We start from the raw sequence: 115,343 nt of genomic DNA, 5'->3' as shown, positions 1-115,343 counted from the left end.
TGGACTAGGCAAAGCAGTACTCTTCATGACTGCCGGAACGATAATAATGATGGCGCATGGGCTCAGAAGCATAAGTAAGATGGGAGGTCTAGCAAAGAAAATGCCACTCACAGCTATAGCAGCATTTATGGGATTTCTCACAATAGGAGGTGTCCCACCATTACTGGGATTTCAAGCAGAATGGGAAATATTTGGTGGAGTATTCGGAAAAGCAATAAAAATTGTCAATATAGATTACTTCCTCCTTGGTGTTGCGGCAGCGCTCATAACTACGTTAACAGTGGCATACGCAGTTTGGGCTCTCAAGAGGATATTCTTTGGTAGTTTATCACCCGATGTGGAACATGTAAAAGATCCACCATTCACTGCAATAGGACCACTATTATTACTAGCCATAATATCGCTAATCCTCGGAATATACCCGGAGCCTCTCATAAAATTTGCATATATTTTTGCAGATAAATTTGTTAGCAAAATATTAGCATTCATAGGAGGTTAAAATACATGAGCCTCCTGGAAGAGCTATTACAAGCATCACCATGGCTCACTTGGGGACTGCCAATGCTAGGTGCAATACTAACACCTCTCTTCGCACTATTAGGTAAAAAAGTTAGAGATATAATGGCACCATTTTTCGCTTTCTTAGCAGCAGTCTCTGCAGTACTATTATTTATAGGATTTGGGGATGGGGGACTTCACCTTTTTACATACCCATGGATACCAACATTAAATGTTAACATTGTTCTTAGAGCTGATCCCCTTAGTATATTTATGTCAAACGTAGTAGCGTGGATAAGTTTTCTTATTATGGTATATAGCGTAGGGTATATGAAAGATGATCCAAGTCTTACTAGATACTGGTTTTTCATGAATTATTTTATAGGAAACATGCTACTATTAGTTCTTTCAGATAATTTGCTCCAACTATTTATAGCATGGGAAGGCGTAGGAATATGTTCCTATCAGCTTATCGGATTTTGGTACACTGATGATGATTACAAAACATGGGTAGGTGATGTAGGAAAGAAGGCACTAGGTGTTGACACAGCATATTCTCCAAGTCATTCAGGAATTAAAGCATTTATAATGACAAGATTAGGGGATGCTGGATTTTTAGTAGGCATTCTAACATTATATACGGCAACACACACTTTTAACCTAAGCCAGATAGAAAATTCATTATCTTCTGCATCAATACCTCCATGGTTAGGTACTTTAATATCTACTGGCCTTTTGGTCCCATCATTACTTTTACTACTCGGCGGGCCAATAGGTAAATCTGCTCAATTTCCGCTTCATGAGTGGCTACCAGATGCCATGACAGGCCCATCATCAGTTTCAGCATTAATACATGCAGCAACGATGGTTAAAGCTGGTGTATTCTTCATAGCTAGATTTTCACCGTTAGTATTCATGATTTATGAGAAAGCAGGTCCTCAAATGTTAATTTTCTTCGAAACAGTAGCTTGGATAGGTGTGATTACCGCATTCATAGCCGCAACGCAAGCAATGGTATCTACAGAAGTAAAGAAAGTATTAGCATATTCTACAGTATCGCAGATAGGTTACATGATGCTTGCGTTAGGTGTAGCTGGTTTAATGACTAACTTCATCATAGGATATTTTGCCGGGCTCTTTCACTTGATGAGCCATGCTATCTTTAAAGCATCATTATTTTTAGCTTCTGGAGCACTAATACATGCAACGGGAACTCGTTATATGACAGAGATGGGCGGATTAAAAAATAAAATGAAGATCACTTTTGTCTCAATGCTTATAGCTGGGTTGAGTTTAATGGGCATGCCCCCATTAAGCGGATTCTGGAGTAAAGATGCAATACTCACAGCAACATTAGAGGCAGGACAACCGATCATGTTTATATTAGCAACAATTACAGCAATACTGACCGCATTCTATACATTGAGAATGATAGGAATCATATTCTTCGGTTCTATAAAGAGCTATGATGGAGGGGGACACTCATCGCACTATGCACCAATTGAAGGTCATCATGAAATGCACGAAGCACCTAAAGTAATGTGGATACCTTACATGACATTATCATTAGCCTCACTAATAGTAGGATTGTTAATTATAATACCTGGTGTTAACTTCGAAGCGCAATTAGAAAAATTTTTATCTGGATCAATAAGTTTTGTTCATGTTGTTGAAGAGGTAAGCCCAACATATGAAATTTATGCTCTGACAGCAACAGCATTAGCTCTAACACTTGGTGGATTATCTAGTTATTATATATACATCAAAGGAGTTAGTAAAATACTTTCAACAGCTAACCCAATATACAGAGGCATTCAGGCATTCCTCTATAATCGTTGGTACATTAATGCAATTTATTATAGAGTATTTGTAAATGGTATCTTCTGGTCAGCACGTGGTATTTATAAGTGGTTTGATAGATTTGTAATAGATGGTTTCTACAATACTGTGATGCCAGTTGGCACACTTATAGTAGCTTATGGAGTTAATCGCTGGTTTGAAAAAGCTGTTATCGATAAAATAAACGATGTTGTGGCTGGTGCTGGTTCATGGTTATCAAAATCACTAAGAGAATCCACTGAAACTGGAGCAATACAAAAATACTTAGCTCTTTTCATAATCGGTTTTTCATTAATAGCTCTCTTCATATTATTGTGGTGATAGCTGATGGACATATTAGACTTAATGATACCACCCACACCGGCTCTTTTCATACTATCCTTAACTGGATTAATAACACCAACAATAGGTCGTATAATGAAAAATAGAGGAAATAACGATTTGACACCATACATAGCATTATCCGTATTTACATTCTCACTTCTATATTTTGCATTAATACCGATGGAAGGTATAAAAACATGGGTCTGGGGTCAGATGAAGATTGATCTCCTAGGCTACATCTTTGGATTCATATTCTCACTATCTGGCCTTCTTATCACAGCAGCCTCATTAGAATCATTGAGAAATAATCCTAATAGTGAAGCATTTTACGGATTACTTTTGCTTTCTGTAGTGGGTTCAGTGCTAATCGCATTTTCTAATGATTTATTATTCTTATTCATAGCAGTCTCTTTGTTTAGTATCGCTTCATATAATTTAGTGGCAATAAAAAAGGATGCATATGCTAGTGAAGCAGCAATGAAATATTTCTTAATTAGTGTGCTCTCATCAGCGTTAGTACTTTATGCGGCGTCAATAATCTATGGACTAACAGGAACTACGAGTATACCAGAAATTGAAAAAATATTATTTAATAATTCAAGCATTTACAAAGATTTAATCTCCATTGTTTTCCTCATCCTCATCGCAGGCATCGGATTTGAAATGGCTATAGTTCCGTTTCATTTATGGATGCCTGATGTATGTGAAGGTACTGCACCAATTGTTGCAACGTATATAATGACAATCAGTAAAATAGCAGGATTAGCTGCATTCATACGCTTATTAGTAGCACTCTCACCAATATTCACCACCTCATGGATACCAGTCATCTCATTTCTCTCAGTCCTGACAATGACAATAGGAAACATAGCAGCATTGATGCAAAGAAACATGATGCGACTTCTTGTGTATAGTGGAATAGCGCACGTGGGTTACATAATGATAGGTATAATATTTATATCCACGCCAGTAGCAATCTTCGCATTATCGAGCGCAGTATTACACGCAATATATTACGTGTTAATGAAAGGAGGAGCATTCTTAGCAGCAACAAGTGTCGAAAAAGAATATGGATCATCTGATATAGAAATATATAATGGACTTAGTAAATCAATGCCTTTCACAGCCTTCTCACTAAGCATAGTCCTACTAGCACTCGGTGGAATACCGCCACTCAACGGATTCTGGAGCAAAGTATTACTCTTCTGGGCAGCAATACAAGGAGGATATGCATGGATAGCAGTAGCAGGATTATTAAACAGTGCATTCTCAATAGCATATTATGCATGGATAATCAAACGCATGTACCTAGACAAACCAAAGTACACAATAAACGTTAAAGAATCAAAAATAATAACCAGCACAATCATTATAATAGCAATACTCGTATTAATCACAGGAATATTCTACGACCCAATATTCAACATTATAAGTAAAGCAGTATCAACGATATATCCAATAACCTCTCACTAATCATTCCTCTTTAGACTTTCTTATAATTTGGAATATACTTTCACGTTTCACAATTATGATGCCCACAATAATCCCCACAGCTATCCATGCAATCCCTAAAGGCAACACTTCAACCCTATGATCATTAATCGCCTTAATCATAAGTGAGTATACAGCAGTAGCAGCCTTATTTATTAAAACCTGTGTTACATTATAAACACTGAAACCTAGATTTGACCCGGGAGTAACATTAATCATACTACTATAAATAACATTAAAATAATTATAAGAATATGCAGCTAAATTTTTAAGATAATCCCTGACATCAGTCACACTATCAGCTGATCCAACAACAACACTAAAACTCTCATGATCAACAAAATACTCATAACTATCTATTAGATCTCTAGTAGTATTACCTGACAACCTCAACGGATTCACTAAAGCAGTCACATAACAAACTAACAACCCATAGCTTTTAGCAAGACTAGTATAATTATTTCTATGCATATAACTAGTTATGTTATTGTAAGCATTTACAGCCAAATCAACAAGCTGCCCACTCCCATTACTTACCACATACTTCATCGAACCAAGCTTTGCACGACAATCACTAATGGAATTTTGCACAATATTGTTCTGCTCTTTTAGCAAATAACTCCACTCAGGTGGTAATTTATTAATAACAGACGAAGCTACATCGTTGTATGTTAAAGCCTCAGCACGATCCACCGTTAACAAACTCAATTGTAATAAAATTAGCATAAATACTATTAACACCTTTCCTAAGGATGAAGCTCCCAAACTCAATAGCTTCCCCATTTGTACTCACAGGTATACTAAAACATAATGATATAAAAGCATGAGTCTCACAGTCCATAAAAAGAAATCTTCTAATATCCTATCAATAGAATTTTAGATATTTGCGCGACACTAGGATGATGTAGTATATTTATTAAATGGGGGAGAATAAAATGACAAAATCGGACAATGTTTCTTGTGTTAGAATAGAAAAATTTATATACAAGCTTAACTCTAACTCTTTAGGTAATATATATGGTTTACGGTTTAGTTTATGGAGGTGATGTGAGTTATGCCAACAATTAGAACTACAAAAGGAGAATATATAGTTGATGATATAAATGAAATCGATGTTTGTCCTGTTTGTGGTAGTACAAAACTTGTTAGATCACCTGAACGTGGAGAAGTCACATGTTCACAGTGTGGAACAGTAATTAAAGCCAAGATCATCGATGTAGGCCCGGAGTGGAGAGCATTCACACCGGAAGAGAGAGATAGACGAAGCAGGGTAGGCCCACCGAGCTATCTTTCAATCTCGATACCATCAAGTATATCGGCTGGCATAGATTGGAGAGGTAAGGATGCTGCAGGCAAAAGACTCACAGCAAAACAGAGAATGGAAGTGCTCAGATTAAGAAGATGGCACAGAGTAAGCGTTAGCAGTGCACTCGAAAGAAACTTAATACAGGCTATGGATGAGGCTGATAGATTATCAAGCAACTTAGGACTACCACAAACCGTACGCGATGAAGCACTGTTAATCTACAAACGAGCCGTCGAGAAAGGATTAGTAAAAGGCAGATCAATAAGCTCAGTAATTGCAGCAGCACTTTACGCTGCTTGCAGAAGAATGAGAATACCAATAACATTGGATGAATTTGCTAAGCACAGTGAAGCAGGTGATAGAAAAGACATAGCAAGATGCTATCGTTTACTCATAAGAGACGCTAATGTGAGAGTTAATGTAGCAGATCCAGCAGACTTCGTTGAAAGAATAATGAACCTATTAAACTTAAAACCAGAAGTACAAGCGGATGCACTAGAAATAATTAAAAAAGCAAAAGAGAAAGGATTAACAGCAGGAAAAGACCCAGCAGGATTCGCAGCTGCAGCAGTATACATCGCAGGCCTACTACACGGTGAAAGAAGAACACAAAAAGAAGTAGCAAGAGCAGCACAAGTCACTGAAGTAACGATAAGAAATAGATACAAAGAACTAGTATGGGAACTAAACATATCAGGACTCTCAAATATATAACCACAACCTCACAACATTTTTAACCTTATTTTTAGCTCTACTTAAAAACCTCGCGCTCCTTTGACTTTTTCTCTGTTCTGAAATCTGAAGTATTATTATAATATTTTTGATCTTTATCTTTTTAAATATTAAATACTTTAGGTGTTGTGATGTTATTGGTGATTGTGATGACTGTTAACGCTGTCTACATAGGTAGGTTTCAACCTTTCCATAATGGACACTATGCTGCTCTTAAATGGATACTTGAAAAAGAAAAATCACCGATTATTTTGTGTATTGGATCAGCGCAATACAGCCATACAGTAGAAAACCCATTCACTGCAGGAGAAAGAATAGAAATGATATGGAATCAACTACGATCTGATAATTTGAGTGACCAAGTTATTTTGTCTGCAGTCCCTGACAGTGATGTGCATTCAGTATGGGTGTCGTTAGTTGAACATTATTGCCCAAAATTCAAGCGCGTATACTCTAATGATCCACTCACTCAAGTATTATTTAAAGAGCGTGGTATTGAAGTCTTACCAATACCATTTTTTGATAGAGAATTTTATGAGGCAACTAAAATAAGATATCTAATAGCCATCAATGAAAAGTGGGAACACCTTGTGCCTTCAAAAATTGCTGAGTACATAAAGACGTACAAATTAGATGAGAGAATAAAAATATTATTTAAAAATAAAGGTGTTAAATAGGAAAGTCCGTTCCTTATTTATGCAGAAATTTTCTCTTCCAAAAGTTTTTCTATTTTAGCACCTTCAATTTCCAGTGTTTTTCTCAATTCATGTAAACGTTTTTTAACATTCTCATCCTTAGCTCTCTGTTCATATTCTTTGAGTTTAATAATACTAACATTTATAAAGTCTTCAGACTCCATTAGAAGAAATACATCATTATGCGCTACATAATTAAGCTTTTTATCAATCCAGCTAACCCAGCATTCCCAGTGAGCTGGACCGTATTTAGTAAAAGCAATACGTTGTCCCTCAAAAACATTACTATTACACACAAAACAGATCCATGATTTCCGTTCCATTTGGATCACTACTTGTTAGGATAATTAAAAAATAAAAAGTCATCGCAACTAAGAAAATTATTTATGATAAAACGATAGTCATCAGCTTGCTTTTTAGAGTTTAAGAAATAATAATATTAATATGTTACGTATAGATAATAGTATGTCAATACCTAGATTTGAGACAAAAAGAGCAGTTGATTATAAAGTTGTCCACGCATCAGGTATCGTAGGTGGTATTAATCCTAATGAAGGAACAATAATAGTATTTGTTGATAAACTAATACCAAAAACAAATCCTGACGGAACAATGGTAATAGATTCTATTGAACGTGAATTAATAATAGAAATTAAAATGTCACCGTTACAATTCAAAAGCATTGCAGAATGGATGCAAATGCATATAAAAGAATATGAAAAAATGTTTGGAGAAATTAAAATGCAAGGCATTCCATCAAAACCAAGTGGAACAAAAACAACAATGTATGGATAATACTAGTCTAATTAAGGTACAACTAGCCTATATTATTGATTCTTTATGGAATTAATCTTCAACTGGTTTTTTCTTTTGGTGGTAAGAGACGTGCTCTCGCATACTCTTGTTCACCAGATAAAAGTTTGCATATTTCGCTCAATTTCATAACTAATAACTCACCACTTGGAAGCCACACAATCATAGTTCCTCTACCTTTCTTACTTGCTCTTATATATACTGTCTGTCCACGACTAGGTATTTTTACTTTCAATGCTTTTTCAACTTCTTGTTTTTTGGACAATGGAACGATCCAAATTTTTTTCTCCTTATCCCATGTGGCTCCTAATGATCTCATGGTTTCCACTAATTTAGGGTCATACTTAGTTTGTATCAAAATATTACCATCCTCAACCCTAACAGATACGCTCAACTACTCCACCAGCAAATAAAACTCCTACATGATTAATATATTTATTGAAAATAAAATAGAAAAACAAATATGTTTGTCACTATTCTTCTTCATGAGGGGCCGTAGGCTAGCTTGGACGAGACTGCAGGACTTGGGGTCCTGTGACCCAGGTTCAAATCCTGGCGGCCCCACCAATTTCACAAATCCTAAATTAAAGTCCAAATTCCTCAAATAGTAATGCGAGAACTGTTCGAAAACTGTTGACTAGTCCTACTAATTATTAAATATATACTGATGAGATCAATAATATTACACTGGCTATAAATAAATAAGCCCAGTTCTTCATGCTCCATCCAAAAACCTTACTTCCATCTAATGGGGGAATAGGAAGCATGTTAAATAAAGCAAGATAAGAGTTTACATAAGCAACAGTAAGTAAAAATGCACTAACAATCGAAAACCCATAGAATAAAGAAAGAGTTTGAAAAGCGCTTAACGAAATTAAACTAATCAAAATATTCATTAATGGTCCAGCTGCAGCTATTTTACCAGAATCCCGCGGGCTCACATTGCCTATTATGGCTACGTATCCTGTTGCTAAAAGCTTGAATGGCAAAAATGTAGTAAGTAAGCTTATTAAAGCCCAACGTGTATCAAACATGAACTCAGCAAAAAAACCCTTTCTTATAGCAACGTATTTATGTGCCAATTCATGTATCACAAAACCTAATATAATCGCAACTAATATAAAAGCAGGTTTAAGATTACCATAAAACAAACCAAATATGTCTATACCACTTATCACTATAAAAATCACAAAAATTGCTGTTAATAGTCTTCTAAATTCTGTTCCTAACAAAAGATTACTCAGGCGCATTCTTAATCTTCTAGACCTGGAATGTAACTTAAGAACCTGCATCACATTCTTCTTTTGTGGTTCGTACATTATGAGCTCTTTCCACAATTCTTTTTGACGAGATAATCCAGGGCAATTATGATTTTCTGGCAAATGGTGTTCAGCGCAAAATGTTCCACCGCAATATCTGCAAGTAAATGGTAATGCGATATCTTTGTTGCACACCTGACATTTTGCCACTAAATCTCACACGTATTTTATATTAAAACATACATAAATTTATTTCTAGACATTAATCTAACTAACTGTTAATATAATTTTATCATAATTTATACTAAACTTATGAAAGAAACGGTTTTATATTACATATATCGCAATTCTCAAAAATAGGTTCGAATTTCTTATGAACATTACATAATATTCCCCGCATAGTAATAATCCTTATAGCCAGATTGAACATGGATACTATATCTTTAGGATCACTGTTATTAACCAACATATCAGCAATATTTGATGTGATCGTTCTTATATCCTTATCTTGTTCAAGGTTCACTACTATTCCCCTGATGCCCCTCATATAATTACTTATCGCTGCTTGACTTACATTAAGAAGCTTCGCAGCAGACTGCTGAGTAAGTCCATATTTTTCAATAAGCTCTTTAGCAATCATTGCCCTTAACGCAGGAATTACTGCCTTTGCTATTATTTCATCAGGTAATATCAATTAAATCACCTTAACGTCATCAATTTAAATATAACTTAAGTTATATTTAAATATACCGCTATTATTTACAAAAAGGAGTGAAAAATTATGACATTACTAGAAATAAAAAATCTCAAGGTAGCAGTAGAAGGTAAAGAGATCTTAAAGGGTATTAATCTGGCTATCAATCAAGGTGAAGTACACGCAATTATGGGTCCTAACGGATCGGGTAAAAGCACACTAGCTTATTCAATAATGGGTCATCCAAAGTATAAAATCACAGAGGGAGACATATTCTTTAATGGTCAAAGTATTTTACAACTGACTACTGACCAGCGTGCAAGGTTGGGGTTATTTCTAGCATTCCAAACACCACTAGAAATTCAAGGACTTCCTCTTGTAGGCTTTTTAAGAACTGCGTACAATATGATAGTAAGGCAATCAGGTGAAGTACAAGTATCCCCAGCGGAATTTATGAAAATTATTAGAGAAAAAATATCCATGCTTAATATGGATGAATCGTTTGCAAAAAGATATCTTAATGAGGGATTCTCTGGCGGAGAACGCAAAAAGAACGAAGTTTTGCAAATGTTAATACTCAAACCAAAACTAGCAATCCTAGACGAAGTTGATACAGGTCTTGACATAGACTCATTAAAAATTATAGCACAGGCTATAAATTCATTAAGGGATCAAAACAGATCAATACTAATGATAACACACTATCAAAGAATTTTGAAATATATAAAACCAGACTACGTCCATGTAATTCTGAACGGTAAAATAGTGGTATCTGGAGATTATAAATTAGCGGAAGAATTAGAAGCAAAAGGTTATGGATGGCTTACGCAACAATTTTTAACTAACTGAACTCTTCCTTACCTTAAAATGAGATTTTCAGATTAAGGAAAAATATTTAAAAATTCATTGATAAATACATCACCAAAGAGATAAATTCTTTAACTTGAATTTATATTATCTAATAGTGATATATATGGGATGTATCTTTGGTATAATATTTGAAGATATCATACATCCACGAATATTTCTAAGGGGTGTTATGTAATGGGCAGTATTAGTAAGGTTATAAACGTAGAACAAATTAAGGAGGATTTCCCGATACTCAAAAGAAAATTTTATGGCAAACCGCTCATATATTTTGATAATGCTGCTACGTCTCAAAAACCTAGGCAAGTGATTGAAGCAATAAGAAAATATTATGAGGAGCAAAATGCTAACATTCACAGAGGAATATATGCACTGAGTGAAGAAGCGACACAACTCTATGAAGAATCAAAGAAAAAAGTTGCGAGATTTATAAATGCTCGACGGTGGGAGGAAATAATATACACAAGGAATACAACTGAATCAATAAATCTAGTTGCTTATGCTTGGGGTTGGAGAAATATATCGAAAGGTGACAATATAGTGCTCACAGTGATGGAGCATCATAGTAACCTAGTCCCATGGCAACTTCTTGCACAAGAAAAAAAGGTAGAATTGCGTTTCATAGATATAGATGAGGAAGGTCTTTTAAAGGTTGATCAGGCAGAAAAACTTATCGATGAACATACTAAATTAGTTAGCATTACACACGTTTCTAACGTGCTTGGAACGATAAACCCAGTAGAGGAAATCGGACAAATCGCTCATGAAAAAGGAGCACTATTTCTTGTTGATGGAGCGCAATCAACACCTCATATGCCGGTAGATGTTAGAAACATTGGTGCGGACTTCTTTGCTTTCTCAGGACATAAAATGCTAGGACCTATGGGTATAGGAGTTCTTTATTGTAAAAGAGAAATACTGGAGAAAATTGGTCCATTTTTAGGCGGTGGAGATATGATTAAATCATGCTCATTGTTTGAATGCTCATGGAATGATTTACCATGGAAATTTGAAGCTGGAACATCTAATGTAGAGGGAGCAGTAGGATTAAGTGCTGCAATAGATTATCTCAATTCAATAGGAATGAAATCTATAAGAGAACATGAAAAAGAACTGACAAAATACGCTTTAGATCAAATGTCAGAAATTGAGGATATGAAAATATATGGTCCTAAAGATACAGAACTTAGAGGTGGAGTAATATCTTTTAACTTAGGTAATCTTCACTCTCATGATCTTGCATCAATCTTAGATTCAGAAGGTATAGCAATAAGAGCTGGGCATCATTGTGCACAGCCCCTCATGACACGATTAGGAGTAACGGCTACTGCACGAGCAAGCTTCTACATTTATAATGATATAAACGAAGTTGATGTTTTTATAGACGTTTTAAATAAAATAAGGAGGAGGTTAAAAATTTGAGTGATGATTTCTATTTGCAAATGGAAGAAATCCTAGATTATTATAAAAATCCTAAAAACGTTGGCATAATAGAGAATCCTGATATACATGCTGAGGATGATAACATACCATGTGGTGATCACATAGAAATTTTCATAAAAATAAAGGATGGTAAGGTAGTTGACGCAAAATTCAGAGGACAAGGATGCATAATAAGTCAAGCTTCAGCATCAATGTTAATGGAAAGAATCGTGGGTATGAACCTTGAGGACATGAAAAAATTAACTAAGAAAGATATACTTAGTATGCTTGGAATAAACCTCTCTCCAACACGAATGAAGTGTGCTCTACTTTCACTCAAAGTCCTCAATGAAGGCATATCTAAATATGAAGGAAAAGAGTTCGATCTAGAAAAATACTTAAGAGAAAAGGTAGAAGAGGAGTGAACTACCCCTCGCTATCGCAAGGGGCTTCCAGCGTTTGTCTGGAGCTTTACGCTTCCAGTCGCATCTGCTGGTTTGCGGGGCTCACAGCTCCGCCATCCCATGCCTCTCATTAAGGCATGGGCTATGTTTATAGCCCTGTTCAAATCTCGGTTAGGAAACATTCCTAAACTTAAGTGCTACTCTGAGTTATTTAAGTTTAACGCAATTCATCCCCACCCTTGCGGATGGGGTCTTCTTGCAAGTTGTGATAAAGTTAAAAGAATTGATCAAGTCCTCCTTTTGCTGCCTTTTTTATTAACTGATCTTCTGTAATTCCTAATGGTTCAAGAACTCTTAACGCTACAGGTATTATTTGGTTAGTGATATAATAATCTATATCGACGATAGATTTTTCAGCATCGTCATAGAAAACGGCTCTCTCATATATTGGGCCCTGTCCTTTAGCGACAACATACCCTATCTTATCACCAACTCTGAATTTCCAACCTTTTTTAGAAAGCTGAAGAGCTATGGAAACGTGTGGAGCTCTTGCTTTATAATCCGATAAAGGTTTATCAAGACTTTTCCAGATAACTACATCTTTTATAGTGAACTCTTCATTCTTAAAAGCTTCTATCATTTCTCTCGCAACATCAACAGCTTGATTTACATTGCCTGTTATGAGAAGCACGCTCAAAATCCTTTCTTGTGTGCGTCTTGCATAATCACACCAATCTCCCCTAACTACTTCAAAGCCTGTTAAATCGAGTTCATCATCAATCGTAAGACCAGCATAACGTTTCTTTGCCTCAGTAAATAAAACACGTTTATAGATCGTCTCTAACTTAATCTCCATTCCTAACTCATTTTCAATAGCATCAATTAACTTATCTACATCCACACCTTTATACTCAACAAAGAGTGAATCAGTATCACCGTATATCACTTTTAAACCAAATTCTTTGTTAGCTAGCTCAGCAGCTTTAACTATAGTATTTCTACCCCAAGCTGTTATAGCCTCGGCGACCTCCTTCATATACCATCTAGAAGAAACCCACCCTACATAACCATACATTGCATTTGCTACAACCTTTATAGCACGCTCTTGAGACTCTAGAGCTTTTCTTTCAGGGCCTTCAGGTAATTCCTTTATACGTCTTTTAATCTGTTCTCTAGCTTCGAGCAATCTAAGTATTGCAGATTTATAAAGACCATCAGGTGAGACCCTAAATCTATGACCAACTTCAGGTGCAACGTACGCTTCACTAGATTCTTCTTTCTGCATTAAAGTATCTGGTGAAATATTGTACTTAGCTATTATGCGAGGATACATTGATGCAAAATCTAACACTGCAACATTAGTATGTAGTCCAGGACTTGGTGTAAAAACTATTGCACCCCTATACCTCTCATATGCAGATTCCACTTTACGCGGTATGACCTCATTAAGCTTCATTGAATGATACACTATATATCCATCAACTCTATGTCCAGGCGACGCTTTAAGCACATAATCCATAGGATATCCAACTAATGAGCTCAGATGTACAGTATAATCAAAGTATAATTTCCAAAGATCACGTAACGAGCTAATAAGTTTTAAAGCATAATCTTTAGCTTTATCTCTTTCACCACTAAACCACATATCATTGAGCTCTACATTCTCAATCACATTTCCTTTCCAAACACCATGATGAATACTCATTTCCTCAAGTGTCTTCATCTTAAGTTCAGGCATACCTTCAGCAATATCTCTTACATCAACATGAATTCTGCCAACTAATGATATGTGACCATATACTCCTCCCCTAGGCACATCACCATTCCTTCCAAGAGACAATCTTACCTTATTAACTTCGGCTCTTCTACTAAGATAATTGAAACTCCACCTATTCGTTTCCCATCCAATTACAAGGTCTGGATCATTCTCAGATACCAATTTAATTAACATGTTTATAATTTCCTTATCATTATCAGCTTCTATTATGAAGGGTTCATTATTATCAAACGCAACTGCAATAAAAGCTAATGGATCTTCATCAGGATCAGGAGTGCCAATTTTTCTAAAAGCAAAAAACATAACATACATCTCCTTTAACTTTGGCAACTGCTTATTCTCAACAATTCGAGGATTTCTAATCTCTTTGATTTCATATGGAATGTTAGTAATTTTCAAACTTTCAATAATTTCAGCATCGATCCAACTTGACGGTTTCAAATCTCTCGTTATGAAATATAGAAGACTAGGTCGTATATCAGAATTATACACATTTCCAACTCCCCGTAAGCTGTTTATCTTTTCAAGAGCCTTATCTTTGAAATCAGAATCTTTAAAGACAATTTCAACAACTTTAATAGGTTTTCCTAATCTCTTCTTCTCCACAATAGATATTCTTTCAAAAAATCCAGACAATGTGTTCCTCAAATTTTCCTCAAGCTCTTTAATAGGTACACCAACCGAGACCTCAACATACAAAAAAGGTTTAAAACTACCATCAACTAATAATACTCTCTCACCATCATCATTAACACACCAGAGCCAAATCTCATCCCTCTTAACATTGTTCCTACTAACAACCTCATGATTAATATCAATAATCCAGTAAGGCATCTCACTTATAAGATACCCGCAGAGCTTAAAAAGACTAGCTATAAACAATTTAACGAAACAGAATAAGCATACTAAACTTCTTAGCAAATACTTATATTTGAAGTTCTAGTTCTCTTAGTGGGTGATAAACAATGCCGCTAAGACCAGGAAGATGCTATAGATATTTAGATACACCGCCTTATACTAGGACTGAGTATATTGATGGTGCTCCACAACCAAAGATCAATAAGTTTGACATGGGCTCTCCAGGTAAACAATTTAGTATCCAAATAGATCTAGTTTCTGAAGAGAGTGGTTTAATTAGACATAACGCTCTAGAAGCAGCGCGTGTTATGGCTAACAAGTATCTTTCGGCAACGATAAAAGATGAAAACTATCATCTAAGAGTGGTTAAATATCCTCATCATATAATAAGAGAGAATAAAATGTTAGCTATGGCTGGTGCTGATAGACTTCAAGAGGGTATGAGAAGAGCTTTTGGAAAACCCACTGGTAGAGCTGCTATAGTCGACACTAACGATGTAATAATGACAGTGTGGACAGAGCCACAATTCATTAATGAGGTTAAAGAGGCGTTGCGAAGGGCATCATCAAAAATGCCTATGCCGTGTTCAATTATAGTTAGAAGCATTAAAAACAAAGCATCATAGATTTATTCTAATATTTGTTTGTTCATTTCTGATGCTAATGCTCCATCATACATGAAATCTTTTATTAACTTTCTAGCTTCCTCCCTTCTAGATCTGTGATTCTCTAAGAAATCATTTATCTTCTCTATCAATATTCTTTTCAGTTCACCAGTAAGCATCTTTCCTGATCTATAATCATCCTCAATCTTTTTTAATTTCGAATCATCAGGTTCGAATAGGAATTTAAGCCATTGAAATGATACATCTATATCTGGATTACCGCCTAATTTCCTATGGAGTTCTACTGTGGATTGACCACCTGAGAACGCATACCTCATAATCTTATACTCTACTGTTTTGGAATCATCGTGCAGATATATAGCAGTTTCTGGTTGCGATGCGCTCATTTTTCCTTCAAGCCCTGTTAATGGTGGAAGGAATTTGTTATGTATTGCAGCCGCTTTATAATAACCGAAACTTTCAGCGATATCTCTTTGTATTCTCCAATATGGATCTTGATCTATAGCAGCTGGTATTAAGCAACGTCTTTTTTCAAAAAACGTTGGTACTATTTGTAGTGCTGGATAAAATATCATACCTATATTAGTCTCATTCTTAAAACCAAAAACTGCCTTTACGAGCGAAAAATTAATTTTCTTAGCTATTTTTATAGCCAATGGATACATATTTTTTATGTATTCTGTATCTTTAAATATAAAGGTTTTATCAGGATCAAAACCTAAAGCTATTATATCCAGTGAGTTTTCATAAGCCCACTTACGCACATCATCTAAAGTAAAACTTTCCTCATCAAGGAATTTCTCATCATCAGTTAATTCTATATAAACATTCACGTTAAATTTCTCCTGCAACCACTTTGTCATTATAAAAGGTATAATATGCCCAATATGCATCGGACCACTAGGACCTCTACCAGTATAAAGAAAGAAACCCCTCCCCTTTTCGTAATCATCGAGAATCTTATCTAGATCTCTATGAGAAAAGAAAACATTTCTTCTGAGCAAAACATGCAAATCCTTCGCGTACTCTTCTAATCTTAGTCTTAACTCATCTGTAATTCGTTCAGTACCGAATTGCTTCATTAGTTTCTCATAATCAACCCTACCCTTCACTTCCCAAGGTGTCACAACAAACTCATTATTTTCTTCCTTCACCATACACTATCTTAATTATATAACCTTAATTTTAATTTATCTGAGCTTATAGATACCAATACAATAGAATATTCCAAGTAAAAATTAAGAGCTTTTTAAATACTAAAATTTATTTGTACGAAGTTTTTAATATTCATTGAAAAATAGAATGCGTCAAATAATTAAAGTATTAGATTTATTTTCAGGAGCAGGAGGATTTAGCGAAGGATTTAAAGAAGCTGGATTTAAGATAGTCGCTGGTCTAGATAATTTCGAAGCTGCAGGAAAGACATTTAAAGCAAATTTCCCTGATGCTGAATTAATATTAAGTGATATAAAGGAAGTGACATCAAATCAGATTGAATCTCTTATTGGTCAACCTGATGTTATAATAGGTGGACCACCATGTGAATCCTTCACATCAGCTAACTTTAAAAGAATGCCAGATCCACTTGATAGGCTTTATAAAGATCCACGTGGACAACTGACGTTACATTTTATAAGAATTGTTGGTGATCTGCAACCAAAAATATTCGTTATGGAGAATGTGATTCATATAGCTGATGGCATTTTAAAAGAACAATTAAAGAGGGAGTTTGCGCGTGTAGGTTATAAAGTTTATTTTAACGTTCTTGATGCTGAAGATTATGGTACACCATCCCTCAGAAGAAGAATGTTTATTTCTAATGTTGAGTTGCAACCCCAAAAATCTAACAGGCGAACAACAGTATGGGATGCGATAGGTGATCTTCCAGATCCTAAAAGTGATCATAACATTCCAAACCATGAGTACGTATCAGTCGGATATAGAAGGTTTAGGAAAATTTCTAGGTTAAAAAGAAATCAATCCATGATTAGTTTTGTTGGAGCCGATGGGAAAATGAAGTCAAACTTTATAAGGCTTGATCCCTATAAGCTCGCGCCACCAATTATGGGTAAATCTAGGTTCATTCATCCATTTGAAAATAGGTTGCTTACTGTTAGAGAACATGCAAGGTTAATGGGATTTCCTGATAACTTTATATTTTATGGCGGTAAAGATTCACAGTTTGATCAAGTCGGAGAAGCTGTACCTGTTCCTTTAGCTAAAGCAATAGCTGATTTTTTGCTTAGAAATATTAATTGGTAATTTATTATTTGTTTGATTGCGATGTCTGAGATAATACCCGTACTTCATAACATAAACAGTCCAAACAGGCTAGAAGAGTTCGTATCTATATGCACATCACTGGGATACAAAACTATTATAATTTCAAAGCCAATAGGTTCAGCAGCACAAGTAGGTATACCAGAAGCTTTTAAAATCGCAGTAAAAACTGGTGTAAAATTAATAATCGTCCCAGATCTAAAAGACATAAAAGAATTATTTCAAGGAGAATTTATGTTATTCACATCCCCGGAAAATTCCAACAATAAATTTAACCCAGAAGAACTTAAAAACATCGATAAAAATGTATTCCTAGTTTTTGGAGGAATGGAACCAGGATTAACAAAAAGAGAACTAGAATTAGGAAAAGCAGTTCATATAGGAGTACCTGGCATGATGAGCGTAATAGGATTAGCATCAATTGTGCTTTACCTTTTAAAAATAAGTACGGAAAAACCACTAAGTTAACAAAAGAATGTTAAGCTTCATACTTCAGTACAGTTATCTATCATTAACTATGTAACAGTCTTTCCACTATAATATCTCTAAATTTAATGTACGGGTCTATGAATATGCTCCACGATTGTGACGGATTTTTTACAGGTATTGGATTGCCTGATGTTTCCGTAGGGTAAGGATTTTTACCTACAGGTAACGCATATAGTTCTCTTGCATGAAACACTGTTGATTCTGATATTAATGCATCTAAATAATTCAGTAATATATCACCAATGAATTCTTTCTCATTTAATATGTGCGCTAAATCAATCAAATACGGTGTATCCCTAGGCCATACTACATACCCATGATATTCCTCATCTCCCTTAAAAACCCTACTACCAGTAGTCCTAGTTATTATTCCGAACGGCTTCCATTCGTTATTTAGCGAAATACGTCTATAAACTAGTAAATCATTTTTCATCATAGTCCAAATTTCATCCAGCATATTTCTATTAAATATCCATGGTACAGTTGATACGGACACAATGCTAGTTGATGAGGATATAGCATCTTCTATATCATATTCAAGTATCACTGCATTATTCAATTTGTTTGTGTCACGATTCCAAAAAAATTTTACGTAATTTTTCTTCCCACTTTTTAGTAACCTATTAAGAATATCTGAAACATTATCTACATCATAACCTTCTGATTGCAATTTTTTAATAAGCCACAACGTTTGATCTAACATCTTTAGCCACATTGCATTAATTTCTGGGAGTAAAATCGTTGGTAACGATAAATACTTTTCGATGTCTCTTCTTTTCTCCCATAATTCTCTTATTGAATCTATGCTCAATCTGCTAGGCACGCGATAAATAAAACCATCAATATTCACACGTATCATAGTGTCTATCCAGCTTTGACATGCCACAGTTCTAAGAAGCCCTGTTATCTCATCTATTTGTGTAAACATGTTTTTTGTATTGCTCCATGCTGCTATCATGCTACTTACATTGTCTAAGAGGATTAATGCTTCTTTTGCATCCCAATATTCTGAGAGAAATTTGAGATAATTGAGAATCCACTTAAGTGTTCCATCAACTGTATAGGAACAAGGAAGCTTATCTTTATGCATAATAGTGATCGGTAGAAGGCCTATTTCTTTACTTAACATTAAGGACATTATCCTCAATACTTCCATGATCCATTTTTCTCCTTTTAATCTTGTTAGTGCCATGAAATTATTGCTGATTGCTTCCATCAAATCTCTAACCCATACTGACCTAAACCACCATGCGCCAGCCTCTGGTAAAATTATATTAAAGGATTTTGCACGTATTCCCAGAGTATGTAATGTTGAAATCAAACCAAATAAAGCATTATCAAAATATTCAACACCCAAGGAGATGTCTAAAAATTTATTGAACACTTGCTCTAACTCTATATTACTCACAGAATACGTTTTCCCTATTCTTGAGGTGTTATTAATCAAATAAACTATGGCATTAATGGAAATCTTATTACCTTCAACTTCAAAAAAGCCTGGTATGTATAATGTTTTAACGTGCGGTCTAAATATTACACCCTTTTCACTTTCTTCACGAGCACCATCACCTAATTTATAAATCCATTGTAATAAACATTCTTTCAATGAGAAAAGGGGTTCATTACCATCAAGCATTATTTTTAGTTCATAATTCTTTCGATTTATGAGTAAGTAATTTTTACCTATCTCTTTTATATTGTGTTCATTAGGTGCAGAGTTATCATAAACATGTCTCATATCTATAAAGGGCGCAATTTTGGCACGCATCGGCTCACTAGTTTTTATATCGATTTTTAATTGTGCAGCTTCAATGAGGTCTATTAACTTATATGTCAATGAAATGGTGTTATTATTAATGACATAATTGTATGTTACTTCGTTAGGTTTTATGATTAAATTAACAGGTTTTGGAGCCGTGAATTTATCCTCATTGAATACAGAAAGCGCAAATCCATCAATAATCTTCCAATTATCATCATTCAATAGTGCATTGAAACCTTCATAGCTGTAATCTCTGTTAGGTACTATGTACTCTGTAGAGTTTATTATCGTTTTAACTGAAAAACATGAGAATCCTAATTCTGCAGTGGGTGTTCGTAATAAAAATCGTTTAGTTCTAGGATAAAACCAATCAGGGTCCTCCTCAGCATTAACCATTATTCTAGGCATAATATTTTTTTCGTAACTTATCGTGTTTTTCGAAGTGTGAGTTTTCATTTTTCTATTCTATTTATTCCTCTCTGTTTATTTACTTTTCGTAAATATTTTTATTAGCTTTTAATATAATGAAACACCAATTGTGATCTTTCGCAGTATTATTAACTGCTCACTGTCCTTTGTAAAAAATCCAACATGAAGATATCTATAATTTCCTTCTAACGTAAACCATACATACATAACTGACGCGCTACTAGGTTTAAATTTCTTTTCAATGAAGTCTTCTAATGTGGTCCTAACAATATTCCAATCATTAGGATAAAAATACGTAACATAACCATCCATATATTCTATGTTAGCATTACATCTTGATACAAACTCAGCCTTTATACCAAGCTCTACTAATCTATTCATTACGTCATTGCGAGCCTTATCTTTTTGAATTACTTGAGGCTGTGATGGTGCAGGATAGGACATGTTCACCACCACGATTATGGCAGTTGTTTTATTTAAATCTAACCCAACACTCTATTACATTTCTCATAGAACCTTAAATAAACTAACAAAAATAAGCTTATTATACATAAAGAATTCAGATGTACTGAAATGATTAGAGTGGTAGTTGTTGAACCAATTTATGAATTCAACCTTGGAATGATCGCAAGAGCTATGAAAAATTTTGGGTTTAGTGATTTATATCTCGTGAACCCCAGATCACTGGGTGAAGAGGCTCGAAAATATGCTTCTCATGCCGTAGACGTTTTAGAAAATGCAAAAATAGTCAAAACACTTAGCGATGCTATTAAAGATACAGACCTATCAATAGCGACAACAGGAGTAATAGGAGGAGATTATAATGTATTGAGAATAGCGGTACCAATCCAAGGACTTAGCAATCTAATTAATTACTATGGCAACGTAGCATTAGTTTTTGGCAGAGAAGATCACGGGTTAAGCAATGAAGAAATAGCACTATGTGACATGGTTACTACAATACCATCATCAGAAGAATACCCTGTAATGAATCTCTCACATGCAGTAGCAGTAATACTTTATGAACTCACTAGAAATAAAATAAAAATAAAAAAATATAGGTTAGCCAAAAGAGAAGAGAGAAAAATGATAGAAAGATTTTTTATCGAAACTCTTAAGCACACCAAAATCCAGGCACATAAAATCCGCGCATCAGAGTTAGTGTTTTCCAGATTACTATCAAGAAGCTTCCTCACAGGTAGAGAAGCTTACACACTAATAGGGTGTTTCAGAAAAATTTATGATTTAGTAACAGCATGCACATCCAAAGAAAATTTAACAACATAGATCATCTCAAAAAACGATTCTTCTACAACGATTTCAATATTATTATACAAAGCACACTCATTCAGCTTCATTTCTTACATGAAACTCAACAAGAAAACTCATGTTTTCAACCGTAGGATGAATTACAAATTCTTTTTATAACATAAAGTTTTAAAATACCAATTTATTTATAGTAAAAATAGCTGAGAACTACATGGAACTAATAAAAAAGCGTTCTTTAGAGATTATGCTCGAAAGATTAAAAGATTATGAAAATCCTAAACCAGAGTTTGAACAATACTCATTAACAGCTTCCGATGCTGCTAAAATTCTGTGGATATCGTTAGATGATATACATGGTAAAATAATATTGGATCCAGGATGTGGACCGGGACGTTTGTTAATAGGCGCAGCATTACTCGGTGCTCATTATGCAATTGGTATTGATATTGATCGAAATGTTCTTCAAATAACTAAACATAACGTAAAAATATTTAGCTTAGGAGCTATTATTGATGTAATAGTATGTGATTATTCTTATCCTTGTATAAGATACGTTGACACAATTATACAAAATCCTCCCTTTGGTGTCCAGAGAAAACATGTGGACAGGATTTTTATTGAGAGTAGTTCAAGAATTGCCAATGTAATATATTCAGTGCACAAGGCATCAAGCTCAGATTTTCTTTTAAAATTTTACGAGAAAAACATGTGTAGGGTCGAGAAGGTATTCAAATCAACAATACTACTTAAGATGACAATGAAGCACCACAAAAAAAGGTTATATAGGGTGCAAGTTGAAATTTATAAAGCTGTGGTGCAAAGAAAGTGAGCCGCAGAACACCCCAAACAAAAAAACTTGGAATATACATGCCTGGTATCCCAGTTGGCGTAATAGAGGAATTCTTGCCAGGTGAAGGATTAGTAGAAGATAATGGATACATATATACTGTAGGTGCAGGTGAAGTTGAATTAGATTTATCCTCAAGAACTGCAAGACTCAAACCAATCAAAAAACTGTTAATACCAAAAGTTAATGACATAGTAATAGCTGTTGTTTTAGACCACAATAGAGATCATGCCAATGTAAAAGTAATAGGTATCGAGAAATCTCAAGAATCCATTATCGACGTAGAACTAGACGGATTATTACTTTTAAGAAGCAGAAAAACCTCATTAGAAATCAGAAACTATGACGTTATAAGAGCAAAAATAGTAGCAGATACCATACCACTGATACTGGAAATCAACGACAAAAAATTAGGATTGATATATGCATTATGTCCACAATGTCCTGGAGAACTAGTAATAAAAGGAAGGAAAATAACTTGTTCTCAATGCGGATTTATCGACAACAGAAAACCAGAAGAACCAAATTGGTTCAGAAAAGTACAATAAATTTTTATAAAAACTGCTACTAATCTTAGTTCTGGATTGACGGAAATAAGTGAAAGGCTACAGGATAATCCAAGCTATCTATTCCAAGAATTCAAAAATAATACAAGGCCTTCATCGGGCAACTCTATATATCAAAGCGCTAGAGTTATATTATACTATAAATTTTCAGAATAAGGCAGGGTGCAAAATATGAAGATGAAAATTCTAGAGAAAGGAAACAACTCAATACTCTTAGAGTTTAGAGACACTGATATTGGATTTTGTTATGCTATAGTTAAACAACTCTTAACAGACAAAAGAGTTCTTAACGCATGGGCAAACAAACCTCACCCATTAGAACCAATAATAAAAATGTACATACTCACAGACGGAACTGTAACTCCTAAAAACGCACTTCAAGAAGCCTTGAGCAAAATTGAAAATTCTTTACAAGAATTAAAGCAAGAATTTATTAACGCATTAAACAAATGAAACACGGATTACGAGCCCTAGGGTTTTCAGCAAGAAACATAAACGACAAAAAAATAATAATAGGAGTATTGCTCCGCGAATTCATAATAGAAGGGATAACAGTTTATCTACTTAACAAAAACAATTATTCTACAACGCTAAAAGAAAGAATAATCAAAGATAAATATTACATACAAGCACACATCATATTATTCGATGATGAACACTTTGAACAAAATGATCTAAATCAAATTCTATCACAATTAGGTAAACAATCATTAAAAATTAGTGAACTAAAACAGAAAAACATTCATACGAGATTAGAACTATTAGCACTTCAAGCATGCTCATATGCAAACATAATACTTAACTCACTAAACCCCGCATTATTAAAACAACTTTATGAAGAAAAAATCACTTAATACGAATAAACTCTTCTTACCCTTTCAAAGAAGTCTCGTATAAAAATAAGCGAGAGAAAAACTTTATTCTTAATGCTGAATTACCTCATTCCAAAAATAGGTATTTATTACTGTGTGATATAAAAATGCGTGGAGGCTAAATAGGGATGAAGTTCTGTCCAAAATGTGGTAGCATAATGAAGCCCGAACGTAAGAGTGGGAAAGTGAGATTTATGTGTCCTAATTGCGGATATGTGGAAGAATCAGAAAGACAAATCATAATATCATCTGTATTATCAAAAACCCAAAAGGATATACTAATAAGTAATGATAACACAGATAGTTCCACATTACCAAAAACTAGAGTAGAGTGCCCTAAATGCGGTAATAATGAAGCTTACTGGTGGATGATACAAACACGTTCAGCTGATGAGCCACCGACTACGTTTTATAAATGCACAAAATGTGGGCACACATGGAGAGATTACAAATAGTTCGGCAGGAAAGCCTAGAACTTTAGTTCTGGGATGAATTGCTGAAAGGTTTAAATGTGATGAGCTCTCCTTTGTTTGAGCGTGTCGCTCAAATGAGGCTCGGATGTCCAAAATAAGGTTCCGAGCTGAATTGGCACAGCCCTTAACTCGGTACGATGAAGCACGAAACTGAAAAACCGAGAACCTTCTGACTTTAGTTGATGAGAGTGTCAAAAATAAGCAATAAAGCAAAATAAATCTTAAACATAACCTCTTCGATGTAACAAAATTTTATGAAGTTATTATTAATGCGTTCTATTAATCTCTTGTAAAGTTACGATTTGTTAATTTTATGAACATTGCTAAATAATTTTTTATTAAAGCTTTTATACTTATTTGTTAAAAGTATTTTGGTGAGTAAAGTTGTTAAAATTGTCGCTCGAGGATCCTAAAACATTTGTAGCTATTCTAGATGCGATCTCAACAATAATAGATGAGGCTGTATTTATTGCAAACGAAGAAGCACTAGCATTACGAAGTCTAGATAGTGCACGTAGTGCAATGGTTGATGTAAGGCTACCAAAACAATTTTTCACAGAGTATGAAGTCTCAGGTCAAGTAAATATAGGAGTGAGAGTGAAAGACTTAATAAAGATTTTAAAGTTAGGAAAAAGAGGAACCACAAACTTTGGACTCGAAGTCCCAGAAGGATCCAACATCATAAAATTAAAGTTCATTACTAAATCATCAGTCAGAACATTCGAACTTCCATTATTAGACCTTGCACTCGAACAAATACCTGTACCAAAAGTGAAATATGAGGCCACTCTAAAAATTGTTACTGATGAATTTTACGATGCCGTAAAGGCATCATCAGCTTTCAGTGATAGTATCGAGTTTAAGGCTACAAAAGATAAATTCATAATTTCATCGGGCAGTGAAAAAGGTCGTGGAGCCACAGAATATTCACGAGACCAGTTAATTGATTTAAATGTGGAAGCTGAAGAAGTTGTCTCAGCATACTCATCAAACTATCTGCTTGACATGGTTACTTATTCAGAATTATCAGAAGTACTAGAAGTAAGCTTCGCGTCTCGCAAACCTGCAAAATTCTACTATAGCCTGATAAATGGTGGAGAACTAACATTCTATGTAGCACCAAGGACAGAAGTTTAACCATGTACAATATTTTTGAAACAGAAGATTTAATAAAATACCCTTTTATTGAGGAAGCTCGCGAATATGTAAAAAATAAAGGCTTAAGCATAGAAGATGTTTTCTCTACATCAGAGCTCAAGCCAATATTAAAACGTGCATATGAACGCATAATTGACGCTATCAATAAAGGTATCGTACCTTATAAAAAAATAGATCCCTCACTAATGGATGAAGAAATACTTTCATTCCCAACAGCAATACTTATAATATCAATAGTTGGAAACGATCAATTGGCATACAAATATGCAGTTGCGGAATCAAAAAAAGCTGAAAAGTTATTTAAAAAAGAAACACCAGAGAAGCTCATTTACATAGGAAGATCATTAAACTGGGATACTGACATAGAGGAAATAAATGGTACAAAATACCTACTAATAAACGTTATCACTTACATCTCATTAGCTTCATCATTAAGCGGCGAAAACTGGTCGTTATCTATGCAAACATTATCTAAGGGTTATGTTAAATTATTACCACGTGATTATGCTCGACTTCTCAGCGAAGGGGTAAAACAACACATATTAAATTTATTTAACCCAATAGTTAATGTTAATTATTCTGGAGCTACAGAATACATCGAAGAGCTAATAAGAATATCTGGGGAAAAATTCAAACAAAGTTATTCAACCACTGAATTAAAAAACGTAAAAGAAACATTTTATCCACCATGCATTAGAGTAATGCTAGGAGAATTAATGGCCGGGAAAAATCCCCCTCACTTAGCCAGGTTCTCTATAGTTACGTTTCTCAGAAGCGTTGGCTGGAATTCAGAGGACGTAATAAAACTCTTTACAAGAGTAGCTGATTTCAACGAAAGAATAACTAGGTATCAAGTTGAACACATATATGGATTACGAGGTTCAAAAACAGTATATAATATGCCAAGTTGTAGCACACTTAAAGCTGCAAACATATGTTATGCAGGTGATGATCCAATATGTGCTAAAATTAGACATCCATTACAATATGTTAGAATATCATATAAAAAAGGCGAAGAGCATGAACCAAAAGGAGTGGAATAATTTTATTAAAAGCTTATTCATGAAGTATTACAAGGATAATTTCTCTTTAAACAACATAGTAATCGATAGATTCGAACAGCGAGAATTTGGATTTCGTAGCTTTGATAACATAATGCAACGGCACTTTTCATTTAAAACACCGGACGAACTCAGAAAATTTATCATTGATTTAGTGCCATCTGATGTATATTTTTCTAGCGCATTTTATCAAAAACCAGATGAAAAAAACATGGATCTGAAAAATTGGCTTGGAGCCGAGCTCTCATTTGATATTGATATAGACCATGTACCTACAAAATGCAAAAATGAACATGATTGGTGGCAATGCAAAGCATGTCAATTTACAGGAAAAGGCACTATACCCCTTAAATGTCCAAACTGTGGAAGTGAATCAATAGAAAGCTGGAACTGGATTTGCGACAATTGTTTCAATGAAGCAAAAGAACAAACACAACTTTTAATAGATGAATTCTTAATCTCAGACCTAGGATTATCACCAAGCGAATTAATCATCTCATTCTCAGGACACAGGGGCTACCATGTCAGAGTAAAAAATCCTGAATATGAAAAATTAAACGTAGAAAGCAGGGGAATGATCGTAGAACACATCTCATTACCTACCACTGAAAAAATAGTCAAACAAATTATAAATGAACTATCCAACAGAAACAAAAGCCTTAGGTTCTCTTTTTATACACTAAACTCTGAAGGTTGGAGAGGACGAATAATGAGAGGATTATACGAAATAATCTCAGGATACACTAAAGAAATGTTAAATGAACTGGGCATCGACAATGAAGATATTGATTACATAATAAAGTCAAGGGATCGCATACTTGATCTACTTACCAACGAAAACTCACAACTTAGATCACGCGTCCTTGACCGTTTTAAATCAACTGAATCATTAATCAACGAAGCAATAAAAAGAAAAAAAGTATGGATTGATGAAAGAGTAACTAAAGATGTAAGACGATTACTCAGATTACCAGAAAGCTTACACGGATCTACAGGATTCAAAGCAAAAATAGTAAGCTATTCGGAACTAGATAAATTTAACCCATTAAAAGATGCAATAGTTTTCAGAGGTGATGAATTTAAAGTAATTATAACTGATCCACGAGTACATAAAATAACAATAGATGATTATTACTTTGACGGAACAATCATTGAAAAAAATAAACCAATATCACTACCACTACCAACAGCAATATATTTAATATTAAACAAATACGCTAAACCAATAGGGTGGAACTAATGTACCAGGAAATCTTTCAAAAACTAAAAAAAGAGCTTGAAAGCGAAGAACTACAAGAATTACCAAACGATTTTTACGAAAAAATTGAAAGATACATAGCATCACTCAAAAAGAAAATCAAGGACCCTAATCCTCTATGCTCAAAAATAGCATCCATTGAACTAAAAAATGTTATTATTATGACTAACAAATTAAAAGAAATAAGAGAAATCAAAATGGCACATAAACAACTAAAAGAAATAACAAAGATCGCTTTAGAACAAAAAATTATGGAACAGGAAAGTAGGGAAGAAGAAATCACAATCAAAAAAGAAACAGAGCCACGTGAAAAAGAAGTAGTTAAACAACCAATAATACCAGCTCGCCAACGTGGGTTACTCTTAGTACGAGTTTTTGATGATGTACCTGAAATAAGTGATACAGACGGATTTATATATGGGCCTTTTCAAAAAGGTGATGTGGTATATCTGCCAGAGGAGATCGCCATGACGCTCATCACACGTGGCATAGCCCGTAAAGTTCAGGATGAATTAGAGGAGGGGATAAAATTTGAAAATACCGGATGAAATAACAACATTTTGTCCAAAATGTAAGGCCCACACCCCGCATAAAGTAATACTCTATAAAGCTGGAAAAAGACGCAACCTGGCGCAAGGACAAAGAAGATTCCTAAGAAAAAATGAAGGATATGGAAGCAAAAGAGCATCAGAACAAAAAAGATTCGCAAAAGTGACCAAAAAACAAGTTATAAAATTAGTATGTAAAAAATGCGGATACACCCTACATAAGACTGGAATAAGATTAAAGAAACTTGAAATAGTACAAGTAAAAGGGTGAAATAAATGAAAAAAACTAAAATACTCTTCCCAACACCAAAATCTAAATTCCTAAAAATTAAATGCCCAGATTGCAACAACGAACAAATCATCTTCAGCCATCCATCAACAACAGTAAACTGCAACGTTTGTGGACGCGTTCTAGCAGAACCCACTGGAGGAAAAGGAAAACTTTACGGAACAATAATAAGCGAATATTGATCCAATAAGCTTTGAATTTTCATCTAGGTGCATCCAATTTTCACCATTTCGACTGAAAAAGCAAAATTCCTATTAGAAGAATTGAACTCTTTTTCATCTAGAAAAAAAGTTTTTCAGTTGTAATCAAACCTTAAATAATAGGAATTATTTAATCATAGGGAGTAAACATGAGTGCACCTCATGAAAAACGTCTTCCAAATCATGATGAACTAGTAATAGCAACAATAACTAGAACGTTAGATAAAGGTGCTTATGCAAAACTTGATGAATACGGGATAGAAGCTTTTATACCACTTACAGAAATAGCATCAGTAAGAATAGATAATATCACGGATTTTATAAAAATAGGACGCAAATATGTATGCAAAGTAATCAGGACAGATCCAGTAAAAGGTCACGTAGATGTTTCAATAAAAAGAGTATCCAACAGTGAACGTGTATCAAAAATGATAGAATGGAAACGTAAACAAAAAGCACTAAAACTATTAGAACTAGCCTTAAACGACATTCCAGATTCAAAGAAAATACTCAGTGAATTAATACCTAAACTAGAAGAAAGATTTGGGGATTTATACTCAGTTTTCGAAAAATCAGTATCAGAAGGAATCAGCGTATTAAAGAAAGCTGAAATACAAGATCCAATAGCAGAAAGAATATATAAAATCGCTACAGAGCGTATAAAACCAAAAGAAATCAACATAATAGGAGAGGTCATGCTAATGTGCTTTGATCCGGATGGGATAGAAAAAATCAAGAAAGCCTTACTTACAGCAAAAATCACCTCAGAAAAAGCAGGAGTAAGAATAACAATAGCAAGCAAAGGCGCACCATATTATCGTGTAACATTTACTGCACACGATTATAAAACCACAGAAACAGCATTCCAAATATTCCAAAACGAAATATGCAAAATAATGAAAACATTATCAGCATCCAGCATATGTGAGTTCAAAAGAATTGAGAGTGGTTAATATGAAGAACAAAATACTCAAATGCATGAAGTGCGGACAATACACAATATCGAACAAATGCCCCAACTGCAACTCAGTAGAATTAAAAACACCACACCCATTAAAATTTTCACCAAACGATAAATATAACATAATTAAATACTATTCAATAATACAACGAAAAGGAATAGAAATCAAAATAAATCAAAAAATTTAATTATTATTACTGTATATAACTTTGTACACAAGCACATATCCGTTCGGTGATGATGCATAAACCAACTTAAAATTAGTTGGCTGTGGAATATTTACGTTATAATACATCTCTCTAACACCAGGTATTCTATTAAATAATAACCTATATAACGTGACATTATCTGCTTTTGAACCGGTGGGTAGAGGTATTGATCTTCCACCCCCAAGCGGAACATAATTAATGAAGTACTGATTAATTTCGGTATCATTATATCCTGCAATGCGAGCCATCCAATAACTCTTTTCGAAATCGCCAGATAATGGTATGAAAATACCTCGGTACTGCGGGTTAATATTACCTAAATCAAAGAAACGCTCAAACACCACAACATAATTAACATGATAACGTTTAAATATTCGAAGCGCAACAGTTTCATTACTCATATATGCTATAGCAATTTGCTGCACTTGAGTAAAGTTCATGTTAGCGTTATCCGCTAACGTTGAAAAACCAGTATTCACTGTAATCCAATAACCATAGTCCCACCATGAAGCTATCACAGAATTTCTAGGTAAGTTAGCTTTCATCCATGCTAATGCAGCAAGCCAATCAGTATCAAAACTTCCTCCTTCAGCAGCAACTATCGCTTGAGGTTGATTAGAAGACGCAAACGTATATGGTGTAACCGCAGTAGATAAGATAAGTATAACCATCAGAGAAATTATTATAATACCTATTATCGATCTATCAAACTCAGGCAACTTACTCCTCTTCCTAATGACTGGTTTAGACATCATATTGAAATAACTCGACACGGTAGCTGAAAATCCTACACCACCTACAACAGCCATCGCAGGCACACTGAACATCGTGAGACGCACCATGGAGCTCGCAACATGCATTGCGCTTATCCCAAAAACAAACATGAAAATGTCATCCAAAGAACCACGTCGTAACATTATATAAAAACCAAGAGGTACAAAGAACACTAATACGTTAAGATCCAGGAAAAATGTGTACCAAGTTGCAGTGACGTGCTCACCTACCGATTCAAACCATGCTGTAAGCGGTGTTGCGGCCTCACGATAAAATGGGTTCAGTGCAACCATAAGTTTACCTGCTATAGGACCTATTACACCAAAACTTTGTAATGCAAGTGTTATGCCAAACACAATAACGCCTACAGTGGTTATTTTCAGTATTGTCCTTCGTGTCATAATTTCAGTTCTGTAGACTAGTTCATAAATAATAACCATTGCTATAGCAACCCACGTGATCACAGAAACGCCAGACTTAAGGAAAATACTAGTCCTAGGAATCTGTTCTACTGCCAATAACCCAAGACCCATTGTAACCAAGTATGAATATCCAAGCTTTCTGGTATACTTGCCCAATATCATTGCTACGATAACGAAAAGTCCTGGAAGATTAACAACATATATATAAGCTCCCCATATAAATGTTACATACCCAATTAAAATACCAGCTACAATAGCATTCACTAACGAACCTCTCTTGTATGCTCTTATAAAGAAGTAAAATGATAATATTATGAACGGTGAAGCAATAGGATCATTGTCAAAAAATCCATAAGTGCTTCTCTGTATTACTGACGGAGCAACAGCATAAACAAGGCCTGCAACAATACCTGCACCATCACTATGAACCTCTCGACCTAAAAGATACAATGCAACTACAGTAAAAGAGCTAAAGACCACAGGAATTAACGTGACAACAGATAACATACTAGGATGAAAACCGAGACTAGTTATTACCATATAAATAAATGCACCAGTAAAAGGCACTCCTGGTTGAGCAGTGCTACCAAAACTCCTACCAGCAGGATACCAAAATAGTGTATCATTACTCCAGGTAAACCAATCATAAAATCCTTTCAACCCCCTCTCATAAATCCATTGCGCTTGATAATAATGTATATAAGGATCATACTCATTCAGGTAAACACCATACTGAGCTGGAGTGACTCTTAACATAAACGCTACGATATACAGTAACGTTAGAATTACAAATATAAGCACTGCATGACCACTGGGTCGAGGAACACTCCCTAATCTCTTAGAGACAGTCGAAAATAAACCTCTAAATTTCTCCCTGATCCTTCTGATAGACATGGAGGTTCACACCCATTATATTTACTCATACTTATAACCATTTCTCACCTTAATAACAGTTTCCTCATTATATCCTGAAATTACTCTCATGTATCCACTGAGATACAGATCAACACCAACATCTCCAGTATCAATATAAAACATCTTCGTTCTCAAAATCTTACTCTTAGTAGCCACAATAATTATATTTTCCTTACCAACAGCCTTTATCACATCAGAAGGAATCTGAACATTACCCCTCCCAAAAATAAATCCCTGTGAACCTGTTGGTGAAACGACAATAAAAATTCTAGAACCCAAATTCTTTCTAATAAAAATTCTAAGAAACTCAGCATCAGCATCAAGCATAACAATCCTCCTACCATGATAAACATCAACACCGAGCAAAGTTTTAGGAAGACCTAAATGATCTGCAATAACTTTGGTAGTAGAACCAGGACCCATAATGTAAAAAGCATTCTCATCAATATTCTCACTAAACCACTTAGCAATAGAAACCTGCTCCTCGTACTCATCCTGATAAGTAGGAACTTTTGACCCCTGAATAAGATAAGAACGGACCGTACGCATATACCCAATCAATGAAATCTTTAATTCACCACCCCTATACTTTCCCTCATCTATATCTAAGACCTCCCCCATCTCTACATTACCTAAACCATTAATATAATCAGCGAGAATATTCGCAGCCCCCTCAGGACTAATTGCAAAAACGCCACTAAACATCTTAACACCAGCCGGAACACCAATCACTATAGCACGAGTATCAACAGCCTCATACACATCCTTAGCCGTGCCATCACCACCAACAAAAACTATCACATCAACGCCAAAAGCATCAAATGCTCTTACACCATTAATAGTATCATAACGGGTGGACGGTTCTTGAGGATTATATACAACATCATAAGAAAAACCAACACCTTTAAGTTCATTCTCACCCATATCAGAACCACACGTAATGAACATTATATCACGATGAACCTTATACTTCAAGTGCTCCAAAAACCTTCTAGCCCTCAAAGGAGCCCACGGTCTTATACCCATTGAAAGCGCTCTTTTAGCAACCTCCATAGTAGTACCCTTAAAAGCTAGCGGTCCACCCAAACCAGCAATAGGATTAACAACAAACCCAACCTTCATCACCTACCACAAATAGTCGCGCAGATAAAAATATAACTATTTAGAAAATATATTCATTGGAGGGTAAAACTGATGACACAAAATATAGAAACTCCTGAAAATTACAGATATTCAAAAACTCATGAATGGGTCAAGATCGAGAAAGACATAGCAACCATCGGAATAACATTCTATGCCCAAAAGAAATTAAGAGATATAATCTACGTAGAATTACCAGAAAAAGGGAAAACAATAAAATCAGGTGAAACAATAGGAACAATAGAATCCGTAAAAGCGACCGAAGAGATTTACACACCTATTTCAGGAACAATAATCGACATAAACACAGAACTAACAACATCACCAGAACTAATTAATAAAGATCCTTATGGAAAAGGATGGATAGCAAAAATCAAAATATCAGACCCAAACGAAACATTAAAACTTATGACAGCAAACGAATATAAATCATACATCACATCCATAAAGTAAAACAAAAACTTAAGAAATAGAAAAGGCACACAAAATGGTCAATGCTCTCCTTGCATGCATGGGTTTTATAAAATGTAAACAATGCAGCTAAAGATAAACACAGAGCACTGGTGTGGCGGGCCCGCTGGGATTTGAACCCAGGATCTCAGGCTCCGCAGGCCTGCGTCATAATCCATGCTAGACTACGGGCCCAATTTTTCCTATCCGAACATTTATATATTTCTTCCTTTCTGTTTTCTTGACGGATCTGAAGATGTTTAGTTATAACGAAAACCTTCCTGCCCTTTTTAGGACGGAGAGAATGTCAGAGATGTGTCTTATGAGGAAGATTCTTAAATTTTAGATACATTCTCCTGAACTTGTTAGCTTTTTATCGTGATAATTTTAAATCTTCTTTGGTTATATTGATTTTGGTGATAAAATGTTTAAGGGTAATGGATTGGGTAAGGTGATGTGAATGTCGATTATAGAAAATGTACTATTGATTACAGCCATGACTGTTCAAATATATTCGGTTTTGAATCCAATAAGCGTAGTACCGTTTTATATAACTGTTACATCCAGTATGGATCCAAATGAGAGAAAATCTCTAACCAAAAGAAGTTTTGTCATAGTTTTAGGTTTGTTGGCGTTGTTTTCATTAGCTGGTGGTCCATTTTTTATGATATTAAACATTAGTATTTCGGGTTTGAAATTTGGGGGCGGTATAATACTTATGATACTAGCGATAGATACTTTAGGGGGTTTTTCAAGGACAAAATCTATGTCTGAGGAAGATGTTGCAGTAGTACCGTTGGCTACACCGTTGTTGGTTGGTCCAGGCACTATTACAACGCTCTTGATATTGAGTTCTCTTCATCCAATATATCTAGTATTTTTATCAGCAATCATAGCTGGTTTGTTATCTTATGTAACACTTAACGTATCGCACGTCCTAGTTAAAATATTAAGGAAGAGCGGGACTGTGGCGTTAGCTCGTCTAATGTCTATCATACTTGCTGCGTTCGCAGCTGATATGATACATTCTGCATTGGTGGATTGGAATATCGCAAAATAATAATTTATGAAATAATAATTATTATTTTATAAATTCATAGATACCTTTAAATTTCTTTAGTGTTATATATTAGTTAAGAACATCTGAGGTGCCGATGATGGTTCGCAAGAAATATCCGGTTAACGATGTACTTAAGAGTATAATAAATGAAATCACAATGAATCATGAATTTCAGCCGTATGAATTATCGAAGATCGTTATTAAGAGACTAGAGGAGCTCGGTTATTATACTGGACATGTGACTATTAAGAGAGTGTGGCGTATTTATGAAGCAATTAAAAGTGAGAATGGCAGTAATGGCATTCGTAAAATGAATCCCCTCCATATTAGAGAGATTGAATTACTTTAAAAACAATATTTTTTAAATTAAAATCCTTCAATTTTCTCTAACTGTCTAATAACATAACTTCTAATATCTCGTGCAGATGGTAATTCTTTAACAAGCTTACCGTTCTTTATTACTGGTTTTAATAATGGTTCCATTTTTCCACCGCATCTGGGACATTTTTCAGGTGGTTGATCTGACTCTAGACGTATTTCATCATACATGCAGTCTTGGCAACGATAAACTTGTTTTCTTCCTGGGAATTTACCTCTTTTAGAGAATGGTTTTCCATTGATTTCTACAATGTCAAAAGCGAAATCGATTGAGGGAGGAAATGCTATAGAAGTGCCAATTCCATAAATGTCAACAAGATCTTTCGTAGCTTGGATTTGATATTCATCAATACCACTACTTAACACGATCTTAGTATTATGCAACCCTTTCATGTTAAGAATCCAACGTATCTCACTTAAAAGCTGCCTTATATCTCCTTTTCTGGATCTTGGAGTGTCTATACGTATACCGTAGAGCTTTTTACCTAATGTATCGGCAGCCATCCAAACTTCAGTTCTTTCATCGAACATGGTATCACACAAAGCAATTCTAGGAACAGAGGGGTCAACAATTTCATCAAATGCTTTCCACGCATCTTTGACATCTTCAAACAAAAGTATTAATTCATGGGGCATTGTTCCAACACTTTTCTCATTAATCAACTCAGCGCCGAGTATTCCTGAAACGGCATCACAACCGCCAATAAATGCAGCCCTATCAATCATTGGAGCTATGGCAGGGTGTACCGCTCTTATGCCAAAAAAGATCACTTGCCTATCACCAGCTGCTTTCTTACATCTGGCAGCTTTAGTAGCAACGCTACTGTAATGTCTTAGTATTCCTATTAAAGTAGGCTCATAAACACCGAATTCTTCATAAGGTCCGCGCACACTAAAAACAGGTTCCATTACTCTAAACATTGTACCTTCATCCATAGCGTAAACATCTACTGGTTTATTTTCAAAGAGATGCAATGCTTCCTCCAAACCTGCAAAAATTCCCCATGAGTAATCCTTAGGCGTACTATAAGAGTGTACATCCATGACCACATTTTTACGTGAAATTCCTTTCACTTTTAAAACTTGTAGAGCTCTAGGATAATATGTGTCCGTAACTTTTCCTGAAAGTATCTCTTCATTAGTTGCGATATAAAAATATCTCAAGATACACACCAAAATATGTTAAGATGTAGGCTATTTATAACTGTTATTATACGGTCAAAATTTTCAGTCCCAAATAAAAAGAAAAACTACTCTGATATTTTCCTATGATCATTAAAATCTTGCAATTCAGGACAGAGAAGAAGTTAAAGAAAAAATCAATATCAAAAATTCCATCTATAATAAAACCATGAAAATCTTTATTGATGAAAAAAGAGTTTAACTCAAGATCTCAAAGAATGCTCGCCTCTAAAAAGATAGAAAGAATAATTAATACTTTTATATTGATTATGAGTTGTGAAGTTAGGGAGCGGTATTTTATGAAATCCTCGTTAAATGCTCTGGATGTTCTAGCACTTTCAATGGAGTTAAGAAAGGTATTGCAGAATTCGTATGTAGATAATATTTACCACTTTAATGATGTAGTAATATTTAGGTTTCGTCAATCGAGCGGTGAAAAAAATGATTTAAGAGTTGATGTTGGAAAATGGATACGTATTACTTCATATTCTTTTGAACCTCCAAGAGAAATTTCTAATTGGTGCAAGATGATTCGTAATAAATTAGTTGGTCTGAAACTACAGTCTATTTCTCAGCCATCGTTTGATAGGTTATTAGAGATTGAGTTTGATAATGGTTGTAAGTTATATCTAGAAGGCATGGATAATGGGAACATAATACTGACAGAACCAGATAATACTATCGCAGTAGTATATAAAACTAAAGAGACTAGGGAGAGAATTCTTAAACGTGGTGTGAGTTATACGTTGCCTGTTCAAAAATGGTTTGATCCTTTAAAAGTTAGTGCAGATCAAATTTTGGAAGTTTTTAAATCGTCGAAAGGTAATGTTGTACAGTCGATCGTAAAGTTTCTGGGCCTTTCAGGTGAAATTGCAGAAGAGCTTGTTTTTAGGAGTAATTTGGTAAAGGATTTTCCTGCTAATAAGCTTGAGTTGGATCACGTGACTAAAATTTTGAGTACTTTTAGAGAATTATATGATTGTAGTAAGAATGTGAAGTACCCTGTGAGTGTGTGGAGTGATAAAAAACCTGTAAGCGTTTCTCCGTGCATGTTTGAGATTTATAAGTATTATAAAATAATCTCTCATCCAACATTTAATAATGCTGTGGATGAGTATGCTCACGCACTCATTGCTATAGAAAGTGAAGTAGAGTATGCAAGAAAAATTGAGAAAGAGAAATCTAGACTGTTGACTACAATTTCTGAGCAAGAAAAAATGGCTAAACTTTATTTTGATTTAGCAAGAAATTTGAGATCATTAGCTGTCCTTATTCAATCACGTATGACTGATCTTGGTTCTTATCTGGATAGTATAAGAAAATTAGGATGGGAGGAGAACTTAAGGTCTAAACTGGAAGAATTATTTTCTGGGTTTAAAGTTTTAGGATATGATAAGAAATCTAAATCTCTTGTGATTGTAGTAGATGATTTAAAAATAAATATTAGGGTTGATTGGAGTGTCGGTAAAAATATAGAAATGATCTTTAATCTTGCTAAGGAATATGAAAGAAAATTTAAACGTACTTTGGAAAGTATTGAAAAACTTAAAATAGAGATGAATAAAATTAATGAACAATTTCTATTACAGCCTTCACTGATGATGATTAAAAAGCCTTCATCAGCTTGGTATGAGTCTTTTCATTATTTTAGGTCATCAGATGGATTTTTGGTTGTTGGTGGTAAGGATGCATCACAGAATGAAAGCTTAATTAAAAGAAGGATGGAGAGTAATGATATAGTAGTTCATGCTGATATCCATGGCTCTCCGTTTGTACTCATTAAAGGTATGAGAGAGAACATATCTCAGAAGACTATAGAAGAAGCAGGTCAATTTGTAGTGAGTTTTTCACGTGCATGGAGTTTAAAATTGTCGTCAGCTGATGCATATTGGGTTTATCCTGAGCAAGTATCTAAAAAAGCCCCATCAGGAACTTATTTAAGGCCTGGTTCTTTTATGATTTATGGACAAAGAAATTATATTCGTAATATACCACTTAAACTTGCAGTAACACTCTTCTTTGATGAGGGATGGGCAAAATTTTATGTAAGTCCTATTGATCCTGTAAAAATGTTCACAGACATGTTTGTTGAGATAACACCTGGTGGCATATCAAGAGAGGATGCCGCAAAGCAGATTATAAAATTCTTTTATGAGATTAAGAGAAATGGGTTAAAGATGGCTCCAAATAGAAAGAATTTAATTAGTGAACTTATTGCACGACTTCCTAGGGGTGAATTTAGTTTATCATTCCATAGCTAGGTCAGATTTTCTCTTTATAACTATATGACATTTTCTGCACCTAGGCTCGTAGAGCTCTCTTTCCCCTATCATGATTTGTGGACTATTATAGTGTGCTGGGAGACCATCTATTAATCTCTGTGTACGTGTAGCCTCATTCCCACAGACTGCACAAACAGAAGTGAGATAATAAATTTTATCCGCTTTAGCTATTAGTTCCATCATCGTTTCAAACGGTTCTCCCTTGAAATCCAAGTTTAAACCTGAGACTATCACATGCTTACCATTATTTGCTAAATCATCACATACTTCTGCAAGGAATCTAGGAAATAAATGCGCTCGTTGAATGCCCACTACGTCTAAATTCTCACTTCTTTTCTTTATTTTTCTAATGCCGGATATTGATGTTTCGATAAGAATTACATTAACAATAGTTTCTTTATTAGGAGAATGTTGTCCTAGTTCTGGCCGGAAAAGATTTACTTTTTTTCCAGAAAGCTTTTCAATCTCTAGTCGTCTTATTAATTCAAGAGATTTGCCTGAGAACATGGGACCAGTTATTACTTCAAGCAAGTATAACACCATTTTTTTATCTTTTTAGAACTATTTTTGTTTAATGTCTAAGATTTAAGTGAGGATAGAGAGGAGTTAACACTTAAAATTGTTTTATTTATTGATTTCCAATGGGAACCCATCCAATATATTTTATTACATTTTTTGCATATCCAAAATTCTTCATGTGAGGCAAAAATTTTTTCTGGGATTTTATTTTTTATTTCGTATTTAGAAATGTGTTCTAATTTTGTATTACATAGTGGGCAACGTGTTTCGGCAGTGTCCAAATCTAGGCTAATATTGAGTTTTGAGACTATTTGTAAAAGTTGGTTTTTTAAGCTTGTTTCTGTAATAAGTATAGATTTGATGTTCATTTTTATTGCGCGTTGATGTAGTTCTCTATCTCTTGTAATCAATATTCTGTTATCTTTTTGTGAGATTGTCAACAATTCATTATCATTCGTACCTCTAAAGTATATTGTATCAAAGCCTAGTATGCGTAAAAATCTTGTTAATTTGCCAAGCATGCCATCGGTTAAAAATTTTATTTCAGCGAATTTTTCCACCCTATGCTTTTGATATCAGACTAATAATATTAGTTTTTGTGACAATACCTACTAGTGTTCCTAAATTGTCAACAACAGGCATACCACTTACGCCAAATTTGAGCATAAGTGATGCAGCTTTTACTAAATCATCATTTTCGCCTGCCGCATTTTTTAGTGGAGTCATTAGATCCTCTACTAATGGTTGTTGTTTGATTTTTCCACCCACTTCTGTAAAGCTACTTTCTTCTATTCCTCCTTTTGCTCTTGTGTATTTTACTGATTTGGATTTAAATAATAAATCTATCCTATAGGTTAGAATATTTTTTAAACTTATTACACCGACTGGAACCTTATTATCAGTGACTATTACTATATCTGCCTTGTCATGCACGAATAAGTCTATTGCTTTTTTTAGACTTTGGAATCTGTTTATAGTTGTTGCAATTTTTTCCATTATATTCATGACCTTCCACTTTCCTGATCCATAATCTGTAAAAGCTTTTACAGCATCTGTTTTAGTAAATATTCCTGCCAAGTTTTTATCCTTGTCTGTGAGTACTACACTTCCAATGTTTTGTCCATTCATGAGCTTGCATGCATCTTTTATGCTTGCGTTCGTATCTAATGTTTTAAGGTCTCTTGATGCAATATCTTTTATTAATATTTCATCTAGATTTCGTCCTTCAAAATCACTGTCAAGTCTGCTAATTGCTGAGAGTAGGTCACGTTGACTAACCATTCCAACTGGTTTTTTATCCTCTACCACTACAAGTCTTGAGATATTGTATCTCATCATTAGATTACGAGCATATGCTAACGTATCGTTCCATGTTACTACGTATACCTCTGTAGAGGCATAGCGCATTGCTTGGATTTTGTTAAACACGAACCTCTCACCTATGTTACTTTTGTGCTAACATCTTTAAAAAGTCTCTCTCGGTTAGAATTCCTTTAAGTATTCCATCCTCTATAACGGGTAAACTTCCAACACCTTTCTCGATCATTATTTTAGCTGCCTCGGTTGTTGTTTTATCAGGAGTGATTGTTATCGGATTTTTTACCATTAATGCATCGATCTTTATTGAGAGTAAGTCATTAATATTGCCGGACTTGACTAAAGTGTAAATTCCACTTCCTTTCAGATATCTTAATAATCCCATGCCCGTGAAAATACCAACTAATTTTCCTTCCTCAATAACTGGTAGCCTTCTGAACCCTTTTTTTAACATTGTTGAAAGTGCTTCTCCAACCGTCGCATTTGATGTGGTGGTTATGGGGTTCTTTGTCATTATGTCGTTTACTAGTACTGACGTGAGCTTTCCTGCTAGCATCTTTAGTACAATTTTCTCCGTAAGTATACAGCGTACACGATTTTTATTGTCAACTATTATAAGTGTTCCTATTCCAGTCTTGGCCATAAGAGCTATAGCATCATCGATTCTAGTATCTAGTGTTGCAGTGATTGTTTTGCTTTCGATGAGTATCCCTGCTGGTTCCATAAGTGCTTTAAATAAGTTACCATTATGCTTCGATTTAATAATGTTAGATCTTTCTCCGTTTAGGAAATCTATAATGTTCATCATCGGGATTGATCCTTTTAATATTTCATTACCAGGATTAATTACTGGTAACCTGCGTATATCACTTCCTGCTATGTTATCTATAACGATTTTTACAGGCGTGGATGATGTTACTGTTGGAAAGTTTTGTAGAGCAACTAATAAGATTTCATTTCTATTTGATGCGGACTTTGTTGGAAATGAGCTAGGAGCACCTTTCATAAGGAATCTGGGATTCTCACGTTTTCTGATAGGAATGTTGGACATTCTTCCTCACTCCATGAGTGCGCGCACTATGTCCTCTCTATCTACCATGCCTATAAGTATTCCTGCATCATCAGCGACTGGTAAACGTCCTATTTCAAGTCTTAACATGGTATATGCGGCCTCTCCTAAAGTTGTATAGGGTTTAGCAATAATAACGTTTCGGTTCATTACTCTTGACACTTCAGGCGCACTGCTTGCTGGAATTCTTTCTAAGAAAAGATTTAGTGCTGGAGCTCGGGAGAGAAGTAAATCAAGTTGTGTCACAAGACCAACGAAATGCATTTTATCATCGACGACCGGTATTCCCGCATATGATTTTTCTATCATTTTTCTCCACACTACTGAAATTGGATCGGTCGGCTTTACTGTAACTAGGTCAGTTTTCATTATTTGTTCTAATCTGATTTCTAACTTTGGACCACCTCGCCGCAAGTATTCTTCAATCATATGCTCAAGACCAAATATTCCTATATAAGTCATGTCAGTCTTAGATTTGACGACTGGCGCATACCATTCATCAACTTTTAACATTCTTTTTGTAACTTCTTCTGCATTATCCTCTGGATAAGCGATTACTTTAGGTAAGGACATTATATCACGAACTAAGAGTGTAGATCTTGTTGAAGCTAACCCCAATAATGTGCTTCTATATATAACTCCAACCAGTTTATTCTCTTCATCAACCACTGGAAGCAGCCTAACCTTTCTGCTTCGCATCGTTGCTCTAGCTTTTGTTGCTAATTCGTCTGCATTAATTGGACGAACCATGTTATCGTATAGCTCTTTCACCATTATCATAACGAAACCACTTAAAATTTATTCTTCTTCTTGTTTTAAGTATTCTTTTCTACATTCTTCGCAAAGAAACATTCCGTCAACTTCAATTAGATTATCTGTCCATCTATTACACATATCACAATAACCTGAGAACGTTTCAATAGAATATATGGGAGCTATAGTGCGTGATGTTTCGTAAAGTAAATCTATCAACTCTGGTGCTACTGATAGTATATCAGTTTCTGTTACCATGCCCACTAATTTTCCATCGTTTATAACCACGAGTCTTCTAATTTTTAACTTTGACATCATTCGCATTGCCTCACTTAAATCTGTGTCAGGTGTAACAGTAATTAGAGGTTGGCTCATAATTTCACGCACGATTGTTTTTTCCGGATCAAGACCTTTAGCTATTACTCTAGTTACAATATCACGTTCCGTTACTACTCCAATTGGTTTTTCATCCTCAACAATGATTAATGCACCTATATTTTTCTTAGCCATTATTTCAGCAACTTGTTTTATAGGAGTTGTTGGATCAACAATGATGGGTTTTACACTCATTACATCCCCTACTTTTATTCTCTGATGAGCAGTTCCCAGCTCATGCCTTCCTAACCGCATCCTTGAACGCCTCTATATAATAAAAAAATTTTAAGGTATATAACTTTGTTCTTAGAAAAACAATTAAACTAACTATTCCTACTATGAATGATTAGTGAGTGTATAGATGAGCGTCCAGAAAGCCTAGAGTTTTGCTGGGATGAATGGGCAAAGTTTAAACATAATGTTAGCTCACTAAATTTGTTCTCATACAAAACGCATGTATAAACATAGCCCATAGATTAGAGCTCTATGGGATGGGGGAGTTGTGAACCATGCAAACCAGCAGATGAGTTAGCGTAAAGCTCATCTCAAACGCTGGAAGCTCCCAACTTTAGTCGAGGAGTAGCTCACATCTATTTTAGGGTTTGTGTTGACTACTAGTGTTTCGTAAGTTCAGCATCTAGAAGGCTTAAAAACATATGCATTTATTAACCATCTAATATTCCTTTTATAGTATCTAACACGATTGCTGGTCGCACACTTTTTACACCGCTAGTACTTGCTATATCTTTTAGAATGTTAGTTAAATCGTAATTATTTCTGGACAAAACCTGCAAAATTAACATGTGATCACCAGTTGTTAATGCTAAATAACGCACATAATTTTTCTCTTTAAGTAATCTTGACACTTCAAGTAATCTCTCAGGTTCTACATCAATACCTACTATTGCAGCACTTGAATATCCAAGTTTTATGTGATTAACTATCGCGGTGTATCCTTTAATTATACCATTTTCTTCAAGCTTTTTTATTCGTTTACTAACTGCCACATCGCTTATTTTTAATGCTTCAGCTATTTCAGCTAATGAAATACGTGCATTTTTCATTAGCATCTCTATTATTATTTTATCTTTATCGTCCATTTTCATCCATATTCTTTAACTTAAAAAATGTATTTATTGTTATCTTGTGAATGGTTTAATTCCTTAAAATAAATGTTCATAATATAAACTTTAATAAAAAATAATGTTTACTATAAATGAATATAAAAATTGCTAGGTATTATGTTAAATACGAAATTGTTAATGGATTAGTTTATTTTGTACTTAGTCTCTTTAAATATGGGGGAAAAATTGAGATTTGGTGTATCCAGTAGACTTGATGATATGAAGGCCATGGCAGTTGCAAGAGAGATATGCTTTGAAATTAGTGCACAAGGTCATGAAGTCATCATTGATGAGAGAATTTACCAATATCTAAATCATCTCAACCTAAAACATGCTCCAGCATCAGGAATGAAGGATATTGATATCTTCGTCTCAGTTGGTGGTGATGGAACACTGTTAGAGCGTGCACACGAATTGTTAGAGGCTGACATTAAAGCATTATTGTTAGGTGTAAAGTATGGTCATGTTGGATTTTTATGTGAGGTCACTCCAGAAGAATTCTGGGAAGTTCTCGTCAAACTTGAGGCAAAAAATTATAATATTGAGGAGAGAAGACTTCTTTCAGTTACATGGCATGGTGGGCGTTACAATGCATTAAATGATGTCCTTATCACACCAAGTAGATTAGGAAAGACTGTTGAGATGACCGTAAAGAAGGATAATGATCTGATATATAGAGGTCGATGTGATGGTGTTCTTGTTTCAACAAGTTTGGGATCAACCGCATATAATGCTTCGCGTGGAGGCCCTATTGTTGATCCAGAATTAGATGTGATGATTGTTGATGTTATGAATCCTCTGTTATGGGGGTTTAGAACACTTATTTTGTCTACAAATTCACATCTCAGAATAACATCTCCGAAAGGTTTATTACTAATAGTCGATGGTATGATTGTTAGCGAAATACAGGCGCATACAAATATAGAGATATCTGGTTCTGAAAATAGAGTGCGATTTATACGATTTAACAGATTTTATGATAAGGTCAGAAAGAGGATGATCACAGAGATCTAGTGATTATCATGATTTTTGTTTTCGATACTCCCGCATTTTTAATGGGCTTGGCAGGTAGGATTGCGAAAAAAGATGTGATAATTTATACTACACCAGGTGTTGTCAATGAAATAAGAAATAAATGGAGCATGGAAATGGTCAACGCTTTAGTCTCTAGTAGTCTTATAAAGATCGTTGAACCTTCTGATGAAAGTATTAATAAGGTTAAGAATGCTCATAAAAAACTTGGAGGTAAAGGCATAACAAAGACTGATTTAGAGGTGATAGCACTTGCACTCGAATTGGATCGTGATTCAACTATCGTGTTCACTAATGACTATGCTATACAAAATATGTTGGCATTTTTTGGTATAAAATTTGCTAGTATAGGATTTAGAGGGATTAGAGAAGTATGGAAGTGGTCAAAACGTTGTCCTGCATGTAAAACTTATTACACTTATGAGAAAAATTACTGTGAAATATGTGGGACTGAACTAAAACCTATTAAAAAACGGATAAGCGTGATACGAAATGGAACTTAAAAATATAAAAATGGTTAATAAGCTAATACTTGAAGATTTAAAAGAGAGATTTTCATCTGATGTTCTTGATGTATTTAAAATAGCATATGGTGATGATTGGTTAGATGCGCTCTACTCAGTAACTAAGCCAGCGAAACGATATTTTCTTAGAATCGCTTCAATTGATGTTGATTATGTTATAGATAAGTTAGAAAAAGAGGGACTGATAGTAAAAAAGTATCCATATATCAATGAGGCAGTTTATATAGATGTTCAATACATAGATTATGATAAATTACCAGATTTCAACGGAGTTGTGATAGCAGATAAATTTGCCTCAGAGAGTGTAATTGAAGGTGCTAATCTCTACATTCCAGGGGTTTTGAAAATGATTAACGTAAGAAAGGATGATCTCGTGGCTGTTTTAGATCCATTTGGTGCTCTTATAGGAATTGGTAAGTCAAAAATAAGTAGCGATGAGTTTAATCAGATGGACATTCGCAAGGGAATAGCAGTTAATGTTACACACACGTTTTATAAGATACCACCTATAAGAGAGTTAGAAAGTTTCAATAGGGGTCTTATCTATCCACAGTCACTACCCTCTATGGTTGCTGTTAAAGAACTAGATCCACAACCTAGAGAAACTGTCATAGATATGTGTGCTGCACCTGGTGGCAAATTAAGTTACATAGCATTTCTTATGAATATGAATGGTCGCATTTATGGTTTTGATCGCTCTGAAAGAAAAGTTCGTATTCTTAAAGAAACATTGGAAAGGTTAAATATTAAAAATGTTAACATTAGAGTAATGGATACAAGATACCTCGATTTAGAAATGCCAGATCTTCAAGCTGATAAAATTATAATAGATCCACCATGTTCTGCTTTAGGTGTTCGCCCAAAGCTTGCATCTGATATCACACTTAGGAAAATTTTAGATTATCAACAGTATCAAATTCAGTTTCTGAAGGCTGCATCTAAAGTTTTAAAAAGAGGCGGCATAGTTGTGTTCAGCGTATGTACTATTACTCCACATGAAGTTGAAGAGATCATGTCTGAAGCAACAAACAAGTTACCATTTGAACCCATAGAACAAAAATTATTCATAGCTTCTAGGAGCTCCTTAAGCAACTATGATTTTGGAAAAAGTATACAACGTTTTCAACCTCATATCGATGATACACCTGGTTTCTCCATAGCAAAAATGAGAAAAACTTGAATTAGCTGTTCTGTCTTTAAGCAATTTTGAGAGTGAACTACCACCAGCTTTCGCAGGTGGCTTCCTGCTTCCACGGACAGACTCGATCTCCACACCCACAGCGGAGGTCTCGGCAGGTGAGACCGTTTCGGGAATCCCGTGTGGAAGGTGGGTTACGGAGGTCTTGCCCTCAGCAGGCGTCTCTTTCGGCCTGTCCCATGCCTACTAGGTCTGCCAACCAAGCAATGATAAATACAACGAGAAAAAATATAAGCTTATCGGCCTTCATCCCCACCCCTACGGATGGAGACTCCCCGCCGACTGTGTTAAAGTGTATTAATATAACTGTAACACATCATGAATACTCAATGTTAAACCTTTAGTAGTCACAAGTTTACCAGACTCATCGATATCCTTAACTATATCTTCGATTATTTTGTTGCCCATTAATAAGGCCTTGATAGGTTTATTTTTTAAATAATTTAGTTCTTTTGCATATTTATGAATGAGTGTTTTATTTAATATTATATTATCGAGAAATTCATCTATTTTTTGGAGTATTAAGATTAAAGTTTTAATTTCATCAGTATAACGATTAATCTCGTTTAAGACTGTGGTTATTTGTTCTCTTAGTTCTTTAGGAAACGCATTAATATAAACATTCAGGTTTAAGCCCACACCAATCACTAATACTACTATTTTATTCTCCATGATCTTTGTATTAATTAATATTCCAGCAATTTTTTTATCATTAACAATTATATCATTTGGCCATTTTATAAGAGCGTTTAAACCTAGATCTCTTAATGTGAGTGCTACAGCAACACCGCACGCAATTGAAATAAGGTCTAATAATTCAGGTTGAACATTAACAGTTTTTAAATAAGAGAACCACAATCCACCTTTAGGCGAAAACCATCTTCTCCCATACCTTCCCCGTCCCATGGACTGTTCGCTCGCTAGCACAATAATATTACTTAATCCTTTATTATAAAATTCCCATGCCTTATCTTGCGTTGAATTCGTTCTTAGATAAAAGATAATAGGTGGTATGTACATTATTGCTCTATCCTATTTTTTAGCGTAATTCCCCTTGTACTGAAGAGTGAGTTTTTTCCAAGGTCTCAAGAATTACACGCTCCTTTATAGGTGCCACCGTCATAGACAGGTGTTAAGCCTAAAAGCTTTATTATGATTTAGAAGTAAGGTTTACGCTTCGTGTTATCATTTCTCCTAAATCATGTACTAATTCTCTCAGCTCCTCTTTATTTGTTGTCCCCATTCGTTCTTTTAATTGTGTTGTCTTAATTCTATGTCTTGCAGATCGCGATAGTAATCTCAAACCACCTATTACACCACTTATAAGACCACCTATTATTCCTAAGAGTAGATTTCCTATGATAAGCCCACTTATGGTACCAAGTGTTAGACCTGTAATTATGGAGATTATTCCTATTGTTGCGAAGATTCTTCTGTGACCAAGTTCTTGCGGATACTCAGCATAAACAACTATTCCATCCACTGCGTCTACTATTCCTTTATATAATTCATTGTTGTATTGGTATGTGAATTCCCAGAATGGATAATGTATTAAACCTTGATAGTTTACAGTTACATTAATTTGGGGATTTTGACATGATAGTATGATCTCTCTTGAAATTTTGTTATAAACGGAGCTTTCAACTAATGATTTAAAGCCATCATCTGATATTTCTGGATTATAATATTTTCCATATTCAAGTATGTTAGGTTTAAAGTATATCTTTCCCCTGACTGGAAATCTGTATTCATGGTAAATTGGTATTGGAGGGTTAACTAGTGCAAGGTAAGCTTCCTGTGTTTCATAGTATGTTTCACTACCATTAGGACATTTCGCATATCCTCTACCTTCGTATAGATGAAGTGGTAAATAGTGTAATGTGCGTTTTGTGATAGATGCGTTATTTATATCCTTAGGTGCACCATACTGGCGTGTAAGGAACGATATAAGATTCTTAAATGATAATGTTGAATCGATGTTTATTGGATAGAAAAAGTGATTTTCAGCTTTTATATTTCCAGTTTTAATTTGGAAAACTGTTCCACAGTATGGGCACGTAATGTATTCTGTATCAAGCGGGGCATCAAATTCAGCTTTACAGTATGGACACATGGTCATCAATTCTCATCCTCTTTCTAATCTAACATCTGACACAAATATCCCACTTGATTTGAAAGTTAACGCGCTACCAAAAACTATCCCCAGTATCCCTGCTATTGGATTATGAATTACTATTGGTGCTGTTAGACTCGATATGGCGATTCCACAAAAGATTCCAAGTAAATAAACAATTCTTCTGTAAATAAGAACAGGTTCGCTAGTCTCTAATGGTTCAGCATCCCATCCAGATGCCACGAATCTAAAAATACTATTCTTATAACTGTATGTAAGAAGCCAATATGGCAAGAGTATAAGTTTAGGTTTAAGATCATTTTTAATATTTGTGTAACAAATAAATCGTGTCAGTTCAGTAACTTTTTCTTGTGATTTCTTTTCGGCTTCATTGAAAGCCCTTTCTTTAGCTTCTACTATAGCAGTTTTTTCATCATACTCTCCACTTAGTACCTTCAGTTTAATTTTGGACCAATCGACCTGATCTAACTTCATCTCATTCACAGCATCACTCTTAATATAATGTTGTGCCAGATTTTCAACTGCTAGATCTTCCACCGCTCTTCTTGCTAGTAGACCATAAATTTTTGTAAAAGAAAATTCTCCACTAGTATGTACCTTTCTTGTTTCAATACTACCCCTCGCTCCTGTTCTCACTTCTACTTTATAACCCTCGTAATGTGCCTTCGTTTCTATCTCAACTATCCAATAAGGTATATAGAAACCTTGTACGTCTTTGATTGAGATTTCACTTTTAATATGACTCAAATCGAAATCACGGTTTACTCTGTTTAGAAAAGCGTTAATAATGTCATCCCGACTTTTTGATGGCACGATCATTATTTCAGTCTTTACTGAAGTATTAATCCAATTAGGATATCCGCAATATTCGCAAACAGAAACTATTGTTTCAGGTGTGATCTCTAAAGGACCATTACAGTTTGCGCATCTATATATTTGAATCGACATGTTCACATAAGATAATTCTTATCAGCATAAAAATCTTAAGTATGTCTTTTTAAACTCTAAAAAGACCCCTAATGTGTTGTATTTTCGATATACAGACATCAAAATTTATACTCGCAATATAAAATTGTTTACAGTGAAAATATTATTATTTGTAGATCCTACTTCTGAATGGTTCAGTTAAACATTTTTACGAATTTTTTTGAAATATTCCATGTGAAAACATAAATGTTAGAAAATTAGGTATGTAAAATATCTTTTTATAAGTCTCTGAGTATTAGTTCTAGTTGGAGGGTTTGTATGGCAGTGCAACTGAGAGTAACAAAGGTTGTAAAGAGAGATGGTAGAGTTGTTGATTTCGATCCATCTAGGATTGAGAATGCTATCAAGAAAGCAATGGTTAGTGTTAGAAAGTATGATGAGACTACACTTCATAGTGTGGTTTTATATGTATTACGCATGATTGATGAACGTTTTGGCGAGAGTGGAGTATACCCACATGTTGAAGAAATTCAAGATATCGTTGAACTTGCTTTAGTTAAGCATGGTCTTTATGAGGTTGCGAAGGCATACATTCTCTATAGAAAGGAAAGAGAAAATATTAGGAAGGAGAAGATGCTTTTACTCGAGAGAGATTATATAGATGAAGTCGATAAGAGTCTTAGCCTTAATGCAATAAGACTTCTCGCATCACGATACTTACTGCGTGATGAGAATGGAAAATTGATTGAAGGTCCTAAACAAATGTTTCAGCGTGTTGCTGCTTTGGTAGTGATACCTGATATACTTTATGACGAGAAAATATTTGATAAAAATGGTAAACAGCCAATCCATGCTTTTGAAGAATTTAATCCTGTGATGTGGAAACATAAGATTGGTTTAGGGAAAAACACATCAGGATATATGATAACATGGAATGAGTATCATTTAGAACGCATGAAATCCTTATATGATGAGTTAAATACACAGGGTAAAATGAAAGTTTCATGGTCTCAGTTTTGGGACATGCTTTTAAAAGGAGAATTTGATAAATACTATGATAACTACCTTAAGTACTATAATCTCATGATTGAGAAGAAGTTCTTGCCAAACTCACCAACTCTCTTTAACGCTGGTGCTAGACTTGGGCAACTCTCTGCATGTTTTGTATTAGATATAAATGATGATATAGAATCGATAATGGATACTGCAAAAGATGCAGCGATAATATTTAAATCAGGTGGTGGTGTTGGTGTTAATTTTTCTAAATTAAGGCCTGAAGGTGATATAGTTTTTTCAACAAGAGGCGTTGCATCAGGTCCTGTAAGTTTCATGAGAATTATTGATACAGTAACAGATGTAATAAAGCAAGGTGGAAAGCGCCGTGGAGCGAACATGGGAATTCTTGAAATATGGCATCCGGATATCGAGAAATTTATTACCTCCAAAATAAGTGAGACAGCATTCGTGAACTACAATATTTCTGTAATGATAACCCCAGATTTTTGGGAATACTATGAATCTGGCAAACCATATCCTCTTAGGAATCCAAGGGATGGAAAAGTATGGAAAGAGGTCGATCCTAAAAAGATATTCCACATGATTGCAGAAATGGCATGGAAAACTGGCGATCCAGGTGTAATATTCTTTGATAACATAAATAAGAGAAACGTATTTAAAAAAGCATTGGGTTATGTAAGGTGCACTAATCCATGCGGTGAAGAACCATTATATCCTTATGAATCATGTAATTTGGGTTCTATAAACTTATACGCTTTTATTGATTTTAGGGATGATAAGGGTGTTTTTAATTGGGAAAAGTTTAGAGAGGCAGTAAAAGTTGCTGCACACTTCTTAGATAATATTATAGACGTGAATAAATATCCCAGTAAGAAAATAAATGATGCCACAAAACTTACTAGAAAAATCGGTTTAGGCTACATGGGATTAGCAGACGCATTATTCGCCCTAAAAATACCTTATAATAGTGAAGAAGGCTTTTCATTCATAAGAAGGATTACTGAAAACCTCACTTACTATGCTATGAAAGCCTCAATAGAGCATGCCAAAGAAAGGGGGCCGTTTCCTATTTATAATCAAACTAGTTATGTTGATGGTGAAATGCCTTTCGATGGATTTTATCATAGAGAGTATTGGACCTTAGACTGGGACGAACTAGCTAAAGAAATAGCCAAGTATGGGATTAGAAATGCTGAGGTCTCTACAGTTGCCCCCACAGGTTCTATATCCATGATTTTCGATGTATCATCCGGTATAGAACCTCAATTTGCTTTAGTCTATGAGAAAAGAGTCACAGTTGGAGCATTCTTTTATACAGATATAGAATTCGAAAGGCAATTAAAAGAGAGAGCGTTATACGATGAGAGAATACTGAAGAAAATCTCCGATAATGGAGGATCAGCACAAGGTATTAATGAAATACCTGAAGACATAAGAAAAGTATTCCTTGTAGCTTACGACATACCTTGGTGGGATCATATAAGGGCTGAAGCTGAGGCAAAAATATGGATATGCGCATCCATAAGCAAGACAATAAACATGCCAAGCTGGGTTACAATAGAAGATGTAGAAAAGGCATATTTATTCAGTTATAAGCTTGGCCTAAAAAGTATTACAATCTACAGGGACGGCTCTAAAAGTGCACAAGTACTAATAACACCATCACAGAAATCTGGCGTATATGTAACACTGACAGAGAATAATACACTAAAACTTATGCAATCTCTAGGAATAGACATTACAAACCTTTTGAACTCTAGGAGTTCGGTTAGAGCAGAAATTGAAAAGAATGTTATAAAAACAAAAGGTCTTGATACAGCATTCATACTAGAACCTAAACCAAAAGAAAAAGAAAAGATCGAAATGTGTCCAGAATGCGGAAGTAAACGCCTCATTTACGAGGATGATTGCATAAAATGTTTAGATTGCGGATGGATAGCGTGCCCAGTAAGCTAAATTTGAGATCTACCACATTTAGGACAAAATATTTCATTATTTTTTAGCAAGTATCCACAAAACTTACATGATTTTCCACTTTTCATTGGTTCTTCTATACTCACTGCTTGTTGTTTTTCATACTTCTTAGCTATATGAACAGTGATTTCCATCATAACTGCCATTGGAATAAATAACGCTAAATCCGCTAATGGACCACCATCTGGAGTAATTATTGCTGTAATTATGTACAACGCAGCATAAAAATATCTTCTATTTTTTGTTATTATTGACGTATTTGTTATCCCTAATCTCACTAAAAGAACAAATATCGCTGGGAATGTGAACCCTATTCCACTAAATGCTATTGTAACAAATATAACCGAATAAAAATCGGATACTGACAATACCGGCTCAGATCCAACAAATTGTGAAAATGGTATTACAGTCCAAATCACAAAAGGAGCTAGTACAAAGAATCCAAATAGTGCTCCCGCTATAAATAATACTGTAAAAGCTGTTACGAATGGATATACTGCCTGTCTTTCATGAGGATATAGTGCTGGATCAATGTACTTATATATTTCATAACCTATTATCGGAGAAGTTACAATAAAACCGAATAGTAATGATGCCAAGAGGTATATCTCTAACGGTGCTCCTACGCCCAAGCTTATGATTTTTAAATCAGCTGGCGCAACATAATTCCTAATCTGAATTAAGATCTCGCCTATTAATGGCTTATATAATCCACTCACCCAAGTCTCTGGATTTAATAGGTCATAAGGATTCGCAGGAAATACAAGAAAAACAACTGTTGAGATTATGAGAGATGTAATAATCACTTTAAGCCTCTGTCTAAGTTCTTCTAAGTGCTCTAGTAAACTCATCTCTTTATCCTTTACCATAGCGTTACACTCTGTAGAGTTTAACTCTTTTTACCTTTTGTTTTCTCTATTATCTCTTTAGCAATTTGATCTGTAGTCTTACCTTCTGTATCAATTCCAAGACTCTTTGCAACCTCTATTAACCTATCATCACTTGTTTGTTTTTGAGCTATCTTTTCTGTCTCGGATTTATCCTCCTCCGCTGCTTTCACATATTCTTTTTTTGCACGTCCTAATGCGCGGGCTAGTTCTGGTATTTTACTCGGTCCCCAGATTATCAGTGCTATTACTATAATACCAATTACAATCCATTCCATAGGTCCAAGAGCCATTTTTATCTATTAAAAATTAGTAAGCTGTTTCTTATAAAGTTTCTCTGTTGACACACATTTTCAGGTGCTTCTATTTAAAGTTTTTATTAATAAGAATAATAATGTCATGTTTCTTCGTGAATAACATTATGAGTTGGTTTTAATTGATTTTTTATTATATTTTTGTATAATTTCATGTTAATAGATATTTATTATAATCTGTTATGAAAATATTTATTGAATTTACTTGATTTTATTATGATTGAAAGAAATATATGAAAAAGTTAGAGCTTTTAAAGGTTTTGTGTATTTCTTTACTGGAATAAAATGATGGAAGAAAAAGAAGAGTCCACTGAAGAGGAAGGAGAACGTGAGGAAGAAGAAATTTTGGTTAAGGGTAGGACGATCTATGAGGCTCCACAGCCGCAAAATACTGGACCTTGTTATCTTTTATCTGTAATATATGATGGTGAGAAGGGATGTGCGTTAGTTAAACTTTATGATCCTGAGTCGAAGAAGATTTGCTATTGGTATGATAATTCTGGTCATAAGCCTTATTTTTATACTGATATTTCTCCTGATGATTTGCGCAATAATGTTAAAGTTGTCGGTCATAAGGGGTTTGATCATTTTGAAAGAGTTAAGCTTTATGATGCACTTAGGGATAAAAGTGTAACAATGACAAAGATTGTTGCTAAGGATCCTCTTTCTGTTGGTGGTAGTAAGGATTCATTGCGTGAGATTATCACCAGAAATTGGGAGGCAAAAATTAGGTATCATCATTGTTATATTTATGATAGACAGCTAATACCTGGTTTAGCGTATCGCATAGTTAATGGAAATTTAGTTCCTATGAATGTGATGTTATCTAAAGAGATGGAAGATGAGCTTATTAGGAAAGTGTTATCTCCCAATGAATTGGAGGATTTTGAGTATGTAGACGCTCTTATTGAATGGACTTCAATACTTAGCTATCCTATTATAGATATTAGACGAGTAGCTCTTGACATAGAAGTTTTAATGGAAACGAAGAACACGTTACCAGACGCTGAAGAGGCAAGATTATCTGTGATAGCAGTATCTGCTGTAGGTAGTGATGGGTTGAGGGTTGTTCATATCTTAAGACGTAACGATGTGCGAGATGAAGATAAAAAAGTTAAACTTGAGGCAGAGGTTAAATTTTATGATAATGAACGTGACCTTCTGATGGATGTCTTCAAGGTTATCGCTGATTATCCTATGGTTTTAACTTTTAATGGTGATGCATTTGATCTTAATTATCTTTGGCATAGAGCTATAAAACTTGGCATATCTAAAGAAAAAATTCCTATAATACTTACACGTGATGCTGCTATGGTTGTTCCAGGCGTGCACATAGATCTTTATAAGTTCTTTAGTAATAGGGCAATAAAAGTTTATGCTTTTAGTAATAAATATAAGGATGAGGATTTAGAGGCAATTTCTAACGCTTTATTGGGTAAGGGAAAAGTTAAAATCGATAAAGTTGTTAACGAGCTTAGTTATAGTGAGTTAGCAGCATACTGTCTTCATGATGCTGAACTCACACTGGAATTAACTATGTTTAATAATAGTTTAGTTATTGTTCTTATGCTACTACTTGCACGAATATCACGATTACCACTCGAGGATGTAACTAGACTGGGCGTATCTAAGTGGGTTCAAAGTCTGTTCTATTTTGAGCATAGAAGGAGAGGTTATCTTATACCTAATAAAGAGGAGATAATAAATGTTAAGGGTGGTGCTACCACAGCTGCTATGATCAAGGGTAAAAAGTACATGGGTGCTAAAGTTATAGAACCTGTACCTGGTGTTCATTTTAATGTGGTCGTACTTGATTTTGCCTCACTTTATCCTTCAATATTAAAAGTTTGGAATCTATCATATGAGACTATCAGATGTCATCATGATGAGTGTAAGATTAAGCGTCCTATACCTAATACTCCGCATTGGGTATGTGCTAAAAAGAGAGGATTAACTAGCATTCTTATAGGTGTAATAAGAGATCTAAGAGTTAATTGGTATAAGCCTAAATCAAAAGATAAGAACTTATCTCAAGAGATCAGATTCCAATTTAATGTTGTCCAATCAGCCATGAAAGTCATTCTTAATGCTTCATACGGTGTATTTGGTGCAGAGATTTTTGCCTTATATTGTCCACCTATGGCTGAAAGCACAACTGCTATTGGTAGGGAATATATCGAGAGTACGATGAAAAGGGCTGAAGAACTCAAATTAAAAATACTATATGGTGATACCGATTCGTTATTCATTTATAATCCAATTAAGAATCAGTTGGAAACTCTGATAAAATGGGCTGAGGAGGAATTAAAAAGTGATCTTGATGTAGATAAGGTTTATAGGTACGTTTCATTTTCTAACAGGAAAAAGAATTACTTTGGAATATTATCTGATGGGACTTTTGAAGTTAAAGGATTAAAGGGTAAAAAGAGGGATACACCAGATTTTCTTAAAGAGTCCTTTAAGAATGTGATAGATATACTCTCAAAGGTTAACACGCCGGACGATTTTGAGCACGCAAAAGAACAACTTTGGAAAATCGTAAGTGAGCAGTATCATATGTTAAAAGGTAGGCGAATAACTCTCGATAAACTTGCCATAAGGGCACAACTTGGAAAAGACCCCGAAAATTATGATAAAAATACTCCACAACATGTTAAAGCTGCATTAATGCTTAAAAAATATGGAGTGCCTGTTAAAAAAGGTATGACAATTACATTTGTTAAAGTGAATAGAAACGATACGAACGTAATGCCTGTTCAATTAGCACGAATCGATGAAATAGATGTAGATAAATACGTTGATCATATGAAAACAGTATATGAACAACTGCTTGATGCACTAGGAATAGACTTTGAGACGCTCCTAGGTAAAGGTTCCTTAGAAGGCTTTATAGGTTGATAATTAAAATCTTTCGGCCTAAGAGGTATGTGAGATAACTCGATACACTTAAATATTTTGTTTAACTAACAACCTTAGGTTGTTTGTGCAGCAATGATTGAGAACTCGGGTTCTGAAAAGTGATGAGAAAAGTCTAACTGAGCTGCAATTTAACTTTTAAAGTATTTTAGTTACAGATCCTAAACCTCTCGTTCTGCCTTCTCTAAAAACAAATTTGTCATTAACGGCTAAATAAACTGGTCTATACATGAAACGTAATCTTACTGTTGCAGTGTCACCAGTCCTAAGCGGACTTTTGCTCAGCCACTCAAAAATGACCGATTGCCTTATTGAATGTAAATGTAAAACTGCTTGGTAGCCGGGGCGTATCATTGTAGGGTGATGGAGTATTGTTGCTTTTGCTTCAAAACTCCAAATGGGACGTATTTTCATGCTCGTGTTAAGGAGTACCATGCCTTTATCTATCTCATCATATTCTACACCACTCAAAGCTAGCGTTACATCTTGTCCAGCTATTGCGCTAGATACTGGGACTCTGTTCACCTGTATGGAACGAACTTTTACTATTTTGTAACTCCCATTGCTCATAGGACCCAACTGTAATTCATCACCATTTTTCACACTACCTCCTATTATTAGCCCACTTACTACAGTACCTACTCCAGTTACGTTGAATTTTTCATCAATATACATCTTAAATGGTTCATTAAGCTGTTCAGTCCAACGTACTCTTGGGGGTAATAAATTAAGAAAATTCCTTAATAAAGCAAGTCCATCTCCTGTCGTATTAGAGATTAAAAATATGGGGACTATTCTTCCACTAGGCATGTTCACCGCAGCAACGATTACATCGTCCATACCTTTGATTATTAGTGGTATTTTATCAACACTTGGCATTTTTACGAGTCTTTTTATACCTTCGAGAGTCTCCTCAAGTATTTCTCTTGGTGCTATGTCAATTTTTGTTACAACCATAAATATAGGAATTTTAAGAGCTGCCGCTAATCCAAAATGTTCTCTTGTGGTTCCTACTAATCCTGAATTTGCAGCTATAACCATCATTGAATAATCAGCCTCATGACCCATTACACCTTTTAACGTTGTTCTAAGATACTTTTCATGACCAGCTAGATCGACAAAACTTATTATCTTGAAACTTTTCAAGTATACTTCTGCTTCATTAAGTGGTGAATCAAATTCATAATTCACTGGCTTTCCATCAACGTCAAATCCTAAGAGTCTGTGAGCAATGGATGATGTACGTCTCATTTTTATTTCATGAAGATATCTTGCAACCATCCTCATAGCTTTTCCATTTCCATCATCAAGTTCTCCAGTAACTAGAACACCTATTGTTGTTGATTTACCACTATCTGCATTTCCAAGGACTGGTATTGTTAAACAGATCGGATAATCCCCCTCCCTAGTTCTTCTTAACAGTATTTGTGCAACAATTCCATGATTTACTCTTTCAGTTCTCAGTTCTCCTACTCTCACATTAACTTTCTCAGCAGCTTTCTTTAAGAGTTCAAAAGATCTCCTGTATTCTTCTTCCGAGAGACCAACGACTTTACCATCATCAGACACACCGAGAACAAATAGAGCTTCACCACCACCCTCATTAACTCTATACTTGATCTGTGTTGATAATTTTTCAAGTTTATCCTCATAATTTTCACTAAGTGTAAGTTTGTACTCTATATTCCCACTCTCATCCTCAGGTGGATATCTTTTCGCACTCATGCTGAAACCTAGTTCTAAATAATTCTAACCGAAATATTAACGTGTCTAAGTAGAATTCAAGCGTTAACATTTTAAGTTTGTATTACCAAGTTTGTTAGGTGATATCTACATGAGTAAAGCTAAAAAAATTGTGATCGTAATAGCAGATTGGGAAATATCAAGCAATTATGTAAAAGAAGCAGCAAAAAAAGCCTCAGAAAAACTTAATCTATCAATAGAGGAAAGGAAAGAAGACTGGGATTATTTAGTTGCTCACGGAAGTAAAGATGAATTCGGTGGTATAGAAATACCTCAACTTTTCATAGAGTTTGATGACGGTGAAGTGGTACACGTTTTTAACAGGGTACCGCTTGATGAAAACGGTAAACCAGACTTAGAGAAAGCTATAAATATGATTAGTGAGGCAGTTAATAGAGGAGATAGTTGACAGTGGATACATTAATCATTTATGTAAATGATGGTAAAATAGTTAAGTCCGAGCGCAGGAGTGATGACCTTAACAAAAATTTAAAGCAAATAGTATCACAAATATTAAATGAGTGGAATCCAGAAATTTCTGACTTCGCAATAGTAAGAGATGAGATAATACATAGATTCAAATTGCCGCTAAATCCGAAAAAATACGAAATATACTCTAAATTCAACTTAACTAAGGAGGGAAATGAAGGCTTAATCGCGATACCAGCCTACATAACTTCATATGAAAGTATACTAACGGATGATCGTTATATTGATAAAAAACTTGCAGTAATAACATATTACGTTGATGAAGAAGTTGAGAAAACAGCAATAGAATACGCAGAAAATTTAGCTAAAGAAGAAAAAGAGGAGGAGAGTGCAACAGAAGAGGACTTAGGCTTAGAAGAAGAGAGTTAAATATTAAAAATCTGAAAACTGGAGCCTGTGGCGTTTATCTGTCCTTAATCTCTGTCAGCAAAACTCCTTGCTATTTCTTCTACTCGATATCCGTCAAGTACTATTTTTCTCAGAGCCTCTGACATTTTTAATGGATCTCTACTTTGCCAGACGTTGCGTCCAACAGCTACACCTGAACCCCCTGCATCCATCACTCCTTGAACTTGTTTCAGAAACTCAATTTCTGTGGAGGCTTTAGGCCCGCCAGACATGAAGACCTTTACTTTACCAGCAGATTTTACTGCCCATTTAAATGATTCTGTATCACCAGTATATTTAATTTTTGTACCATCTGCGCCCAATTCTAATGCTAAGCGAGCAGCATATGCAACGATCTCTTTTGTGAGCTCATTTTTTATCATTTGACCTCTCGGATATGACCAAAGTAAAACACCGAATCCTCTTTCATGCGCTTCGCGTCGTATATTAGCAAATTCTTGAAACATTATATGTTCATGAATGCTCCCAGGATATATCGTATAACCAACAGCTTTAGCACCTAAACTTACAGCCTCTTCTACAGTAGAGACTTGAAGAGAAATCGGATCACCTTGTACAAGATTTGTTTTACCGTTTAATTTTAATATCAATGGCACCTTACCATCATAATATTTTGATGCAACCCCATAATGGAGAATCACACCAGTGTAACCACCTCTAACGGCAATATCCATTATAAATGACGGATCAACGTTTTGTTCATTAAAATCAGCTGGACCGTGCTCAAAACCATGGTCGTATGCAAGAAATAATCCCTTTCCATTTCTCAATAACGGATCTAAGAACATAATTACACCACTATTCATAACATGCAATACTAGCTTAAATATTTTGGTTTTTGTAATATTCAGACTTTTATTGGCGGAAGCTTGAATCATTGTCAGATCGTTCTTCTCAACATAATCATTACCAATGCAATTGATATGTCACCAAAAATTAATGCTGTAATGAATCCTCCAGTTAAAAAAACAAGGAATGGTAATGGTTTTTCTACCCAGAATGTTTCATACTTATTTATATGAGGTACTCTCTCCTCGATCTTATTAAAATCTACTTCACGTGGGTCTATTTTTCCATGACCAATTAGTTTAATTGTTCTTCCTGTCTCGGTTTCATTTTCAACTGTTATAGCGAACCTATCTTTTATGAGTTGTTCTTTGCTTGTTTTATATGCTATCAGTAGCAAAAGGATTTTTTCGAGGATTGTTTTTTCGTATCCCTCAAATAGTTTTCTGCCTGAAAGATACCAGCGTATGTTTTTTGCTAGGTTATAAACTACAGCGCTTATTGAGATGAAAACTGAGTTGATCAATATTGTTACGATAAATATTGGGTTTATGAATACTGGTTGTTTGTATCCTAGTAATTGCATTGGATTGATGACGTGCACTATTCCAAGTGTCCAGATTAGCTTAGCGTCTGCACCACCAAAACCTAAGGCATAAAATAGCGCCAAACCTAACATGATCCCAGTACCTATTGATATTAATACTTGTAGTATTGAGAGTTGTCCTAACATGAGTTCTATGACTGTGAGAAAACCTCCTATGGAACCATATATAATCCAGATTTTGTCATCAACTTCTCTTGTGCGTAAATCCATATATGATGTTAGTATTAGGATTATGAGCGTCAAGATTATTTTTGCGATTTCTATTGTTTGGGGCCACATCTTACATAAATAGAATACAAAAATATTTTAACCTAGCTTGTTTAAGAAATATGAGGATCGATGAGAGTACAGAGTACTAAAAAGCGTGATAACGTGCGTTTTTTATTCGCTACAGTAATAGCATACTTAGCTTTAGTGTATCTTATTACTCCTGTATATTTGATTAAATATTATGGATACAGTTTTACGCTTATAGTATTGATTGGATCCTTAACTTCTTTGATAACCTTTGGATTTTCATGGTACGTTTATGTAACATTGTTAAGAGCTTCCAATAAACTAGATCGTAAACATGTGATCATGGGTCTTCTTATTTTATTTGTTCCTGTAGAACTGTTTTACATGGTTCCAGTGTTCTATGGCGAAAATATAATATATTCTATCAAGCCTGCACTTCCTTACACATCATATTTGCTTGAACGATTAGGAGACCTACCTAATATAGTACAATTTGGTATCATGTGGTTTGTTCCGATGATTATTATCCCAGTTTCGTTTTATATTTATTCAAAAAGAATCGAAAGACCTATACTCGTCAGAGAGAAAAGAAAAGTGAAAAAATCATAGTTTTTTATATTTTTCGTATATATCCTGTGCTAAATCTATTATATCATTTTGATTTAGGTTTATGATCTTGTTTATACCATTTAGTTTACTGGAACCTGCTAATGATGAGCCTGCCACCCCTAGCGCTGTCGCCCACAGTGCGTCACCACTCTTGACATACTCTGTTATCATTATACCTCCTAAAATGTCACCCATACCTGTACTTTCTGTTATGTTAATGTTCGGTACAGGTATGGAATATGCATCATTCTTTTTCATTATTATAACACCGTTTTCTCCCATTGTTAAAAGCACTATGTTGTTTCCGTAGGTTGATATTTTACTTGCAGCCTCTATTGGATTCTTTGTATCCGTTAATACTGACGCTTCCTCCATGTCAACTTTTATTATGTCAAAATATTTAATGAAAGATACATCATTTGGGCGTTTTAGTTCAACTATTCCATCACCAGTAAAGGTTCTGAGATATCCTTGGGGATCAAGGTATTTTACTGGAAAATTTGTAATAAAATTCTTTACACTATTGAACTTAAGCTCTCCAGTAACTGAATTAAGTATTAGAGCATCAGCATCTACTGAAAGTTCATTTACATCTGGTTCATCACATCTATATAGCAACTTAAGTTCTCTTTCATTGTTAATGATTTTGATTCTAAACCTCGTTGTTCGTGTTATGTAAGATTTATAATTTTTTCCTAAGCTAATATTTTTTTCAAAAAATATACTTAAATATTCTTTAGGAAAATCATAACCTATGCGAGATACTGCTTTCACATTTGCATTAAAAATTGTTGCTGCGAAACCTGCATAACTTGGTGAACCACCTAATGATGTAAATCTCTTCTCTTGCAGGATTATTTCATCAATTGTTATAAATCCAGCTACGACTAGTCTCATTTATACCACAAACATATATACTCAGGGATATATTTCTTTTAACATGTGGTCAGAGTTCCTTCGAGAATTCTCTAACTATTGGGTCAACGATAAAGTATCCTTCAGCCCTTTTTTCAATAATACTAAGTTTAAGCAGCGTTTCTAATGCCCTAGATATTTGGCTGTTTGTAATTGGACTATTTATCCACGATTCAACATCCATTTTAATATCTTTCCAGTGAATACTACCTCTAGCAATGGATTTAAGTATAAGTCTGTAGTATCTTGATGTTTGTAAAAGTTTTTGAATTTCATTTTTAACCATACCCTTAGCCATATCAATAACAGATTCTATAACTTCATTATCAAGTTTTTTCATTCTAACTGAAGTATTACCAATTAAGGTAAGCCATCCAACTATACCATCTAGCTTATCCACAATTTTCTCAACCATGTCAATATTGACGTTTATCCCATACTCATTGAAACCTGCATTCAAATAAGCAATAGATTTATTTTCATTAAACCTCTCTAGTACTAACTCTCCCCTGCCTCTTCCATAGAGTGGACTTTCATAATCCTCCGTCCCAATAAAATCTGTGAGCAATCCTATCTCAGATCCTGTGAGTAGAAACTTTACACGTGTCAAGTTATCATAACTGTAGGCTATGACCTCTCTAAAATCTATTCTCCCCTTTCCTCCCTTCATGTTTCTAAGCAACTGAGCTTCATCAATAGCTATTACTAGGTACCTGTTTTCCTCTTCCATCCACTCATTTATAGAATTGAGTAGGGAAGAGAGAAGAAGCCCCTTCTCACTCCAATCAAACTCAACTTGCATGCCCATAATTTGCACGCTTCTTTCAGCAGTTTCAAAATAGATATGTTTAAATATTGGTGGGTATAGAAGAATATTGATGCCCGAAAAGCTCTATACGATCAAGGAGGCGAAGAAGCTTCTTGGAGTCACCACCTGGACCATTCAGCAATGGGATAGGCAGGGCAAGATTAGGTGCGTTAGAACACTTGGAGGACGTAGGAGGATTCCCGAGAGCGAAATAAAACGAATCCTTGGTTTAAGAGAGGAAAGAATTATTGTAGGGTATGCAAGGGTTTCATCTTCAACACAAAAGGATGACCTTGAAAGACAGAAACAGCTCATTTCAAGCTACGCTAAAGAGAAAGGTTACGGTGAAATTCAAATCCTAACGGATGTTGGTTCTGGACTCAACGAAAACAGAAAAAACTTCCTGAAACTCTTAAATATGGTTTCAGAAAGGAAAATATCCAAGCTGATAATCGCTTACGAAGACAGGCTCACAAGATTTGGTTTTGAAACTTTAAAGAAAATGTTCATAGTTTTCGGAACAGAAATAGAAGTGATAAACCATGAAGGGAAGGCACCTCATGAAGAGCTTGTGGAGGACTTGATCACCATAGTTGCTCATTTCGCTGGAAGGCTCTATGGAATGAGGAGCCGTAAGTATAGGGAGGTTGTTGAAGGTGTCAGGAAGCTTGTTGGTTAAAGCGTACTCGATACCGCATAACCTTGAGGTGAACGAGCTCATAGAGGATTACATGCGCATCTTAAACGCTATCCTGGATGACTTATGGAGGAACATTGCATGGAATAGGAATGGGAAGAGGCTTATACCATTTCTGAGGAAAGATAAGACTTTTAGAAAAGAGCTTAGAGATAAGTATCTTGAGGGGTGGGCTTACTCTAAGCATTACGTGGACTCCGCGATAAAACAGGCTTATTCCGTGCTTGAATCGTGGAGGAAGAGGTACCTTCGTGGGCGGGCTGGAAGAAGTAGGCCTGAACTGAGGAGGAAGTTCGTTAGAGTTAAGGAAACTCTTTACAGTTACAGGGATGGAATTCTCAGGATTTCAGTAAGACCTTACGAAGAGAGTATAACTATAGATTTGAGAAAGACGTGGTGTTGGGATAAAATAAATGGCTTAGAATTTGGCGAACTCATACTTAAACAGGACAAGCTTACAGTTACTGTTAGAAAAGAGGTGGAGCTAAAGATTAAAGACCCAATAGCATGGGACGTAAACCTCTTAACTTTGGACGGTTTTAATGGTGAAAAGCATTACTCGATAAGCCTGAAGGAAATCTACACAATTCATAGAACGTACGAGCTGAAGAGAAGGATTATCCAGAAGCTACCCGGAAAAACGAGGAAGAAGCTCCTGAAGAAGTACGGTTCAAGAGAGAGAAACAGGGTTAACGATGCATTACATAAACTTGCAAAACAGTTATCGGATAGGACAAATGTGTTCGAGGATTTAAAAAATTTCAAGGAAAGAATAGCTAGGACAAAGAGTAGGAGCATGAATAGGCAGAATAGCAAACACGACTACATTAAGCTCCAAAAGTACGTAGAATATAAGTCTGCATGGAATGGACACACAACAGTATTTGTTAAGGCTTATGGTACATCTAAGACCTGCTCCAGATGCGGGTATTATAATAAAGACCTAAGGGGAGCAGTCTTCGAGTGCCCAAAATGCGGTTTTATAATCGATAGGCAGAAGAATGCATCAATAAACGTTTGGAAAACGTTCCTTAGGATGTGGGGATTCATGGGTTCACCCCGAAGGGAGCAGAGCTCGATGAGCCCTCCAATGAACCCAGAGGAGGACGAGAGCGTTGAGGCTCAAGGACTAAGTATGGATTCCATACATATCCATACTTAGTTCAGAACCCTTAAATCAAAGAGGATAAGTATCACCCCTAATACTAAGTATCACCCCCAATACTTAAGCTTATTCATTGTTAAGAGGTTCACAACATTTTCATACTATAGGGATTGTTACTCCATGGACTATGTTTGTACATGTTTTCCTATAAGGAGATATTCTTAACAAAATCTTATTTTAAATTTCACTGACTCATCCCACAAAGTTCTAGATTCTTGGTGCTCATTTTATGATAAAATACTTAAGCCTTAGATGAGTTACATTATAAGGAAATATTATGAGATTAATGTTTAAGGATAAAAAGGTATTAATTACGGCATCTACGAGTGGTATTGGTTATGCTATTGCTAAAAGATTTTTTGAGGAGGGAGCTAAAATAGTTATATCATCAAGAAATCCTGAACATGTGTCTAGAGCGTTAAAACGTTTAACTAAGGGAAAGAGTTCACTAAATGCGTACGGTATTCCCTGTGATTTGACTGTTTATGATGATGTAAAAAGATTAGTTTCGAAAACTGTAGAACTTTTAGGTGGCATCGACATTTTTGTGTACAATTCCGGAAATCCTGATAATGAACCTGCAACGTTTTTTGAGACATCTCCATTAGACTGGGAGTATGCCGTGAAGCTTTACACATTAAGTCCTGTATGGTTAACGTTAGAGATTGCTCCTTACATGATTAAACAAGGTTATGGTAGGATTATTTTCCTTGGATCTGTTAGTATAAAAGAGCCCATGCCTGTACTAGCTCTTGCAGATGTTACTCGTATATCGATACTCCCGTTAGCAAAATTATTAGCAAGAGAATTAGGCTCAAAAGGAATTCTTGTTAATGCTATACTACCAGGTTCTTTTATGACAGAAGGAGCAAAAAGACTCATAGAACGTCTTGCTCAAAAAGAGAAAAAATCTAAAAGAAGCATTAAAAAAGAGATAGCATCCTTAGCATCATTAAATCGTTTTGGTTCCCCACGAGAATTAGCAGACGTTGTACTATTCTTAACATCAGATGCTGCATCCTTCATAAACGGCTCCATCATCACTGTGGACGGTGGGATGTCTCGTTCAATATTTTAGCAGACACAATAAAATATCTTCGACTGACATTAGCATCAGACATATTAAACATAGGAATTCTTCGGAGAGCGTCTCTAGGAAGCCATTAACAAGGGTCGATTTTCTGCCACTCAGCATGTAAGATAACCTTAGCGATCCTTGAAGAATTGGAGGAAGAGACACAGCGAAAGTGAAAAACCTATTGTCAGAAAGTTCTTCATACAGCTTAATCCACAATTATACAAGTTCTATAGTGATAGTATTAGAATTTCCGTCAAACCGAGTTCACTTATAAAAGGCTAAAGTATAGTGAATGTCAGAAGAAGTTCATAGACGCTTAAAAGGAGAAGGTAAGGGGATAGACTAACGAGAATCTTAGAAGCAAGAACATCTTGACTTTAGCGGAGGAGAGTGTTAAATCATAATAACTTTAAAAATCTCTACGGAATAATTAAAATATGTTAGATTGGGAAGAATATTTAAGATGGTTAGAATCTGCCGAAAAAACATTGGAGAGTGCAAAGAGAGAAATAGATAACAACTGGTCATGTTTTAAGGCCGAACAATCAGCACAACTGGCAATAAAAGGTCTTCTAATACTTCTTGGAAAAGATTATTTTGGGCATGATATGCTGGTCTTAATCAAAAAAACAGAAATAAACGTAGAAAAAGATATTCTAGAGTCCGCGATGTATTTAGGAAGGCTTTATATTACAACTAGATATCCAGACGCTCTACCAGGCTCCACACCCTATGTTTATTACACTGAAGAAGATAAAAGAAAGGCTATTGAATGCGCTGAAAAGATATTAGATTGGGTGAAGAGTATTGGAGAAAATCTTAAAAGAAAGGAAAAGGCAAAGAAATAACGTAATCAAGAGCGTTAGAGCTTTTGCTAAAAAAGTTAAGAAAAAATTAGGAAAAGTTACTATAGTACTTTATGGAAGTTATGTTAGAGGAGATTTCAATTTATGGAGCGATGTTGACATACTAATAGTAAGCGAAGCATTCAACAATGTAAGATTTTTAGATAGATATGAACTCTTTAAAAACGAAGAAAAACCAGGTTTCGAACCAAAACCTTACACTCCAGAAGAATTTAAACAAATAATAAACAAGACAGGATGGAAAGGAGCACTAAAAAACAGGATCATTTTAATTGATGATTATAAGTTCTTTAATGAATAATTTGATCCTCAGATTTTCAATTTCAAAATAGTAAATTGCTCTCTAATCAAAACATTATGGATTAAGATTTATAGCTTTTTCAATTTTTGCTATTTACAGACCAGGTTCGCGGGATTTGCCGGTGATTTAACCCCTCTCATGCTGAGGGCTTTCTTCTGGTGTGTTGGGTTCTGAGTTAAGTAGAGATTCATAGTGTTTTATCACCTCTACTCAACTCTTCCCTCTCGATTAGCTCATCGAGGGCTTTCGGGGTGAACCCGACATCCCCACATCTGAAGGTCAACCCCAGCCCACCCATCCTCATAGGAAGTCATGCTTCCAGAGTAGAGGGGACACTAAAACGTATGAGCAAACCATATTTAAACCTATCTGCTCTGAAAATACTGACAAAGGCAGCTAAACGCTGCCTCTTAGCCTTAAAAAACAGTTTCAAAATAGATAGACTTAAATAGACATAAGCCATAATATCTTCTTGATGAAGAGGCTTTACACTCTCAAAGAGGCGACTTAAGGAATCCTAGGAAGAGGTCTAGTGAATGGGGTTTCCCAAAAGAGCCCCCAATGAGCTAATTGAGGGGGAAGAGTTAAGTAGGAATGAAAACAACAATTCGCTATGTATTCCTACTCAACTCAGAACCCAGATACGTGTACAGGCTACCGTACAAAGCATTCATCAACATAGCCAGGCGGTACGACTACGAGCTGAATGATGAGAAAAAGAGCGGCGACGATCACTGATGTTCTCTATAAATAGCAAGTCTGTAAAGATTTTGAGGGTATGGGGGTATCTGGAAAGCGAATTTCCTGCGTGATTGGACTTGTTTTCAGTATTTATCCTAGAGCTAAAGCTCTAAGTTTTCTGAGCGCTCATATATAAAGTTAAATCTTATGTGTAAATTAGTTATTTGGTGTTAGAGATGGAATCTCGTAAGCCTAGTATGGGTGAGCTTATTGAGGAGTTAAGGAGAATGAGGGAGCAGGCTAAGCTTGGTGGTGGTATTGAACGTATTAAAAGGCAACATGAAGCTGGTAAGCTTACTGCTAGGGAACGCATTGATTTATTGGTTGATCCAGGGACTTTCATAGAAACTGATATGTTTGTTATCCATAGGTCAACGTATTTTGATATGCCTCAAAAACGTTATCTAGGTGATGGTGTTGTAACAGGTCTTGGAAAAATTGATGGAAGGTTAGCTGCAATATTTTCACAGGATTTTACAGTTTTTGGTGGATCTCTGGGTGAAATGTATTCTAAGAAGATAATAAAGTTGATGGACTTAGCTGCCAAATTAGGTATTCCTATTATTGGTCTTAACGATTCTGGTGGTGCAAGGATTCAGGAAGGTGTTGTTAGTCTTGAGGCTTATGGTGAAATTTTTAAAAGAAATACATGGCTTTCCGGCGTTGTCCCTCAGATTGCTGTGATCATGGGTCCTTGTGCTGGTGGTGCTGTTTATTCTCCAGCCCTGATGGATTTTGTTATTATGGTTCGTAAAACATCTCACATGTTTATAACTGGGCCTGATGTAGTGAAAACAGCTACTGGAGAAGACGTTACTTTTGAGAGTCTTGGTGGTGCTGACGTTCATGCTGAGAAAAGTGGTATAGCACATTTCGTTGCTGAGAACGATGAAAAAGCCCTTAATCTAGTTAAGAGACTTTTAAGTTATATTCCATCTAATAATATGGATGATCCACCTAGAATTGAGAGCGATGATCCTATTGATAGAATTGATACTGAGCTTGAGAGTATTGTTCCCTCTGATCCCATGAAACCTTTTGACGTTAAAGAAGTTATTAAGCGCGTAGTTGACAATGGCGAATTTTTTGAAGTTCATGAGAAATGGGCTCCTAATATAGTTGTTGGTTTTGCAAGGGTAGGGGGTCGTAGTGTTGGTATTGTTGCAAACCAGCCTCTTTTTATGGCTGGCGTACTAGATATTGACGCATCTGATAAAGCTTCACGATTTATCAGATTCCTCGATGCTTTCAATATACCAATAATTACCTTTGTTGATGTGCCTGGTTATATGCCCGGTACTGCACAAGAACATGGTGGCATTATTAGACATGGTTCTAAAATGCTTTATGCTTATGCTGAGGCGACAGTTCCAAAAATTACTATAATTTTACGTAAAGCTTATGGTGGTTCATACTTAGCAATGTGCGCAAAAAGTATGGGCGCAGACATGGTTTATGCATGGCCTTCTGCTGAAATTGCCGTGCTTGGACCTGAAGCCGCAATAAAAATACTTTACAGGAAAGAAATACAATCTGCTAAGAATTCAGAGAAATTTATAGAAGAGAAGATCGAAGAATATAGAAAACTTTTTGCAAATCCTTATAAAGCAGCTGAAATGGGATTCGTTGACGATGTGATTGAACCTAAAATGACACGCCCCATGATAGCTAAGGCTCTTGAAATATTAGACACAAAACGTGAAGACAGACTACCTAAAAAACACGGAATAATACCCTCATGAACTAAACCTTATCAATGGAGAACCCCTGTTCACTACACTACCTAATGATACTAGAATCTCCTTTATTATACCATCTCTGTCAGATGATATAATGTTTTCCATCTTCATCGACTCTATAACTAAAAGGGACTGCCCTTTCTTAACTTGAACGCCTGGTTTCGCTAATATTTTTATTATACGTCCTGGCATCGGCGACGTTATTAAATCTTTCTCATGAGTTGTTATTGATGAAACGGAAGTTTTTGTAACTAAACTATCTGGTTTTCTTTCTTCAACTGATTTTATAAGGAGTAACTCACCATTTACATACATAACATTAGGCAAATTCTCAAATCTAACTACATAAGGAACATTATTAATTTTCATTAAAATCTCTGAGTTTTTGATTTTTATTTCATCTATTTTGAAAATCTTTTCTCCGTCAACCACAATTTGTAATGTATCACCATTTTTTATTATACTTACACTGTGTTGATCTCCCCAACCGAGCGTAATCCTGTACTCTTTTTGATCTAAAGTCATGTTCATTTTTCTAGAAAAAAAATTAAGTAATAAACTTTTACAAAGAACTTGATAAAAAAAGCCTAAAGCGAAGAAATGGACATCTTTCGACGTAAACCTGACGAACACAACAGCTCTCATAGATGGGAAAATAAAGCGTTACGATTTGAGAGAACTCTACCACGCGCATAGGGTTCACGAAATCAAGAGACAAAGAATACAAAAGTTATCTAAATTCAAGCCAAGAAGTGTTCTGAGCGTGATGAGGAATAGGATTAGGGATATCATGCACAAGTTAACGAGTACGATAGCTAAGGAGTTAAAAGAAAAACAGAGCGGAGCAATACTCGAAAACCTGAAGAACATCAAGAATAGGATTCTGAACAGCTCAAGAAAAAACAACAGAAAACCCTCCAAATGGAACGCCAGAACATTCCAATTCATGCTCGAGTACACTCACCTTTTATTGGGTAATTATATCAGTAAAAGCTGAAATGGTTTGGTTTGGATGTAAATCCAAAGGACTCCTCTAGAACCTGTCCCCTCTGCTCCAGAAGCATGGCTTCCTATGAGGGGCAGGCTGATGAAGTGTAAAACATTCAGATGTGGGGATTCATGAGTTCACCCGAAAGCCCTCGACGAAAAATCGAGAGGGAAAAGCTATGTGCATCCATCAAAGACCACGTAACTTAGAACCTTATTAGTTTTGGGATGAATCAATAATCCTGGGCTTCAAACATTATACAAATATATGTAATTAACCTATAAACATGTCTATTTTGAAAATGCTGACCACTGCTTCCAACATTCTTAGGAGAGATTTTGATTATTTAGTGTCTTGATTTAAGCAATTTTTCACGACCATAGTACTTCCATAGGGATATGCTACTAGTTTTTTGGGTTACATACTTTAATGTTTTTTGATTTACTATTTCTTTGGGTATGTTAACATATGAAAGAGTAGCTATGGCTGCTTTTAAGGCTCTCTCAGTTTTTATTTCTTCTAGAAAGTAATCAAGTTTCTCGTTTAGATACTGCGTGTGTATTGTTCCTTTTATAAAATCGGGATCATGGAATATTCTTGAATGTAGTGGGAGTGTTGTTTCTATTCCTTGGATACTGTATTCAGATATGGCTCGTTGCATTCTATGGATAGCTTCCGATCTTGTTGAACCCCACACCATTAATTTGCTTATTAAAGAATCGTAATAGCTTGGTATCTCATAACCTTCATAGACACCGCTGTCAACACGTACCCCTGGTCCTCCAGGCTCATGATATTTTATAATTTTTCCTGGGTTTGGAGCGAAATTGTTTAATGGATCTTCTGCATTAACGCGTATTTCCATTGCCCATCCACGTTGTTTTATATCTTCTTGTGCAAGGTTTAGTTTCTCGTCTGCAGCGATCTTAATTTGGAGTTTCACTATATCTATTCCAGTAACTAATTCTGTGACACCGTGCTCAACCTGTAGTCTTGTATTCATTTCTAAGAAATAATAATTATTATCCTTGAAAAGAAATTCAACAGTTCCGGCGTTAACATAACCGGCTGCTTTAGCGATATTTACTGCACTTTCTCCCATTTCTTTACGTAGCTCATCGCTTAATGCAACTGAAGGACTTTCTTCAACTAGTTTTTGATATCTTCTTTGTATTGAACATTCTCTCTCGTAGAGATGGATTATATTACCATAATTATCAGCTACAATTTGGAATTCTATATGCCTTGGTTTTTCTATGTATTTTTCTATGTAAATTTCTGGATTGCCGAACGCAGCCAATGCTTCTGATCTTGATATCTCAAATGCTGTTTTTACATCATCTAGTTTTCTTACAATTTTCATTCCAATTCCTCCTCCACCTCCTGAGGGTTTAATTAAAATTGGCAATCCAAATTTTTCCACAAACTCCTCTACATTTTTTAAATCAGGCACTGGTTTTAATGTTCCTGGTATTATGGGTATGTTTAATTTTGAAACAAGCTCACGAGCCTCTAACTTAGCTCCCATTTTTTTCAAAGCATCAGAGCTCGGGCCTATGAATACGAACCCAGATTTTTCAACCTTTTCCGCAAATACTGGATTTTGTGATAAGAAACCATAACCAGGATGTATAGCTTCAACACCAGATTTTAATGCGACATCTATTATTCGCTCCATGTTAAGATAACTTTTTAACGGTTCAGGTTCACCTATTTCATGAGCTTCATCTGCTAATTTTACGTGAAGTGCATTTTTATCAACATGAGAATATATTGCGACTGTCTTTATAGAGAGTTCTCTTGCAGCCCGTATTATTCTTACAGCTATCTCCCCTCTATTGGCTATAAGTATCTTACTAAACATTACATAGTTTATAATAATTACCTAACCTTTAAAACTATCGTCCCTTAAGATTAAGAACACCACACTTATTAAATCAAAACTGATAAACTAATATTCTGAAATAAGGTTTTAGTTTATAGCGCTCTTTAGTTAAAGCTTAGAGTTTCTTGTTAAACTGACATAAAAATTTATTAGTAAAGGTGGAATATTTTTATTGTCTGAATTAGATGTTGAGAAGAGGGTTAGCTGATGCGTCCGCAGATGATGATTTTGCAATAGTGAGTTGATTATCATGAACAGGTTCATACTCAAATGCACAGAGTGCGGAAGCGTTTTTTCTGAAATACCAGTCTTATCTAGGTGTCCCAAGTGTGGTGGTATTGTCATTTATGAATATGACTATACCAGTATCACTAGTTTCCCTAGCAAGGATCTTGGCATGTGGCGTTATAGGTCATTATTTCCAATAAATAATGACATTCCTCCTATCACTCTTGGTGAAGGTAATACTGGCCTTAGGAAAGCCGAGAATTTGGGTAGGTTATTTAATTCAAAACACCTGTATATTAAAGACGAATCAAAGAATCCAACCGGTTCATTTCTAGATAGGGGTAGCTCTGTGTTAATTACTTTTGTTAAGCACGGTAATATTAAGGTTAAGAAAATGATATTAAACGGTGTAGGTAATTTGGGAGCATCTTTATCTGCTTACGCTTCAAAAGCTGGTATAGAATTAAATGCTTATTTTTCCGGCTTTACAGATCTCGGTAAGTTATATCAAATGATAGTGTATGGAGCCAAGCTAATTCCTTCAACAACCAAAGAGAGAGAAATGGTCATCCCAGTAATTTATAATGCATATCATGTAACATCATCTGATCCTATTTTTGCGGATGGTTTAAAGACTACTGCATATGAAATTGCTGAAGATCTTGGATGGAGTGAACCTGATGTTATTGTATTATCAACCGCCAGTGGCATGCACTTATCTATGATTTGGAAGGGTTTTAATGAATTAAGATCTTTAGGACTTGTTAAGAGAGGTTCTGTGAGATTATTTGGTGTTCAGGTTGAAGGTTGTTCTGAAATAGCAAACATCTATTCAAGAAAATATTTGAATGAGATCCATGATACCCCAAAAAAATCGGCTATACCTGATCTGTGTGTAAAAAAACCTGCATATCTAAAATTAGCTATTGAGGCAGTAAGAAAATCTGGTGGCACATTTTTAATTGTGAATGAGCATGAGATAATCGATGCAATTAAATTATTAGCTAGAAGCGAAGGAATATACGCAGAACCAGCTGCAGCATGTGCTTTAGCAGGTCTAAAAAAATTATACGATGAGAAAATTATAGACAAAGATGAACGTGCAGTTTATATAGTCACTGGCAGTGGTCTCAAAGATGTTAAGTTTGTTGAGCGATTAATTGAAAGCCCAAAAATAAAAAGATTAATACGAATACGTTCAATTAAACAAAGTGGCCTAGGCTCTGTAAAAAATATGATACTAAATCTTCTTAAACACAAAGAGATGTACGGATATGAAATATGGCGCGAACTATTAGATAAAGGCTATAAACTTACTCTACCTGCAGTATATCAACATCTAACTGAACTAGAAGAAATGGGTTATATAATAAGTAGAAAAGTTGAAATTGGAGGAAAACTTCGAAGATACTACACACTTACTGGCAAAACTTACTCTCTCCAAAATTAAAGCTAAAAGAGCCTATTGCGAAATTCATGAATTTTCATTACCTTTCTTACTCGGTTTTTGAGCGTTTTCGTCACTAGAAAGAACAGTTCATGATCAGTTCAAACTACTCGCTCTGTTCACCTACTGACCTCCTCCCCGCCCTAAAGAGAGAGGCTTTCAGGTTGTAAAAATCTATCTTACTCAGAAATTGCTGATCAATCCGTGTTTTAGGGATTCTGTCTATCACTACACTCTAGAAAGGGAAAAATTATTAGTGTGTATAATAATTAGATACTTGGTTATCATGTCTCAGAGTAAAAAACCAAAACAAGAAAAACAAGAAGATAAGACAATTCCAATGGAAGCTAAACGAAAAACTCTTGAAGAACCAATAAGAAGACAGATATATTTTATGAGAATGGTCATAGCAATAATTGCAGGAATATTAGCGGGAGTACTTCCACCGTATCTATCACAAAGCATTGGCTTTGCAATTGGTATACTTGCATATGCAGTATCACAATATGTAGCAATCAAACGATATAAAAGATCACCAGAAGAAAATACACAGATGTTAACAATAGGAATATTCTCTTATGTGTTACTTTTCCTGATAATTTGGTCATTAACTATAACATTAATAAACCCGGAAACACTTAATATTAAATAATAATCTTTCTTCCACCTTGATGAGTTCTGAGCTATGTGATCATAGAGAAACATGCTTCTACGGTATCTTATTCTATTTCTAATATAAACGAGATTTTCCATGATTGATTTAACATTTTTCTCCGTCGCTATGTTGGTGATGGTATTTGGCACTCTATAGAGTATTAACTGAAAAATAAAAAATTCTCAGAAGAGAGTATGTTGACTAATTAATGTTAAGCTGTCTGTTCTTTTATTTTAATAATGTTGTTGAGAATGTATATCATTGTAATTATATAGCCTCTATCAAAATCGTCTGTGAAAGGCATGTTAAGACGTTTAATGAAAGTAGTAATAAGGGTTTCTATCTCTGTTGATTTCATTTTTTTGAATGTTTTTTCTATGAGGGATTCTTTTGAATTATTATTTCTCCTAAAACTTTCTATTAATCCTTTAAGAGCCGTGTACATTCCTCTTTGCCATGCATTTTTCTGATCGAACTTAATACTATTAAACTGGGATAATGCTTCATTGACATTATCATAATAAAGATAACGCACTATGTTAGATATTGTTTCAATATATGGCTCTATTAAATATTGTTCTAGTGTGTTAATTCCTTTATACATCTTTAATTCCCTCTTCAGTTATCATAAATCTCACTGATCCTTCTTTAGTTAAGGGCGTTTGAATCAATTCAGCAACCCTAATATTGTTTTCTATACCCTCAACTTTTTTTAGTAATACTCGTATGTCCATGTTTTCGCTGAGCATAGAACCGCCCGGTACCATGATAATCTTTCCCTCAGGTATCATAGATATTGGATTAAAAACAACAACTGCAGCTCCTAATATATACGCGACTTCTTTAAGTATTCTCAATTGCATTCCTAAATATTTCAATAACAATAATTGATTACCTACTTTTTCATCAACACTTGTTCTAATATTACTTACTAAAGTATCTACAATTACAATTTTCGCATTCTTTTCTCTAATTACTGATGGTAATAATTGAAAAATGACGTTCTGCTGCTCAAGACTTCTTACACTTGCCACGTGCACATTTTTAAGTACCTCATTAGGGTTTAATCTTAGGTATTTAGCAATTTTAATAAGCTTTTCAGGTCTAAAAGTGCCTTCAGTATCTATATAAATGACTGGAGAGTTCAAGCCTCCTTTTTTCTTGGGTAGCTGTGCGCTCACGGAAAGCTGATGAGCAATTTGTGTTTTGCCGGTTCCAAATTCACCATGAAATTCGGTTATTAAATGTGTAGGAATACCACCACCTAATAGTGTGTCGAGATTTTTAGAACCAGTAGATATGAAGCTAATCTGCCCTCTAGTAAGTAAATCATTCATACCCTCAACCTTAACATTTGAGATAGTTAGCATACTCATAAATACCCTAATAATAGATAAGCGTCAACAAATATAAAGGATAACGTTCTAAAGAATTATGGTGTGCAGTTTGCGTGGTGTTATACTTGCTGCTGGTTTAGGAACAAGGCTAAGACCCTTAACCTACGTAATACCTAAAGCACTTTTACCATTAGGTGATAAAACAGTTATTGAACACATCATCAATTGGTTCAAAAAATATAATGTACGCGATATTATAATAACAACATCCTATCTGAGTAAGATGATAGAAAATTATCTAGGAGATGGTAAGTGGCTCGATGTAAAAATTAACTATGTACATGGACCACCACTTGGTACAGGTGGACAACTTTACACTATAAAAAACTTAATCAATGATACATTTATAGTAACTTATGGAGATTCTGTGACAGATTTAGATCTTACATCGATGATAGATTTTCATAAGAGAAATAATGCCATCGTAACAATAGCAGTGGTACCAATTGATGTAAAAATAAAGTATGGAGTAATAAAATTTGACAAAGAAAACAGATTTCAAGGCTGGGAGGAAAAACCAATTATAAAGCAATTAGTGAACATTGGCGTATATATAATGGAGCCAAAAATATTCAATTACCTAAACGGAAACATAAAACCAATGAATGAATTAATTTTACAAATGTTCTATAACAATGAGCCAATATACGTGTTCACCTCTAATGCAACGTTTGACGACATAGGAGATTACCAAGAATTTATTGAGATAAACGATAAATATACGAAGAGATTAGGTAAAATATGAAAGAAAATGGATACGACATATTCATCACTGATCTTACTTGGATTTGGTATAATCATACTAGGATTCATCGTGTTAATGATAGCATTAATGATGACAAGCCTTAGTAAAATAAAACAAGGGGAACAAAAACCCAAAAGCGAGGTACGTGGAGGTGGAGTTGTATTAATAGGTCCTATACCTATAGTATTTGGCACTGATAAACAATCGTTAATCATAATACTGAGTTTAACTATTGTGATAATGATACTAGCAATAATATTACTATGGGGATTACGATGGTGAACAATCAAACAAAAATCATGATAGCAGGTATATTATTAATTGTTATAGGATTTATTATAGTATTTATTGGAGGAGTACTCAGCATTCCGTCAGGAGGAAATACAAGTGGATCATTCGTTGTACTAATAGGTCCTATACCAATAATTGGATCTTTCGGTCCACAAGGCACAATATTAACATCGTTGAATCTCATATTAATACTCATCATTATCATAATAGTAATTGTTTATGAAATTATAACATATAAATATTTAAGAAAGCATTCTACAAAATGACTGATGTGACTGATTGTTTTATTTTTCTTCGGTGTCAGTTATTCCTTCTTCTGATATAGCGAAGACTGTTTCAATCTCAGGATGCATCGGTGAATCAAGTATTCGTGCTATTCTTTTGTTCTCTTTACTCTTTCTTATAATAATTCTGTAAGTACATCCATGAGCAACGATGTTACCACCAGCTGGCTTATTTGGATTGCCAAAGAACACATCAGGTGAAGAAACTATTTGATTAGTCACAATAACCGCAACATCATAAATCTCGGCCAAAGTCAACAAATCGTGAACATGTCTGTTTAGCTTCTGCTGACGCATAACCAAATTTTCTCTACCAGGATATTCACTCCTAAAATGACTAACTAAACTATCTATTACAACAAGTTTAATGTTTTCTTCAGGTATCCTCTCTCTTAGTTCTCTCACAAGAAGAACTTGATGATCACTATTATATGCACGAGCATAAATTATATTATTAAGAGTAGTCTTAGGATCCAAACCCTTTGCCTGAGCCATTTGAATAATTCTCTCGGGTCTAAAAGTTCCCTCAGCATCTATGTAAGCAGCTTTACCATTTAAACCACCTTTCTCCCTTGGAAGTTGCACATTAACAGAAAGTTGATGGCATAATTGCGTCTTACCAGAACCGAACTCACCGATAAGTTCTGTTACAGCTTTTGTTTCTATACCTCCACCAAGCAAATTGTCAAGAGTTTTGCTACCAGTAGATATATAACCAACAGTTTGCCTTTTTTGGTAGAACTCATCAGCAGTTATAAAACTGATGCCAAGAGCCTGTCGCGCCGCTTTAGTGATTTCCATAGCTTTATCAAGACTTAATCCAGTCAAGTCTGCGATTTCTTTTGCCGATGCTGCAGCTATAGATTCAATAGTAAAATATCCAGCCTCCTTTAATTTACTCTCAGTCGCCGGCCCAATACCTTCAATATCCCTTAATAACATAGGAGCCTTTTTTACCTCAGCATCTTCTTTAGCCTTTGCCATACCTCCTCTATTATAGATAAACAAAATCTTAGTTATATTCTCTACTCTCCAAATATTACAACAAATCTTTATTGAAAATACATAAAACATACAACAAACTTTAATACTTCATTACCTCAGCACTTGATTAAAACAAATTTAATTTAAGGAACATGTAGATAGGAGCATTAAGTTTAAATAATCTTTGTGGTATTCATGAGAATGAGGTTTAGAAAAACCATGAAGGTTAGCCGCATAGAAAATAGTAACATACAAACAATGACACCACTAGGATTAATATATAAAGTAATAAACAAACATGTAAATGTGCGCTTAAAAGACAACACATTACTTTATGGTAGCTTAGCAGCGTGCGACACAAACATGAACATCATCCTTATAAATGCAGAAGAACAAAACGACAATGGAGAAACAATTGTAAAATACGGTAAAGTTTTCATCAGAGGAAATAATATACTTTATGTTCAAGTAAAAGATATATTAATATAATCTAACTCAGAATCAACACTAATATGGAGGGTCTCAAGCTGTGTGAACATAAAAACCTTAAACGAATTGCTCTCAACAATTCTCTCTCCTGAAAATAAAAATAATCTTCCTCAGTTCTCACATGATCTATCACTTACTACAACAAAAACAATCTTGCACTTTCACAACACTTCATGCTTAATCGAATTTTGTCTCTAAAGAATCATCGTTTTCTCCTGCAATTAGTTCCACAAAAAGTCTTGGAATGTCTTAGCTGCTTTTAGTTTCCTTTCGAAAAACGTTCAGTAAAAGTCTAACAACATTAATTCTTACTTTTAAACACATTATATGAGTATCATGGTACTACAGGAGGAGTCCGCTTCTACTTCTCATTTCGTGCTAATCAGAAAGTAAAGCATCTAAGAGAATGTGAAATGTTATAATTGAAATTATACTGCTTTAAAAGATGAATGACCTTGTCTAAAAAAGAATTTAATAACATAAATCTCCTTCTACCAAAGTATAACTTTTTAGCACGTTTTCTAATAATTCACGAGCCACCATGACAAAGTTACTATAAATGACCCACATATTGAAGCCTCTAATCTTTTGGCTACCTATAAGATAAACAATCTCTCTACCTAAGATAACATTATACACTTCCTCAGGCTTTGTTAATTTAGTTATATCCTCTTCCGGTTCTATATAAATATCGCAATCAAATGGGAAACGATCTCTAGGTGTAACGTGTTCATAAATAACATTTCCATCTGTAAATTTAAGATGAATTTGCCTCGTCTTTTTATCAAATGTATAGTAGATTTCTTTTACATTCTTAGATTTAAGAAGGGCATCAAAATGATCCCAACTCTGCACATTAACATACATATATTTTTGCACCATTAGATAACGATTTTTCAACTAATATAAGTTTTTCTAATTTCACCTCATCAACATTAAATCAATAAATCTTTATCCCAATATTAATTTTTCTATTAACATTATCACACTCTTCACAACCAAAATCAGTCCTAGTTTCAATCATCGGGTTTTACCTCAGCGAGAAGTTCTAAAGCAGTCCCCGCACTCAATAGGGGCTCTTCATGGAGGTTGTGGAGTGAACTACCACCAGCTTTCGCAGGTGGCTTCCTGCTTCCACGGACAGACTCGATCTCCACACCCACAGCGGAGGTCTCGGCAGGTGAGACCGTTTCGGGAATCCCGTGCGGAAGGTGGGTTACGGAGGTCTTGCCCTCAGCAGGCGTCTCTTTCGGCCTGTTCCATGCCTACTAGGTCTGCCAACCAAGCAGACAATGATAAATACAACGAGAAAAAATATAAGCTTATCGGCCTTCATCCCCACCCCTACGGATGGAGACTCCCCGCCGTCAAAGTTAAATCATAGTTATCAATAGAATTTAATTTTTAAATTTTCACAAACTAAATAGGCTTATCTTACATACCTCTCATTAAACTTCATCATTACTAATGTGCAAAACAAAATAATGCTTAAATATTAAGGAATATCAATAAACATAATTAGGAAGTGTTTGGAAATGAAAAGGAATATATTAGTAACGTTGGACGAGAGTGAGCCTGTTAGTAAAAGATTCATAGAAATGGTTGAACGAAAAGGAAAAGGGCATCCCGATTATATTGCAGACGGATCTGCAGAAGCAGTAAGTAAGGCATTGTCAAAGTATTATCTTGAGAAATTTGGATTAATATTACATCATAATTTAGATAAAGGCCTTGTAGTGGGTGGTAGCTCTAATCCAAAGTTTGGTGGTGGTGATGTCCTAGAACCAATATATATTATAATAGCTGGACGAGCAACTACAACCGTACAAGTTAAAGAAGGTGTTGATGAACATGTACCAATAGGACCAATAGTAATGAAATCTATAAAAGATTACATAAAAAGCAGTTTTAGATTTCTTGACCCTGACAAGCATATAATAATCGATTACATGATAAGGCCTGGTTCACGTGATTTAAGAGCACTTTTTGAAACAAAAGAAATTGTGCCATCATCCAATGATACTTCCATAGGAGTAGGCTTTGCACCACTAACACCAACAGAGAAGCTTGTTCTCGAAACTGAACAATACTTAAATTCACCTGAAGTAAAAAAGGAACTGCCGGAACTAGGAGAGGATATTAAAGTAATGGGTTTACGAGAAGGTAATAGGGTCAAATTGTCCGTGGCAATAGCCATGGTTAGTAGATACATACCTGATCCTGATCATTATCTTTCAGTGAAATCTGAGGTCGTAGAAAGGATTAAAAAACTTGCATCGCGCATAACAGATATGGATGTCGAAGTCTACGTGAACACTGCAGATAGGCCCAATTTAGGAGCGTATTATTTAACAGTCACCGGAACATCAGCTGAGGCAGGTGATGATGGAAATACTGGAAGAGGAAACCGCGCAAATGGTTTAATCACACCATTCAGACCAATGTCCATGGAAGCTGTTGCCGGTAAAAACCCAGTAAACCACGTAGGAAAAATTTACAACGTGTTATCCTACATAATAGCAGATAGAATACACAGGGAAGTAAAAGGTGTCACTAATGTAACTGTATACATGCTCAGTCAAATTGGAAGACCTATTGACCAGCCACTTCACGCAAACATATCATTAAATATAGAAAATAAAAATGATTTCAATACAATACGTTATGAGGCAGAGGCCATAACAGATGCTGAACTTTCGAATATAACTAAGATCACAAAAATTATATTAGAAAACAAAGTACCAATGCCTCTCTTCTAATCTATTTATTGTTTTTACTGTTATCGGTGTTTTCAAAATGGACATGTTCATAGGTTGGTTACATATATTTCTTAAATAAACGTTTAACACAGAGATGAAAGGACTAAGTATTCTACACATACCCATACTTAATTCAGAATCCTTAATTAGCACGTTTCCGATATTCTTCAATGAGTTTCTCTAAATTTTCTCTCATTTGTTGTAACCTTTCGTGCTTTAATTTCTCCTTTTCATCCTCAGCGATCTTAAAAATCTTTTCTTTCTCAATGAATATTGTAGGTCCAATATTAACCAATTGTATGTCATTAGTTTTATTTTCGTTTATAAGATAAACAGGTAATGCCTGAGATCTAAAGAAATTCAGTAACCAATCAGCAGGTTTAACTGTAAGAATAATCATCTTCGGTTCTAACTTTATTATCTCATTTAATCCCTCTTCATCAAATATCATAGGATTTTCTAAATATATAACTTCACCGCACTTTAATTTCTTCTGTTCAATAGACTTTCTTACTGAAGAAGACGTGGCGTTCTCTATCTTCTTTACAACAATAAGCTCTCCACGTTCTATCCTACTAGCTATGTTTTCATAATTAGATATAATTTCTTTAAGTTCAGATAAATCAGTCTCTAATTTTTTAATTGTTGATTCAAGCATCCTTACATGTTCATTTAACATTTCAACTTTTCTATCCTTACGTATTACTAGATCTATTTTCAATCGCTCTTCCTGTAATCTATTTCTTAACTCCTTGAGCTCCCTATCTTTTTCCTCTAATAACATCTGAAGCTCTGCGATCATTGAACTGAATTTAGACTGCTGCTCTATTAATTCCTTAACCTTTTCTCTTAATGCGACGAGATCCCTATCTTTCTGTGAAACTTCTGTAACTTGAGTTTGTTCTTCTAGGGAAGATTCTTTCTCAAGACGTTGTAATGCATCACTTATTTTTATACCTTGTATAACCATCACCTTAGCCTTATCTAAAGAACCTTTAAATCCTTTTAATCGTGCTTCTTCTTCAAGTTGTTGCAACTTTGGTTTGTGATGCATGTAAGCTTTTACACTAGCAACAAGGGCATCTCTCATATGTGTATCAAACTTACCCGTGATTTCTTGAGAATTCAAAAATTTATTTACAATCTCTTTTTTCTCATCAACTCTCAAATCTCTCTCGGGCTCATAAAGTACTGCTCCAAACATAGAAGCAAGTTTCTTCACCATCTCAGTCGCCGGTTTCCTATCAGATGCAACAATAACAGGAACTCCTAGCTTCAATACTTCCCTTGCTATTTCACCACGGGTTAAGTACTTGCCACTCTTAAGGAGCAATAAATTACCATCTAGAGTAATCACAGAAAGCCCTGCAGTTATACCGGGATCATAACCGACTATCAATCCTTTCTTAGAAGAAAAAACAGTCGTGCTATGGACAGAAAGAGGTTCAAAATCTAGCTCTCTTTTTATTACTGGTTTAATAGTTACTCTGACAGAATGCCCTTCATAAGATTTAACAATACCGGAAAGTTTTTCCCTAGGTGCATACACTATAAATACACTACCGCTGATTCCTCCCTCTCCCTTTCGGTAGATTAAATCATAATCAAATCCATGCTCTCTTAATATCTCCTTAATCTCTCTAGTAAGTCTAAGTATGGATGATCTAACAAGTCTCTCATATCTCTGCATACTCATACCGCCAGCCTGAGGAGTCAATTTTTTCGAAACAGCTATCATACATTCATCCTCCAGTCCCTTAACAATCCATCCAACACCTTTAGATGCTAAAATGGCGACGATAGATGCAGTCTGTAAAGAAGTTGGTTTGGACATAAATTTTATACCATGTTTCTCAGCAATTTTTACTAGTGGTTCATATTCCTGATTAGGAGCACCAGTAATTTGTACAAGCTTTGTTCCAGGTGGAAAGGCAGAAAGTAACCGTATCAGAGCCTTACTGCTGTGCGTAAGCTCGAAAACATTGTCAATCGCAACAATTGATGGTTGATATTTCCATATAATTCTTAAAAGAGATGATAATGTAATTTCCTCATAGGTCTCTTTAATTTCATTATCAACTAAATAAACCGCAGTATACCTCGCACCACCTTTAGCGCTCGGAGACGTCCCTCCACAAATATCCACACCGATAACAGCAAATGTCAACTCTTCAACCACCGGTATAGCAAATACCTAAATAAATTAATAAAAACAAGTTATATAAATTTTAAATATTTCATCGCTTCAGCAATTTGAGTAACAAATCTGCAACTTCTCCTGGATATGAGGCTACAGGAATACCATTTTTTTCAAATGCTTCTATCTTACTTTTTGCACTACCTGTACCCATTGATATTATTGCGCCTGCATGACCCATCCTTTTTTCTGGAGGAGCAGTTCTACCAGCAACATATGCCACGACAGGTTTTTCATAATTAGTTGATCTTATGTACTCAGCAGCACGTTCTTCAGCGTCACCACCAATCTCTCCAATTATTGTCACGGCTTTAGTCTCCTCATCTTTTCTGAACATCTCTAATACCTCAATAAATGTAAGACCAGTAATCGGATCACCGCCTATACCTATAGCGGTAGTTTGCCCAAGGCCCGATCTTGATATTGCGTGTGCGATTTCATACGTTAATGTGCCACTTCTAGAAACCATTCCTACAGTACCCTTCTTAAATATATGACCAGGCATTATACCAACTTTACTTCTTCCTGGTGAAATAATACCAGGACAATTGGGACCTATTATAGTGATGTTCTTTAATCTTGCATAGTTTATAAACTTTAATGTATCGTGAACAGGTATCCTCTCAGTTATTACTACTATGGTCTCTATTCCATTATCTATTGCCTCATAAACAGCGTCAGTAGCAAATGGCGCAGGAACAAATACTATGGATGTATTAATTTCTGGATGATGTTTCAATGCATCAGAAACACTGTCATACACAGGTACACCATGAACATTCTGTCCACCCTTACCTGGTGTGACACCTGCTAACACTTTTGTACCATAATCTAGCATAGATTTTGTGTGAAATGTGCCCTCTCTTCCCGTTATTCCTTGAACAAGAACTTTCGTATTTTCGTTTACAATAATCGCCATCTTTCATGCCTCCAAAGTTTTTGCAAGCTCTGCAGTTCTCGCGGCTGCTTCTTCCATAGAATCATACCAGTCAATTCCAGCCTCCTTAAGCAACCTTCTACCTTCCTCCTCATTAGTCCCCATCATTCTCACTACAATCTTCTTATTACTACCATATTTATTAAGTGCGTTGATAAGACCTTTAGCTACCTCATCACATCTAGTGATACCACCGAGAATATTGAAAAATATGACCTTTACATTTGGATGTCTAAGTAACAGTGAGGTAGCCTTCTCAGCAATCTCTGAAGTAGCACCTCCACCAACATCAAGAAAGTTAGCAGGTCTACCACCTTTTAGATAAACAGTATCCATAGTTGCCATCGTTAATCCAGCCCCATTACATATGATCCCTATATTACCATCTAATTCAACATAGTTAAAACCAGCCTGACGAGCTTCAATCTCAAACGTTGAATATTCAACGGATTCTCTATTAGCAAACTCCTTCCTTCTAAATAATGCATTATCATCGATTATTATTTTTGCATCCACTGCGATTAAATTACCATTAGAATCTATCACTAAAGGATTTATTTCAGCAAGATCACAATCAAGATTCTCAAAAATCATGTACAATGCCCTTAATATAAACATAAACTGAGAAGCATTTTGACCGAAAAGACCCACATGATTTGTTACATATCTTAATTGATAATCACGCAACCCTATTAAAGGATCAACATGCGTCCTAATAATTTTTTCAGGAGCCTTCACAGCTAGCTCTTCAATATCAACTCCTCCCTCGCTAGAGACCAAAATAACAGGTTTTCTTACAAACCTATCAACAATTATGCTCACATAAATTTCCTTCGATATGTTTACCGCATTAGTTACCATAACTTTTTTAACAATTTCACCCTTAATATTAGAACCCAGCATCTGTAAGGCTATATTATAAGCCTCATCAGGATCTCTGGCAAACTTTACACCACCAGCTTTACCTCTACCCGCAACTAAAACCTGTGCTTTTATTACAACAGGAAAACCCAACTTCTCAGCAGATTTCCTTGCACTCTCAGGATCAGTAGCAATCTCATAAGGTGAAATAGGAATACCATAGTCTGCAAAAATCTTCTTAGCTTCATACTCGTATAGCTTCATAGCAATTCAACTTACAAAAACCCTTACTATAATATAAATTTCTCCATGATTAAAAAGGAAACGCTTACTATGCAATATCGTTCATTGCAATTACTTTATAAGTGAAGAGAAGAATTTATGAAATTGGTAACCATGAAAAGAATGTCATCTGCAGAAAAACCTGTAGATGTGATAGAAGGAAGACAATATCATATAGGAGTTAGGAAAGGTGAAATTGCGCAGTTTGTTCTTTTACCTGGAGATCCAGGCCGTGTAAAAAAGATTATAAAATATTGGGATGAATCACGATTAATAGCTGAGCATAGAGAATACGTCACGTACACAGGCAAGTATAAAGGCATCGATATATCAGCTACATCAACAGGAATAGGCGGACCAGCTAGTGCTATTGCCATTGAAGAATTATTGGAGACAGGGGCCACAACATTCATAAGAGTTGGAAGTGCAGGAGCTTTACAAGGTAATATTAATATTGGAGATTTAATAATCTCAACAGCCGCGCTACGGTTTGATGGAACAAGTAAACACTATGCGCCACCAGAATATCCAGCAGTTGCCAGCTATGAGGTAGTCTTAGCATTAATAGAAGCCGCAGAATTCCTAGGAGTAAAATATCATGTAGGATTAACGGCATCTACAGATAGTTTCTATGTAGGTCAGGGAAGACCAGGATATAAGGGTTATTTACCAAGCTGGAGCAAAAACATTATAAATGATCTTCAATCCATGAACGTACTGAACTTTGAAATGGAAACCGCCACGCTCTTCACATTGGCAAATATCTATAACGTTAGGGCAGGATCCGTATGTGCAGTTTATGCGCAACGTGTAAAAAATGAATTCATTGCTAATGCTGGCGAAGAAGACGCAATAAAAGTTGCGAATGAAGCCGTGCGAATACTTGCGGAATGGGACAAAAGGAAAAATATGAAAAACAAAAAATATTTCTTTCCTAGCCTGCTAAAAACTTAAAAGATGATGAAAAGGAATGGAGAAAAATATATAGACGCATTTTAACTAGTAATTTGCGACTGGTGTTTAGCGTGCCAGGATCAAAATCGCCAAAAGGATTGTTCGCCGCTAGAAAACTAATAAAGAAAAGGCAAAAACTCAGATGGAGTAAACCTGATTATAAAAGACGTATGCTAAAACTTAAAAAGAAATTTGACCCATTGGAAGGAGCACCACAAGCGCGAGGCATTGTTATAGAAAAGGTTGGAGTAGAATCTAGGCAACCAAACTCAGCAGTAAGAAAGTGTGTAAGAATCCAGCTAATAAAAAACGGAAAAGAAATTACAGCGTTCTGCCCTAAAGATGGATCGTTAAATGTAATCTCTGAACACGATGAGGTAATAGTTGAAGGTTTAGGTGGTTCTCAAGGAAGAGCGTACGGTGATCTTCCAGGTGTGAGATGGAAAGTAATAAAAGTTAACGGAGTATCACTTTCAGCAATACTAGCTGGAAAAGCACAAAAACCAAGGAGGTAGAACAATGACAGAAAATATTAATGAAAAAAGTACAGAAACGAACAAAGAAAATGCAAAAGAAGAAACTAAAACGCACGAAGAAACAACTGAAAAACCCGATCAAAAACAAGAAAAACCAAGTGAAATAACAGCTAAACCAAAAATACTTGTGTTCGGGAAATGGAGTGTTGAAGATGTTACAGTTGTTGATCTTGGATTAAAAAATTACATCTCACTTAAACCAGTTTACATGCCACACTCTGCAGGTAGGTATGCGAGGACTCGATTCGCCAAATCCAAAGTTCCCATATACGAAAGATTAATAAACATGCTAATGAGACCTGGCAGAAACGCAGGTAAGAAATACCTCGCAACAAAAATAGTTATGAATGCTTTTGAGATAATACATCTACGTACAGGGCGAAATCCAATACAAGTCCTAGTAAAAGCAATAGAAAATGCCTCAATAAGAGAAGAAACCACGAGAATAGCTTACGGTGGAATTGTCTATCACCAATCAGTTGATGTAGCGCCACAACGCAGAATAGACTTAGCACTAAGACACATGGTAGAGGGCGCACGATTATCATCATTCAATGGTCCAAAACCCATAGATGAAAGCCTTGCCGATGAAATAATAGCAGCGGCACAAAATGACACAAAAAGCTATGCAATAAAGAAAAAAGAGGAAATAGAAAGAATAGCATTAGCATCAAGATAACACTATTAAGTATTCTCCTTTATCAAAATCCTTAAAACTATACCTTATGATACCTGCTAATGTTTTAACATGACTCTAACGAAGAAGATACGCTATAATCAGCAGTTTCGGGATATATTGTATCAAAAATATATTATAAAATAATAATTATAACAGAAAGACTCACCTAAGGTGGAAAAAACAGTTAATAATTTGGAATGATATCAAGAAAATTCTTTATAATAGTTTTACCATATCTTGTATGTTCTACCTCAGGGTGAAACTGGACACCATATATCTTTTTTCCTTTGACCGCCATCGCTTCAACTTTGCATTTCTCTGATGATGCTATTATTTCAGCATTTTCAGGAATTTTTACTACTTCATCATTATGACTCTCCCATGCGATGAACTTAGACGGAACATCTTTAAAAAGCTCATTCTGATGTATTACATTAATTTCAGTGAGACCAAATTCAGGATATCGAGCACTTCTTACTTCTCCACCGAGTGCTGTAGCTATCATTTGATGTCCTAAGCATATACCTAAAATAGGTTTATTGTAGATGTCTAGAAATCTTGAGAACTTCTTAAGAATATCCTGATCGTAATAAGGTACACTCATTGGACCTCCACCAATTATAATACCATCAAAAGTATTTAATTGGGACCAATCGTTTTGTACATCTTTATTTGTAAAAAATTTAGCGGTTGCACCTAGCTCTAACACCCGTCGTAATATAAGATGATTATATTGCCCACTCATACCAACAATTGCTACTTTCATATTGATCACCATGGAATTGTTTTTCTATGATCATGAAAAATCACTCATTCATACTCAATTGTTGCTGGAGGTTTTGAGGTTAAATCATAGTAAACATCTGCAACGTTCTCATTACTTTTAATGATTTTAGTACTTACATTTTTTAGTACATCTAGTGAGATTGCTGGAACCTCTGCTGTCATGAAATCTTCAGTAATCACAGCCCTTATAACCACTGAATACTTACCATCCTCAGAACCCTCCCCAATTTTCGTAAGTAATCTTGAAGCAGAGGGTATAACTGACATAAGTTCAGACACCAGTGATATTTTATTTTCAATGATTAGATTAATATTGTCATGTGATATAGCATATACCTCACCATAAACTCTAGAATCTCCTTTTACACCAGTAGATTTTTCTTTAAATTTAAAAACTTTAACGTTGCTAAACCTATTATTAAAATTCGTAATATTATTAATATAATGATTAATGATATTTTCATTAGCTTCCATAGCTTTTGAGAAAGTTGCAGCAAAGAATTGCGAATAATTATATTCCTTAAGATAGTCTTCAACAATCTTAGTAGCTCTTCGTGTTACATCAAGCTTCTCATAATTACATTCCCCAACACACCTTATAAGTAAACCGGGACCTGGGAATGGTTGTCTTTTCACAAGCTTTTCAGGCAGTCCTAAATATTTTGCCAAAAAGCGGACTTGCGATTTATACAGATTTGCAAGAGGTTCTAATATTGTATAACCATAACGTTCTTCAGGTTTTAAACCAATCTGGTAAAGCACATTATGCTGAGTTTTTATTCCCCCCAATGTCTCAATCCAATCTGGCGCTATAGTACCCTGCACCAAGAATGTTGCTTTTCGCTTTTTAACCTCATCTGCTAAGACATTATAAAAAACTTCCCTATATGTTATGCGTTTTCTCTCAGCGTCAGATAAACCAAACGTTTTCTCATAAAAACGCTCTCTAGCATCAACAATATCTATATCAATACCTATAGATTCAAACAATGATCTAACCTCATTACTCTCATCTTCCCTCATAAAACCTGTATCAAGAAAGATTACATCTAGATTATCAGGGACTGACAACCAACTTAAGTATGCGGCAACAGCACTATCAATACCACCAGAGACAGCAGCAACAACTCTACGTGAACCCACAACTTCTTTAATTAACCTAACTTGTTTTTCCACAAAGATTTCAGAATGAGTCTCAATTAATATTGAATCCTCACTGCTCATACTTCTAATATTTTACTGCCTTAATAAAAACTTAAAGTTTCACTAAGCTCAATAATTTAACACAATTAAATTAAATATTATTGTAGTATTTTTAAAAAAAGCGATTCAACAAAAATTTATAGGATAAAGCGATATACAAAATAATGTCAGAACAGATTATGAAAGATATAATGAAACTTTACAATAGCATAGCAAGAGATTTTGACATAACAAGAACAAGACCATGGAAATATATAATAGAATACTCACAGAAGAAACATCAACTAATCGTTGCCGATCTAGGATGCGGAAATGGAAGACACACAATACCATACGCAAGCAAAGGACATTACACCATAGCATTGGACATTTCAGAAGAAATGCTAAAAATAACCAGATCAAAAGCAATAAAAAACAAAGTATTCCATAATATTGATATTATACAAGCATCCTTAACACACATTCCGCTAAGAAAAAACGTGATCAATTTAATAATATGCATAGCCACACTACATCACATACCAGAAAAAATCAACAGAATAAAAGCATTAAAAGAAATGTATGAAAAATTAGATAGGAACGGTTTATTAATAATAACTGTATGGAATCTCCTACAACTACGTCATATAAAAAATATCATAAAAACACTCGTATTCACAAAAAAATTAAAAATAAAGGATGTATACGTCACATGGAAACACAGAGGATCAACATTGCTCCGTTACTATCACCTATATACGAAAAAAGAATTGTACACAGATTTTATGCTTGCAGGAATTAAACCAAAAATCTTCAGATTAGACATCACACCATCAATATTTCCGCAGAACTTACTTGCCATAGCAAAAAAAAAACATTAAACAAATTCGCGATATAAGAGTTTTATCATTTAGAGTGGAGGATAAAGATTTAAAAGTCTCTAACAATTGCAGTCCCAAAATGAAAGATTTAATAGATGGGGGAACTGATGAACTTTTGAAAACGTTGTGGGATTCATGGATTTTCGTCCCTTCCCTCTATCGGCAAACGCTTTCGAGGGCTTTCGCCGCCAACGGTAAAGGACGGCACATTGGAAGTCCCCTCGCCTGCCTGTCGTCCTATTCGCGTTGGAAGCAGGACCCATATCGGCGTAAAAAAATCAACTCAAAACGTCTGTAAAAATCTATCTATTCAAAAACTGCTCACCAACCCAAGAATTTCTTTCAGAGTAGAGATAAAGCTAGTGATCTATAATCTGTAAAGTATTCCAATATCTTTAAAACTTAGATAGAAATATCCTATTGTCAGAGATATAATGGAGGTTAAAGCGATAACAAGAAAAGCAATAAATGACATAAGCAATAATAAGAGAGAGATAGCCCGCCTAATAAGAGCTGCTTCAGGAATACACGTTGTGGCAATAATGACTGCACCACTTCCATGTCCAGGACAATGCGTTTATTGCTTTGGAGGACCTGAATATGGAACACCAAAAAGTTATTTAGGTGATGAACCAGCACTAATGAGGGCAATACAAAATAACTTTCACCCATATAAACAAGTTAACAATAGGTTAAACCAGTATACAGAGTTAGGACATAAACCAACAAAAATTGAGCTAATAGTAATGGGAGGAACATTCACATCATTAAGTCTCAACTATCAAGAATGGTTCATAGCACAGGCCATACAATCGATGAACGACTACCCTGACTACCAACCAGATAAGAACGTGATGCTGAAAAACGTAATGAAAGAAAACGAGAGTGCGCAGGTGAGATGTATAGGAATAGTTATAGAAACGCGGCCAGATTATGCTAAAGAACATCACATAGATAGAATGTTAAACTATGGTGCAACTAGAGTGGAAATAGGTGTTCAAACCATATATAATGATGTACTCAAACTAATAAAAAGAGGACATACAGTAGGAGAAAGCATAGAGGCGACAAGAAGACTTAAAGATGCAGGTTTAAAAGTAGGATACCATATGATGCTAGCATTACCTGGAAATAATCCAGAACGTGACTTTGAAGCATTTAAAAGAATATTTGAAGATCCGCAGTTCAAGCCGGACATGATAAAAATATATCCAACATTAGTAATCGAAGGATCAGAACTTTATGAATGGTGGAAAAAAGGTGAGTACACGCCATATGATCTAGATACAACAGTGAAACTAATTGCAAAAATACTTTCAATAACACCAGAATGGATACGTGTAATGAGAATACAGAGAGACGTTCCAGCAACTATAATAACAGATGGTATAAAAAGGAGCAACCTAAGAGAACTTGCAGAGGAAGAACTTAAACACATGGGTAAGAAATGCCGCTGTATAAGATGCAGAGAGGTAGGATTAAAACAATTAAAACAAGGAATTACTCCAGATGAATTCAACATAAAACTAATAACTAGAAAATACTATGCGTCAGAAGGTATAGAATACTTCATTTCATTCGAAGATCCAACAACAGACACACTCATAGGATTTCTCAGACTCCGAAAACCATCCAATAAAGCATGGAGAAAAGAAATAACAGAGACTGAAACTGCAGTAATTCGAGAATTACATGTGTACGGCATAGAAGCACCCATAGGCGAACGCTTAAACATTTCATGGCAACACAGAGGTTACGGTTCACAATTATTATCAGAAGCAGAAAAAATAGCTAGAGAAGAATTAGACGCTAGAAAAATCTTAGTAATAAGCGGAATAGGAGTAAAACCATACTATAGAAGAATGGGATACATAGATGATGGACCTTATCTTTCTAAAAAACTAACTTAAAATTCTATAAGATATCAATTGCATAATCCAACCTCACTTCCTACGCTGGAGAATGAGACTTTCTCTGTATCTTGTAAAACTCTAAACAAATTGACACTCTCTATGTCCTTAGACATGGAATTCCCTTCAGTCCTTAAGGACTTTACAGGGTTTGGGTTGGACAGCGGTTGTGCTAGAGAGAACCTATTAAAGCTCACTTGAGGGTGACCTGCCCAAAAATCATAAAAACATACATAAGCATATCAACAATTCACATCAGAACTAAAACTTTAGAACTTTCTTATTAAACATTCATGTAAAAATTTATACATTAAAAAGATGAAGTTTAGAGGTGATCACTATATCGGAGAGTTTCAATGTTCGTGCTATAACTATTCACTAGAAATACTTATGGGATTCTTTAGCTTAAGCATAACTAAAGAACCATCATGTAAGCTAAGTATCTTACGCAAATTAACAGAGCTTATCACCTCAACAACACTATAATCATAATGAGTCCTGATAGGAATTATTATTGCACCATCAACACTGTCATTAATGGTAACTGGATAACATTTTGCAGGACCAAAAGTTCTCTCCCTACTCTTAAAACCTCGAATAAAAACATGCTCATAATTATTGAGAAAAGCCCTTGAGGGCGGTGATATTAATTTAATATTTAACGTGCCAGGATAAGGTCTAAAACCCAGTTTACTCTCAATCTGCTTTGCATATCTTGCTCTAGAAATATAATAGGCGCCCTCACCAAGGCCTGTAAAAACAGTTCCAGTAATTATGAAACGTTTTTCAGAAACTTTCTCAAAAATCTCTTTTAAAGTTACATAAACCTCCATCAACTCCTGTCTTCCCTTGGAAGTAATTCTTATAGCTTCACCTTTATTTGTAAGACGCCTTTCGATTAACCCCATTTTCTCAAGTAGTATCAAATGGCGTGAAATAGTTTGTTGGGAATAACCAGATGACTTGGCCATAATAGATGTTGAGATCTCAATCTCATTATCTAATGCACCCTGCACAGCTAATCTATACAACGTGCCATAGAGTATTGATTTTATCATGATACTCACGTTAATTTTTAAGTTATAACTAATATTTTTATTTTTCTATGAGTTAATACCTACTGCTTGTGTTTTAAAACTACATTTCTCACACTTCATCAACCTGCCTCATAGGAAGCCATGCTTCCTGAGCAGAGAGGAGCATGTTTCAAACATTATACAAATATACGTTATCAACCTATAAACATAATCTATTTTGAAACTACAACAACGACGTTTTCTTTCTGAAGTGTGAGGCTTGGCCACTTTTACTTTACTGGAAAGGAAAAAATGCTGGAGATTTGATTGTGCGAACACTATAGATTTATTTATATGAACTGTATTAAAATCTCTGTGGGTGTATCTCTTTGACTAAGAAAAGAAAGAGCCGTGGGCGATCAAAAGGTGATAAGGGAAGAAGCGACATAGTATACTGTGATGGTTGTGGAAGACAAATACCTAGAGATAAAGCTATAAAGGTCACAAGATATTACATGCCAGTCGATCCGCAACTAGCGTCAGAGCTTGAAAAATCGGGTGCGATGATAATGAAAGTGCCTGTCACAAAATATTATTGTGTATCATGCGCAGTTTATCATGGTGTAAGAACTATCAGAGCGAGAGAAGAGAGAAAGATAGTTGAGAGATGAAGTGGGTTATGAGCCAAGAGGCTCAACCCAAACATTGGCTTGACAGGTTCGTTGATAAAATAGTCCTCGCAGGGAAACGTAATCTAGTGATAAGTGGCGGGATGGCTCCAGCGGGACCAATACACATAGGAAAAATACGAGGAGAGGTGATATATCCCTCAGCTATTTACAGAGAGTTAGTAAAAAAAGGGTTTAATGTAGAACATATTATAGTAATATATACCCAAGACCCTCTCAAAGCAAAGGAACCATTAGTCACCAGGCAATTCATTGAACAATGGAAAGGAGTGCGAATACTCAACGTTCCAGATCCATGGGGGTGTCATGCGAACTGGGTAGACCATTTCATGGAACCATATTTGGAATCATATGAAGCATACGGAATAACAGCAAAGCCTGTATACACACATGAATCGTATAAAAATCCAAGAATGCAAGAGGCAGTAAAACGCATCATAGAACAAAGGGAAAAAGCAAGAAACGTACTCAATAAATACAAAGGAGGCAAATTAGAGGCGACATGGTTCCCAATAAAAGCACTCTGTGAAAAATGTTACAACATACTAGATACAAAAGTAACGAAATATTATCCAGAAAAAGGCATTATAGAATACACGTGTCCGAGATGTGGACATAAGGGAATAACAACATTGGAAAACGCAAAATTAGAATGGAGAGCAGAGTGGGCATCACTCTGGTACACATATAAAGTTGATATAGAGCTCTATGGAAAAGATCATGCTGCTGCAGGAGGAAGCAGGGAAAGCTGCAATGAGCTAATAAGAGAAATTTTCGGGGTGAGTCCACCAGAAGGATTCCCGTATGAATGGGTAAGTTTAATAAAAAACGGAAAAAGAGAAGAGATGGGTAGCTCAGAGGGTGTTTCGTTTGATATAGACGAATGGCTCAGGGTAGGAAGACCAGAAGTACTAAAATATTGGTACTTCGTCATGAAACCACTCTCACACTTAGACTTCGATCCATTGAAAACACCACCACTCCTTCACGACGAATATGACAGAGCAGAAAGAATATATTTCGGAACAGAGGAGCCAGCAGAAAAAGATACCATAATAGACATTAGAAGAGCATACGAATTGGCCAACGATGGAAAACCACCAGAAAAAATTGGGTTACAAGTCCCATATTTGGTACTAGCAATAATAGATCAAATAATACCAGAAGGACCAGAAAGACTTAATGAAGCAATAAAACGTCTCCAAAGAACAGGACATATAAAAAATACACCAATGATAGAAGAACTAAAAATAATTGAAAGACTCTTACCAAAAGCAGGATATTGGGCGCGAAAATATGCACCAGAAAACTATAGAATTACACTACAAAACTCAGTACCACAAGAAATAAAAATAAGAATAGATCAAAACCAGAAAGAACTTCTTAAGCAATTATACACGCTATTAAAAGCATGGACAGAACCTAATTCGCAAAAACTTGAAGCCGAGATATATTCGCTCATAAAACAAGCAAACATAAAACCACAAGATGCATACAAAACCTTATACATGATTCTTTTAGGAAAACCAAATGGACCAAGAATAGCATCATTCATGCTGGCAATAGGAACTGATAAAGTACTAAAGCTAATTAGTGAGGCAATTGAAAACCCATGATGGTGCCACAAAGTGGCATATCAAAGACTTGTCAAAACACTCACAAAAGGCAATATATGGCTTTATGTTTGTCATTCTCTCCTTGAAAAACCAAAATATGGTTACGAAATAGTAAAGGAACTAAAAGAAAAATACAGACTAAACGCAGCGACAGTTACAATATATATGGTATTACAAAAAATGGAGAGTGAAGAAATTATAAAACCACTCAGTGGTGCAGGATTACCAGGAATAAAATACTATCAGCTAACAGAAAAAGGACAACAACTCTTCAAAAACGGAATACAATTCATGGAAGAACGCCTTAAAATCTTAAAAGGTGAGACAAGTGGTAGTAAGTAAACTAAGACAAACCATAAACAAAATACTCAATCCAATAGGATTAAAAATAGCAAAAATAGGACTCAAACCAAATCACATCACACTCATAGGATTCATACTAGGAATACTAACAGCATATTTTTATGCAACACAACAACCACTATTCGCACTGGCAACAATCATAATTTCAGGAATAATGGATGCGCTAGATGGAGCGGTAGCAAGAGCAGCAGAAAAAGTGACAAGATTCGGCGCAGTACTAGATGCAGTACTAGATAGGTACGTAGAATTCTTTATAATAATTGGAATAGCATTAGGAGGTTATACAGAATGGGTGTACGCAATGATAACCCTCTTTAGCTCAATCATGGTAAGTTATACAAGGGCCAGAGCGGAATCAAGCGGAGGACTTAAAAATTGTGCAGTAGGACTCTTCGAAAGACAAGAGAGACTACTCACAATAATAGTAGCAACACTCATACTTCCATTATATAACAAGGCACTAGAAGTAGCACTCATAGTAATCATAATACTCTCACAGATCACAGTAATACAAAGACTTCATTACACATGGAAAAACACAAGATCATTACCATAGTTTTGAAGCACTGTACTAATACACTGAAAACTCCTTAATAAAAAAAAGGTTTAACTGGAACCTGCTTTCATCCAATCTTAATTTCTTTCTTATCTGTTATCGTAATTGTAACTTCATCTCCTATGTCCGGTTTTTTCTCTAATGTTTCCCACTCATCATCAGTAAGCCAGAGAGTTAACCTTGGCATAGTTTGTTGCGCTAACCCAGGTGTAAACATTTGAAGCGTCTGTTGTATAATAGGGGCTATCTCCCTTGCTATGTCCCCTGTCTGTTGTATTATTGGAGGCTCAGGAGTTTCCTCCACAAAATCTAGCTTTACAATCCATGTATCCTTATCCTTCCTAAAAAGGTTTTTACCGATAAGTATCGCCTTTATTTTAACATCCATACTTTATCCCAATACTTTATTGTTTAACTTATATTTCAACATTCCTATCTAACACAACACTCTAATCACTTTAACTCATAACCTAGTTTTCACTTAACATAGTTTCTCAAAATTTCATGTAACTTAATAGTACAAATAGCACAGTTAACAAAAGTGAGAAAAACTTATTTTATAAACTGATTATAGGGTTTTCATTCAAGTATTTTTAATGCTAGTTTGGATGCCAATATTGGATGTTTGAGTAGTTTTCTTGCTACCCGTCCTATATTTTGCCCATTTGCTAAATCTACAACATCTCTGCCGTCTATCATTTCTGCTAATTTATTAAGATCGTCATCACTTAATGATACTAACACCTTCATTACTTTATAACTTTTTTCTATTCGTGACCCCCACTCGCTTTCTTTTATATAAAGCCTTTCATATTCCGACAATGTATTTACACTAGTATCATTGAGTTCAACAGCTTTGGCTGCTATTTCACCTGCCATTTTTCCACCTGCCATTGATGAATGATTTCCTCCACCTGTAAGCGGTATGACTTGTCCTGCTGCATCTCCAACTAGCATGATCCCATTCCCTGCTAATTTTGGAACCAAACCACCTATTGGTATTGCTGCAGATTCATATTTAATTATCTTTGATTTGCTAAATTTATCTGGATGTCTTTTGATCCATGCATCCAGTATAGCTTTTGTACCTGGTCTCATTGCACCTAAACCCACTTCATAAGTTCCTTCGCCGGTTGGAAATATCCAAGCATAACCTCCTGGAGCTACATCATTACCTACATAGAAATATAGTAGATCGTCATCAACATTCTCAACGTTTGTCATAATGTACTGTACTGCTGGTATTATTTCATAACGTGTTCCTCTTGGAAGAATATCAGTTGAGAGTTTTGATGCATAACCACTGGAATCTATCACAATCTTTGCTCTTACTTCTATCCTTTCAGTACCCTGTCTTGCTACAACCCCCCTCACAAAGTTATTATTTTCCACTATGAGGCTTTCCACTAGAGTATTAAGCCATATATCCGACCCTGCCTTTGCAGTTAATATTGCCAAGTGTTTTAAAAACAATGCCTTATTTGTAACATACCCAGGCCCTTCATTAATTTCTGAATTAAGAGTTTTTACATTTTTTGTTTCATCAGGAGCATGCACAATGAAACCCTTAACAACAGCATCTACAAATTTTGGAGATGGTATTAATCCAGAAAGTTGCATACCTCGTGAAGAAATGGCTCCTGAACATGGTTTCCTACCAAAATGACTCTCCTTTTCTATAAGAAGAGTTCTAACACCTTTTTCCGCCGCTGTTCTTGCAGCTAAAAGTCCCCCAGGACCACCACCAATAACTACTACATCATATTCCACTTGCTTCATATTCTATCATCACCAGGGTCTCACACAAAATGTGTAATTATTGCATATAAATATTTGTTTATCTTCAATCAAAAATACATGATTCTAATCACAATTAAAGACCTCATTCTTCAGGATAATGAATGAGTCAAATGCTTTACCAGAAATGATGCAATCTTTTCCTCATCAAGATTCGTGTAAAGAATGTCATCATTCACCATTATAACAGGAACCGTTAATACTCCATAGCGTTCTAAGAGTTTCGCATTTTCTAATACATCTAATACTTCAATTGTACAATTTTTGCTTAGCATTGCAAACTTTATGACAGTTCTCATGACTGGAACACAAAGTGAACATGTAGGAGACACCAAGATTTTTATTGTAACACTTTTTAGATTTCTTATTGGTTTATTATCAGGTTCATTAATAACCGCGCTCAAAGCATCAATGAACATTACCATTTCTAATCCTACTGGCAAATCATAAAACTTAATCTTAACATCCCTCCCACTTATAATAAAGACCGGAAACATAGAAACATCTAGGTACTGCAACATTGTTTTAGGATCATCTATAATAATCATATCTACAAAATTCTCCCTTATCTCTTTTAACTCTGAAATAAAATTCATAAAAAGATCAAACATTTGATGGTTACTAGGTATTATAGCAGTTATTTTGATGTTACTTTTCGCTTCATACAACATTTTTCTTAATACTTCTTTCTCTTTTAACGGTATCAAGTTGATCCTAAAATTGTATATCTTAACTGCTACATAAATTTATTATGAAAATAGTTCTTAACAGCTTAGATTTTATTAAATATAGAGTAGATCTTATCACCATAAAAGTATACTGTTGATATGTTTATTATGAGTATTATAATTATTCCAGTGGTGAAGAATATGTTATACGCCTGGTCAAATGTCATTAAATTTTTAACCTCATAAAGTGTTGCTACAGTTCCAGATGTTATCCAAAGTGTGATTAATGTGCCTATTATATTTCTTATCACATCTGTGAATGTTTTTATCTTATATTTTGAAACGCATGAATAAAAATACCCGAAAATACCTAAGAACACCGAGGTGAAAAATATAAGAATTACATCAGATATGTTAAGTAACAGTGAAAAAAACAAACCTCCTAATAACCAACCCAAGAATACTGCTTTTCTTCTAACGTACGAACTAATCAGGAATAAAAGGAATATGAAAGGAGATACTCCACTAAACTTTATACCAGATATATTTAATGGTTGGAACTCTATGTAGAATCTTAGCGATATTAAAACTAATATTACTAACAATGCTGTCTCTTGAACCATTTTACTAAATTTCATGAGGTTTGATACGTATATTGCCATTGTTTGCTATTATTAAATAATGTTAAATTAATAAACGTTTAGCTTGCTAGTTTAGCTTATGGAAACGTTTTATGATCAAAAAGAAATAAAATGGATTTTTTAGTAATTATTCATTGTTTACTTAGCTCTTTCAAGTACAATCTCTATTGTTGAAACGTCTCTTGATTGATCGCCTTCACCGACTTTCTCTGTATTAATAGATATATTGCCTACTTTTACTTGTCCTGGTAGGAATTTGTTCTTTAATATCTCAGCTACATCTACTGCTCTAGAAATTGCTCGTCCTCTCGCTTTTAATACAACCTTTTCTCCGCCTCTATTAAACTGTATTAATGCTGCTACCACATATCCCATTACTGGTTTAGAACCAATTAGAACTGTGTTTTCACTAATTGGTCCTGCAGGCTTTCTTGGAACCTTCTTTACAGCTTGTGCTTGTTTTTCTTCAGGTAGTGTGGGAACCCCCTCTCCGCTACTCATAGTTTTTTCCTCCTTTTACAGGTAAGATATCAAATATGTAGTGTAATATAAATCTTTGCTTAAATCAGATTGAGACCTGCTATATTAGGTACTTTGGCTCTTCTCTAAAAATGGGGCTTTACCCACTCTTTCGGCGAGAAGGCTTCCGACCTCAGTCGTGGAGATGAATCGCCGTTAACTTTATATTCCTCCAATTCCATCAGCTCCTTGAGCGGGTCGCTCGCATGTGGATGGGATGTCCAAAGGCTGGAATAAGGCTCCCATCCAAGACGGTGTGGGGAAGGTTCCAGCAAGCGGGCCATGGGCTATATGCTCATGGCAGGGGCTGCCTTGACACAGCCCAGAACTCGGTAGAATGAGTGGAAGCCCCACGACAAACCGAGAATCTCCCGGCTTCAGCCGTGGAGAGTGTCAAGATCCTTCTCCTTTCCCTAAAGAAACAAAGATTTTATTGTAAATAGTACACTTTAAAATCTGACGCACAAACTCCCATAGAGACACCTCTTAATCTAAATAAATTTGGTGCAAAATAATTTATACTCTATAAGTAAGACTAAATTGAGGTGAACGTATTGAAACTACTTACTTTTTCGATAAAAGATGAATATCGGGTAGGAATTTTAACGAACAGTGGAGTATTAGATTTACCTAACGCATATAAAAGAATACACAGTTCTATTGAAGCTCCAGACTTCCTCTATTCCATGCGCAAGTTTATTGCTTTTGAAGAATTATCCCTTGACATTGCTAAAGAATTACTTAGCAAAAGCCTTGAACTCAATGATACGAGTCCTTTCATAGACCCAAAAGAGATAAAATGGCATCCTCCTGTTCCAAATCCAGAGAAAATATTCTGTGTCGCTATAAATTACAGAGAGCACGGTAAAGAGAGTGGCGCAAGTCCTCCTCCTAAACCCTATTTCTTTCCTAAATTTGCTAACACATTAATAGGACATGAAAATCCTATAATTAAACCAAAAATTTCAGAAAAAGTTGATTGGGAAGTTGAGCTCGGTATCATAATCGGTAAACCTGGAAAATATATCAATAGAAAAGATGCATTAAACCACGTTTTCGGTTATACTGTAGTTAACGATATCTCGATGAGAGATTGGCAATTTCCACCTGCAGAATCTCTAGGATTTTATTGGATCTGGGGAAAATCGATGGATTTAACAACCCCTGTAGGACCATACATAGTTACGAAAGATGAAATACTAGATCCTAACAATTTAAGACTTACACTGAAAGTTAACGGAAACATCGAACAAGACGGTAATACCCGAAACTTAATATTCAATGTTGAGGAACTCATTCATTGGGCATCACAGGGTATAACCCTTAAACCAGGAGACTATATTTCAACTGGTACTCCATCGGGCGTTGGAATGAGTAAAAACAAGTTTCTGAAGCACAATGATATCGTAGAAGCCGAAGTCGAAAAGATAGGCATCCTCAGAAATATAGTTGTCTCCGAAGTTTAATTAATAAAACTTTTTAGTCAGTTTTTATTATTAATTGTGGCGATGATTAATTAGGGTTACACTGAACCTAATGAAGAAAAGGCATTAACATGAGCCATTTTTAAACTTATCAGCTTTGAAACTGTTTTATTACTGCATAGATTGTCCTCTTATCCTTTATAAAATCCTCATAATCCATCCCCTCTACAAAGTCCATTACATTTTCCATAACTCTGATTATGTCCTCTAGATAATCTAAAAACTCTCTTTTCATATATTTACAACTTCCTCTAAGATGTGCTTCCTAATTCTCGGCTTTAAGTGCTTTTCTCAACCAAATCAACTTTTAACTCCTAGTTTTTCACTCAAATAATTTTCCAACTCAATAAAATTCAAAAGGCTCAATCTCTTGAAAAGGTAAATAGTGAACGTCACATGCAATGTCTGGATGATGCTCCTTGTTTACATCCACGTTTATTCCCCTAATTTTCGTTTTCCGCATCCGACATCTAAACTCAATAAGCTACCACCCTTTCATCATCATAATATATGTTAACTCTGGATTATCTACATCTTCCTACGTTCATAGCCTCCCTTGAAACCTTCAGCTTTCACCCATTTTATTTTGCCTGGATTCCAATTCCACTTTTGTTTTTCCTTTATTCCTGCAAGTTTGACAATTTGCTGTTTCATTTTAACAATGCTCGCCTCTAAACTATCTAAGAAATCGCAGAAATCCTCAAGAAAAACCGTCAAATCCCCATCACTCATGCCTGAACACCTTTCTGAGCTAAAAGTTTCTTAATTTCCGCAGCTACAAACTGCACCTCGGTTGAATCGCCTATATCCAATAAATGAGAACGTAATTCCTCAAGCTCCTGCAAGCTCATTTTAGAATAGTCTGATTTCCGTTTAGGTTTGATGGGTGGTTTAGTTTCTGCTGCTTTCTTATTCTTCCACGAATGGTTTATTCACCGATAAATGGGATTGACTTGCGGATTCTGGAATTTTGCCAAGTCGAATTAGTCTTTCCCTTAAAACTACGTTTACAACTTTAAAACAAGCACAGCGGTTAGGTTTAAACGTTTCACAATACTGCGAAAACGTTCTGAAAATAGGAATAGAAACATTAACCAATTCATTCCAAAAATAGCACAGAATCAACCCGCTTCAGACGAAATAAGCAAGGAAGGTATCAGAAACGCAGTTTCTGATGAGTGCGGCCGCCGGGATTTGAACCCGGGTTGCCAGCGTGGCAGGCTGATGTCCTAGTCCAGGCTAGACGACGGCCGCGTCTATAAAAACTAAGAAAAAGGTTGTCTAAATAGTTTTCCTTTACTCTCCCAAGAATGAGAGCTCTTTGGAGTCTATATTTTAACAGAATTCTAAGCTATTGGTCAATTTGCTGCTTGTATTATTAAACTTATATTAAATTTAAATTGATATATTTTAGAGGGTGGCATGCTTCGTGAATTAGGGTTTTCGGAAAATACGTATTCTGAAATAATTCTAGTTGTTACTAGGGATGGAGAGGTTAACGCAGCACCTATAGGTGTTAAGTTAATTAATGATAACATTATGGCTATTATTTTCAAGGATTCGGTCACATATTTGGGTTTAATGGGTTGTGGTGAATGTACTATTAATGTGACCTCTGATGCTCGTGTTTTTTATAAGTTTGTGATGAATGAAAGAATAGGGGCTGATGAACTATTATCAAGCGATATTATTCATGTGCCAGCCTTAAAAATTGCGGATGCTGTAGTAGAAGCGAAAGTGGCCGATGTTATTGATAAGGGAGATAGAGCAATTTTTTACTTTGTTCCTGTTAATTTTAAAATACTTAGAAGCATGCCTAGGACTTTTAATAGGGCGCATCCGGCAATTATAGAGGCGCTTGTTCACTATACTAGGATAAAACCATACTTAACAATGGGGTTATCTAGTGAAATAGATAAACTACTTGAACGCATTAAAATGTGTGTTGATACTGTCAGACATTCAACACGAGATACAGAGTTATTAAATATTGCAAACGATATATTATTAAAGGCAGTTAAAGATGCTAAAAGACAATGATTAGATATCATGTTAATTCTTGTCACATTTAGATAAAAATAATTAGACCTATAAAACTAAGCATAGGTATGGAAGAGTTAGATGAATTGCGTAAAGTGATACAAGATATGAAGAATAATGAAGATTTAGAGAAAGTTAGAATTTTTCTTAGAACATTACAGGGGTTCATCCCACCGCATCCTGATGCTATGATAGGATTGGCTTCATTCGGAAATCGTTCATATTTTTTAACTAGCGATGGTGTTGTTGTCAGGTTCTCACCATCATCAGAGGAAGGATTACCCTTTTTATACATTCCAACAAGGCTCGTGAATTATGATGATATACCACCTCAAGTATTAAGTAACGTGAAAAAGAACATCAGTACAGTGTTAAAGGAAGTTTACAATGTAGCGTCAGCTTGGATTTATAACATACCAAACACAAATCCTAGGTACATCAAGATCAGGGAATTAATAGAATATTTGGAAAATTCAAATTTGCATTGAGAGCATTCGTTAGGTTGAGAATAATGGCATATTTTTGTTATTTTTCTACCATGTTCTGGATTACTCACCTACGATTTCTACTATAATTTTGCGCTGGGATCGTGGTCCATCAAGCTCTACTAGTAAAATATTCTGCCACGTTCCTCTTATTATTTGTCCATCTTTTATTGGAAAAATTCTTTCTGAACCGATGATTGAAGATGCTATGTGTGCATGAGCGTTATCATCTATCCTATTGTGTTGATATTTTTCATTTGGAGGGTATAGTTCTTTTAACTTATTAATTATATCGTTAAGTAAACCTGGTTCATGCTCGTTTACTATTAATGATGCTGTTGCATGAGGAACAAAGATAATACAAAAACCATTTCTTACACCACTTTTGCTAACAATTTTTTCAATTTCACTCGTTATATCAATGAGTTCAAACAGTTCATGTGATCTTACATATATTTCGTTAAAGAGAATCTTCATGTCTAATCCATTAAATATTTCTACCGAAGGTTTAAAAACCTAAGCATGATTTAATTAAATTAGTAGAAAACACAATATTTCACAGAAGGGATCGAGCGTGTCGGTTACAAAATCTGAAAAAATAACTCCAGAATCTTGGCTACTAATTAGAGGTCCTGCAAGAGTAGATGTAAAAAGAGGAAGTGTAGAAGTGTTTGGCGCGTCCATCGAAGCTGGTGGTTCATTCACAATAGTGGGTGGACGACAGGTTCCTATGAAGGGTCTTACAGAATCTGAGATTATATTTATATTAGGAGAGAGTGGTTCCTATGAATTAGTAGAGGAGCAATTAATACCGGATGATTGGGTTAATGCTGTTCATGAAGTTTTAAAAATTTCTAATCCGAATGTAATGATTATTGGTGCTGTGGACACTGGCAAGAGTGGTTTTACATTATATTTAGCAAATAAGCTAGTGGCTAATGGATTTAGGGTAGCTGTTATTGATACTGATGTTGGACAATCTGATATAGGCCCTCCCGGAACTATAAGCTTAACATTGCTTGAGAAACAAATACCATCATTTTTGGATACAAAACTTGTAGATGCCTATTTTGTTGGTGATAAATCACCAGTTGGACACTTATTACCGATAGTTGTTGGTTCGCAAAAAATGGTTAGAAAAGCACAAATGCTTGGAGCTAACGCCATAATCATCAACACATCCGGATTAACAGAGGGTGGCATAGCAATGGCATTACGATATCATATGGTCGAAGCAATAGATCCTAACGTTATAATAGTTTTACAACGTGAAAAAGAATCTGAACATTTAGTTAAACCTCATGAGGATTTAATAAAAGTGATACGATTACAATCTCCTAAACACATTTTAAGAAGAAATCGCGAAGAACGTGGAGACTTTAGATTGTTCAAAATGGCAAAATACTTATCTAATGCTAAGAGCATAACGTTAAACCTTGATAATATCATTCTATTGAACACAATTATTAAGCAAATGCCTGAAAACTTCTTCTTAAAAGAAATTGTAAGAAATATATTAAACATTGAACCAGAATATGTTGGCTCGGATGACACCACAGCTATAATTGTGATCGATAAGATTCTCTCTCCAAATCAGCAAGATCGCATCGAAAAAACATTAAGAGGTGCAAATTTTGTGGATGTAAAGATTATTTCCACGCAATTAATCAAGGGATTATTGCTTGGGTTGTATGATGCCAAAAAACACTTCCTAAACATAGGCATACTTGAGAAATTAGATCTACATAAAAACATTATAACTATAAAAGGACAAATTAGCGAATCAGATTTCAATAGGATAAAGTATGTTTACTTCGGTTATATAGTACTCAACGAATTAGGAATCGAAATAAGAAGATTAAAACCCGGCACTTTTTAACACAGTCGGCGGGGAGTCTCCATCCGTAGGGGTGGGGATGAAGGCCGATAAGCTTATATTTTTTCTCGTTGTGTTTATCATTGTCTGCTTGGTTGGCAGACCTAGTAGGCATGGGACAGGCCGAAAGAGAAGCCTGCTGAGGGCAAGACCTCCGTAACCCACCTTCCACACGGGATTCCCGAAACGGTCTCACCTGCCGAGACCTCCGCTGTGGGTGTGGAGATCGAGTCTGTCCGTGGAAGCAGGAAGCCACCTGCGAAAGCTGGTGGTAGTTCACATTAAAACTCAAGCTAAAAAGTTTCACATGAAGAAAATAGGCATGATAAACAAAGATTTATTTAACCTAAAATTAGAACTACTTGATAATCATGTCTTTAAAAACACCATATTTCACGAGAACTGGTGACAAAGGAGAAACAAGTCTTCTAGGTGGTCGGCGTGTCCCGAAATATGATCTAAGAATAGAGGCAACAGGCACAGTTGATGAATTAAACTCTTTCATAGGTTTAGCCAGAAGTATTTGTACGTATGAAGACTTGTCGAGGATACTGGAAAACTTGCAACAAGATCTTTTCATAGTGGGAGCAGACATCTCAGCACCGAACGATATATCACCATCATTTAACATACCACGAATAGATAAAAAACACGTCGAAGATCTTGAGAAGCTCATTGAGCAATACGCCAGTGAAATAAAACCAATAACAAGGTTTATACTTCCAAGCGGGACTCAGCTAGCAGCACTCTTACATGTAGCTAGAACAATATGTAGAAGAGCTGAAAGAAAAGTTGTTCAACTCGCAAGCACTGAACCTATCAATAATTATCTAATAGTTTATCTTAATAGACTCTCAAGCTTGCTTTTTGTGCTAGCGAGAATTGCTAATGCCCGTGCAAACATTAAAGAATTAGAGGTGACATACAAACGTTAATAAACTGTTTCCGTAAAAATATTTTAAGTACGCAAACTATATATAAATGATAACATATGTTATATTGGAGATAGAAAGTGAGCAACATAAAGAAGGAATTAGAATTTGATTATAGTAAGTATGATTTTAAAGACCCAGAATTATATGTGTACAAAACTAAGAAAGGTTTGAGTAGAGAAATAGTAGAGGAAATTTCAAGATTAAAAAATGAACCAACATGGATGACTGAATTTAGGCTTAAAGCGTTTGAAGTTTTTGTCACAAAACCAATGCCCCAATGGGGTCCAGATCTAAGCGAAATAAACTTTGATGACATAATTTACTATATCAAGCCTACTGAAAAAAAGGGTAGAAGCTGGGACGAAGTGCCTGAATACATAAAGAAAACATTTGAACGATTAGGAATACCTGAAGCAGAGAGAAAATTCTTAGCTGGTGTTGGAGCGCAATATGAATCTGAGGTTGTGTATCACAATATTAGAAAAGATTTGGAGGCAAAAGGTGTCATATTCACTGATATGGATACTGCTGTTAAAGAATATCCGGATATCGTTAAAAAATATTTTGGAACTGTTGTTCCACCTAACGATAATAAATTTGCTGCATTAAACAGTGCTGTATGGAGTGGAGGAAGCTTCATTTACGTTCCTGAGGGTGTAGAAGTTGACATACCACTGCAAGCATATTTTAGAATAAATGCAGCCAATGTAGGACAATTCGAACGGACACTTATAATAGCGGAACCTTATAGTAAAGTTCATTATATAGAAGGCTGTACTGCGCCTATTTATAGCACTGATTCATTGCATGCCGCTGTAGTAGAAATAATAGCTAAAAAAGGTGCGAAAGTTAGATATACAACAATACAGAACTGGTCTACTAATGTTTATAACTTAGTTACTAAACGTGCCTTTGCATATGAAGATGCAACCGTGGAGTGGGTAGATGGTAATATAGGGAGCAAAGTTACTATGAAATATCCATCCATATATTTGCTTGGAAAGAATGCCAAAGGAGAAGTAATATCAGTTGCATATGCCAAAAGAGGGCAGCATCAAGATACCGGATCTAAGATTTACCACTTAGCACCATACACTACATCAAGAATAACATCGAAATCCATAAGCAAAGACGGTGGAAGAACCAGTTATCGTGGACTAATTTATGTCGCAAAGGGCGCTAAGTATGTAAAGTCAAGTGTAAGATGTGATGCATTATTGCTTGATGAAATATCTAGAACAGATACTTATCCGTATGAGGAGATACAAGATGATACTGCAGTCACCACTCATGAAGCTACAGTAGGCAAAATTAGTGAAGACCAACTATTCTACCTTATGAGCAGAGGAATACCTGAAGTTGATGCACTAAACATGATAGTCATGGGATTTCTTGAACCATTCATAAAAGAATTACCGATGGAATACGCATTAGAACTCAACAGATTAATAAAATTAGAAATGCAAGGATCAGTAGGATAGGTTTATTTCCTAATTTTAATATATGGAGACTGTAGTAATGACTATCATACATAATAGATTAAGCACAGATTTGATCACGGATTACTCAAGAAGAACAGAAGAACCAGAGTGGCTACTTAACATGAGACTTAATGCTCTTGAAATTTACAAGAAACTTCCCATTGAAATGTCACCTCTTTATAAAAAACAAACACTAGTAAATGAGATAGAGGTAGATAATGCAATACTTTTCAATGATTCATCAGTTCAGAAAATTATTAACGATCCAATTGGAAATATACAAAACCTAATAGTTAATATAGATTCAGAAACAGTTGAGATAAAGTTAGCGAAAGAACTTAAGGATATAGGCGTCTTTTTTGCTGATCTAAATACATTACTCAACAAACATTATGAACTAGCAAAAAAATATTTGAAAAACAGAATTCTAAAACCAGAGGAGGATAAATACTCAGCATTAAACCATGCACTATTTAACAACTTACTCTTTATTTACATACCGCCAGGAATCGAGATACTAACACCATTAAGAAACATAAATTATCTTACAGGAACAACAGGAGTATTCACACAAACCATCATAGTAGTAAGTGAAAACAGCAAAGCAACATTCATAGAAGAAATATATCCGTTACATACATCTTCCACACAACAATTCATTCACAGTAATATAACTGAAGTATACATTGATAGAGGCTCTGAACTCACGTACATATCAATCGAAAATCAGAATAAAAACAGTCTATCCTTTTTAAACAGAAAAGCATCAATAGGAGAACAAAGCGCACTAAACTGGGTTTCAGGACATTTTGGCGGGTCACTAACAAGATCACGATTTGATGCAGACCTTAATGGCCAAGGGGCAAACATTGAAGACATAGAAGTATCACTAAGCACAGGAAACCAACGATTTGACATAACCGCAAATCTAAATCATAGATCACCGGTAACAATAGCTCACGCAATAATCAAAAGTGTCGTTAAAGACCAATCCAGATCAATAAGTAAAGGTGTTATAAAAATAGAAAGAAATGCAAAAAATTCAAGCGCATACCTAGCAGAACATGCAATGATAATGAATGATGCCCGAGCAAATACAATACCAGCCCTTGAAATAGAAAATAATGAAGTGAAAGCAACGCACTCAGCATACATTACACAAGTAGATGAAGAACAGCTATTTTATTTGATGTCAAGAGGCTTTGACAGAAACAATGCAATAAAAATGGTCGCCTTGGGATTCTTCGAACCAGCAATAGATAGAATACCAATACCAACACTCAGAATAGCATTACGACATATAATAGACAAAAAATGGAGCGGCATAGAGTATGAAAAACTAATCGGAAAAGAAAAAATCTTCGAAGAACTACTCATAGAAGAATCAACAGAAGAAATTACTAAAAAACATGACATATTCGAAGGACATTATAAATACAGATAAACAGTTCCTTTCTTGCCCTAAAAACATTAAAGTTATCTGCTTTTAAATTCTTAATCATTTAAATAGGGAACCAGAGCCCTTTCAAATTCTAGTATACTAGTAGCGCCCACAATACGTTCAACAGGCTCACCATTGTAGAATATCATAAAAGTTGGTATGCCCATTATATTATACCTGTAGGCAATGGCCCTGTTCTCATCAACGTTCAGCTTCCCTACTACAACCTTACCAGCATACTTTCTGGCAAGCTCCTCAACAGTAGGTGCCATTAATATACACGGACCACACCACGCCGCCCAAAAATCTACAAAAACTACTCTATTATTGCGGATCACTTCATCGAAATTATTTACATCAAGTTTTATAGGCTTTACAACAGCTTTTTTCTCTTCAACCACAGTAGAATCTTTCTTCATACTCTCCTTAAGCATACGTGAAAGCATTTTACTCTTTATAATCTCTAGACTATCATCATTACTCTCTGTCATGTAAACCACCCAAGACAAATATAAAAATCAAAATATAAAGTTTTGCTCTCAAAACAGAAAAATACGGTCTCATTTTTCAGTCAAGGATGACGTCAAAAAGCGTTAAAGAGAATGATAAGCTTCGCCGTTGTCAGCAGTTTCGGAATAGATAGGTTTAAATGGAGGTTGATTACTTTATTCTTAATGATGTCTGGAGATTACGAAGAACTGCTTAGACCAAAGGATGTCGCAAAGATATTCAACATCTCAGTTAAGACTCTCTGGGAGTGGCAGAGGAAAGGCTTTCTGGAATTATTAGCAGTGTATGGGTGCATGAGATCATTGTGCGATGACGCAATACCTTAGAAAAGTATTTAAACAAAAGCTTATTATTGTTTTTGGCGGTTAAGTTGAGTGAATCGCAGGCAATAATTCCCATAGTTCGGCTGGCGAATAAGGATTTGAATGGACTACATAAAACTTTCTTTGCCTTACATAAAATTAAGGGTATAGGAATAAACACGGCATACGCAATATGCAGAATAGCAAATGTTAATCCAGAAGCACCACTAGGTTCTTTAAGTCCTAAAGATTTAAAAACACTTGAGAATTTAGTATTAAATCTTACGAGTGGAGGAGTGCCATGGTGGTTTACAAATAGACCTCGCGATCCAGAAACTGGAAAACACTATCATCTAATAGGCTCAGACCTCGTCCTTAAGGTAAAGGAAGATATAGGCAAGGAGAAGGAGTTAAAGACATGGAGAGGAATTAGACATGCATACGGTCTTAAAGTTCGTGGGCAACGTACTAGGACTACCGGACGCACAGGCGCAATTGTGGGTGTAACTAAAAAGCCTAAAGAGTAGGGTGAATATCGTGGGTGATCCTCGTAGAATAAAAAAGAAGTGGAAAAGTCCAAGACATCCATGGAGAACTGAAACTCTTAAGAGTGAACTAGAATTAGTAGGCAAATATGGTTTACGAAATAAGCGAGAACTGTGGAGAGCACGAACATTATTACGTAACATAAGAATGCAGGCACGAAAATTGCTAGCTTTAAAAGAAGACGAAAGAAATGTAAAACTTAAGATCCTTGTTAATAGACTCTATAGGTTAGGGCTAGTTTTGCAGAATGCTACAATAGATGATATACTAGGCCTCACCATTGAGGACATGCTAAACCGAAGACTACAAACGGTCGTTTATAAATTAGGTCTTGCAAGAACAGTATATCAGGCAAGACAATTTATAGTCCATAAGCATGTGAGAATAGGAGGAAAAATAGTCAGCAGACCAGGATATCTAGTAAGAAGAGATGAGGAAGCTTTAATCACATGCGATATTCCGCTCATTAAAGTTGAAACTTCAAATAATTCAAGGTGATATAAATGAGTGAGAGCACTACACAATCTAAGAGTAATTTAAAGTGGGGCATTGCACACATATACGCATCAAGAAACAATGCACTCATTTACATAACAGATTTATCTGGCGCTCATACATTTGCTTGGTCAAGCAGTGGTTCTGTGGCAAAAGTTGATAGAGAGAAAAAAACACCTTATGCAGCAATGATGGCAGCAAGCAAAGTAGCAGAAGAAGTAATGAAACAAGGTATAAATGCTGTACATATTAAAGTAAGAGCACCAGGCGGACACGGACAAAAAACGCCAGGTATTGGTGCGAGCGCTGCCATAAGAGCATTAGCTAGAGCAGGTTTAATAATTGGTAGGATAGAAGACGTCACACCATTACCACACGATACAACTAGAAAGCCTGGTGGTAGACGCGGAAGAAGAGTATAATTTTCGGTGAACCTATTTGTGCAAGAAGGTTGCATTAGGAGGAACATTTGATCACCTTCACATTGGCCATCGTACTTTGATAGATAAAGCATTAGAAAGCGGATGCAAATCAATAGTCATAGGTGTTGTTTCTGATAAATTGCTTTCGTCAAAAGCTCTCAGTATGTTGATAAAACCTTATGAAATGCGATCAAAAAAAGTTATGAAATACATAAAAAAGAAAACCAATAATAAAGTAAATATTATCATAGAACCTCTTAATGATCCCTATGGACCAACAATAAGCGACCCAGACATCGACACGATTGTTGTTAGTGAAGAAACACTTCCTCGCGCAATAGAAATTAATGCAATACGAATTCAACGTGGACTAAAACCTCTTAATATCATAATAGTTGAAATTGTTAAAGCAGAAGATGGAAGACCACTACGAGCCACAAGGGTAAGACTCAGTGAAGTCGATGAAAATGGTAAACTTCTAGCTAATATGTCGTTAGACTTTTAAACTCATGTTCTCCACGACTAAAGTCGGGAGGGTTAGACAGCAGTTCCCAAATAGATATATTTTTATAGACGTTCATGGATATTTATTTTGATGAGTGTGGAGAAGCATTATACGATGAAGGAAGCCAGTAGAATTCTTGGTGTTAGCGTTAGACGACTTCAGATTTGGGATAAGCAAGGATTAATTAGGTGTGTGAGGACGCCTGGGGGTAGGAGGAGAGTACCTGAAAGCGAAATAAAACGAATTCTTGGGGTAAAAGAAGTCGATGTAAGTCGTAAAGTCGTAATATATGTTAGAGTCTCTTCCCATGATCAGAAGGGAGATTTAGAAAGGCAAAAACAAAGCTTACTGGACTATGCTAATTCTAAAGGTTATGAAGTAGTAGCAGTTCTTGAGGATGTTGCTAGCGGTCTTAACGAGAATAGAAAGTCTCTGAATAAGCTTTTCGATATTGTTGAAAGGAAGGAAATTGGTGCAGTTATCGTTGGGTTTAAGGATAGGATCACAAGGTTTGGCTTTAAATATCTGGAAAGATACTTCTCCTCTCATGGTGTTAGGATCGAAGTTATCAACGGTGAAGAACCTAAAGATGCTTATCAGGAGCTTGTGGAGGACTTGATTGCATTAGTCTCAAGCTTTGCAGGAAAGCTCTATGGTTTGAGAAGTCACAGGTATGAGAAGGTAGTTGAAGGTGTCAAACAGCTTATTGTTGAATGAGACCTGCAGGTTTAAGCTTGAACCCGAAGAAGAGCAAGCGACCATTCTTGAGGGTCTGTTCAAGACCTACTCAGAGATGGTTAAAGCATGTTTGGATAGGGCTATGCATTTAAACGTAACCTCACGTAAGAAGCTTCATGAAGCAATTTATAAGGAGCTGAGGGCAGAATATCCTAACTATCCATCTCATTACATCTACACGGCTATAACGCAAGCTCTGGGAATTTTCAAATCTTATAGAAGGCTTTCAAGGAAGAGGGAAAATGCCAAACAACCAGCAATAGAGGACTTAAAAGTAATCCTCTTAGACGATGCGCATCTCTTTTGGTTCAGTTTTGGAAGACTGAAGCTCGCTACGCATAAAGGTCATATCATAATACCTTTCAAGGTTCATAATCACTTTGAGAAGTTTAGGAGTTGGCAGGTTAAAGGCTCAAGGCTCGTAAGGCTCAATAATGAATACTATCTTCACGTCACTTTTAGAGAGACTGTTGAAGAGAGAGAGGCTGAAGGGTTCTGAGTTAAGTAGAGATTCATAGTGTTTTATCACCTCTACTCAACCCTTCCCTCTCGATTAGCTCATCGAGGGCTTTCGGGGTGAACCCAATTCCCCACATCTGAAGGTCAACCCCCAGCCCACCCATCCCCATAGGAAGTCATGCTTCCAGAGCAGAGGGGACACTAAAACGTATGAGCAAACCATATTTAAACCTATCTGCTCTGAAAATACTGAC

The 115,343-nt window shown here is 35.3% G+C and carries 126 protein-coding genes and 3 tRNA genes (1 of these 129 running past the window's edge); 76 read left to right on the top strand and 53 right to left on the bottom strand.

Translation table 11 applies throughout. The annotated features are described in order from the left end of the window. The 3 genes in view from QW128_08895 to QW128_08885 are tightly spaced (at most 6 nt apart) and all read left to right on the top strand, a layout consistent with a single transcriptional unit that may run on beyond the window. Nucleotides 1–499: the 3' end of an NADH-quinone oxidoreductase subunit M gene (locus QW128_08895; protein ID MEM3833681.1), read on the top strand. The gene continues 1,019 nt to the left of window position 1, outside the view; 499 of the gene's 1,518 nt are visible here — the last part of the coding sequence; its start codon lies off the left edge, out of view; the stop codon is at nucleotides 497–499. Nucleotides 500–504: 5 nt separating this feature from the next. Next, complete coding sequence (locus QW128_08890; protein MEM3833680.1) at nucleotides 505–2,658, top strand: NADH-quinone oxidoreductase subunit L; 2,154 nt, start codon at nucleotides 505–507, stop codon at nucleotides 2,656–2,658. Between the two features lie 6 nt (nucleotides 2,659–2,664). Beyond that, complete coding sequence (locus QW128_08885) at nucleotides 2,665–4,134, top strand: NADH-quinone oxidoreductase subunit N (protein MEM3833679.1); 1,470 nt, start codon at nucleotides 2,665–2,667, stop codon at nucleotides 4,132–4,134. On the opposite strand, the gene QW128_08880 is transcribed toward QW128_08885, so the two are convergent. After that, nucleotides 4,135–4,845, bottom strand: a complete 711-nt coding sequence (locus QW128_08880; protein ID MEM3833678.1) for a hypothetical protein — start codon at nucleotides 4,843–4,845, stop codon at nucleotides 4,135–4,137. Between the two features lie 361 nt (nucleotides 4,846–5,206). Between QW128_08880 and QW128_08875 the strand changes: the two genes are divergently transcribed. Further along, the gene (locus QW128_08875; protein MEM3833677.1) at nucleotides 5,207–6,172 is read left to right on the top strand and encodes a transcription initiation factor IIB; all 966 of its coding nucleotides are present in this window, start codon (nucleotides 5,207–5,209) and stop codon (nucleotides 6,170–6,172) included. A gap of 149 nt (nucleotides 6,173–6,321) precedes the next feature. Beyond that, nucleotides 6,322–6,867: a nicotinamide-nucleotide adenylyltransferase gene (locus tag QW128_08870; GenBank protein ID MEM3833676.1), complete on the top strand. Its 546-nt coding sequence runs from the start codon at nucleotides 6,322–6,324 to the stop codon at nucleotides 6,865–6,867. Nucleotides 6,868–6,884: 17 nt separating this feature from the next. Here the strand turns inward: QW128_08870 and QW128_08865 are convergent, their stop codons facing one another. Continuing rightward, entirely contained in the window at nucleotides 6,885–7,208 is a 324-nt protein-coding gene (locus QW128_08865) for a DUF2175 family protein (protein MEM3833675.1), read from the bottom strand. 121 nt (nucleotides 7,209–7,329) lie between these two features. Between QW128_08865 and QW128_08860 the strand changes: the two genes are divergently transcribed. Then, nucleotides 7,330–7,680 (top strand): DUF3467 domain-containing protein, encoded by a 351-nt coding sequence (locus QW128_08860; GenBank protein MEM3833674.1) that lies wholly within the window; start codon nucleotides 7,330–7,332, stop codon nucleotides 7,678–7,680. A 58-nt stretch (nucleotides 7,681–7,738) separates the two neighbouring features. Here QW128_08860 and QW128_08855 read toward each other — a convergent pair whose 3' ends face one another. Further along, on the bottom strand, nucleotides 7,739–8,092 hold the full coding sequence (locus QW128_08855; GenBank protein MEM3833673.1) for a hypothetical protein: 354 nt from the start codon (nucleotides 8,090–8,092) through the stop codon (nucleotides 7,739–7,741). A gap of 95 nt (nucleotides 8,093–8,187) precedes the next feature. Here QW128_08855 and QW128_08850 point away from each other — a divergent pair. Then, nucleotides 8,188–8,265, top strand: a tRNA-Pro gene (locus tag QW128_08850). An 86-nt stretch (nucleotides 8,266–8,351) separates the two neighbouring features. Here the strand turns inward: QW128_08850 and QW128_08845 are convergent. Together QW128_08845 and QW128_08840 are read right to left on the bottom strand one after the other, a co-directional pair. Next, entirely contained in the window at nucleotides 8,352–9,167 is an 816-nt protein-coding gene (locus QW128_08845; GenBank protein ID MEM3833672.1) for an AN1-type zinc finger domain-containing protein, read from the bottom strand. A 100-nt stretch (nucleotides 9,168–9,267) separates the two neighbouring features. Next, nucleotides 9,268–9,651 (bottom strand): helix-turn-helix domain-containing protein, encoded by a 384-nt coding sequence (locus tag QW128_08840; GenBank protein MEM3833671.1) that lies wholly within the window; start codon nucleotides 9,649–9,651, stop codon nucleotides 9,268–9,270. 87 nt (nucleotides 9,652–9,738) lie between these two features. Here QW128_08840 and sufC point away from each other — a divergent pair, with 87 nt between their 5' ends. From sufC to QW128_08825, 3 genes are all read left to right on the top strand, one after another. Beyond that, nucleotides 9,739–10,500 (top strand): Fe-S cluster assembly ATPase SufC, encoded by a 762-nt coding sequence (gene sufC / locus QW128_08835; GenBank protein MEM3833670.1) that lies wholly within the window; start codon nucleotides 9,739–9,741, stop codon nucleotides 10,498–10,500. Between the two features lie 195 nt (nucleotides 10,501–10,695). Further along, nucleotides 10,696–11,940, top strand: a complete 1,245-nt coding sequence (locus tag QW128_08830; protein MEM3833669.1) for a cysteine desulfurase — start codon at nucleotides 10,696–10,698, stop codon at nucleotides 11,938–11,940. Further along, nucleotides 11,937–12,365, top strand: a complete 429-nt coding sequence (locus QW128_08825; protein MEM3833668.1) for an iron-sulfur cluster assembly scaffold protein — start codon at nucleotides 11,937–11,939, stop codon at nucleotides 12,363–12,365. Before QW128_08830 ends, QW128_08825 begins: the two co-directional genes overlap by 4 nt. A 253-nt stretch (nucleotides 12,366–12,618) precedes the next feature. On the opposite strand, the gene QW128_08820 is transcribed toward QW128_08825, so the two are convergent. Continuing rightward, the gene (locus QW128_08820; protein ID MEM3833667.1) at nucleotides 12,619–14,955 is read right to left on the bottom strand and encodes a DNA-directed DNA polymerase; all 2,337 of its coding nucleotides are present in this window, start codon (nucleotides 14,953–14,955) and stop codon (nucleotides 12,619–12,621) included. Nucleotides 14,956–15,086: 131 nt separating this feature from the next. On the opposite strand from QW128_08820, the gene QW128_08815 reads away from it, so the two are divergent. Further along, nucleotides 15,087–15,605 (top strand): 50S ribosomal protein L16, encoded by a 519-nt coding sequence (locus QW128_08815; protein ID MEM3833666.1) that lies wholly within the window; start codon nucleotides 15,087–15,089, stop codon nucleotides 15,603–15,605. A gap of 2 nt (nucleotides 15,606–15,607) precedes the next feature. On the opposite strand, the gene QW128_08810 is transcribed toward QW128_08815, so the two are convergent. Further along, nucleotides 15,608–16,762, bottom strand: coding sequence for a tryptophan--tRNA ligase (locus QW128_08810; GenBank protein ID MEM3833665.1), 1,155 nt, complete (start codon nucleotides 16,760–16,762; stop codon nucleotides 15,608–15,610). Between the two features lie 145 nt (nucleotides 16,763–16,907). Between QW128_08810 and QW128_08805 the strand changes: the two genes are divergently transcribed. Both QW128_08805 and QW128_08800 read left to right on the top strand, forming a co-directional pair. After that, nucleotides 16,908–17,867: a DNA cytosine methyltransferase gene (locus tag QW128_08805; protein ID MEM3833664.1), complete on the top strand. Its 960-nt coding sequence runs from the start codon at nucleotides 16,908–16,910 to the stop codon at nucleotides 17,865–17,867. Between the two features lie 21 nt (nucleotides 17,868–17,888). Continuing rightward, nucleotides 17,889–18,353 (top strand): RecB-family nuclease, encoded by a 465-nt coding sequence (locus QW128_08800; protein MEM3833663.1) that lies wholly within the window; start codon nucleotides 17,889–17,891, stop codon nucleotides 18,351–18,353. A 43-nt stretch (nucleotides 18,354–18,396) separates the two neighbouring features. On the opposite strand, the gene QW128_08795 is transcribed toward QW128_08800, so the two are convergent. Both QW128_08795 and QW128_08790 read right to left on the bottom strand, forming a co-directional pair. Beyond that, nucleotides 18,397–20,592 carry a hypothetical protein gene (locus tag QW128_08795; protein ID MEM3833662.1) on the bottom strand — a complete coding sequence of 732 codons (2,196 nt, stop codon included), beginning with the start codon at nucleotides 20,590–20,592 and terminating at the stop codon, nucleotides 18,397–18,399. Nucleotides 20,593–20,652: 60 nt separating this feature from the next. Further along, a complete protein-coding gene (locus tag QW128_08790; GenBank protein ID MEM3833661.1) occupies nucleotides 20,653–21,009 on the bottom strand; it encodes a hypothetical protein in 357 nt (118 codons plus the stop codon). A 129-nt stretch (nucleotides 21,010–21,138) separates the two neighbouring features. On the opposite strand from QW128_08790, the gene QW128_08785 reads away from it, so the two are divergent. The 14 genes from QW128_08785 to QW128_08720 all read left to right on the top strand — a co-directional run bounded on the left by QW128_08785 (nucleotide 21,139) and on the right by QW128_08720 (nucleotide 30,255). After that, a complete protein-coding gene (locus tag QW128_08785) occupies nucleotides 21,139–21,852 on the top strand; it encodes an RNA methyltransferase (protein ID MEM3833660.1) in 714 nt (237 codons plus the stop codon). Nucleotides 21,853–22,045: 193 nt separating this feature from the next. Further along, nucleotides 22,046–22,663 (top strand): METTL5 family protein, encoded by a 618-nt coding sequence (locus QW128_08780; GenBank protein ID MEM3833659.1) that lies wholly within the window; start codon nucleotides 22,046–22,048, stop codon nucleotides 22,661–22,663. Beyond that, nucleotides 22,660–23,229: an exosome complex RNA-binding protein Csl4 gene (locus QW128_08775; protein MEM3833658.1), complete on the top strand. Its 570-nt coding sequence runs from the start codon at nucleotides 22,660–22,662 to the stop codon at nucleotides 23,227–23,229. Before QW128_08780 ends, QW128_08775 begins: the two co-directional genes overlap by 4 nt. Before the next feature lie 189 nt (nucleotides 23,230–23,418). Beyond that, nucleotides 23,419–23,700 (top strand): RpoL/Rpb11 RNA polymerase subunit family protein, encoded by a 282-nt coding sequence (locus QW128_08770; GenBank protein MEM3833657.1) that lies wholly within the window; start codon nucleotides 23,419–23,421, stop codon nucleotides 23,698–23,700. Beyond that, entirely contained in the window at nucleotides 23,697–24,101 is a 405-nt protein-coding gene (locus QW128_08765; GenBank protein ID MEM3833656.1) for a hypothetical protein, read from the top strand. The genes QW128_08770 and QW128_08765 overlap by 4 nt, the downstream gene beginning before the upstream one ends. A 146-nt stretch (nucleotides 24,102–24,247) precedes the next feature. Then, on the top strand, nucleotides 24,248–24,574 hold the full coding sequence (locus QW128_08760) for a transcription factor S (GenBank protein ID MEM3833655.1): 327 nt from the start codon (nucleotides 24,248–24,250) through the stop codon (nucleotides 24,572–24,574). A 402-nt stretch (nucleotides 24,575–24,976) separates the two neighbouring features. Beyond that, nucleotides 24,977–25,729 carry a proliferating cell nuclear antigen (pcna) gene (pcn, locus tag QW128_08755; protein MEM3833654.1) on the top strand — a complete coding sequence of 251 codons (753 nt, stop codon included), beginning with the start codon at nucleotides 24,977–24,979 and terminating at the stop codon, nucleotides 25,727–25,729. Nucleotides 25,730–25,731: 2 nt separating this feature from the next. Beyond that, a complete protein-coding gene (locus QW128_08750) occupies nucleotides 25,732–26,793 on the top strand; it encodes a DNA primase large subunit PriL (GenBank protein ID MEM3833653.1) in 1,062 nt (353 codons plus the stop codon). Further along, entirely contained in the window at nucleotides 26,771–28,051 is a 1,281-nt protein-coding gene (locus tag QW128_08745; GenBank protein MEM3833652.1) for a DNA primase small subunit domain-containing protein, read from the top strand. Before QW128_08750 ends, QW128_08745 begins: the two co-directional genes overlap by 23 nt. Further along, nucleotides 28,051–28,617, top strand: coding sequence for a hypothetical protein (locus QW128_08740; GenBank protein MEM3833651.1), 567 nt, complete (start codon nucleotides 28,051–28,053; stop codon nucleotides 28,615–28,617). The genes QW128_08745 and QW128_08740 overlap by 1 nt, the downstream gene beginning before the upstream one ends. Then, the gene (locus QW128_08735) at nucleotides 28,601–28,888 is read left to right on the top strand and encodes a 50S ribosomal protein L44e (protein MEM3833650.1); all 288 of its coding nucleotides are present in this window, start codon (nucleotides 28,601–28,603) and stop codon (nucleotides 28,886–28,888) included. Before QW128_08740 ends, QW128_08735 begins: the two co-directional genes overlap by 17 nt. Nucleotides 28,889–28,893: 5 nt before the next feature. After that, a complete protein-coding gene (locus QW128_08730) occupies nucleotides 28,894–29,088 on the top strand; it encodes a 30S ribosomal protein S27e (GenBank protein MEM3833649.1) in 195 nt (64 codons plus the stop codon). 167 nt (nucleotides 29,089–29,255) lie between these two features. After that, a complete protein-coding gene (locus QW128_08725; protein ID MEM3833648.1) occupies nucleotides 29,256–30,059 on the top strand; it encodes a translation initiation factor IF-2 subunit alpha in 804 nt (267 codons plus the stop codon). Between the two features lies 1 nt (nucleotide 30,060). Further along, nucleotides 30,061–30,255: a nucleolar RNA-binding Nop10p family protein gene (locus QW128_08720; protein MEM3833647.1), complete on the top strand. Its 195-nt coding sequence runs from the start codon at nucleotides 30,061–30,063 to the stop codon at nucleotides 30,253–30,255. Here the strand turns inward: QW128_08720 and QW128_08715 are convergent. Both QW128_08715 and QW128_08710 read right to left on the bottom strand, forming a co-directional pair. After that, nucleotides 30,252–32,366, bottom strand: a complete 2,115-nt coding sequence (locus QW128_08715) for an STT3 domain-containing protein (GenBank protein MEM3833646.1) — start codon at nucleotides 32,364–32,366, stop codon at nucleotides 30,252–30,254. The genes QW128_08720 and QW128_08715 overlap by 4 nt on opposite strands. 21 nt (nucleotides 32,367–32,387) lie before the next feature. After that, nucleotides 32,388–33,509 carry an ATP-NAD kinase family protein gene (locus QW128_08710; GenBank protein MEM3833645.1) on the bottom strand — a complete coding sequence of 374 codons (1,122 nt, stop codon included), beginning with the start codon at nucleotides 33,507–33,509 and terminating at the stop codon, nucleotides 32,388–32,390. A gap of 72 nt (nucleotides 33,510–33,581) precedes the next feature. On the opposite strand from QW128_08710, the gene gcvH reads away from it, so the two are divergent. Continuing rightward, complete coding sequence (gene gcvH / locus QW128_08705) at nucleotides 33,582–33,980, top strand: glycine cleavage system protein GcvH (GenBank protein ID MEM3833644.1); 399 nt, start codon at nucleotides 33,582–33,584, stop codon at nucleotides 33,978–33,980. A 113-nt stretch (nucleotides 33,981–34,093) separates the two neighbouring features. Here the strand turns inward: gcvH and QW128_08700 are convergent. After that, nucleotides 34,094–34,172 (bottom strand) — tRNA-Arg (locus QW128_08700). Between the two features lie 265 nt (nucleotides 34,173–34,437). Between QW128_08700 and QW128_08695 the strand changes: the two genes are divergently transcribed. Together QW128_08695 and QW128_08690 are read left to right on the top strand one after the other, a co-directional pair. Next, nucleotides 34,438–35,037 (top strand): MarC family protein, encoded by a 600-nt coding sequence (locus QW128_08695; protein ID MEM3833643.1) that lies wholly within the window; start codon nucleotides 34,438–34,440, stop codon nucleotides 35,035–35,037. A gap of 97 nt (nucleotides 35,038–35,134) precedes the next feature. Continuing rightward, nucleotides 35,135–35,386 carry a hypothetical protein gene (locus QW128_08690; GenBank protein MEM3833642.1) on the top strand — a complete coding sequence of 84 codons (252 nt, stop codon included), beginning with the start codon at nucleotides 35,135–35,137 and terminating at the stop codon, nucleotides 35,384–35,386. A 17-nt stretch (nucleotides 35,387–35,403) separates the two neighbouring features. Here the strand turns inward: QW128_08690 and QW128_08685 are convergent, their stop codons facing one another. Further along, on the bottom strand, nucleotides 35,404–36,579 hold the full coding sequence (locus QW128_08685; protein ID MEM3833641.1) for a nicotinate phosphoribosyltransferase: 1,176 nt from the start codon (nucleotides 36,577–36,579) through the stop codon (nucleotides 35,404–35,406). 317 nt (nucleotides 36,580–36,896) lie between these two features. Between QW128_08685 and rqcH the strand changes: the two genes are divergently transcribed. Further along, entirely contained in the window at nucleotides 36,897–38,858 is a 1,962-nt protein-coding gene (gene rqcH, locus QW128_08680; GenBank protein MEM3833640.1) for a ribosome rescue protein RqcH, read from the top strand. Here rqcH and QW128_08675 read toward each other — a convergent pair. The 7 genes from QW128_08675 to QW128_08645 form a co-directional block, all read right to left on the bottom strand. After that, nucleotides 38,844–39,419: a thymidine kinase gene (locus tag QW128_08675; protein MEM3833639.1), complete on the bottom strand. Its 576-nt coding sequence runs from the start codon at nucleotides 39,417–39,419 to the stop codon at nucleotides 38,844–38,846. The two genes, rqcH and QW128_08675, sit on opposite strands and share 15 nt — an antisense overlap. Nucleotides 39,420–39,457: 38 nt before the next feature. After that, complete coding sequence (locus tag QW128_08670) at nucleotides 39,458–39,958, bottom strand: Mut7-C RNAse domain-containing protein (protein MEM3833638.1); 501 nt, start codon at nucleotides 39,956–39,958, stop codon at nucleotides 39,458–39,460. Nucleotide 39,959: 1 nt separating this feature from the next. Then, a complete protein-coding gene (locus QW128_08665; protein ID MEM3833637.1) occupies nucleotides 39,960–40,826 on the bottom strand; it encodes a CBS domain-containing protein in 867 nt (288 codons plus the stop codon). 16 nt (nucleotides 40,827–40,842) lie between these two features. Beyond that, nucleotides 40,843–41,766, bottom strand: a complete 924-nt coding sequence (locus tag QW128_08660; GenBank protein ID MEM3833636.1) for a CBS domain-containing protein — start codon at nucleotides 41,764–41,766, stop codon at nucleotides 40,843–40,845. Between the two features lie 6 nt (nucleotides 41,767–41,772). Then, nucleotides 41,773–42,558, bottom strand: a complete 786-nt coding sequence (locus QW128_08655; GenBank protein MEM3833635.1) for a CBS domain-containing protein — start codon at nucleotides 42,556–42,558, stop codon at nucleotides 41,773–41,775. Between the two features lie 24 nt (nucleotides 42,559–42,582). Beyond that, nucleotides 42,583–43,167: a CBS domain-containing protein gene (locus QW128_08650; protein MEM3833634.1), complete on the bottom strand. Its 585-nt coding sequence runs from the start codon at nucleotides 43,165–43,167 to the stop codon at nucleotides 42,583–42,585. Nucleotides 43,168–43,577: 410 nt separating this feature from the next. Next, nucleotides 43,578–44,018: an Lrp/AsnC family transcriptional regulator gene (locus QW128_08645; GenBank protein ID MEM3833633.1), complete on the bottom strand. Its 441-nt coding sequence runs from the start codon at nucleotides 44,016–44,018 to the stop codon at nucleotides 43,578–43,580. A gap of 204 nt (nucleotides 44,019–44,222) precedes the next feature. On the opposite strand from QW128_08645, the gene QW128_08640 reads away from it, so the two are divergent. The 3 genes from QW128_08640 to QW128_08630 are packed head-to-tail and all read left to right on the top strand — an operon-like array spanning nucleotide 44,223 to nucleotide 46,772. Further along, a complete protein-coding gene (locus QW128_08640) occupies nucleotides 44,223–45,050 on the top strand; it encodes an NAD(+)/NADH kinase (GenBank protein MEM3833632.1) in 828 nt (275 codons plus the stop codon). 8 nt (nucleotides 45,051–45,058) lie between these two features. Next, nucleotides 45,059–45,571: an NOB1 family endonuclease gene (locus QW128_08635; protein MEM3833631.1), complete on the top strand. Its 513-nt coding sequence runs from the start codon at nucleotides 45,059–45,061 to the stop codon at nucleotides 45,569–45,571. Continuing rightward, nucleotides 45,561–46,772 (top strand): RsmB/NOP family class I SAM-dependent RNA methyltransferase, encoded by a 1,212-nt coding sequence (locus QW128_08630; protein MEM3833630.1) that lies wholly within the window; start codon nucleotides 45,561–45,563, stop codon nucleotides 46,770–46,772. The genes QW128_08635 and QW128_08630 overlap by 11 nt, the downstream gene beginning before the upstream one ends. 315 nt (nucleotides 46,773–47,087) lie before the next feature. On the opposite strand, the gene QW128_08625 is transcribed toward QW128_08630, so the two are convergent. From QW128_08625 to QW128_08615, 3 genes are all read right to left on the bottom strand, one after another. Continuing rightward, a complete protein-coding gene (locus QW128_08625) occupies nucleotides 47,088–47,810 on the bottom strand; it encodes a biotin--[acetyl-CoA-carboxylase] ligase (GenBank protein ID MEM3833629.1) in 723 nt (240 codons plus the stop codon). 130 nt (nucleotides 47,811–47,940) lie between these two features. Continuing rightward, nucleotides 47,941–48,909, bottom strand: a complete 969-nt coding sequence (locus QW128_08620; GenBank protein ID MEM3833628.1) for a zinc ribbon domain-containing protein — start codon at nucleotides 48,907–48,909, stop codon at nucleotides 47,941–47,943. A gap of 6 nt (nucleotides 48,910–48,915) precedes the next feature. Then, the gene (locus QW128_08615; GenBank protein ID MEM3833627.1) at nucleotides 48,916–49,872 is read right to left on the bottom strand and encodes a hypothetical protein; all 957 of its coding nucleotides are present in this window, start codon (nucleotides 49,870–49,872) and stop codon (nucleotides 48,916–48,918) included. A gap of 297 nt (nucleotides 49,873–50,169) precedes the next feature. Between QW128_08615 and QW128_08610 the strand changes: the two genes are divergently transcribed. Then, nucleotides 50,170–52,824 (top strand): adenosylcobalamin-dependent ribonucleoside-diphosphate reductase, encoded by a 2,655-nt coding sequence (locus QW128_08610; GenBank protein MEM3833626.1) that lies wholly within the window; start codon nucleotides 50,170–50,172, stop codon nucleotides 52,822–52,824. On the opposite strand, the gene QW128_08605 is transcribed toward QW128_08610, so the two are convergent. Together QW128_08605 and QW128_08600 are read right to left on the bottom strand one after the other, a co-directional pair. Beyond that, on the bottom strand, nucleotides 52,821–53,711 hold the full coding sequence (locus QW128_08605) for a twin-arginine translocase subunit TatC (GenBank protein ID MEM3833625.1): 891 nt from the start codon (nucleotides 53,709–53,711) through the stop codon (nucleotides 52,821–52,823). The genes QW128_08610 and QW128_08605 overlap by 4 nt on opposite strands. A 20-nt stretch (nucleotides 53,712–53,731) precedes the next feature. Further along, nucleotides 53,732–54,007, bottom strand: a complete 276-nt coding sequence (locus QW128_08600; GenBank protein MEM3833624.1) for a twin-arginine translocase TatA/TatE family subunit — start codon at nucleotides 54,005–54,007, stop codon at nucleotides 53,732–53,734. A 321-nt stretch (nucleotides 54,008–54,328) separates the two neighbouring features. On the opposite strand from QW128_08600, the gene QW128_08595 reads away from it, so the two are divergent. Then, nucleotides 54,329–56,941 carry a DNA-directed DNA polymerase I gene (locus tag QW128_08595; GenBank protein ID MEM3833623.1) on the top strand — a complete coding sequence of 871 codons (2,613 nt, stop codon included), beginning with the start codon at nucleotides 54,329–54,331 and terminating at the stop codon, nucleotides 56,939–56,941. A 156-nt stretch (nucleotides 56,942–57,097) separates the two neighbouring features. On the opposite strand, the gene QW128_08590 is transcribed toward QW128_08595, so the two are convergent. Then, complete coding sequence (locus QW128_08590; protein ID MEM3833622.1) at nucleotides 57,098–58,684, bottom strand: GTP-binding protein; 1,587 nt, start codon at nucleotides 58,682–58,684, stop codon at nucleotides 57,098–57,100. A gap of 109 nt (nucleotides 58,685–58,793) precedes the next feature. Here QW128_08590 and QW128_08585 point away from each other — a divergent pair, with 109 nt between their 5' ends. Beyond that, nucleotides 58,794–59,111 (top strand): hypothetical protein, encoded by a 318-nt coding sequence (locus QW128_08585; protein MEM3833621.1) that lies wholly within the window; start codon nucleotides 58,794–58,796, stop codon nucleotides 59,109–59,111. A 2-nt stretch (nucleotides 59,112–59,113) separates the two neighbouring features. Next, nucleotides 59,114–59,560, top strand: coding sequence for a DUF2286 domain-containing protein (locus QW128_08580; GenBank protein MEM3833620.1), 447 nt, complete (start codon nucleotides 59,114–59,116; stop codon nucleotides 59,558–59,560). A 44-nt stretch (nucleotides 59,561–59,604) separates the two neighbouring features. Here QW128_08580 and QW128_08575 read toward each other — a convergent pair whose 3' ends face one another. Both QW128_08575 and QW128_08570 read right to left on the bottom strand, forming a co-directional pair. Further along, complete coding sequence (locus tag QW128_08575; protein ID MEM3833619.1) at nucleotides 59,605–60,387, bottom strand: aldolase; 783 nt, start codon at nucleotides 60,385–60,387, stop codon at nucleotides 59,605–59,607. 92 nt (nucleotides 60,388–60,479) lie between these two features. Then, nucleotides 60,480–61,271, bottom strand: a complete 792-nt coding sequence (locus tag QW128_08570) for an A24 family peptidase C-terminal domain-containing protein (protein ID MEM3833618.1) — start codon at nucleotides 61,269–61,271, stop codon at nucleotides 60,480–60,482. Between the two features lie 60 nt (nucleotides 61,272–61,331). Between QW128_08570 and QW128_08565 the strand changes: the two genes are divergently transcribed. Then, nucleotides 61,332–61,838, top strand: coding sequence for a hypothetical protein (locus QW128_08565; GenBank protein MEM3833617.1), 507 nt, complete (start codon nucleotides 61,332–61,334; stop codon nucleotides 61,836–61,838). Here QW128_08565 and QW128_08560 read toward each other — a convergent pair. After that, a complete protein-coding gene (locus QW128_08560) occupies nucleotides 61,833–62,735 on the bottom strand; it encodes a PfkB family carbohydrate kinase (protein MEM3833616.1) in 903 nt (300 codons plus the stop codon). The genes QW128_08565 and QW128_08560 overlap by 6 nt on opposite strands. Nucleotides 62,736–62,784: 49 nt before the next feature. After that, on the bottom strand, nucleotides 62,785–63,561 hold the full coding sequence (locus QW128_08555) for an ATP-binding protein (protein MEM3833615.1): 777 nt from the start codon (nucleotides 63,559–63,561) through the stop codon (nucleotides 62,785–62,787). 64 nt (nucleotides 63,562–63,625) lie between these two features. Here QW128_08555 and QW128_08550 point away from each other — a divergent pair, with 64 nt between their 5' ends. The 6 genes from QW128_08550 to QW128_08525 all read left to right on the top strand — a co-directional run bounded on the left by QW128_08550 (nucleotide 63,626) and on the right by QW128_08525 (nucleotide 70,151). Further along, nucleotides 63,626–64,240, top strand: coding sequence for an IS607 family transposase (locus QW128_08550; protein ID MEM3833614.1), 615 nt, complete (start codon nucleotides 63,626–63,628; stop codon nucleotides 64,238–64,240). After that, nucleotides 64,218–65,420 (top strand): transposase, encoded by a 1,203-nt coding sequence (locus QW128_08545; protein ID MEM3833613.1) that lies wholly within the window; start codon nucleotides 64,218–64,220, stop codon nucleotides 65,418–65,420. The genes QW128_08550 and QW128_08545 overlap by 23 nt, the downstream gene beginning before the upstream one ends. A gap of 280 nt (nucleotides 65,421–65,700) precedes the next feature. Beyond that, nucleotides 65,701–66,501, top strand: coding sequence for an SDR family oxidoreductase (locus QW128_08540; GenBank protein ID MEM3833612.1), 801 nt, complete (start codon nucleotides 65,701–65,703; stop codon nucleotides 66,499–66,501). Nucleotides 66,502–66,938: 437 nt separating this feature from the next. Continuing rightward, on the top strand, nucleotides 66,939–67,349 hold the full coding sequence (locus QW128_08535) for a HEPN domain-containing protein (protein ID MEM3833611.1): 411 nt from the start codon (nucleotides 66,939–66,941) through the stop codon (nucleotides 67,347–67,349). Further along, nucleotides 67,309–67,668, top strand: coding sequence for a nucleotidyltransferase domain-containing protein (locus tag QW128_08530; GenBank protein MEM3833610.1), 360 nt, complete (start codon nucleotides 67,309–67,311; stop codon nucleotides 67,666–67,668). The genes QW128_08535 and QW128_08530 overlap by 41 nt, the downstream gene beginning before the upstream one ends. Nucleotides 67,669–68,585: 917 nt before the next feature. Next, entirely contained in the window at nucleotides 68,586–70,151 is a 1,566-nt protein-coding gene (locus tag QW128_08525; protein MEM3833609.1) for an acyl-CoA carboxylase subunit beta, read from the top strand. Here QW128_08525 and QW128_08520 read toward each other — a convergent pair. Next, nucleotides 70,146–70,673, bottom strand: a complete 528-nt coding sequence (locus QW128_08520) for an acetyl-CoA carboxylase biotin carboxyl carrier protein subunit (GenBank protein MEM3833608.1) — start codon at nucleotides 70,671–70,673, stop codon at nucleotides 70,146–70,148. The genes QW128_08525 and QW128_08520 overlap by 6 nt on opposite strands. A gap of 241 nt (nucleotides 70,674–70,914) precedes the next feature. Between QW128_08520 and QW128_08515 the strand changes: the two genes are divergently transcribed. Beyond that, nucleotides 70,915–71,145, top strand: coding sequence for an IS200/IS605 family accessory protein TnpB-related protein (locus QW128_08515; protein ID MEM3833607.1), 231 nt, complete (start codon nucleotides 70,915–70,917; stop codon nucleotides 71,143–71,145). Nucleotides 71,146–71,482: 337 nt separating this feature from the next. Here the strand turns inward: QW128_08515 and accC are convergent, their stop codons facing one another. Next, nucleotides 71,483–73,000 carry an acetyl-CoA carboxylase biotin carboxylase subunit gene (gene accC, locus QW128_08510; GenBank protein MEM3833606.1) on the bottom strand — a complete coding sequence of 506 codons (1,518 nt, stop codon included), beginning with the start codon at nucleotides 72,998–73,000 and terminating at the stop codon, nucleotides 71,483–71,485. Between the two features lie 271 nt (nucleotides 73,001–73,271). On the opposite strand from accC, the gene QW128_08505 reads away from it, so the two are divergent. Both QW128_08505 and QW128_08500 read left to right on the top strand, forming a co-directional pair. Beyond that, complete coding sequence (locus QW128_08505; GenBank protein MEM3833605.1) at nucleotides 73,272–74,699, top strand: pyridoxal-phosphate dependent enzyme; 1,428 nt, start codon at nucleotides 73,272–73,274, stop codon at nucleotides 74,697–74,699. A 283-nt stretch (nucleotides 74,700–74,982) separates the two neighbouring features. After that, nucleotides 74,983–75,348, top strand: a complete 366-nt coding sequence (locus tag QW128_08500) for a hypothetical protein (protein ID MEM3833604.1) — start codon at nucleotides 74,983–74,985, stop codon at nucleotides 75,346–75,348. 214 nt (nucleotides 75,349–75,562) lie between these two features. On the opposite strand, the gene QW128_08495 is transcribed toward QW128_08500, so the two are convergent. Beyond that, nucleotides 75,563–75,955, bottom strand: a complete 393-nt coding sequence (locus QW128_08495; protein MEM3833603.1) for a hypothetical protein — start codon at nucleotides 75,953–75,955, stop codon at nucleotides 75,563–75,565. Further along, a complete protein-coding gene (locus tag QW128_08490) occupies nucleotides 75,948–76,727 on the bottom strand; it encodes an ATPase domain-containing protein (protein MEM3833602.1) in 780 nt (259 codons plus the stop codon). Before QW128_08490 ends, QW128_08495 begins: the two co-directional genes overlap by 8 nt. 70 nt (nucleotides 76,728–76,797) lie before the next feature. On the opposite strand from QW128_08490, the gene QW128_08485 reads away from it, so the two are divergent. The 3 genes from QW128_08485 to QW128_08475 are packed head-to-tail and all read left to right on the top strand — an operon-like array spanning nucleotide 76,798 to nucleotide 78,050. Further along, nucleotides 76,798–77,493 (top strand): nucleotidyltransferase family protein, encoded by a 696-nt coding sequence (locus QW128_08485; protein MEM3833601.1) that lies wholly within the window; start codon nucleotides 76,798–76,800, stop codon nucleotides 77,491–77,493. A 6-nt stretch (nucleotides 77,494–77,499) separates the two neighbouring features. Further along, nucleotides 77,500–77,775, top strand: a complete 276-nt coding sequence (locus tag QW128_08480; GenBank protein ID MEM3833600.1) for a TIGR00304 family protein — start codon at nucleotides 77,500–77,502, stop codon at nucleotides 77,773–77,775. After that, nucleotides 77,769–78,050 carry a hypothetical protein gene (locus QW128_08475; GenBank protein MEM3833599.1) on the top strand — a complete coding sequence of 94 codons (282 nt, stop codon included), beginning with the start codon at nucleotides 77,769–77,771 and terminating at the stop codon, nucleotides 78,048–78,050. Before QW128_08480 ends, QW128_08475 begins: the two co-directional genes overlap by 7 nt. An 18-nt stretch (nucleotides 78,051–78,068) precedes the next feature. Here the strand turns inward: QW128_08475 and radA are convergent, their stop codons facing one another. Next, complete coding sequence (radA, locus tag QW128_08470) at nucleotides 78,069–79,052, bottom strand: DNA repair and recombination protein RadA (GenBank protein MEM3833598.1); 984 nt, start codon at nucleotides 79,050–79,052, stop codon at nucleotides 78,069–78,071. Between the two features lie 201 nt (nucleotides 79,053–79,253). Here radA and QW128_08465 point away from each other — a divergent pair, with 201 nt between their 5' ends. Beyond that, entirely contained in the window at nucleotides 79,254–79,541 is a 288-nt protein-coding gene (locus QW128_08465) for an LSM domain-containing protein (GenBank protein ID MEM3833597.1), read from the top strand. Between the two features lie 471 nt (nucleotides 79,542–80,012). Here the strand turns inward: QW128_08465 and QW128_08460 are convergent, their stop codons facing one another. Next, nucleotides 80,013–80,423, bottom strand: coding sequence for a hypothetical protein (locus QW128_08460; protein ID MEM3833596.1), 411 nt, complete (start codon nucleotides 80,421–80,423; stop codon nucleotides 80,013–80,015). A gap of 653 nt (nucleotides 80,424–81,076) precedes the next feature. Here QW128_08460 and QW128_08455 point away from each other — a divergent pair. Further along, complete coding sequence (locus QW128_08455) at nucleotides 81,077–82,300, top strand: methionine adenosyltransferase (protein MEM3833595.1); 1,224 nt, start codon at nucleotides 81,077–81,079, stop codon at nucleotides 82,298–82,300. Nucleotides 82,301–82,442: 142 nt separating this feature from the next. Here the strand turns inward: QW128_08455 and QW128_08450 are convergent, their stop codons facing one another. From QW128_08450 to sucC, 3 genes are read right to left on the bottom strand one after another with little or no spacing between them, the layout of a single operon-like run. Continuing rightward, the gene (locus QW128_08450) at nucleotides 82,443–84,479 is read right to left on the bottom strand and encodes a DUF460 domain-containing protein (GenBank protein ID MEM3833594.1); all 2,037 of its coding nucleotides are present in this window, start codon (nucleotides 84,477–84,479) and stop codon (nucleotides 82,443–82,445) included. A gap of 58 nt (nucleotides 84,480–84,537) precedes the next feature. Then, nucleotides 84,538–85,416, bottom strand: coding sequence for a succinate--CoA ligase subunit alpha (gene sucD / locus QW128_08445; protein ID MEM3833593.1), 879 nt, complete (start codon nucleotides 85,414–85,416; stop codon nucleotides 84,538–84,540). A gap of 3 nt (nucleotides 85,417–85,419) precedes the next feature. Then, nucleotides 85,420–86,559 carry an ADP-forming succinate--CoA ligase subunit beta gene (sucC, locus tag QW128_08440; protein MEM3833592.1) on the bottom strand — a complete coding sequence of 380 codons (1,140 nt, stop codon included), beginning with the start codon at nucleotides 86,557–86,559 and terminating at the stop codon, nucleotides 85,420–85,422. A gap of 117 nt (nucleotides 86,560–86,676) precedes the next feature. On the opposite strand from sucC, the gene udp reads away from it, so the two are divergent. The 3 genes from udp (at nucleotide 86,677) to QW128_08425 (ending at nucleotide 88,746) form a co-directional block, all read left to right on the top strand. After that, nucleotides 86,677–87,531 carry a uridine phosphorylase gene (udp, locus tag QW128_08435; GenBank protein MEM3833591.1) on the top strand — a complete coding sequence of 285 codons (855 nt, stop codon included), beginning with the start codon at nucleotides 86,677–86,679 and terminating at the stop codon, nucleotides 87,529–87,531. 71 nt (nucleotides 87,532–87,602) lie between these two features. Further along, a complete protein-coding gene (locus tag QW128_08430) occupies nucleotides 87,603–88,046 on the top strand; it encodes a 30S ribosomal protein S12 (GenBank protein MEM3833590.1) in 444 nt (147 codons plus the stop codon). A 4-nt stretch (nucleotides 88,047–88,050) separates the two neighbouring features. Then, on the top strand, nucleotides 88,051–88,746 hold the full coding sequence (locus QW128_08425; protein ID MEM3833589.1) for a 30S ribosomal protein S7: 696 nt from the start codon (nucleotides 88,051–88,053) through the stop codon (nucleotides 88,744–88,746). Nucleotides 88,747–88,930: 184 nt separating this feature from the next. Here the strand turns inward: QW128_08425 and QW128_08420 are convergent, their stop codons facing one another. Beyond that, nucleotides 88,931–89,512 (bottom strand): GMP synthase subunit A, encoded by a 582-nt coding sequence (locus tag QW128_08420; protein MEM3833588.1) that lies wholly within the window; start codon nucleotides 89,510–89,512, stop codon nucleotides 88,931–88,933. Nucleotides 89,513–89,556: 44 nt separating this feature from the next. Further along, nucleotides 89,557–90,756 (bottom strand): hypothetical protein, encoded by a 1,200-nt coding sequence (locus QW128_08415; protein MEM3833587.1) that lies wholly within the window; start codon nucleotides 90,754–90,756, stop codon nucleotides 89,557–89,559. A gap of 143 nt (nucleotides 90,757–90,899) precedes the next feature. Between QW128_08415 and QW128_08410 the strand changes: the two genes are divergently transcribed. Further along, a complete protein-coding gene (locus QW128_08410) occupies nucleotides 90,900–91,595 on the top strand; it encodes a class I SAM-dependent methyltransferase (protein ID MEM3833586.1) in 696 nt (231 codons plus the stop codon). 434 nt (nucleotides 91,596–92,029) lie between these two features. Continuing rightward, complete coding sequence (locus QW128_08405; GenBank protein ID MEM3833585.1) at nucleotides 92,030–93,505, top strand: tRNA uridine(34) 5-carboxymethylaminomethyl modification radical SAM/GNAT enzyme Elp3; 1,476 nt, start codon at nucleotides 92,030–92,032, stop codon at nucleotides 93,503–93,505. A 371-nt stretch (nucleotides 93,506–93,876) separates the two neighbouring features. On the opposite strand, the gene QW128_08400 is transcribed toward QW128_08405, so the two are convergent. Beyond that, nucleotides 93,877–94,563 carry a DUF120 domain-containing protein gene (locus QW128_08400; GenBank protein MEM3833584.1) on the bottom strand — a complete coding sequence of 229 codons (687 nt, stop codon included), beginning with the start codon at nucleotides 94,561–94,563 and terminating at the stop codon, nucleotides 93,877–93,879. A gap of 347 nt (nucleotides 94,564–94,910) precedes the next feature. On the opposite strand from QW128_08400, the gene QW128_08395 reads away from it, so the two are divergent. The 4 genes from QW128_08395 to pgsA are packed head-to-tail and all read left to right on the top strand — an operon-like array spanning nucleotide 94,911 to nucleotide 97,745. Further along, nucleotides 94,911–95,192 (top strand): 30S ribosomal protein S26e, encoded by a 282-nt coding sequence (locus tag QW128_08395; protein MEM3833583.1) that lies wholly within the window; start codon nucleotides 94,911–94,913, stop codon nucleotides 95,190–95,192. Between the two features lie 8 nt (nucleotides 95,193–95,200). Then, nucleotides 95,201–96,826 (top strand): lysine--tRNA ligase, encoded by a 1,626-nt coding sequence (gene lysS, locus QW128_08390; GenBank protein ID MEM3833582.1) that lies wholly within the window; start codon nucleotides 95,201–95,203, stop codon nucleotides 96,824–96,826. 12 nt (nucleotides 96,827–96,838) lie between these two features. Further along, nucleotides 96,839–97,168, top strand: a complete 330-nt coding sequence (locus tag QW128_08385; GenBank protein MEM3833581.1) for a PadR family transcriptional regulator — start codon at nucleotides 96,839–96,841, stop codon at nucleotides 97,166–97,168. Further along, nucleotides 97,155–97,745 (top strand): archaetidylinositol phosphate synthase, encoded by a 591-nt coding sequence (gene pgsA / locus QW128_08380; protein ID MEM3833580.1) that lies wholly within the window; start codon nucleotides 97,155–97,157, stop codon nucleotides 97,743–97,745. The genes QW128_08385 and pgsA overlap by 14 nt, the downstream gene beginning before the upstream one ends. 67 nt (nucleotides 97,746–97,812) lie before the next feature. Here the strand turns inward: pgsA and QW128_08375 are convergent, their stop codons facing one another. The 5 genes from QW128_08375 to albA form a co-directional block, all read right to left on the bottom strand. After that, nucleotides 97,813–98,133, bottom strand: coding sequence for an arcadin 1 (locus tag QW128_08375; protein ID MEM3833579.1), 321 nt, complete (start codon nucleotides 98,131–98,133; stop codon nucleotides 97,813–97,815). Between the two features lie 191 nt (nucleotides 98,134–98,324). Then, nucleotides 98,325–99,524 (bottom strand): NAD(P)/FAD-dependent oxidoreductase, encoded by a 1,200-nt coding sequence (locus QW128_08370; protein ID MEM3833578.1) that lies wholly within the window; start codon nucleotides 99,522–99,524, stop codon nucleotides 98,325–98,327. A gap of 110 nt (nucleotides 99,525–99,634) precedes the next feature. Then, on the bottom strand, nucleotides 99,635–100,249 hold the full coding sequence (locus QW128_08365) for a thioredoxin family protein (protein ID MEM3833577.1): 615 nt from the start codon (nucleotides 100,247–100,249) through the stop codon (nucleotides 99,635–99,637). A 65-nt stretch (nucleotides 100,250–100,314) separates the two neighbouring features. After that, entirely contained in the window at nucleotides 100,315–100,872 is a 558-nt protein-coding gene (locus tag QW128_08360; protein ID MEM3833576.1) for a hypothetical protein, read from the bottom strand. A gap of 117 nt (nucleotides 100,873–100,989) precedes the next feature. Then, on the bottom strand, nucleotides 100,990–101,265 hold the full coding sequence (gene albA, locus QW128_08355; GenBank protein MEM3833575.1) for a DNA-binding protein Alba: 276 nt from the start codon (nucleotides 101,263–101,265) through the stop codon (nucleotides 100,990–100,992). A 659-nt stretch (nucleotides 101,266–101,924) separates the two neighbouring features. Here albA and QW128_08350 point away from each other — a divergent pair. After that, nucleotides 101,925–102,836, top strand: coding sequence for a fumarylacetoacetate hydrolase family protein (locus QW128_08350; GenBank protein MEM3833574.1), 912 nt, complete (start codon nucleotides 101,925–101,927; stop codon nucleotides 102,834–102,836). A 109-nt stretch (nucleotides 102,837–102,945) separates the two neighbouring features. Here QW128_08350 and QW128_08345 read toward each other — a convergent pair whose 3' ends face one another. From QW128_08345 to QW128_08330, 4 genes are all read right to left on the bottom strand, one after another. Beyond that, nucleotides 102,946–103,089 carry a hypothetical protein gene (locus QW128_08345; protein ID MEM3833573.1) on the bottom strand — a complete coding sequence of 48 codons (144 nt, stop codon included), beginning with the start codon at nucleotides 103,087–103,089 and terminating at the stop codon, nucleotides 102,946–102,948. A 293-nt stretch (nucleotides 103,090–103,382) separates the two neighbouring features. Continuing rightward, nucleotides 103,383–103,586 carry a hypothetical protein gene (locus QW128_08340; protein MEM3833572.1) on the bottom strand — a complete coding sequence of 68 codons (204 nt, stop codon included), beginning with the start codon at nucleotides 103,584–103,586 and terminating at the stop codon, nucleotides 103,383–103,385. Beyond that, a complete protein-coding gene (locus QW128_08335; GenBank protein ID MEM3833571.1) occupies nucleotides 103,583–103,705 on the bottom strand; it encodes a hypothetical protein in 123 nt (40 codons plus the stop codon). The genes QW128_08340 and QW128_08335 overlap by 4 nt, the downstream gene beginning before the upstream one ends. A 328-nt stretch (nucleotides 103,706–104,033) precedes the next feature. After that, a tRNA-Gly gene (locus QW128_08330) sits at nucleotides 104,034–104,108 on the bottom strand. A gap of 168 nt (nucleotides 104,109–104,276) precedes the next feature. Between QW128_08330 and QW128_08325 the strand changes: the two genes are divergently transcribed. Continuing rightward, nucleotides 104,277–104,894 carry a DUF447 family protein gene (locus QW128_08325; protein MEM3833570.1) on the top strand — a complete coding sequence of 206 codons (618 nt, stop codon included), beginning with the start codon at nucleotides 104,277–104,279 and terminating at the stop codon, nucleotides 104,892–104,894. Between the two features lie 68 nt (nucleotides 104,895–104,962). After that, nucleotides 104,963–105,382 carry a hypothetical protein gene (locus QW128_08320; protein MEM3833569.1) on the top strand — a complete coding sequence of 140 codons (420 nt, stop codon included), beginning with the start codon at nucleotides 104,963–104,965 and terminating at the stop codon, nucleotides 105,380–105,382. Between the two features lie 60 nt (nucleotides 105,383–105,442). On the opposite strand, the gene QW128_08315 is transcribed toward QW128_08320, so the two are convergent. Further along, the gene (locus QW128_08315; GenBank protein MEM3833568.1) at nucleotides 105,443–105,856 is read right to left on the bottom strand and encodes a secondary thiamine-phosphate synthase enzyme YjbQ; all 414 of its coding nucleotides are present in this window, start codon (nucleotides 105,854–105,856) and stop codon (nucleotides 105,443–105,445) included. A 97-nt stretch (nucleotides 105,857–105,953) separates the two neighbouring features. On the opposite strand from QW128_08315, the gene QW128_08310 reads away from it, so the two are divergent. From QW128_08310 to sufD, 4 genes are all read left to right on the top strand, one after another. After that, nucleotides 105,954–107,258: a Clp1/GlmU family protein gene (locus QW128_08310; protein MEM3833567.1), complete on the top strand. Its 1,305-nt coding sequence runs from the start codon at nucleotides 105,954–105,956 to the stop codon at nucleotides 107,256–107,258. A 368-nt stretch (nucleotides 107,259–107,626) separates the two neighbouring features. Further along, nucleotides 107,627–108,190 carry a cob(I)yrinic acid a,c-diamide adenosyltransferase gene (locus QW128_08305; protein ID MEM3833566.1) on the top strand — a complete coding sequence of 188 codons (564 nt, stop codon included), beginning with the start codon at nucleotides 107,627–107,629 and terminating at the stop codon, nucleotides 108,188–108,190. Between the two features lie 77 nt (nucleotides 108,191–108,267). After that, entirely contained in the window at nucleotides 108,268–109,671 is a 1,404-nt protein-coding gene (gene sufB, locus QW128_08300; GenBank protein ID MEM3833565.1) for a Fe-S cluster assembly protein SufB, read from the top strand. Between the two features lie 22 nt (nucleotides 109,672–109,693). Beyond that, entirely contained in the window at nucleotides 109,694–111,115 is a 1,422-nt protein-coding gene (sufD, locus tag QW128_08295; GenBank protein ID MEM3833564.1) for a Fe-S cluster assembly protein SufD, read from the top strand. Nucleotides 111,116–111,165: 50 nt separating this feature from the next. Here the strand turns inward: sufD and trxA are convergent, their stop codons facing one another. Next, nucleotides 111,166–111,603, bottom strand: coding sequence for a thioredoxin (gene trxA, locus QW128_08290; protein MEM3833563.1), 438 nt, complete (start codon nucleotides 111,601–111,603; stop codon nucleotides 111,166–111,168). A gap of 186 nt (nucleotides 111,604–111,789) precedes the next feature. Here trxA and QW128_08285 point away from each other — a divergent pair, with 186 nt between their 5' ends. The 7 genes from QW128_08285 (at nucleotide 111,790) to QW128_08255 (ending at nucleotide 115,129) form a co-directional block, all read left to right on the top strand. Further along, nucleotides 111,790–111,948 carry a hypothetical protein gene (locus tag QW128_08285; GenBank protein ID MEM3833562.1) on the top strand — a complete coding sequence of 53 codons (159 nt, stop codon included), beginning with the start codon at nucleotides 111,790–111,792 and terminating at the stop codon, nucleotides 111,946–111,948. A 44-nt stretch (nucleotides 111,949–111,992) separates the two neighbouring features. After that, nucleotides 111,993–112,451, top strand: a complete 459-nt coding sequence (locus QW128_08280; protein ID MEM3833561.1) for a 30S ribosomal protein S13 — start codon at nucleotides 111,993–111,995, stop codon at nucleotides 112,449–112,451. 10 nt (nucleotides 112,452–112,461) lie between these two features. Then, nucleotides 112,462–112,968: a 30S ribosomal protein S4 gene (locus QW128_08275; protein MEM3833560.1), complete on the top strand. Its 507-nt coding sequence runs from the start codon at nucleotides 112,462–112,464 to the stop codon at nucleotides 112,966–112,968. Between the two features lie 5 nt (nucleotides 112,969–112,973). Beyond that, complete coding sequence (locus tag QW128_08270) at nucleotides 112,974–113,387, top strand: 30S ribosomal protein S11 (GenBank protein MEM3833559.1); 414 nt, start codon at nucleotides 112,974–112,976, stop codon at nucleotides 113,385–113,387. A 16-nt stretch (nucleotides 113,388–113,403) separates the two neighbouring features. Then, on the top strand, nucleotides 113,404–113,892 hold the full coding sequence (locus QW128_08265; GenBank protein ID MEM3833558.1) for a pantetheine-phosphate adenylyltransferase: 489 nt from the start codon (nucleotides 113,404–113,406) through the stop codon (nucleotides 113,890–113,892). Between the two features lie 114 nt (nucleotides 113,893–114,006). Next, nucleotides 114,007–114,609 carry an IS607 family transposase gene (locus QW128_08260; GenBank protein MEM3833557.1) on the top strand — a complete coding sequence of 201 codons (603 nt, stop codon included), beginning with the start codon at nucleotides 114,007–114,009 and terminating at the stop codon, nucleotides 114,607–114,609. Beyond that, entirely contained in the window at nucleotides 114,584–115,129 is a 546-nt protein-coding gene (locus QW128_08255; GenBank protein ID MEM3833556.1) for a hypothetical protein, read from the top strand. The genes QW128_08260 and QW128_08255 overlap by 26 nt, the downstream gene beginning before the upstream one ends. Nucleotides 115,130–115,343 lie beyond the last annotated feature (214 nt).

This window comes from Thermoprotei archaeon, from assembly GCA_038881895.1.
In the GTDB taxonomy this organism is placed as follows: Archaea; Thermoproteota; Thermoprotei; order Gearchaeales; family WAQG01; genus JAVZOV01.
This window is presented reverse-complemented; position numbering and strand designations above follow the sequence as displayed.

What these genes read in the sequence shown, in the direction of transcription:
- QW128_08770 (MEM3833657.1), top strand. Translation starts at nt 23,419, where the DNA reads ATGAAGATGAAAATTCTAGAGAAAGGAAACAACTCAATACTCTTAGAG.
- QW128_08465 (MEM3833597.1), top strand. Translation starts at nt 79,254, where the DNA reads ATGAGGTTTAGAAAAACCATGAAGGTTAGCCGCATAGAAAATAGTAAC.
- QW128_08610 (MEM3833626.1), top strand. Translation starts at nt 50,170, where the DNA reads ATGGCAGTGCAACTGAGAGTAACAAAGGTTGTAAAGAGAGATGGTAGA.
- QW128_08785 (MEM3833660.1), top strand. Translation starts at nt 21,139, where the DNA reads ATGATTAGAGTGGTAGTTGTTGAACCAATTTATGAATTCAACCTTGGA.
- QW128_08715 (MEM3833646.1), bottom strand. Translation starts at nt 32,366, where the DNA reads ATGTCTATCAGAAGGATCAGGGAGAAATTTAGAGGTTTATTTTCGACT.
- QW128_08585 (MEM3833621.1), top strand. Translation starts at nt 58,794, where the DNA reads ATGAGTAAAGCTAAAAAAATTGTGATCGTAATAGCAGATTGGGAAATA.
- QW128_08800 (MEM3833663.1), top strand. Translation starts at nt 17,889, where the DNA reads ATGTCTGAGATAATACCCGTACTTCATAACATAAACAGTCCAAACAGG.
- QW128_08780 (MEM3833659.1), top strand. Translation starts at nt 22,046, where the DNA reads ATGGAACTAATAAAAAAGCGTTCTTTAGAGATTATGCTCGAAAGATTA.
- QW128_08630 (MEM3833630.1), top strand. Translation starts at nt 45,561, where the DNA reads ATGGAACTTAAAAATATAAAAATGGTTAATAAGCTAATACTTGAAGAT.
- QW128_08710 (MEM3833645.1), bottom strand. Translation starts at nt 33,509, where the DNA reads ATGAAGGTTGGGTTTGTTGTTAATCCTATTGCTGGTTTGGGTGGACCG.
- QW128_08360 (MEM3833576.1), bottom strand. Translation starts at nt 100,872, where the DNA reads ATGGCAATATACGTATCAAACCTCATGAAATTTAGTAAAATGGTTCAA.
- QW128_08790 (MEM3833661.1), bottom strand. Translation starts at nt 21,009, where the DNA reads ATGTCCTATCCTGCACCATCACAGCCTCAAGTAATTCAAAAAGATAAG.
- QW128_08420 (MEM3833588.1), bottom strand. Translation starts at nt 89,512, where the DNA reads ATGAAAGTAGCAATTGTTGGTATGAGTGGGCAATATAATCATCTTATA.
- rqcH (MEM3833640.1), top strand. Translation starts at nt 36,897, where the DNA reads ATGAAATCCTCGTTAAATGCTCTGGATGTTCTAGCACTTTCAATGGAG.
- sucD (MEM3833593.1), bottom strand. Translation starts at nt 85,416, where the DNA reads ATGGCGATTATTGTAAACGAAAATACGAAAGTTCTTGTTCAAGGAATA.
- QW128_08455 (MEM3833595.1), top strand. Translation starts at nt 81,077, where the DNA reads ATGAAAAGGAATATATTAGTAACGTTGGACGAGAGTGAGCCTGTTAGT.
- QW128_08515 (MEM3833607.1), top strand. Translation starts at nt 70,915, where the DNA reads ATGAGGAATAGGATTAGGGATATCATGCACAAGTTAACGAGTACGATA.
- QW128_08520 (MEM3833608.1), bottom strand. Translation starts at nt 70,673, where the DNA reads ATGACTTTAGATCAAAAAGAGTACAGGATTACGCTCGGTTGGGGAGAT.
- QW128_08415 (MEM3833587.1), bottom strand. Translation starts at nt 90,756, where the DNA reads ATGAGCAGTGAGGATTCAATATTAATTGAGACTCATTCTGAAATCTTT.
- QW128_08635 (MEM3833631.1), top strand. Translation starts at nt 45,059, where the DNA reads ATGATTTTTGTTTTCGATACTCCCGCATTTTTAATGGGCTTGGCAGGT.
- QW128_08370 (MEM3833578.1), bottom strand. Translation starts at nt 99,524, where the DNA reads ATGAAGCAAGTGGAATATGATGTAGTAGTTATTGGTGGTGGTCCTGGG.
- QW128_08885 (MEM3833679.1), top strand. Translation starts at nt 2,665, where the DNA reads ATGGACATATTAGACTTAATGATACCACCCACACCGGCTCTTTTCATA.
- QW128_08315 (MEM3833568.1), bottom strand. Translation starts at nt 105,856, where the DNA reads ATGAAGATTCTCTTTAACGAAATATATGTAAGATCACATGAACTGTTT.
- QW128_08570 (MEM3833618.1), bottom strand. Translation starts at nt 61,271, where the DNA reads ATGTGGCCCCAAACAATAGAAATCGCAAAAATAATCTTGACGCTCATA.
- QW128_08655 (MEM3833635.1), bottom strand. Translation starts at nt 42,558, where the DNA reads ATGGTGAAAGAGCTATACGATAACATGGTTCGTCCAATTAATGCAGAC.
- QW128_08870 (MEM3833676.1), top strand. Translation starts at nt 6,322, where the DNA reads ATGTTATTGGTGATTGTGATGACTGTTAACGCTGTCTACATAGGTAGG.
- QW128_08345 (MEM3833573.1), bottom strand. Translation starts at nt 103,089, where the DNA reads ATGAAAAGAGAGTTTTTAGATTATCTAGAGGACATAATCAGAGTTATG.
- QW128_08575 (MEM3833619.1), bottom strand. Translation starts at nt 60,387, where the DNA reads ATGTTCTTAGATCCGTTATTGAGAAATGGAAAGGGATTATTTCTTGCA.
- QW128_08410 (MEM3833586.1), top strand. Translation starts at nt 90,900, where the DNA reads ATGTCAGAACAGATTATGAAAGATATAATGAAACTTTACAATAGCATA.
- QW128_08725 (MEM3833648.1), top strand. Translation starts at nt 29,256, where the DNA reads ATGAGTGCACCTCATGAAAAACGTCTTCCAAATCATGATGAACTAGTA.
- QW128_08650 (MEM3833634.1), bottom strand. Translation starts at nt 43,167, where the DNA reads ATGCGGTTAGGAAGGCATGAGCTGGGAACTGCTCATCAGAGAATAAAA.
- QW128_08480 (MEM3833600.1), top strand. Translation starts at nt 77,500, where the DNA reads ATGGATACGACATATTCATCACTGATCTTACTTGGATTTGGTATAATC.
- QW128_08645 (MEM3833633.1), bottom strand. Translation starts at nt 44,018, where the DNA reads ATGAAAATGGACGATAAAGATAAAATAATAATAGAGATGCTAATGAAA.
- QW128_08750 (MEM3833653.1), top strand. Translation starts at nt 25,732, where the DNA reads ATGTACAATATTTTTGAAACAGAAGATTTAATAAAATACCCTTTTATT.
- QW128_08695 (MEM3833643.1), top strand. Translation starts at nt 34,438, where the DNA reads ATGTCGATTATAGAAAATGTACTATTGATTACAGCCATGACTGTTCAA.
- QW128_08795 (MEM3833662.1), bottom strand. Translation starts at nt 20,592, where the DNA reads ATGAAAACTCACACTTCGAAAAACACGATAAGTTACGAAAAAAATATT.
- QW128_08625 (MEM3833629.1), bottom strand. Translation starts at nt 47,810, where the DNA reads ATGTACATACCACCTATTATCTTTTATCTAAGAACGAATTCAACGCAA.
- QW128_08690 (MEM3833642.1), top strand. Translation starts at nt 35,135, where the DNA reads ATGGTTCGCAAGAAATATCCGGTTAACGATGTACTTAAGAGTATAATA.
- QW128_08720 (MEM3833647.1), top strand. Translation starts at nt 30,061, where the DNA reads ATGAAGAACAAAATACTCAAATGCATGAAGTGCGGACAATACACAATA.
- QW128_08730 (MEM3833649.1), top strand. Translation starts at nt 28,894, where the DNA reads ATGAAAAAAACTAAAATACTCTTCCCAACACCAAAATCTAAATTCCTA.
- QW128_08535 (MEM3833611.1), top strand. Translation starts at nt 66,939, where the DNA reads ATGTTAGATTGGGAAGAATATTTAAGATGGTTAGAATCTGCCGAAAAA.
- QW128_08820 (MEM3833667.1), bottom strand. Translation starts at nt 14,955, where the DNA reads ATGCCTTACTGGATTATTGATATTAATCATGAGGTTGTTAGTAGGAAC.
- lysS (MEM3833582.1), top strand. Translation starts at nt 95,201, where the DNA reads ATGAGCCAAGAGGCTCAACCCAAACATTGGCTTGACAGGTTCGTTGAT.
- QW128_08860 (MEM3833674.1), top strand. Translation starts at nt 7,330, where the DNA reads ATGTTACGTATAGATAATAGTATGTCAATACCTAGATTTGAGACAAAA.
- QW128_08590 (MEM3833622.1), bottom strand. Translation starts at nt 58,684, where the DNA reads ATGAGTGCGAAAAGATATCCACCTGAGGATGAGAGTGGGAATATAGAG.
- QW128_08305 (MEM3833566.1), top strand. Translation starts at nt 107,627, where the DNA reads ATGTCTTTAAAAACACCATATTTCACGAGAACTGGTGACAAAGGAGAA.
- QW128_08495 (MEM3833603.1), bottom strand. Translation starts at nt 75,955, where the DNA reads ATGTATAAAGGAATTAACACACTAGAACAATATTTAATAGAGCCATAT.
- QW128_08740 (MEM3833651.1), top strand. Translation starts at nt 28,051, where the DNA reads ATGTACCAGGAAATCTTTCAAAAACTAAAAAAAGAGCTTGAAAGCGAA.
- QW128_08270 (MEM3833559.1), top strand. Translation starts at nt 112,974, where the DNA reads ATGAGTGAGAGCACTACACAATCTAAGAGTAATTTAAAGTGGGGCATT.
- QW128_08490 (MEM3833602.1), bottom strand. Translation starts at nt 76,727, where the DNA reads ATGAGTATGCTAACTATCTCAAATGTTAAGGTTGAGGGTATGAATGAT.
- QW128_08810 (MEM3833665.1), bottom strand. Translation starts at nt 16,762, where the DNA reads ATGGTGAAGGAAGAAAATAATGAGTTTGTTGTGACACCTTGGGAAGTG.
- QW128_08285 (MEM3833562.1), top strand. Translation starts at nt 111,790, where the DNA reads ATGTCTGGAGATTACGAAGAACTGCTTAGACCAAAGGATGTCGCAAAG.
- QW128_08425 (MEM3833589.1), top strand. Translation starts at nt 88,051, where the DNA reads ATGACAGAAAATATTAATGAAAAAAGTACAGAAACGAACAAAGAAAAT.
- QW128_08320 (MEM3833569.1), top strand. Translation starts at nt 104,963, where the DNA reads ATGGAAGAGTTAGATGAATTGCGTAAAGTGATACAAGATATGAAGAAT.
- gcvH (MEM3833644.1), top strand. Translation starts at nt 33,582, where the DNA reads ATGACACAAAATATAGAAACTCCTGAAAATTACAGATATTCAAAAACT.
- QW128_08325 (MEM3833570.1), top strand. Translation starts at nt 104,277, where the DNA reads ATGCTTCGTGAATTAGGGTTTTCGGAAAATACGTATTCTGAAATAATT.
- QW128_08760 (MEM3833655.1), top strand. Translation starts at nt 24,248, where the DNA reads ATGAAGTTCTGTCCAAAATGTGGTAGCATAATGAAGCCCGAACGTAAG.
- QW128_08375 (MEM3833579.1), bottom strand. Translation starts at nt 98,133, where the DNA reads ATGGATGTTAAAATAAAGGCGATACTTATCGGTAAAAACCTTTTTAGG.
- QW128_08890 (MEM3833680.1), top strand. Translation starts at nt 505, where the DNA reads ATGAGCCTCCTGGAAGAGCTATTACAAGCATCACCATGGCTCACTTGG.
- QW128_08615 (MEM3833627.1), bottom strand. Translation starts at nt 49,872, where the DNA reads ATGTCGATTCAAATATATAGATGCGCAAACTGTAATGGTCCTTTAGAG.
- QW128_08815 (MEM3833666.1), top strand. Translation starts at nt 15,087, where the DNA reads ATGCCGCTAAGACCAGGAAGATGCTATAGATATTTAGATACACCGCCT.
- QW128_08340 (MEM3833572.1), bottom strand. Translation starts at nt 103,586, where the DNA reads ATGAGTGATGGGGATTTGACGGTTTTTCTTGAGGATTTCTGCGATTTC.
- QW128_08475 (MEM3833599.1), top strand. Translation starts at nt 77,769, where the DNA reads ATGGTGAACAATCAAACAAAAATCATGATAGCAGGTATATTATTAATT.
- QW128_08620 (MEM3833628.1), bottom strand. Translation starts at nt 48,909, where the DNA reads ATGACCATGTGTCCATACTGTAAAGCTGAATTTGATGCCCCGCTTGAT.
- QW128_08605 (MEM3833625.1), bottom strand. Translation starts at nt 53,711, where the DNA reads ATGGTAAAGGATAAAGAGATGAGTTTACTAGAGCACTTAGAAGAACTT.
- QW128_08500 (MEM3833604.1), top strand. Translation starts at nt 74,983, where the DNA reads ATGTCTCAGAGTAAAAAACCAAAACAAGAAAAACAAGAAGATAAGACA.
- QW128_08540 (MEM3833612.1), top strand. Translation starts at nt 65,701, where the DNA reads ATGAGATTAATGTTTAAGGATAAAAAGGTATTAATTACGGCATCTACG.
- QW128_08765 (MEM3833656.1), top strand. Translation starts at nt 23,697, where the DNA reads ATGAAACACGGATTACGAGCCCTAGGGTTTTCAGCAAGAAACATAAAC.
- QW128_08560 (MEM3833616.1), bottom strand. Translation starts at nt 62,735, where the DNA reads ATGAGACTAGTCGTAGCTGGATTTATAACAATTGATGAAATAATCCTG.
- trxA (MEM3833563.1), bottom strand. Translation starts at nt 111,603, where the DNA reads ATGACAGAGAGTAATGATGATAGTCTAGAGATTATAAAGAGTAAAATG.
- QW128_08875 (MEM3833677.1), top strand. Translation starts at nt 5,207, where the DNA reads ATGCCAACAATTAGAACTACAAAAGGAGAATATATAGTTGATGATATA.
- QW128_08660 (MEM3833636.1), bottom strand. Translation starts at nt 41,766, where the DNA reads ATGTCCAACATTCCTATCAGAAAACGTGAGAATCCCAGATTCCTTATG.
- QW128_08565 (MEM3833617.1), top strand. Translation starts at nt 61,332, where the DNA reads ATGAGAGTACAGAGTACTAAAAAGCGTGATAACGTGCGTTTTTTATTC.
- QW128_08865 (MEM3833675.1), bottom strand. Translation starts at nt 7,208, where the DNA reads ATGGAACGGAAATCATGGATCTGTTTTGTGTGTAATAGTAATGTTTTT.
- radA (MEM3833598.1), bottom strand. Translation starts at nt 79,052, where the DNA reads ATGGCAAAGGCTAAAGAAGATGCTGAGGTAAAAAAGGCTCCTATGTTA.
- QW128_08805 (MEM3833664.1), top strand. Translation starts at nt 16,908, where the DNA reads ATGCGTCAAATAATTAAAGTATTAGATTTATTTTCAGGAGCAGGAGGA.
- QW128_08400 (MEM3833584.1), bottom strand. Translation starts at nt 94,563, where the DNA reads ATGATAAAATCAATACTCTATGGCACGTTGTATAGATTAGCTGTGCAG.
- udp (MEM3833591.1), top strand. Translation starts at nt 86,677, where the DNA reads ATGAAATTGGTAACCATGAAAAGAATGTCATCTGCAGAAAAACCTGTA.
- sucC (MEM3833592.1), bottom strand. Translation starts at nt 86,559, where the DNA reads ATGAAGCTATACGAGTATGAAGCTAAGAAGATTTTTGCAGACTATGGT.
- QW128_08525 (MEM3833609.1), top strand. Translation starts at nt 68,586, where the DNA reads ATGGAATCTCGTAAGCCTAGTATGGGTGAGCTTATTGAGGAGTTAAGG.
- QW128_08260 (MEM3833557.1), top strand. Translation starts at nt 114,007, where the DNA reads ATGAAGGAAGCCAGTAGAATTCTTGGTGTTAGCGTTAGACGACTTCAG.
- QW128_08505 (MEM3833605.1), top strand. Translation starts at nt 73,272, where the DNA reads ATGAACAGGTTCATACTCAAATGCACAGAGTGCGGAAGCGTTTTTTCT.
- QW128_08555 (MEM3833615.1), bottom strand. Translation starts at nt 63,561, where the DNA reads ATGGGCATGCAAGTTGAGTTTGATTGGAGTGAGAAGGGGCTTCTTCTC.
- accC (MEM3833606.1), bottom strand. Translation starts at nt 73,000, where the DNA reads ATGTTTAGTAAGATACTTATAGCCAATAGAGGGGAGATAGCTGTAAGA.
- QW128_08600 (MEM3833624.1), bottom strand. Translation starts at nt 54,007, where the DNA reads ATGGAATGGATTGTAATTGGTATTATAGTAATAGCACTGATAATCTGG.
- QW128_08405 (MEM3833585.1), top strand. Translation starts at nt 92,030, where the DNA reads ATGGAGGTTAAAGCGATAACAAGAAAAGCAATAAATGACATAAGCAAT.
- QW128_08460 (MEM3833596.1), bottom strand. Translation starts at nt 80,423, where the DNA reads ATGGTGCAAAAATATATGTATGTTAATGTGCAGAGTTGGGATCATTTT.
- QW128_08745 (MEM3833652.1), top strand. Translation starts at nt 26,771, where the DNA reads ATGAACCAAAAGGAGTGGAATAATTTTATTAAAAGCTTATTCATGAAG.
- QW128_08830 (MEM3833669.1), top strand. Translation starts at nt 10,696, where the DNA reads ATGGGCAGTATTAGTAAGGTTATAAACGTAGAACAAATTAAGGAGGAT.
- sufD (MEM3833564.1), top strand. Translation starts at nt 109,694, where the DNA reads ATGGAGACTGTAGTAATGACTATCATACATAATAGATTAAGCACAGAT.
- QW128_08595 (MEM3833623.1), top strand. Translation starts at nt 54,329, where the DNA reads ATGATGGAAGAAAAAGAAGAGTCCACTGAAGAGGAAGGAGAACGTGAG.
- sufC (MEM3833670.1), top strand. Translation starts at nt 9,739, where the DNA reads ATGACATTACTAGAAATAAAAAATCTCAAGGTAGCAGTAGAAGGTAAA.
- QW128_08335 (MEM3833571.1), bottom strand. Translation starts at nt 103,705, where the DNA reads ATGAGCTTGCAGGAGCTTGAGGAATTACGTTCTCATTTATTGGATATA.